93 protein-coding genes and 4 pseudogenes (1 of these 97 running past the window's edge) are annotated in these 115343 nt (G+C 61.0%); 40 read left to right on the forward strand and 57 right to left on the reverse strand.

Annotated elements, in window-relative coordinates:
• Positions 1-3 precede the first annotated feature (3 nt).
• The 4 genes from C481_RS00740 to folP form a co-directional block, all read right to left on the reverse strand.
• The gene (locus tag C481_RS00740; protein WP_241434609.1) at positions 4-2025 is read right to left on the reverse strand and encodes an AAA family ATPase; all 2022 of its coding nucleotides are present in this window, start codon (positions 2023-2025) and stop codon (positions 4-6) included.
• Positions 2026-2335: 310 nt separating this feature from the next.
• Entirely contained in the window at positions 2336-3106 is a 771-nt protein-coding gene (locus tag C481_RS00745) for an ABC transporter permease (RefSeq protein WP_006106827.1), read from the reverse strand.
• Positions 3103-4146, reverse strand: coding sequence for a daunorubicin resistance protein DrrA family ABC transporter ATP-binding protein (locus C481_RS00750; RefSeq protein WP_006106828.1), 1044 nt, complete (start codon positions 4144-4146; stop codon positions 3103-3105). Before C481_RS00750 ends, C481_RS00745 begins: the two co-directional genes overlap by 4 nt.
• A gap of 315 nt (positions 4147-4461) precedes the next feature.
• Positions 4462-5304: a dihydropteroate synthase gene (gene folP, locus C481_RS00755; protein WP_006106829.1), complete on the reverse strand. Its 843-nt coding sequence runs from the start codon at positions 5302-5304 to the stop codon at positions 4462-4464.
• Between the two features lie 480 nt (positions 5305-5784).
• Here folP and C481_RS00760 point away from each other — a divergent pair, with 480 nt between their 5' ends.
• On the forward strand, positions 5785-7533 hold the full coding sequence (locus tag C481_RS00760) for a right-handed parallel beta-helix repeat-containing protein (RefSeq protein WP_006106830.1): 1749 nt from the start codon (positions 5785-5787) through the stop codon (positions 7531-7533).
• 159 nt (positions 7534-7692) lie between these two features.
• Here the strand turns inward: C481_RS00760 and C481_RS00765 are convergent, their stop codons facing one another.
• The 4 genes from C481_RS00765 to C481_RS00780 all read right to left on the reverse strand — a co-directional run bounded on the left by C481_RS00765 (position 7693) and on the right by C481_RS00780 (position 11624).
• Positions 7693-8445 carry a sugar phosphate isomerase/epimerase family protein gene (locus tag C481_RS00765; RefSeq protein ID WP_006106831.1) on the reverse strand — a complete coding sequence of 251 codons (753 nt, stop codon included), beginning with the start codon at positions 8443-8445 and terminating at the stop codon, positions 7693-7695.
• Positions 8446-8620: 175 nt separating this feature from the next.
• Positions 8621-9922 (reverse strand): TRAP transporter large permease, encoded by a 1302-nt coding sequence (locus tag C481_RS00770; protein WP_006106832.1) that lies wholly within the window; start codon positions 9920-9922, stop codon positions 8621-8623.
• Entirely contained in the window at positions 9919-10467 is a 549-nt protein-coding gene (locus C481_RS00775) for a TRAP transporter small permease subunit (protein WP_006106833.1), read from the reverse strand. Before C481_RS00775 ends, C481_RS00770 begins: the two co-directional genes overlap by 4 nt.
• Positions 10468-10607: 140 nt before the next feature.
• Positions 10608-11624 (reverse strand): TRAP transporter substrate-binding protein, encoded by a 1017-nt coding sequence (locus C481_RS00780; RefSeq protein ID WP_083860863.1) that lies wholly within the window; start codon positions 11622-11624, stop codon positions 10608-10610.
• A 33-nt stretch (positions 11625-11657) separates the two neighbouring features.
• Between C481_RS00780 and C481_RS00785 the strand changes: the two genes are divergently transcribed.
• Entirely contained in the window at positions 11658-11912 is a 255-nt protein-coding gene (locus C481_RS00785) for a universal stress protein (RefSeq protein ID WP_006106835.1), read from the forward strand.
• Positions 11913-11932: 20 nt separating this feature from the next.
• Positions 11933-12898 (forward strand): D-2-hydroxyacid dehydrogenase, encoded by a 966-nt coding sequence (locus tag C481_RS00790; protein WP_006106836.1) that lies wholly within the window; start codon positions 11933-11935, stop codon positions 12896-12898.
• A 40-nt stretch (positions 12899-12938) separates the two neighbouring features.
• Here the strand turns inward: C481_RS00790 and C481_RS00795 are convergent, their stop codons facing one another.
• From C481_RS00795 to C481_RS00810, 4 genes are all read right to left on the reverse strand, one after another.
• Entirely contained in the window at positions 12939-13970 is a 1032-nt protein-coding gene (locus C481_RS00795; RefSeq protein ID WP_049904311.1) for a mannonate dehydratase, read from the reverse strand.
• Positions 13971-14142: 172 nt separating this feature from the next.
• A complete protein-coding gene (locus tag C481_RS00800; RefSeq protein ID WP_006106838.1) occupies positions 14143-15225 on the reverse strand; it encodes an Ldh family oxidoreductase in 1083 nt (360 codons plus the stop codon).
• Between the two features lies 1 nt (position 15226).
• Positions 15227-16153, reverse strand: coding sequence for a dihydrodipicolinate synthase family protein (locus tag C481_RS00805; RefSeq protein WP_049904312.1), 927 nt, complete (start codon positions 16151-16153; stop codon positions 15227-15229).
• A 137-nt stretch (positions 16154-16290) separates the two neighbouring features.
• On the reverse strand, positions 16291-17061 hold the full coding sequence (locus tag C481_RS00810; RefSeq protein WP_006106840.1) for an IclR family transcriptional regulator: 771 nt from the start codon (positions 17059-17061) through the stop codon (positions 16291-16293).
• Positions 17062-17543: 482 nt separating this feature from the next.
• Between C481_RS00810 and C481_RS00815 the strand changes: the two genes are divergently transcribed.
• From C481_RS00815 to C481_RS00885, 15 genes are all read left to right on the forward strand, one after another.
• Complete coding sequence (locus C481_RS00815) at positions 17544-18308, forward strand: IclR family transcriptional regulator (protein WP_006106841.1); 765 nt, start codon at positions 17544-17546, stop codon at positions 18306-18308.
• 142 nt (positions 18309-18450) lie between these two features.
• Positions 18451-20220: a Na+/H+ antiporter NhaC family protein gene (locus C481_RS00820; RefSeq protein WP_193787827.1), complete on the forward strand. Its 1770-nt coding sequence runs from the start codon at positions 18451-18453 to the stop codon at positions 20218-20220.
• Between the two features lie 138 nt (positions 20221-20358).
• Complete coding sequence (locus C481_RS00825; RefSeq protein ID WP_006106843.1) at positions 20359-21375, forward strand: asparaginase; 1017 nt, start codon at positions 20359-20361, stop codon at positions 21373-21375.
• A 259-nt stretch (positions 21376-21634) separates the two neighbouring features.
• Positions 21635-22423: a class I fructose-bisphosphate aldolase gene (locus C481_RS00830; protein ID WP_006106844.1), complete on the forward strand. Its 789-nt coding sequence runs from the start codon at positions 21635-21637 to the stop codon at positions 22421-22423.
• 162 nt (positions 22424-22585) lie between these two features.
• Positions 22586-23353 carry an HTH-type transcriptional regulator GlpR gene (gene glpR, locus C481_RS00835; protein WP_006106845.1) on the forward strand — a complete coding sequence of 256 codons (768 nt, stop codon included), beginning with the start codon at positions 22586-22588 and terminating at the stop codon, positions 23351-23353.
• Entirely contained in the window at positions 23350-24273 is a 924-nt protein-coding gene (gene pfkB / locus C481_RS00840) for a 1-phosphofructokinase (RefSeq protein ID WP_006106846.1), read from the forward strand. The genes glpR and pfkB overlap by 4 nt, the downstream gene beginning before the upstream one ends.
• A gap of 237 nt (positions 24274-24510) precedes the next feature.
• The gene (locus C481_RS00845) at positions 24511-25674 is read left to right on the forward strand and encodes a PTS fructose transporter subunit IIC (RefSeq protein WP_006106847.1); all 1164 of its coding nucleotides are present in this window, start codon (positions 24511-24513) and stop codon (positions 25672-25674) included.
• Positions 25675-25717: 43 nt separating this feature from the next.
• The gene (locus C481_RS00850) at positions 25718-26194 is read left to right on the forward strand and encodes a PTS sugar transporter subunit IIA (protein WP_006106848.1); all 477 of its coding nucleotides are present in this window, start codon (positions 25718-25720) and stop codon (positions 26192-26194) included.
• Positions 26191-26532, forward strand: a complete 342-nt coding sequence (locus C481_RS00855; RefSeq protein ID WP_006106849.1) for an HPr family phosphocarrier protein — start codon at positions 26191-26193, stop codon at positions 26530-26532. Before C481_RS00850 ends, C481_RS00855 begins: the two co-directional genes overlap by 4 nt.
• 4 nt (positions 26533-26536) lie before the next feature.
• On the forward strand, positions 26537-28222 hold the full coding sequence (gene ptsP / locus C481_RS00860) for a phosphoenolpyruvate--protein phosphotransferase (protein WP_006106850.1): 1686 nt from the start codon (positions 26537-26539) through the stop codon (positions 28220-28222).
• 34 nt (positions 28223-28256) lie between these two features.
• Positions 28257-28718, forward strand: a complete 462-nt coding sequence (locus C481_RS00865; protein WP_006106851.1) for a PTS fructose transporter subunit IIB — start codon at positions 28257-28259, stop codon at positions 28716-28718.
• Between the two features lie 86 nt (positions 28719-28804).
• Positions 28805-29674 carry a class 1 fructose-bisphosphatase gene (locus C481_RS00870; protein WP_006106852.1) on the forward strand — a complete coding sequence of 290 codons (870 nt, stop codon included), beginning with the start codon at positions 28805-28807 and terminating at the stop codon, positions 29672-29674.
• A 212-nt stretch (positions 29675-29886) separates the two neighbouring features.
• The gene (locus C481_RS00875; RefSeq protein ID WP_006106853.1) at positions 29887-30336 is read left to right on the forward strand and encodes a MaoC family dehydratase; all 450 of its coding nucleotides are present in this window, start codon (positions 29887-29889) and stop codon (positions 30334-30336) included.
• A gap of 184 nt (positions 30337-30520) precedes the next feature.
• Positions 30521-31336 carry an alpha/beta fold hydrolase gene (locus C481_RS00880; protein ID WP_006106854.1) on the forward strand — a complete coding sequence of 272 codons (816 nt, stop codon included), beginning with the start codon at positions 30521-30523 and terminating at the stop codon, positions 31334-31336.
• Positions 31337-31532: 196 nt separating this feature from the next.
• The gene (locus C481_RS00885; RefSeq protein WP_006106855.1) at positions 31533-32402 is read left to right on the forward strand and encodes an SMP-30/gluconolactonase/LRE family protein; all 870 of its coding nucleotides are present in this window, start codon (positions 31533-31535) and stop codon (positions 32400-32402) included.
• Between the two features lie 78 nt (positions 32403-32480).
• On the opposite strand, the gene C481_RS00890 is transcribed toward C481_RS00885, so the two are convergent.
• The 9 genes from C481_RS00890 to C481_RS00930 form a co-directional block, all read right to left on the reverse strand.
• Complete coding sequence (locus C481_RS00890; protein WP_193787828.1) at positions 32481-33260, reverse strand: SDR family NAD(P)-dependent oxidoreductase; 780 nt, start codon at positions 33258-33260, stop codon at positions 32481-32483.
• A gap of 107 nt (positions 33261-33367) precedes the next feature.
• The gene (locus C481_RS00895; protein ID WP_006106857.1) at positions 33368-34129 is read right to left on the reverse strand and encodes an IclR family transcriptional regulator; all 762 of its coding nucleotides are present in this window, start codon (positions 34127-34129) and stop codon (positions 33368-33370) included.
• Positions 34130-34964: 835 nt separating this feature from the next.
• Complete coding sequence (gene gfo6, locus C481_RS00900; protein WP_006106858.1) at positions 34965-36047, reverse strand: D-xylose 1-dehydrogenase Gfo6; 1083 nt, start codon at positions 36045-36047, stop codon at positions 34965-34967.
• A gap of 63 nt (positions 36048-36110) precedes the next feature.
• Positions 36111-36611 (reverse strand): adenine nucleotide alpha hydrolase family protein, encoded by a 501-nt coding sequence (locus C481_RS00905; RefSeq protein ID WP_006106859.1) that lies wholly within the window; start codon positions 36609-36611, stop codon positions 36111-36113.
• Positions 36612-36686: 75 nt separating this feature from the next.
• On the reverse strand, positions 36687-38105 hold the full coding sequence (locus C481_RS00910; protein ID WP_006106860.1) for a GntP family permease: 1419 nt from the start codon (positions 38103-38105) through the stop codon (positions 36687-36689).
• A gap of 229 nt (positions 38106-38334) precedes the next feature.
• Complete coding sequence (locus C481_RS00915) at positions 38335-40560, reverse strand: ABC transporter ATP-binding protein (RefSeq protein WP_006106861.1); 2226 nt, start codon at positions 40558-40560, stop codon at positions 38335-38337.
• Position 40561: 1 nt separating this feature from the next.
• Positions 40562-41578 carry an ABC transporter permease gene (locus tag C481_RS00920; RefSeq protein WP_193787829.1) on the reverse strand — a complete coding sequence of 339 codons (1017 nt, stop codon included), beginning with the start codon at positions 41576-41578 and terminating at the stop codon, positions 40562-40564.
• On the reverse strand, positions 41568-42566 hold the full coding sequence (locus tag C481_RS00925; protein WP_006106863.1) for an ABC transporter permease: 999 nt from the start codon (positions 42564-42566) through the stop codon (positions 41568-41570). The genes C481_RS00920 and C481_RS00925 overlap by 11 nt, the downstream gene beginning before the upstream one ends.
• A 43-nt stretch (positions 42567-42609) precedes the next feature.
• Entirely contained in the window at positions 42610-44265 is a 1656-nt protein-coding gene (locus C481_RS00930; protein ID WP_006106864.1) for an ABC transporter substrate-binding protein, read from the reverse strand.
• A 244-nt stretch (positions 44266-44509) separates the two neighbouring features.
• Here C481_RS00930 and C481_RS00935 point away from each other — a divergent pair, with 244 nt between their 5' ends.
• The gene (locus C481_RS00935; protein ID WP_006106865.1) at positions 44510-46579 is read left to right on the forward strand and encodes an alpha-glucuronidase family glycosyl hydrolase; all 2070 of its coding nucleotides are present in this window, start codon (positions 44510-44512) and stop codon (positions 46577-46579) included.
• Positions 46580-46699: 120 nt separating this feature from the next.
• Positions 46700-46933 (forward strand): hypothetical protein, encoded by a 234-nt coding sequence (locus tag C481_RS00940; protein ID WP_006106866.1) that lies wholly within the window; start codon positions 46700-46702, stop codon positions 46931-46933.
• 24 nt (positions 46934-46957) lie between these two features.
• Here C481_RS00940 and C481_RS00945 read toward each other — a convergent pair whose 3' ends face one another.
• The 3 genes from C481_RS00945 to xacF all read right to left on the reverse strand — a co-directional run bounded on the left by C481_RS00945 (position 46958) and on the right by xacF (position 51910).
• Positions 46958-47872, reverse strand: a complete 915-nt coding sequence (locus C481_RS00945) for a HEAT repeat domain-containing protein (RefSeq protein WP_006106867.1) — start codon at positions 47870-47872, stop codon at positions 46958-46960.
• A gap of 146 nt (positions 47873-48018) precedes the next feature.
• Positions 48019-50352: a glycoside hydrolase family 3 N-terminal domain-containing protein gene (locus C481_RS00950; protein ID WP_006106868.1), complete on the reverse strand. Its 2334-nt coding sequence runs from the start codon at positions 50350-50352 to the stop codon at positions 48019-48021.
• Positions 50353-50470: 118 nt separating this feature from the next.
• Positions 50471-51910 (reverse strand): 2,5-dioxovalerate dehydrogenase, encoded by a 1440-nt coding sequence (gene xacF, locus C481_RS00955; protein ID WP_006106869.1) that lies wholly within the window; start codon positions 51908-51910, stop codon positions 50471-50473.
• Between the two features lie 112 nt (positions 51911-52022).
• Here xacF and C481_RS00960 point away from each other — a divergent pair, with 112 nt between their 5' ends.
• Positions 52023-52889, forward strand: coding sequence for a fumarylacetoacetate hydrolase family protein (locus C481_RS00960; protein WP_006106870.1), 867 nt, complete (start codon positions 52023-52025; stop codon positions 52887-52889).
• 494 nt (positions 52890-53383) lie between these two features.
• Here C481_RS00960 and C481_RS00965 read toward each other — a convergent pair whose 3' ends face one another.
• From C481_RS00965 to C481_RS00995, 7 genes are all read right to left on the reverse strand, one after another.
• Positions 53384-54550, reverse strand: a complete 1167-nt coding sequence (locus C481_RS00965; protein WP_006106871.1) for an ABC transporter ATP-binding protein — start codon at positions 54548-54550, stop codon at positions 53384-53386.
• 7 nt (positions 54551-54557) lie between these two features.
• A complete protein-coding gene (locus C481_RS00970) occupies positions 54558-55718 on the reverse strand; it encodes an ABC transporter ATP-binding protein (RefSeq protein ID WP_006106872.1) in 1161 nt (386 codons plus the stop codon).
• Between the two features lie 3 nt (positions 55719-55721).
• Positions 55722-56654 carry a carbohydrate ABC transporter permease gene (locus C481_RS00975; RefSeq protein ID WP_006106873.1) on the reverse strand — a complete coding sequence of 311 codons (933 nt, stop codon included), beginning with the start codon at positions 56652-56654 and terminating at the stop codon, positions 55722-55724.
• A 1-nt stretch (position 56655) separates the two neighbouring features.
• A complete protein-coding gene (locus C481_RS00980) occupies positions 56656-57618 on the reverse strand; it encodes a carbohydrate ABC transporter permease (protein WP_006106874.1) in 963 nt (320 codons plus the stop codon).
• A gap of 102 nt (positions 57619-57720) precedes the next feature.
• On the reverse strand, positions 57721-59004 hold the full coding sequence (locus C481_RS00985; RefSeq protein WP_006106875.1) for an ABC transporter substrate-binding protein: 1284 nt from the start codon (positions 59002-59004) through the stop codon (positions 57721-57723).
• 363 nt (positions 59005-59367) lie between these two features.
• Positions 59368-60597 (reverse strand): mandelate racemase/muconate lactonizing enzyme family protein, encoded by a 1230-nt coding sequence (locus C481_RS00990; protein WP_006106876.1) that lies wholly within the window; start codon positions 60595-60597, stop codon positions 59368-59370.
• Between the two features lie 141 nt (positions 60598-60738).
• Positions 60739-61782 carry a zinc-dependent alcohol dehydrogenase gene (locus tag C481_RS00995; protein ID WP_006106877.1) on the reverse strand — a complete coding sequence of 348 codons (1044 nt, stop codon included), beginning with the start codon at positions 61780-61782 and terminating at the stop codon, positions 60739-60741.
• A 699-nt stretch (positions 61783-62481) separates the two neighbouring features.
• Between C481_RS00995 and C481_RS01000 the strand changes: the two genes are divergently transcribed.
• Both C481_RS01000 and C481_RS01005 read left to right on the forward strand, forming a co-directional pair.
• On the forward strand, positions 62482-64032 hold the full coding sequence (locus C481_RS01000; protein ID WP_049904283.1) for a family 43 glycosylhydrolase: 1551 nt from the start codon (positions 62482-62484) through the stop codon (positions 64030-64032).
• A gap of 57 nt (positions 64033-64089) precedes the next feature.
• Positions 64090-65661 carry a family 43 glycosylhydrolase gene (locus C481_RS01005; RefSeq protein ID WP_006106879.1) on the forward strand — a complete coding sequence of 524 codons (1572 nt, stop codon included), beginning with the start codon at positions 64090-64092 and terminating at the stop codon, positions 65659-65661.
• Positions 65662-66289: 628 nt separating this feature from the next.
• Here C481_RS01005 and C481_RS01010 read toward each other — a convergent pair.
• On the reverse strand, positions 66290-66742 hold the full coding sequence (locus C481_RS01010) for a VOC family protein (protein WP_006106880.1): 453 nt from the start codon (positions 66740-66742) through the stop codon (positions 66290-66292).
• A 1174-nt stretch (positions 66743-67916) separates the two neighbouring features.
• Entirely contained in the window at positions 67917-68738 is an 822-nt protein-coding gene (locus C481_RS01015; protein ID WP_006106881.1) for an undecaprenyl-diphosphate phosphatase, read from the reverse strand.
• Positions 68739-68937: 199 nt separating this feature from the next.
• Here C481_RS01015 and C481_RS01020 point away from each other — a divergent pair, with 199 nt between their 5' ends.
• Positions 68938-69405: a universal stress protein gene (locus tag C481_RS01020; protein WP_049904285.1), complete on the forward strand. Its 468-nt coding sequence runs from the start codon at positions 68938-68940 to the stop codon at positions 69403-69405.
• 129 nt (positions 69406-69534) lie between these two features.
• The gene (locus C481_RS01025) at positions 69535-70200 is read left to right on the forward strand and encodes an HD domain-containing protein (protein ID WP_049904286.1); all 666 of its coding nucleotides are present in this window, start codon (positions 69535-69537) and stop codon (positions 70198-70200) included.
• Positions 70201-70227: 27 nt separating this feature from the next.
• Here C481_RS01025 and C481_RS01030 read toward each other — a convergent pair whose 3' ends face one another.
• From C481_RS01030 to C481_RS01050, 5 genes are all read right to left on the reverse strand, one after another.
• The gene (locus C481_RS01030) at positions 70228-71244 is read right to left on the reverse strand and encodes an ABC transporter ATP-binding protein (RefSeq protein ID WP_006106884.1); all 1017 of its coding nucleotides are present in this window, start codon (positions 71242-71244) and stop codon (positions 70228-70230) included.
• Positions 71245-71329: 85 nt separating this feature from the next.
• Complete coding sequence (locus tag C481_RS01035) at positions 71330-72259, reverse strand: ABC transporter permease (protein WP_006106885.1); 930 nt, start codon at positions 72257-72259, stop codon at positions 71330-71332.
• Between the two features lies 1 nt (position 72260).
• A complete protein-coding gene (locus C481_RS01040; protein ID WP_006106886.1) occupies positions 72261-73184 on the reverse strand; it encodes an ABC transporter permease in 924 nt (307 codons plus the stop codon).
• Positions 73185-73193: 9 nt separating this feature from the next.
• Positions 73194-74336 carry an extracellular solute-binding protein gene (locus tag C481_RS01045; protein WP_006106887.1) on the reverse strand — a complete coding sequence of 381 codons (1143 nt, stop codon included), beginning with the start codon at positions 74334-74336 and terminating at the stop codon, positions 73194-73196.
• A gap of 133 nt (positions 74337-74469) precedes the next feature.
• Positions 74470-74724: a glutathione S-transferase N-terminal domain-containing protein gene (locus C481_RS01050; protein WP_006106888.1), complete on the reverse strand. Its 255-nt coding sequence runs from the start codon at positions 74722-74724 to the stop codon at positions 74470-74472.
• A gap of 558 nt (positions 74725-75282) precedes the next feature.
• On the opposite strand from C481_RS01050, the gene C481_RS01060 reads away from it, so the two are divergent.
• Positions 75283-75528, forward strand: coding sequence for a hypothetical protein (locus C481_RS01060; protein ID WP_006106890.1), 246 nt, complete (start codon positions 75283-75285; stop codon positions 75526-75528).
• A gap of 389 nt (positions 75529-75917) precedes the next feature.
• Here the strand turns inward: C481_RS01060 and C481_RS01065 are convergent, their stop codons facing one another.
• Together C481_RS01065 and C481_RS01070 are read right to left on the reverse strand one after the other, a co-directional pair.
• Positions 75918-77522 (reverse strand): acetolactate synthase large subunit, encoded by a 1605-nt coding sequence (locus tag C481_RS01065; RefSeq protein WP_049904319.1) that lies wholly within the window; start codon positions 77520-77522, stop codon positions 75918-75920.
• Positions 77523-77880: 358 nt separating this feature from the next.
• Positions 77881-78330 (reverse strand): universal stress protein, encoded by a 450-nt coding sequence (locus C481_RS01070; RefSeq protein WP_006106892.1) that lies wholly within the window; start codon positions 78328-78330, stop codon positions 77881-77883.
• 424 nt (positions 78331-78754) lie between these two features.
• Here C481_RS01070 and C481_RS01075 point away from each other — a divergent pair, with 424 nt between their 5' ends.
• Positions 78755-81223 carry a cbb3-type cytochrome c oxidase subunit I gene (locus tag C481_RS01075; protein WP_006106893.1) on the forward strand — a complete coding sequence of 823 codons (2469 nt, stop codon included), beginning with the start codon at positions 78755-78757 and terminating at the stop codon, positions 81221-81223.
• Between the two features lie 162 nt (positions 81224-81385).
• Here the strand turns inward: C481_RS01075 and C481_RS01080 are convergent, their stop codons facing one another.
• Together C481_RS01080 and C481_RS23040 are read right to left on the reverse strand one after the other, a co-directional pair.
• Positions 81386-82738, reverse strand: coding sequence for an autotransporter outer membrane beta-barrel domain-containing protein (locus tag C481_RS01080; protein WP_006106894.1), 1353 nt, complete (start codon positions 82736-82738; stop codon positions 81386-81388).
• Positions 82735-85191 carry a thermonuclease family protein gene (locus C481_RS23040; RefSeq protein ID WP_394295593.1) on the reverse strand — a complete coding sequence of 819 codons (2457 nt, stop codon included), beginning with the start codon at positions 85189-85191 and terminating at the stop codon, positions 82735-82737. Before C481_RS23040 ends, C481_RS01080 begins: the two co-directional genes overlap by 4 nt.
• A 2475-nt stretch (positions 85192-87666) precedes the next feature.
• Here C481_RS23040 and C481_RS01090 point away from each other — a divergent pair.
• From C481_RS01090 to C481_RS01120, 7 genes are all read left to right on the forward strand, one after another.
• Entirely contained in the window at positions 87667-88509 is an 843-nt protein-coding gene (locus C481_RS01090; RefSeq protein WP_006106896.1) for a ParA family protein, read from the forward strand.
• Positions 88506-89150, forward strand: a complete 645-nt coding sequence (locus tag C481_RS01095) for a hypothetical protein (protein ID WP_006106897.1) — start codon at positions 88506-88508, stop codon at positions 89148-89150. Before C481_RS01090 ends, C481_RS01095 begins: the two co-directional genes overlap by 4 nt.
• Before the next feature lie 227 nt (positions 89151-89377).
• Positions 89378-90343 (forward strand): transcription initiation factor IIB, encoded by a 966-nt coding sequence (locus C481_RS01100; protein ID WP_049904287.1) that lies wholly within the window; start codon positions 89378-89380, stop codon positions 90341-90343.
• A gap of 247 nt (positions 90344-90590) precedes the next feature.
• Positions 90591-91361, forward strand: coding sequence for an MOSC domain-containing protein (locus tag C481_RS01105; RefSeq protein ID WP_006106899.1), 771 nt, complete (start codon positions 90591-90593; stop codon positions 91359-91361).
• A 284-nt stretch (positions 91362-91645) separates the two neighbouring features.
• The gene (locus C481_RS01110; RefSeq protein WP_006106900.1) at positions 91646-92788 is read left to right on the forward strand and encodes a CaiB/BaiF CoA transferase family protein; all 1143 of its coding nucleotides are present in this window, start codon (positions 91646-91648) and stop codon (positions 92786-92788) included.
• Positions 92789-92906: 118 nt separating this feature from the next.
• Positions 92907-93758, forward strand: coding sequence for a VOC family protein (locus tag C481_RS01115; RefSeq protein ID WP_049904320.1), 852 nt, complete (start codon positions 92907-92909; stop codon positions 93756-93758).
• A 156-nt stretch (positions 93759-93914) separates the two neighbouring features.
• On the forward strand, positions 93915-94928 hold the full coding sequence (locus tag C481_RS01120; protein WP_275040045.1) for a C45 family autoproteolytic acyltransferase/hydolase: 1014 nt from the start codon (positions 93915-93917) through the stop codon (positions 94926-94928).
• A gap of 66 nt (positions 94929-94994) precedes the next feature.
• Here C481_RS01120 and C481_RS01125 read toward each other — a convergent pair whose 3' ends face one another.
• The 8 genes from C481_RS01125 to cbiG all read right to left on the reverse strand — a co-directional run bounded on the left by C481_RS01125 (position 94995) and on the right by cbiG (position 101951).
• Positions 94995-96170, reverse strand: coding sequence for an outer membrane protein assembly factor BamB family protein (locus C481_RS01125; RefSeq protein ID WP_006106904.1), 1176 nt, complete (start codon positions 96168-96170; stop codon positions 94995-94997).
• 71 nt (positions 96171-96241) lie between these two features.
• Entirely contained in the window at positions 96242-96610 is a 369-nt protein-coding gene (locus C481_RS01130) for a DUF3209 family protein (protein WP_006106906.1), read from the reverse strand.
• A 34-nt stretch (positions 96611-96644) separates the two neighbouring features.
• Positions 96645-97877, reverse strand: coding sequence for a CbiX/SirB N-terminal domain-containing protein (locus tag C481_RS01135; RefSeq protein WP_006106907.1), 1233 nt, complete (start codon positions 97875-97877; stop codon positions 96645-96647).
• 65 nt (positions 97878-97942) lie between these two features.
• Complete coding sequence (locus C481_RS01140; RefSeq protein ID WP_006106909.1) at positions 97943-98662, reverse strand: hypothetical protein; 720 nt, start codon at positions 98660-98662, stop codon at positions 97943-97945.
• Positions 98659-98970 (reverse strand): ferredoxin, encoded by a 312-nt coding sequence (locus C481_RS01145; RefSeq protein WP_006106911.1) that lies wholly within the window; start codon positions 98968-98970, stop codon positions 98659-98661. Before C481_RS01145 ends, C481_RS01140 begins: the two co-directional genes overlap by 4 nt.
• A gap of 24 nt (positions 98971-98994) precedes the next feature.
• Positions 98995-100041, reverse strand: coding sequence for a precorrin-3B C(17)-methyltransferase (gene cobJ / locus C481_RS01150; RefSeq protein WP_006106912.1), 1047 nt, complete (start codon positions 100039-100041; stop codon positions 98995-98997).
• Between the two features lie 9 nt (positions 100042-100050).
• Positions 100051-100935: a precorrin-3B C(17)-methyltransferase gene (locus C481_RS01155; RefSeq protein WP_006106914.1), complete on the reverse strand. Its 885-nt coding sequence runs from the start codon at positions 100933-100935 to the stop codon at positions 100051-100053.
• Positions 100932-101951 (reverse strand): cobalt-precorrin 5A hydrolase, encoded by a 1020-nt coding sequence (gene cbiG, locus C481_RS01160; RefSeq protein WP_006106915.1) that lies wholly within the window; start codon positions 101949-101951, stop codon positions 100932-100934. The genes C481_RS01155 and cbiG overlap by 4 nt, the downstream gene beginning before the upstream one ends.
• Positions 101952-102259: 308 nt before the next feature.
• Here cbiG and C481_RS01165 point away from each other — a divergent pair, with 308 nt between their 5' ends.
• A complete protein-coding gene (locus C481_RS01165) occupies positions 102260-103348 on the forward strand; it encodes an endonuclease/exonuclease/phosphatase family protein (protein ID WP_006106917.1) in 1089 nt (362 codons plus the stop codon).
• 319 nt (positions 103349-103667) lie between these two features.
• Positions 103668-104018 (forward strand): annotated as a pseudogene (locus C481_RS20940) (ISH3 family transposase); the annotation flags it as partial.
• 587 nt (positions 104019-104605) lie between these two features.
• Here the strand turns inward: C481_RS20940 and C481_RS01170 are convergent.
• The 5 genes and pseudogenes from C481_RS01170 to C481_RS01185 form a co-directional block, all read right to left on the reverse strand.
• Positions 104606-105224 (reverse strand): annotated as a pseudogene (locus tag C481_RS01170) (IS630 family transposase); the annotation flags it as partial.
• Positions 105225-105305: 81 nt separating this feature from the next.
• Positions 105306-106145 (reverse strand): ABC transporter permease subunit, encoded by an 840-nt coding sequence (locus C481_RS01175; protein ID WP_006106921.1) that lies wholly within the window; start codon positions 106143-106145, stop codon positions 105306-105308.
• Positions 106142-107083: an ABC transporter ATP-binding protein gene (locus C481_RS01180; RefSeq protein ID WP_006106922.1), complete on the reverse strand. Its 942-nt coding sequence runs from the start codon at positions 107081-107083 to the stop codon at positions 106142-106144. Before C481_RS01180 ends, C481_RS01175 begins: the two co-directional genes overlap by 4 nt.
• A gap of 243 nt (positions 107084-107326) precedes the next feature.
• Positions 107327-107458, reverse strand: a pseudogene (locus C481_RS21515) (IS1595 family transposase); the annotation flags it as partial.
• Between the two features lie 167 nt (positions 107459-107625).
• Entirely contained in the window at positions 107626-108165 is a 540-nt protein-coding gene (locus C481_RS01185) for a hypothetical protein (protein ID WP_006106923.1), read from the reverse strand.
• Between the two features lie 295 nt (positions 108166-108460).
• Between C481_RS01185 and C481_RS01190 the strand changes: the two genes are divergently transcribed.
• The 3 genes and pseudogenes from C481_RS01190 to C481_RS22505 form a co-directional block, all read left to right on the forward strand.
• The gene (locus C481_RS01190) at positions 108461-110281 is read left to right on the forward strand and encodes a transposase (RefSeq protein WP_049904290.1); all 1821 of its coding nucleotides are present in this window, start codon (positions 108461-108463) and stop codon (positions 110279-110281) included.
• A gap of 690 nt (positions 110282-110971) precedes the next feature.
• Entirely contained in the window at positions 110972-111730 is a 759-nt protein-coding gene (locus C481_RS01195; protein WP_049904292.1) for a creatininase family protein, read from the forward strand.
• 62 nt (positions 111731-111792) lie between these two features.
• A pseudogene (locus C481_RS22505) lies at positions 111793-112049 on the forward strand (ISNCY family transposase); the annotation flags it as partial.
• Positions 112050-112543: 494 nt separating this feature from the next.
• On the opposite strand, the gene C481_RS22510 reads toward C481_RS22505, so the two are convergent.
• Both C481_RS22510 and C481_RS01205 read right to left on the reverse strand, forming a co-directional pair.
• Complete coding sequence (locus tag C481_RS22510; RefSeq protein WP_394295596.1) at positions 112544-113275, reverse strand: helix-turn-helix domain-containing protein; 732 nt, start codon at positions 113273-113275, stop codon at positions 112544-112546.
• Positions 113276-113540: 265 nt separating this feature from the next.
• Positions 113541-114380, reverse strand: a complete 840-nt coding sequence (locus tag C481_RS01205) for a proline dehydrogenase family protein (RefSeq protein ID WP_049904293.1) — start codon at positions 114378-114380, stop codon at positions 113541-113543.
• Between the two features lie 234 nt (positions 114381-114614).
• Between C481_RS01205 and C481_RS01210 the strand changes: the two genes are divergently transcribed.
• A protein-coding gene (locus tag C481_RS01210) for a sodium-dependent transporter (protein WP_083860865.1) crosses the window boundary here: on the forward strand, positions 114615-115343 show its beginning. The gene runs 738 nt beyond the window's last position; 729 of the gene's 1467 nt are visible here — the first part of the coding sequence; the start codon lies at positions 114615-114617; its stop codon lies off the right edge, out of view.

Raw genomic sequence — 115343 nt, forward strand, 5'->3', positions numbered from 1 at the left:
CGACTACGCGTCCCCGCCCGTCCGTGTGGATTCGGTAGACGGCGACGATCCCATCTCGCACAATCGTGTCGCCGACTCGAGGACGACCTCCGCCTCCTCGCGAGACACGTCCGCCACGCCGAACGTCGTCTGTTCGTAGCGTTCGATCACGGTGCGAAGGAGCGCCGAATCGTCCTCGCCATCGACGGACGCCGCGTCTCGCCCGCGTTGCCAGTTCCGGTAAAACTCCCAGTGGGTCAGCGCTGAACTCGCGGTCTCGCGGCCGGAAAGGGCGTGCCGAACGGCTGCATAACCCATCTCAACGGCCTGTTCGGGCCGTCCGTCCGCGAGACACTCGCGACCGTGTTCGAGCAGCGAACGGGCAATCTCCACCCGCGAGCGATCGGCGACCGAGGGTGCGGCTCCGTCGTCCGACGTCGAGCGCTCTCGTGCCGCGGTATCCGCCGGGCCCGCAGGACGGAATCGCCGCCACCAGACGACGGCACAGAGCGTAGCGAGCACCCCGATACCGATGCCGATCCGCGCCCACATCGGCAGTCGTCCCCACAGTCTCGCGACGGCCGTCGAGCCCGTCGTCGTTCTCGCGGTCGCGGACGCGACGTTCGATTCCGAGCCGTCGTATGTCGCAACGACCTCGACGTCCTCGCTTCCCGTCGGGAGCGTCGCCGTGAGCCCGAACGCTCCGTTCTCGTCCGTCGATACGGTCTCGACCGTCGTCCCGTCCACGTCGACTCGCACCGCCTCACCGGCAACGCCCTCGCCACCTCCCGTCTCCAGCGTTCCGTTGACGTCGACCATCCGTCCGTCGGCAGCCGTTCGCGTCGCCGTCACCGAAAGCTCACTGTCGGTTTCGCGAACGGTTACTTGATTCGTTACCGGTGTGGCGGCGAGGGCGCGATCCTCGTGTTCGAGGCGAACGCCGAACTCGCGCTCGCCGGCGGGAACTCCCGCCGGAACGGTAACATCGACATCGAACGATCCGTTCGTCGTTTCGGTGGTTTCGATCCGCTCGCCACCGAACGTTACCGCGAGCGACGCGTTGTCTACGGGAACGTCGTCGACGACGAGCGTTCCGGAGACGGCCGCGGTGTCGTTATAGGTGACCGCAGCCGGCGTTTCGAGATCCGTAACGCTCGGGTCCGTCTGACTGATCGAAACCGGAACGCTCGTCGTGCTGCCGAGGTAGATCGATTCGTTGGCGGGCGCGTATTCGATTTCGAGTTCCTCGGTCGTCAGCGGTTCCTCGACCGGTCGGTATTCGAACTCGAACGCGCCATCGGCGTCCGTTTCGGTCCGCACGGAGCCGTTTCCGATCTCGAGTTCGATCGGTCGGTTTCCGACGGGCTCTCCCTCGGCCGTTCGCAACCGCCCCGTACCGGTGAGCGGTTCGAGGAACGAGATTTCCTCGCGGTCGGCGTCGACCGAGAGTCCGGTTGCGACGAACTGCTCTCCCCGAATCGTCTCCTGGGACGATCGAATGTCCTCGGTAACCGTCTCTATCGAGCGCTCTGACTCCGAGAGGTTCGCGTCGGTCGACTCCTCGAGTTCGTCGTACTGATCACGCAACTGCGTCCCCGTCTCGGTCGCAGTAGTCGCGACGCTGTCGAGTTCACGTGCGAGTTCGCGAGCGCGAGCCTCGTCACCGGCGTCTCGTGCTCGCTCGTACTCGTCTCTGAGTTCCTGATACCGTTGTGCCGCATCGGTTATCTGACTCTGGTCTTCGCGTATGGCCTCGAACAGTTCGGCGTGATCCTCGCCTTCCGTTTGGCCGGCAACGTCGAGGTACTGATCGAGGTACGCATCGTATTCGTCCCCGACGTACCGACCGGCACGGTCGTAGTTTCCGTCCTCGAGTTGGACGGCGCTCTCGTCGATGTTTTCGACCATTCGGTCCATCAGCCACGTTTCGAGTTGCGCCGGATTTCCGGACTCCCTGTACTCGTTGGGATTTTCATGGCGGACCGTGTCGTTATCCGCACTGTCGGCTTCGTTCTGTGCAAACTGTGCCTGCGGGGTGGATCCCATCAAGCCCGTCTGTGTGTCTGCGTGAGCGGCGATCGTTGCTCCAGCAAGGCCGGTAGAACCGATTGTGAACGCGATCACGAGAAAGCCACAGAGGAGAGTGCGTGTATCGAGACGACTCACGCCCGTGCCCACTACGCTGATACCTAAAAGCTATTGTTTTCGTTTTCGATAGTGATTATCAGTGGGACGACGAAACAATCTCGTACAACGACAGGTGTGGATACTATGGTCTGAATACCGGCGGAGGATCGAGTCGGAAGTAAGCCATGCGCGTTATTTTCATGTTGTGGAACAGTAGATAAAATATGACTCAGACTGCTTCAACGCGTTCGAAGAGATACGTTCCGATGGCGACCATCAGCACCGACGAAACGACGAGTGCACCGAAATCGAGGAAAAGCGGATACGCTGCGGAGCCGACTAACACCGCTCGCAATCCGTCAACACCGTACGTCAGCGGATTCATGAACGCGAGTATCTGAACCGGGTCCGGAAGGCTCTCGACCGGGTAGAGCGCGCCCGAAAGGAAGAAGAGTGGAAAGATGACGAACTGGATGATCAGTCCGAATCCCTCACTATCGCTAAACTGCGAGGCGAGTGCTACCCCAAATCCGACGAACGTAACCGCGATGAGCACGAGAAAAACCGCCGCGAGCGGTAACAAGAGTAGACTGTCGAATCGAAATCCGAGCGGAACTGACAGGACGAGAATAAGCAACGCCTGCACGAGAGCCGTCGTGGATCCACCGGCGATCCGTCCGAGAACGATGGACGTGCGACTCACAGGGGCGACCAGAATCTCCTTCAGGAAGCCGACGTCCTGATCGGAGAGGATCGAAAGCCCGGCAAACGACGAGCCAAACAGCATCGTAAACCCCACCATTCCGGGGACGAGATACTGGAGATAGTCGACATCCGCCGGCAACCCGGGAATAGCGGCATCGCTAAAGCCAAATCCCAAGAATACGAGGAACAAAAGCGGCATCGAGATGGACCCGATGATTCGAGAGGGCGTCCGTACGAACCGCGTGACATCGCGCCGCCAGAGCGCATAAATGCTTCGCGGGTCGATGAAGTTCATTCGTCATCCTCCACGGATGTCGTCGATGCGCGTTGATCGGCCGTCTTCGACGATCGAGTACCCTCAAGAGCGCTATCGTTCGCATCGCTGGGCGTGTTCGACTCGCGTTCCGCAATCGTTGCGCCGGTCAGCGAAAGAAAGACGGTTTCGAGATTCGGTTTGTGAATATCGACGGACGCGATTGCAACGCCAGTCTCATCGGCTAGTCGAACGAGATCGGCGATACGAGTCTCTCCGTGCTCTACCGTGATCCGTACCTGGGCTGGACTGGTGGCGTACTCCATGACCCACGGACAGGCATCCAATCGACTGCAGAACGATGACAGTGGCCCGTCGACCTCCAAGATCACGACATCACCACCGAGCGAGTCCTTGAGGGCGGAGGGCGTATCGATGGCCGCGATTTCACCGTCATCGACGACGGCGACGCGGTCACAGAGCTGTTCCGCTTCCTCGATATAGTGGGTCGTCAGAACGATGGAAACCCCGGCCTCGTCGTTCATTCGCTGGATGTACTCCCACGTGTCTCTCCGCGTCCGTGCGTCAAGCCCGACCGTCGGCTCGTCGAGGAAGAGTACCGACGGTTCGTGCAACAGTCCACGGCCGATTTCGAGGCGGCGTTTCATCCCACCGGAGTAAGACCCGACGGGATCGTCGCGTTCCGCCTCCAGGCCGACGAGTTCGAACACCTCGTCGATGCGCTCTTCGCGGTCGGCTTTATGCTGTCCGTACAGTTGCGCGTGGAACGTCAGGTTCTCCTCACCGGTCAACTCCTCGTCCAGCGCCGGTTCCTGAAAGACGATCCCGAGGCTGTTGCGAACGGCCGCGGTTTCTTCGATGATATCGTGGCCGTTGACGGTTGCGGTCCCCGATGACGGACGAAGGAGGGTGACGAGCATGTTGATGAGCGTCGACTTCCCTGCGCCGTTTGGACCGAGCAACCCGAACAGTTCACCGTCATCGACGCGAAAGGAGAGGTCGTCGACTGCAGTCGTCTCCCCGAACGTCTTGGACAAGCGCTCAACCTGTATCGCAACCATGATAGTATGTTGGTACTCCTAATTAGCTGTTCAATACATAAGTAGTCATTGGAGAGTTTATAGGAAAGTTGGCGACGTGGTGTGCAAAGAGAGATGAGAGACGCTACAGGGGTGCAAGCCAAGTGCCTCGAGGGTAAACTCCGTGGCATTCGCCTTATTTTCCCGTGAATAATGGTGGAAAGGGCATCCTCCCAGTACACGGCGACAGGGGCGGATAGCGCGAAACCGAGTTCCGACGCGTTCGTCCGGAGTGAAAAGTGAAAGACTCGTTAGTGATTCGATCGTTTACCACGATTCAAACACATCACAGCGGGATCAGCGAGCGCCGGGTCGACGGTCCCACAGCGCTTCCGCCGTACGGAGGGCGGACACCGTTTCCGCGACATCGTGAACGCGAACGATATCCGCGCCGCGTTCCGCGGCGACGAGGTGAGCAGCGAGACTCGGCGCAATCCGTTCCTGTGGCGGCTGCTCGACGATTTCGTTCGTGAACGACTTGCGTGACGCGCCAACGAGAACCGGATAGCCGAGCGCGCTGAACTCGTCGGTTCGAGCGATGAGTTCGAGATCGTCGCCCGGGCCCGTCGCGAATCCGACCCCGGGATCGAGAACCAGCTGATCGTCGGCAACACCCGCGCTTCGAGCTCGTTCGACGCGTTCCTCCAGACGCTCGCAAACCGCAGCAACGATATCGTCGGCGGCTGGGGTGAACTCGGGCTCGACGGGGATATTGACCGCATCCATGAGAACGACCGTACAATCTCGGGACGCGACGAGCGATCGCATCTCGGGATCGTCGAGTCCGTTCTGGTCGTTGATGATGTCGGCACCGGCGTCGAGGGCCGCCTCGGCGACCGCCGGTTTGTACGTATCGACGGAGATCGTCGCCTCGATATCGGGATCGTCGACAATCCGCTCGACGACGGGAGCGACGCGCGAGAGTTCCTCGTCAATCGAAACGGGATCGGCACCAGGACGAGTGCTTTCGCCACCGATGTCGATGATAGCCGCTCCCGCTTCGTCGATTTCTCGGGCGCGTGCGATCGCGTCCGAAACCGCAGTGTAGCTGCCTCCATCGGAGAACGAATCCGGCGTTACGTTCAGAATACCCATCACCTGCGTTTTGGGCGTCCGACCCACTGCCTGCGTCGAAGTCATGTCGATACTGTCCCTCGATGATTGACGAGGATAAGTGCGATGGATTCGCTCGCATCCGTCAAGGTAACGACCATATTGTCAGCTCTGTATTCATATCATTGGTAGTATTATTATTGGGAAACGCGTTCAACCGACGGATCACTCGTGGCATTCCCCTCCTTCTCCAGTACGAGTTCAGTTGTCGGGGACCGCTTGCGCCGTGTGTCGGTCGTCGCTTCGCTGCGACGATCCGTCCCGTCACAGGCGATCGCTTCGAGAGCAGCGGCGTGAACTCGTCTCTATCTCGGCGTAGATACCGGTTGTCGAAAACGGTCTCGGTTCGGGATGACGAGTGACTTCGGTGTTCACAGTATACGAGAGGCGAAACGAATGGCCATATTCTCACCGGTGTGTCTTCTATACAAAATATATAAATAACGTAAATATATCACTTTCAATGGAACGGAAACTATGAAGTTCGAGATTGTATTGCGATAATCCATGGCATCGGAAGACCGCCATCCCGAGAAGTCAGCCCGAAGTACCGTCTCGCGGCGTGGATACCTCCGCCTGGGTGCCGTTGCGACCGTTGGTGTCGGGACGCTCACAGCGGTAGACGAGTATACCCGGTCCGCTGGCGCGGTTTCGACGGCCGATCCATCACCAGCCGACTCGGAAATCGGCGGTGGGGCGGAGTACTCCACCGATGTTACCGAAAACGATGCGACGACGACGGTCAACACCGACTCCGGACTGAAAACCGCGTTGCAGAACGCGAGTTCAGGCGATGTGGTCTGGGTCGACAGCGGTGCGACCATCGATATGACCGGAGAATCGAACATCGAGATTCCCTCGGGCGTGACCCTGGCGAGCGGGCGCGGAATCGACGGCTCACAGGGTGCGCTCTTGCACGTCGATAGCGGCATGAACGGCGAATCGCTGTTCCGGAGTTCCTACGAGACCGGCGTTCGCGTCACGGGGATACAACTTCGCGGCCCGTTCCCCGGGGGGTACTTCGATCCGCCGGAAGATTCGGACGAACCGGGGTACACCGAGAAAGAGTCGGCCGGAATCTTCGTGTACAACACCGAATCGAGCAGGACCGTCGAGATCGACAACTGCCACCTCTGGGGGTGGACGAGCGGTGCGGTTCGTCTCGGGGCAAACGCAAACGGCGGCACGAGTTGCCCGACCGGGACGCACGTCCACCACTGTTCGATTCACACGAACGCGATGGAACACCTCGGGTACGGTGTGGATCTGCTGAACGGCGACGAACACCTGATCGAGTACTGTTACTTCGACCTCAATCGCCACTGTATCGACGGCTTTGGGAACCCGGAAAACGGCTACGAGGCGCGATACAACATCGTCGATGATCGGACGGTGAGTCACGCCTTCGACATGCACAACTGGGCGAAGAATCGCGGCGACCGCGATGTGGCGGGGAGCACGATTCACATTCACCACAACACGTTCCGGTACGCGAACGAAGTGGAGGGCGAGCCGGACGAGTATCGCGATGGCGGCCCGCAGGAGTACATCAAGATACGAGAAGCGCCCGACGATCGGTGCGATATCGACAACAACTGGTTCCAACGCAAGGAGAAACCGCCGGCCGGAACCACCGGCGGCGATCAGTACGCGTACACCCAGACGGGCGTCTCCTCGTGGACGAACACGTACGAATCGAACAACGCGTTCGGTCCCGAGGAACCGGCCGCGGACATCGGCGCGCCGCGTACCGGGGACGGCGGTGGAGGTGGGACTCCGAACTTCGAGTACAACGGCGACGTGACCGCGATCAACGCGTCAGTTGACTCGCACAACAAACAGTCCGGGCTGCAACTCAGCGTCACGAACAACTTCGACTCGAAACTGAACATCACCGACGTGACGATCGAGCCGGCGAACGCAGCCATCGATGAACTCTCGGATCACTCGATGGAAGAGGGAACGTGGCAAAGCGAACTGTACGTCGACGCCGACATCCAGGACAGCGCCGCCGATATCAACAACGGCCTCTCGCTGCCTGGATCGATCGACCTGCGAAACGACGGTCACGACGACAGCGACCGCCGGTGGGCCGTGTTCTCGCCGGGATCGACGGGCGAACTGTTTCTCTACCAGTTCGAAGACGACGGTTCCGCCGTAGACATGGTCGGTGAAACCGTCGCGTTGACGATCGACTACTACCTGGACGACGGGAACTCCACAACCGGTTCGAAGACGCTTTCGCTCTCCCTCTGAGCCGGGCCACAACGGCTCCTGCGTTTCCACCCGATTCACGGGAGGAGGTCCCGGTAGTTTCCTCGGCCCGGCGATGACTCATACGGCAACTGGCAGTCAGTTCCGGCACACCCGCACCCCGCCCTGGATTGTGCCGGGAAATCGGCACGGCAGACCGTATCAGGGACGCAGCGATTCGAGCACCTCCGCACCGCGTTCGAGCGAGGCGGTGGGATCCGCGGGAGCGTCGTGTTCGTAGATTATCCATTCGGCCCCAGCGTCGCGGGCGGCCGTCACGCACGCTTCGAGGTCGACCTCCCCCTCGCCGAGTTCGACCGGCCGTCCGTCGGCAACGTCCTTGATATGAACGAGCGGAACGCGCCCCTCGAGTTGCTCGAGCAACACGACCGGGTCGTGCCCCGCGGCGACCGCCCACCCCACGTCGAGTTCGATCGAGAGCGACTCGTCGGTGTCCTCGATCAAGCGTTCGAAGGCGCTTCGACCGTCGTCCGCGCGACCCTGCCCCTCGACCGTGACGAACTCGTGATCGTGATTGTGGTAGCCGAGTTCGAAGTCGCATTGTTCGAGCCGGTCGGCGAGCGTTTCGAGTCGGATCCCGGTCTCTCGAACCGCGTCCGCCGTCGAGAAGTTTTCCGCGTCCAGATACGGCACGGTGAGTCGCTCGCTCCCGAGCGCCGCGTAGTCCGAGACGACGGCGTCGAGGTCGCTCTCGAGCGACTCGATGCTGGCGTGAGCCCCGGCGGCGGTCAGTCCGACTTCCTCGAGGACCGCCGCCGTCGTTTCCGGTGAGGTTTCGTCCAAGCCGGCGAACTCGACGCCGTCGAAGCTCGTTTCACCGACGCGGCGCAACATCGACGGAAGCGGTTCGTCGAGTTCACGGAGCGTGTACAGCTGAATTGCAGTTTTGACCATGGATCGTCTAATACGACAACGGTGATGAAAGTCGTTTCGTTCGGAACGACCGGTTTCCGATCGGCAGCTCGGTCCGGGAGCGAGATCGGCGTCTCGCACGGGTGACGTCAACGGTTCGGTGCCGGAAAGTACACCCGAGAAGGGTGGGAAGACGCGCGAAAAATACCGGAGACCGCTACCCCATCACGGTATAGGGGACGTACGTGACGAGTTCAGGAACGAAGATCAGGATGACGAGCGCCAGCAGGATCGGGATGTAGAACGGGATCACGGAGCGGATGACCTGTTCGAGGGAAGCGTCGGTCACTTTCTCGAGGACGAACAGGAGTGCACCGAACGGCGGGGTGAGCGTGCCGACCATCAGCGCGAGGATCATGACGATGCCGAAGTGGACGGGATCGATTCCGACGAGGTCGACGATGGGGATCAGAATCGGTGTCAGGATCGTAATCGACGCGGTGACGCTCATGAACGTGCCGATGATGAGAAACATGAGGACGAACAGGACGAGGATCAGCGTCGGATTCTCGGTCAGTGCGGTGATCTCTTCGGCCATCAGCGTCGGGAGGCCGAGTTGCAAGGCGACGAGTCCGTAGACGGTTGCGGAGGCGATGATGAACGTCAGCGAGAAGGTTTCGACGGTTGCGTCCGAGATTTCGTCGACGAGGTTGCCGACGTTCAGCTGTCCGGAGAGGAAGCCGTAGGCGATAACGTACACGACGGCGACCGCGCCGGCCTCCGTCGCGGTAAACCAGCCGCCGAGGAGGCCGCCGATAATGATAACGGGGATGAAGAGCGCGATGACGGAAGATTTGAGCGTTCGAACGAGATAGCGGAGGCTGAACGGCTCACCGCTGTCGTAGCCGCGTTTGCGGACGATGAGGAAGACGAACGCGAGCAGCATGAGTCCGAGGAGGATGCCGGGGAGGATGCCGCCGAGGAATAACTGGCCGATCGATTCCTCCGCGAGGACGGCATAGAGGATGACCGGAACGCTCGGCGGGATGATCGGTCCGATAAGCGCCGAGGAGCCCGTGACGCCGAGCGAGATGTCCCGTTCGTAGCCGTAGTCGCGCATCGCGCTGTACTCGACGCGGCCGAGACCGGCTGCGTCCGCCAGTGCGAGCCCGGACATCCCCGAAAAGAGGATGCTCGCGACGACGTTTACGTACGCGATTCCGCCGCGGAACTGTCGAACCGCAGCGTTTGCGACGTCGAAGATATCTCTGGTCATGCCGGTTGCGTTCATCAGCCGCCCGAGCAACACGTAAAACGGGATCGCAAGCAGGACGAAACTGTTGACGCCGTTGAAGAGGCGGCTGTTGATCAATCCCGGGTCGAATCCGGTTCCGACGCCGGGGACGAGCATGACGACGATGCTCGTCGAGAGCATCGCGATGGCAACCGGAACGCCGAGGCCGTACAGGAGAAACAGCGGTCCCAGAAACAAGATTGCGAGGAGCAGAAGTTCGTTCATTCCGATCGGACCTCCCGAAGGCGCTTCCAGAGGGTCGTCCCGCGGACCTCGTCGCTGACGAGGTGCCACAGTTTGATCGACTCGTTGACGAGCATCAGTCCGAGGCCGCCGGCGATCAGCAGGAACATCATACCGAGCGTTGCCCACGAGAGGCCGACGATTTGGGTATCCAGGTTGCTGATCCCGCCGAGGACGAGGTGGTAGACGACGACCGCGAGCGTCGACACGACGACGAGGAGGACGAACACGTCGACGGCGTACTTGACCCGCGGATACCGCTTCCCGACGCGATCGAGCAGGAACTCCAGTTTGATGTTTTCGTTGTTGCGAGAGGCGATCGCCGCGCCGAAGTACGTCCCGACGATCAACGCGAACCGGCCGACCGGTTCCGTCCAGTACCAATCCAGTGGCAGGTCAAGGAGGCGAATCGCGACCTGCAACGTCGCCATGAGGATGGTCGTCGCGAAGATGAGTCCACCCGCGTAGAGAACGAGTGTATCGTACAGCGTATCCTGTTTCAACCCGAGTCGCTGATCGATCTCCATACACTACGTGTTACCATACCATAGATTATGAAAGTACGGGGTCACGTCACGCACTGTATTGCCGGTCGAACCAGTGGCCGAGGCGCGGTTGCGGCGGTGGGAGGAGAGCCGCCACCGGATCTCTCACGGGAACCGAACCGTCAGATCTGCCGCCAATCATCCCACTCGCCGGCCCAATCGCCGAACATCTCCTCGACGACGGGCTCGGCGGCGTTCCGGAACGCATCCTGATCGACGTCCTCGACGATTTCCATGCCGGCGTCCTCGAGTTCCTGAAACAGGGTCTCCTCGTTTTCCCGCGCGTCGGCGGAAATCTGCTGTGTCGCCTCCACCGACGCCTCGTCGACGAGTTCTCGATGCGCGTCGTCGAGCCCCTGGTAGAACTCGTCGTTCATGTACAGGGCACCGACCTGGACGTGGTGGCCGGTGAGGCTGAGGTAGTCCTGGACCTCCTGGAGGTTGAACGAGTGGATCTGCGGAACGTCGCCCTCGGAGGCCTCGACGACGCCGGTCTGGAGGCCGCTGTACAGTTCGTCCAGCGAGACCGGCGTCGGGTTGGCACCGATTTCGCTCCAGATGTCGACCCACTCGTCGATTTCGGGGAGTCGCAACTCGATGCCGTCGACATCGCTCGGCTCGCGAACCGGCTCGTTCGACGTGAAGTGTCTGAGACCGCGGTAGATCCACTCGCCCATCATAAACTGGTTGCCGTCCGAGCGCATCTCCTCGTGAGCGGGTTGGAAGTCTTCGTGTTCGGTCACCCGCGTCAGATGCTCGTAATCCTCGAAGACGACGGGGATGTTAACGAACGAGTAGTCCTCGGCGTACATCATGTACGGCCACCGCGAGTCGGCGTGGGCCTCGACCGTCCCCTCCCGACAGAGGTCGGAAATTTCCTCCTCGCCGCCGTAGGCTCCGCCCTCGGAGACGGTAACTTCGAGTTCGTCGTCGCTTTCCTCCTCGACGATCGACTTGAACTCCTCGGCCGCGTCGACGACGACGTGACCGGGTTCGTAGGTGCTCGCGATCGTGATCTCGTTGCCCCCGCTGCCGCCGCCCAGACAGCCCGCGACCGCCGTCAGACCGACGCCGCTCGCGCTCACAGCAGCCTGTTTGAGGACGGTCCGCCTACTATGGTAATCACTCCCATGAGCCATACGTAGGTGGTCACGATCGGTCGTGTTAATACTTTGGTTGCTTCTCACGAGCGGCGACCAAGGGCGTCGAAAACCGTTTGTACCGGTCTCGTCGTACCAGTTCCTACGGATCACGCACTGGTCGTCGTCGCGGCCGAGTACGACTGCAAGCACGTCTTCATCGCGGGTGACAAGCGATCGCCGACCGGCAAGGCACTCTTCGGTGACGAGGCACAGTCCGTCCTCCTGCACTTCGACGGCCCGGTGACGGCGCTCATCGGCTACTCCCCGCCGGCAGGTTTTTGCTGACCGGGATCACAGCACACCGTATGGCTGAGACAGCGACCGCCCTCGTGATGCACGAAGCCCCACACCAGGGATCCGTCGACGAACTCGCGGCCGCGGTCCGCGATCGAAATTCGGAGATTCCGCTCACGAAGGCCTACAGTTACGAGGACTCGAAACGAGCGCTGCAGGACGAAGGCACGGAAATCGTCATCACGCGGGCGCTTCCCGACGAACTCCTCGCGGAGGCACCCGCAGTGCGCTGGATCCAGGCGCTTAGCGCCGGCGTCGATCACTACGACATCGAACGGCTCCGCGACCGGGGCATTCGCCTGACGAACGCCTCCGGCGTCCACGCAAACCCCGCCGCGGAGCAAGTTCTCGGGTACATGCTGCAGTTCGAGCGAAATCTCCGGCGGGGCTTCCGTCAACAGACACGACGGGAGTGGCGCCACTTCGGCGGCGGCGAACTCGCCGATGGAACGCTCGGCGTCATCGGCGTCGGCGAAATCGGCGGGCGCATCGCTGAACTCGGGTCGGCGTTCGAGATGACGACGCTCGGCCTCCGGCAGTCACCGGATCGCGGTCACGACGCTATCGACGAGATGTTCGGGCCGGACGAGTTGCACGCGCTCCTCGCACGCTCCGATTACGTGGCGCTGGCCTGCCCGCTCACCGACGGGACCCACGGCTTACTGAGCGCTCGCGAGTTCGAGTCGATGCCCCAGCACGGCGTGGTGCTAAACGTGGCCCGAGGCGAGATCATCGACGAACCGGCGCTCATCGCCGCGCTCCAGAAGGGGACGATCGGCGGTGCGGCACTCGACGTGCAGCGCCGGGAGCCGTTACCGGCAGACTCGCCGCTGTGGGATCTCTCGAACGTCATCATCACGCCGCACATGGCGGGGTCGACGCCGAACTATCTCGACCGCTGTGCGGATATCTTTGTGTCGAACTACGACCGGTACGTGCGTGGCGAGACCGACGAGTTCGAAAACCAAATCGTCTGAGGACCGGCGCTCATCGGTCGGTCGTCGATCCGCAAGTCGCTTAGTCGGATCGAAGACACCGGTTGAGGCCGTTGAGGTACCCGACCGCTTGGGCGCGGCCTCGGTGGCCCCAGTCGGTGTCGCCGACCACATCGGGAACGTGGTCCGGAACGACGACGCCGCTGAAGCCGACGTCGTGGAGCGTCTGCATGACCGCTCGTTCGTCGAAATTGCTGTTCTCGTCGTCCAGGAACGTCTCTTTGAACGACGGCCAGGTTCCGACGACATCGCGGAAGTGGACAAAGACGATGTCGTCACGCTCGCCGAAGGTTCGGACGACCTCGTCGACAGCGACATCGGGCATCTCCGAAAAACACCCCAAACACAGCTTCAGGCCGTGGTTGTCGCTCGGAACGGCGTCCATCGCGCGCTCGAACGCCGACACGTCGCGAAAGAGCCGCGGAATCCCGCCCAGCTGTTCGACCGTCGGCGGGTCGGCCGGGTGTAACGCCATCGTGACGCCGGCCTCCTCGGCTACCGGGAGGACTTCCGCGAGGAACCGTTCGTAATGCTCCCAGAGTTCGGCTTCGGTGAACTCCCGCTCGAGGTTCTCGACGGGTTCGTACGGATCGTCGAGCGACTCGATATCGAACTCGCTCGAGGCCGCACCGCCGCGAACGGGCGTCGACTCGGACGTGCGCATCGGAACGACGCCGCGAGGGTTCCACTGGTAGCCGAGGATCGGCACGTCGGCCTCGCCGAGATTCCGAACGAGTTCCGTAATCGTCTCGAGTTGGTCGTCCCTCCCCGCTTTGCCGAGCATAATCTTCCCGTAGACGTTGTAGTTCAGCGATTGGATGCCCATGAACCGAAGGCCGTGTTCGGCGGCTCGCTCGCGCGCCTCGACGAGTTCCGAGACAGACGGGACGACGCCCTCGTCGATCGTGATCGTCGTCTCGTCGTCCGAGCCCTCGTCGGTGAAGATGTCGCCGCGGGGCAGCCGGTGGTCGACGAAGACGTCGTCGACGCCGATCTGTTTGCAGTACGCGAGCCGGTCGTCCGCGAGCGTCCGCGTCCGCACGCCGACGCGCATCGGCAGGTCGGCCGTCGTCGCAGGAGTGGGTCGTGTCATCTACGGTGAACTCGTCCTCGTATCGGACCAAATAGCTTCCGACGAGTCGCAATCGACCTCGACAGCGGTACTCGCGTCGATGGCACGGCTCCAGGTGCCCGGCGCTGACGATTACGTCCGGTCGCCGCCCGCACTAGCCACCGTCCTCGACGGGTTGCCACGGCGGCTCGTCGACGCCGTGCGTTTCGGCGAGTTCGGAGAGCGTCGCTCGGACGCCGGTGCCGATCGGAACGCCGTCCCGTTCACGCCGTTCTTTCGTCCGTGCCTCCGGTTCGCCGGGAAGCAACACCTCGTCGAACTCGGTGCGGGGCGGCGTCGATTTGAGTTCCGTCGCCATGACGGACAAGCGCTCTTTGAACGCCTCGGGGTCGGTAAACGCGGAGACGTCGATCACCCCGATCATGTGTCCCAGGCCGGCCGGCGTCGTCATATCGTCGTACATCGTCGGCACGTCGTCGCCGAACGCCGTATCCAGGAGGAGGCCGCAGAACGCGTCGACCACCAGGCCGAGGCCGTAGCCCTTCGGCCCGGCCATCGGTCGGAGTGCGTGGAACTCCTCGGGGTCGGTAACGGGGTCGCCCGATCCGTCGACCGCCCACTCCGGCGGGATCTCCTCGTCTTCTTCCGCCGCGAGGATGACGTTTCCCTTCGCGGTCACGCTCGTGGCCATATCGAGCGTGACCGGGTAGCCGAGGTTCGAAGGCAGTCCGACGGAGATCGGATTCGTCCCGAAGTACGGATCAGCGCCGCCGAACGGTGCGACGTTCGGGCCTGCGTGGGTCATCCCGATCCCGATGTAATCGTGGTCGGCGGCGACGTTCGTGTAGTACGAGGCGGTGCCGAAGTGGTTGCTATTGCGGACGCCGACGAAAGCACAGCCCGTTCCTGTCGCACGTTCCATCGCCGCTTCCATCGCTCGAGCGGTACCGACCTGTCCGGGACCCCCATCGGCGTTCAGAATTGCCGTTCCCGCCGCCGTCTCCTCGATCGTCATGTCGGGCTCCGTCTCGATCCCCCCTGATTCGATGCGTTCGACGTAGGGGTCCAGCCGAACGACGCCGTGCGTGTCGATGCCGCGAAGATTCGCGTCGACGAGCGTCTCGGCGACCGTGGCAGCGTGAGACGCGGAGAGACCGGCCGCTGCCAGCGTCCGCGCGGCGAACGTTTCGAGGGCGTCCGGATCGGCCCGGACGGCGACGGACGAGTTCACCGTCATCTTACGCGTACCCGCTGTCGACGATTCGCGCGTAGTACGTTTCGGCCCGCTCCTTGTCCGAGTCGGAGAGATCGACGAGCGGTTCCCGAACCGGTCCGCCGACGAGGCCGGCGAGATCCATGCCGTACTTGACCGCGGGCACGTTGTTGGCGGCCGCGAACGGATTATTCGGGCCGGATTCCGCCCGCAGGTTCTCGTAGGGCCGGATGCGGTTTCGGATGCGTCGCGCCCGCTCGAAGTCCTCAGCCTCGATCGCCTCGTGCAGCGCCATCGAAGCGGCCGGCGCGAAGTTTCCGATGCCGGTCGTGAATCCCTCGGCCCCCTCGAGTGCGAACGACGGAGCGAATCGCTCCGCGATGCCGTTGATGCAGACGAACTCGTCGTCGACGCGATCGACGAGGTGGGAAAACGCCTGGATGTCGTTAACGGCGTACTTGACGCCGACGATGTTCTCGACCGTCGAGAGGGATGCGATTGCGTCGTCGCTGAGTTCGGGGCCGCGTTTGTACATGACCACCCCGAGGTCGGTTCGCGCCGCGATATCGCGGTAGTACCGCCTGACCCCTTCCTCGTGGAGGTACGTGTGATCCGGGTGCATGATCATGATCCCGTCGACGCCGATCTCGTCGTAGGTGCGTGCCAGATCGACGACGTTTTTCGTGCTGCCGGCTGCACCGGCGACCACGGTGCTATCGCCGGCGACGGCGTCGACCGTCGATTCGACGACGCCGATGCGTTCGTCGCGGGTTAGCGAGTAGTACTCGCCGGTGTTGCCACACGGGATAAACAGCGAGCCGTTCGCGGCTTCGATCGCCTCGAGATTGGTTTCGTACGCCTCGTACTGCACGTCTCGTCTATCGTCGCTGAACGGAACGGCTGTGGTAAATGCGACGCTCCGAAGCCCCGCTTTCAGGTCTTTGTAACTCATCCACATACGACGTGTCACAACCAGCGTAATATGGCTTGTGGCTCAGGCAACCACGGGTCCGTCGCAGAGGATCTGTCGCATCGATTCACCGGAGTTGCCATCGAACAGGAAATCGATACTGTCGAACGCGATCGTAGCTACGAGTACTGCGTGTTGAGTTCGATGACCCTCGCGACGTTCGTGACGAGCGTCGGGAGTTCCTTTTCGAAGTACTCGCCGCTGGCGCGCTTCGTCGGGACCGTCACGCTCAGACCGGCAATCGTCTCGGGGCCGCATTCGATCGGGGCGGCGACACAGCAGATGCCTTCGATCCGTTCCTCCCTGTCGTAGGCGTACCCGCGCTCGCGAATCGTCTCGATGCGCTCCCGGAGTTCACCTCGGTCGACGACGGTGTGTTCCGTTCGCGGTCGTAGCTCGCTGTTCGACAGGATCTCCTCGACGCGGTCGTCAGGGAGGACCGAGAGGATGGTTTTTCCGACCGCCGTAGAGTGAAGCGACACGCTCGTCCCGAGTTGTGAGTCCGTCTGGACGTATCGGTGACCGCGCGATTGGTAGAAGTAGATGCCTTCGCCCTGGTACTCGACGACGACCTGGGCGCGTTCACCGGTTTGATCGACGATATCGTCGATTTCCGCCTTCGCCGCCCGGTACAGATTCTGGTACCGATCGGTGCTTCGGGCTGCGCCACCGAGAGTCAGGAACGGCAGGCCGACGTGATACTCATCACCGATCCGAAATAGGTATCCCATTTCGGTGAGCGTCTGGAGGTGAGCGTGCACCGTACTCTTGGAGTGACCAAGCGTCTTCGCGAGTTCGGAGACGGTCGCACCGTCGGTCGACGAAATCCGTTCGATGATCGTGAACGCGGTGCGCGTCGACTTGATCTGTTTCCGTTCTGTCGATCCCATGAGGGTGTCAATCACACCCGCGGTAATATAATTATCGCAGCAGTTCGACACTGTCGAACGGGGTCGAGCGCGGAGACGGGAGCGCATCGCGAGTACCACGATGGATTACGAATGTACGGTTGTAAATATAGTGTCGGTTTCCCTTCGATCGTGATCGGCGTTCGCTCCATATATCATGGATCCATCCGTTGGCAGCCGAACGAGATGAGTTACGGCCACTACTGAATCCGTTCCGATTTGGAAATAGTTCCGCGAGTGCTCCTGTGAGCGCGGTATTACTGGCACTACGAACGATCGGTCCGCGATATACGGCCGTCCCGACTGCGAACGCCTCCGTCACTGGCGTTTCCTATTGGATCGCCCATAGATAGACTGGTTCCGGTGAAATCTCCCTCGGCGACCACGCCCCCTCGATTAGACGTCGACCTTGGGAATATTCTATGATACGTGGATTTATCTGGTGGAGGGGAGAACAACGATCAATGGCCGACAGTCAACTGCTGACGACGACCGAAACATCGCTGGCGGTAATCGAAACGATTCAAGAGCGAGACGGGGCGACGCCGGCGGAGTTGGCGGCAGCACTCGATCTCTCCGAGAGTACAGTGTACAAACACCTCTATACCCTCGGTAAACACGGCTACGTCGTCGCGACCGGCGATACGTACCGACTCGGCGGCCGGTTCTATCATTTCGGGATGTACGTTCGAAACCGCAGCAAGATCTACGAACTCGCGGGAAAGTACGTGATCGAACTCGCAGAGCAATCGAACGAGGAATCCGACTTCGGCATCGAAGAAAACGGCCGCATCGTCACGCTGTTCGACTCGGTCGGCAGCTCAGCGACTCCGAGTTCGCGACTCAACAACTACGAATACATGCACACGACGGCGATCGGAAAGGCGATCCTCGCTCGCCTTCCGCCGTCCCGCATCGACCAGATCATCGGCCGCTGGGGACTCCCCCGGCTCACCGACCAGACGATCACGTCCCGAGAAGCGCTGGACGACGAACTCGCACGGATTCGAGAGCGAGGCTACGCGATCAACGACCAGGAGTCGATCCCCGGAAAGCGCGTCGCCGGCGTCGTTGCCGAAGACCCGTCCGGAAACATCATCGGCGGCTTTACCGTCTCCGGACCGGCCTATCGGATCGAAGACGCCGATCTCTACCGAGAATTTCCCGACATCCTCCGGCGAGTCGTCCCCGAGTTCGAAACCGAACTCGATTCGCAGGGACTCGTCTGAGCGGTGGAACCGGGCGCGTCATCGATTTCGGCTCGATCGACGAAGATATTCGAAGCGATACCCCACTGACCAATACGGATGACCGCTTTCTAGCCGGTTTTCAAAAGGTTAAAGTAGTATTGCCGATCTCGGTTGTGACTGTATGTCATATGAGGCGTTGCCGTACGGAGCACTGTCACTAGTGCCGCCGCTGCTCGCGATTGCACTCGCGATGTACACGCGGCAGGTACTGGTTTCGCTGTTCGCCGGGGTCTGGGCCGGTGCGTTGCTGATCGCCGACTGGAACCCGATCGCCGCAACAGCGTTATCGATGGACTGGATCGTCGAAGTGGTCAGATCGCCGTTCGATACGAAATTTCTCATCCTGATCATGTTCATGGGGGCGGGTGCCGCGTTCATCCACAAATCGGGCGGGATCATCGCGCTCCAGAACTGGATCGGCCACCGGGTAAACACCGCCCGCGATTCGCAAATCCTGACGTGGCTCATCGGCATCTTCATCTTCTTCGATTCGTACACGAGCACGATCGTCACCGGAAACGCGACGCGAGAACTCTCCGAGGATAACCACACGTCCCGCGAGATGCACGCATACGTACTCGACTCGACGACCTCGCCGGTGACGACCTTCGGCCCCGTTTCGAACTGGATCGGCTACCAGGTGTCGATGATCATCGTCGGCTTCGAGGCCGCCGAGTTCACGGCCGAAGAAGTCGGTCTCACCGCCTTCGGGCTCTTCCTGCAGAGCATTCCGTGGAACATCTACTGCTTTCTCGCGTTCTTCATGGTCGGCTTTATCTCGATCACCCAGCGGTTCTACGGCCCGATGTTGGACGCCGAATGGCGGTCGCGCAAGGAGAAAAAGACCAAGCGAGACGACGCGACCCCGCTCTCGGATATCGAAACCGACGTCGGCGAGCCGAGCGAGAAGAACCCGACGCTGGTTAACTTCTTCGCGCCGATTCTGACGCTGCTGGTCGTCGGACTCGTCTCGATGTGGTGGCTCGGCGGCGGCCACCAACCCGGCGTCGACATCGCGACCGCATTCCAGGAGACCGACGTCGCACTCGGCCTGCTCTACGGGTCGTTCGCGTTCATGGCCGTCGGCATGCTCGGTGCCGTCGGCTTCCGGACGATGGACCTCGACGAGGCGGGCGACACCATCATCAGCGGCTTCAAGACGATGATGATCGCCGCCGCGATCATCGTGCTCGCCTGGAGCATCGGCCACGCCGCCGAACAGGTCGGTACCGCCGAGTTCATCGTCGACGTCATGGTCGACAGCGGCGTGCCCGGTTCGTTCCTGCCGCTGCTCATCTTCGTCGCCGCGATGTTCATCGCGTTTACGACGGGGACCTCCTGGGGGACGATGGCGATCCTGACGCCGCTCGCGATCCCGCTCGGCTACGAACTCGTCGGCGTGTCGATCCTGCCGGTGCTGATGGGCGTGCTGTTCGGCGGTGCGATCTGGGGCGACCACGTCTCGCCGATCAGCGATACCACCGTCATGTCGTCGATCTTCGCCGGCTCGGACCACATCGATCACGTGTCCACGCAGATTCCGTTCGCGATGACCGCGGCCGGCGTCACGGTGGTTGCGCTGTTGCTGTACGCCGCCGGACTCACGTCGGCGCTCGTCTTGCTTCCGCTATCGGTCGTCCTCACCGCCGTCGTCGTCGTCGCGCTGAACAAACTGGACGCTCGCCGGAAGAACCTCCCCGAAATCATGCCGACCGCGAAGGCTATCGAGAACGGCACGATCGATACCGACGCGATCGAGAACGGAAATCGATCCGGTGCAACCCAGTTTAACGGAACCTACGACTACATCGCATCGATTCCGCTGACCGCGGTCGGTGTCGTCGCCGTCTATCTCGGCCTCGTCTTCGCGTTCGTCATGATCGGCCTCTGAACGCGACTCTCTCCCGGCCGTATCCAATCTGCTACGAGTTCAGTAGCCGACGGTAGACGATCCATCGGTATCGAACGCGAGGACTGGGACGAGCGACCGATCACAACTACTATACGGTCCGTTCGTCCAGTACGACGCATGGCAACGGTCCACGTCATAGCGACCGGTGGGACGATTGCGGGCACGACGAGCGACACTGGTACGGTACCGACCGAATCCGGACGCGACCTGCTAGAGGCGTATCCCGAGAGCGTCGAGCACGTCGACATCGAACTCGAGCAACTCACGCAGACGCCGAGTTCGGAACTGGCACTCGACGACCTCGTCGACCTGGCCGCACGCGTTCGCGCCGTCGCCGCCGACGTCGACGGCGTGGTGGTCCTCCACGGAACCGATACGATCGAAGAGACCGCCTATTATCTGGATCTCGTCCTCGATGTGAACTCGCCGGTCGTCTGTACCGGTGCACAGCGGCCACACGACGCGATCAGTCCCGACGGGCCGGCGAACGTTCGCGGCGCGCTCGACGCGGCGAGCCACGAGCACGTCCGATCGGGAAGTTACGTGTTCTTTAACGATCGACTGCACGCGGCGCGGGCGGTGACCAAGCGCCACAGCAGCAATCTCGCGGCGTACGGCTCGGGTAACTACGGCCCGGTGGCCGAACGGACGCCGGAGGGACTCTGGTTCTATCGTCATCCCGACAGCCTGTCGACGATGATTCCCGTCCGAGACGTGACGGCGACCGTCGAAATCGTCGCGACGTCGACGGACACGACCGGATCGCAGATCATTGATGCCGTCGATCGCGGCGTCGACGGACTCGTCGTCGACGGACTCGGACTCGGAAACGTTCCCGGCGCTGTCGCCGACGCAATTCGTACTGCGGTCGGCGACGGGATTGACGTGGTTATCACGACACGCTGTCGAGATGGGGTCGTCTCGCCGGTGTACGGAGCCGACGGCGGCGCTGCGGTGCTCGAGGAGGCCGGTGCGATGTTCGCGTCGAACCTCTCCGCGCAAAAGGCCCGAATCAAACTCCTCGCTGCGCTGTCGACCCGATCGGACCGACCGATCCGACCGCTGTTCGACGCCGCTCTATTCGACGGCCACGGATACGTCCGTTCGACCACTGGCTGGGAAGACGCCCACTGATCCTGGTCGACCGACCGCCACGCTGAGACCGATTGCTGGAAGTCAATGCCGGCGCGAACGCTCGGTCGAGGCAAGTATTGGCGAGTTCGCAGCAGATAGGGCGGGAAGTCGGTATACCTCGGATAAGAGCTTCTGGTTCATAGTGATCGCAATACCGGTCCCGAGAACGTGTCGTATAGGGAATAATATCGGACTATCATGGCCCAAAACAAACACGTTCAGTACTACTTAGTTCCAATACGCGAGCACTTCTGATGGAATGCGATCACTATCCGAGACACCCCTCGTTCGAGACGGTAAATCGATCATTCTTGCGCACGATCACGGGTTGGAACACGGGCCGACCGCCTTCTCCGAGGTTCCGGAACGACTCGATCCGGAGACCGTCTTCGAGATGGCAACCCACGACGCCGTCACCGGGTTCGCGGTGCAGAAAGGGCTCGCAGAAACGTACTATCCCTCCTACGAAGACGACGTGAACCTGCTGGCGAAACTCAACGGCACCAGCAGCCTCTGGATGGGCGAACCGTACTCACCACAGACCTGCTCGGTCGAGTACGCGCTCGAACTCGGCGCCGACGCCGTCGGCTACACGGTGTATCCCGGCACCAACCGCGAACCCGAGATGTTCGAGGAGTTCAGAAGCGTCCAGGAATCGGCCCGCGAGCACGACGTTCCGGTCGCAATGTGGTCGTATCCGCGCGGGCAGGCGTTGAAAGAACACCGCAAGCCCGACGTGATCTCGTACGCGACCCGTATCGCGCTCGAACTCGGTGCGGACGTTGCGAAGGTGAAGTATCCCCGCAGCGGCGACGCAATGGCCACGGCGGTGGACGCGGCGGGTGACGTAAACGTCGTGCTCAGCGGCGGCGCGAAAACCTCGGACGACGAGTTCCTCTCGCTGGTCGAGACGGCGATGAACGCCGGCGCGAGTGGGCTGGCCGTCGGTCGAAACGTCTGGCAACGCGACAATCCCGACCGGATCCTCGACGCGCTCGAAGCGGTCGTTTTCGACGGCGCAACCGCAGACGAAGCGCTCCCCGAGTAACGATCCTCGGGATCCGAATCTCGACGCGGTTGGCACGCGATAGCGACGTAGTGCGGTCGACCTGCCGGTTCCGCTGATTGGTACGCAGATAGCGGGCGGAAACAATCAAAACCAGATACAAATATGAACGTCACCGTGCAAGTATCCGACGAACGCACAGCTATGTTACCGGCAATGCGAAAGCGCGAGATCGTCGAGGTGGTCTCCGAGCGCGGCGAGTGTTCCGTCGCCGAACTCGCCGAGGAGATGGACTGCTCGAAGGCGACGATCCGTCGCGATCTCAGCGATCTCGAGGAACGGCAGTTGATCGAGCGATCACACGGCGGTGCCGTCCCAGCGACGACCGTCGGAAGCGAACAGACCTACGGCCAAAAGGAGGTGCAAAATCTCGACAGCAAGCTGGTCATCGCCGAGCGAGCAGTCGAGGAAATCGCCGAGAATCAAGTCGTCTTCTTCGACTCGGGATCGACGACGATGCAAGTCGCCAAGAACGTCCCGACCGACCGATCGTTCCTGTCGGTGACGAACTCGCCGGTCTTAGCGATAGAACTCGGAGAGAAAGATAACGATGTGAAACTGACCGGCGGCACGCTTCGCCACGAGACGCGGGCGCTGACCGGGCCGAGCGCAGAGCGGTTCATGGAGCGAACGAACTTCGACTTGTTGTTTCTCGGGACGAACGCAGTTGATCCGTCCGAAGGACTCATGACACCGAACGAAGACGAAGCCCGCCTGAAATCACTCATGATCGAAAACGCAGCGCGCGTCGTCCTCGTTTCCGATGGTACCAAGCTAGACAAGCGGAGCTTCGTCAAATTCGCATCCGTTGAAGACGTGGACATGTTCATCACCGACGTAACGCTCTCTGAGTGTCAGCGCGAGCCGTTCGACGCCGCCGGCGTCGAACTTATCGAGGGGGTCGGCCAGTGATCGTCACCGTCACGCTCAACCCGGCAGTCGACCACACGCTTGCGATTCCCGACCTTCCCGAGGACGGCGAAATCGCACGCACCGACGACGCACGCGTCGACCCCGGCGGAAAGGGAATCAACGTCTCGAAGTATCTCGTCGAACTCGACACCGAAACGACCGCAACCGGAATCACCGGTGACTTCCTCGGCCGGTTCGTTCGAGACAGTTTGACCGAACAGGGAATCGACAGCGATTTCGTCGACATCGAGGGCCGAACGCGGCTCAACACCACGATCCTGACCGACGATGCGGAATACAAGCTCAATCACGATGGCCCCACCGTCGACGGACGCGCGATCGAGACACTCCTCGAGACTATCGAGCACCACGACCCCGGCACTGTCGTGATCGGGGGCAGCCTTCCGCCCGGCCTCGGCCCTGGTTCCATCGACCGAATCGCTCGGGCGGGCAACTGGCGAACAGCGGTCGACGTCGGCGGAACCGTTCTCCGCGATCTCAACGCTTCCTACACGCTCTGCAAACCCAACCGAGAAGAACTCGCAGTAGCGACAGACCGCTCGATCGACTCGCTCAAAGACTGTTACGACGCAGTCGAACAGTTGCAAGCGATGGGCTACGACCGCGTTGTTGCATCGCTTGGAGCCGACGGCGCAATCCTGGCAACACCGGACGATCTGCTGCACGCAGCGGCGCTGGAGACGACTGTCGTCGACACGGTCGGAGCTGGCGACTCGTTACTCGCAGGGGTACTGGCCGCGCTGGAACGCGGTGCAACGGACGAAGAGGCGCTTCGGGCGGGCGTCGCCGTTGCCGCACAGGTTGTCTCGGTACCGGGGACGACCGTCCCACCGCTCGACGACGTGCCAACGCGACTCGAATCGGTACCGGTCTCATCGCCGGAGCCCTTCTCCCGGTAAGAATGACTACGTCTGAACGCTTTGGACCCATTCATCGCCGTGTGTTCATTCCTGAACGATCACTGTCCGATACAGCAAACGGGGATCAATTGTGTCTCAAATCAGCAACAACTAGCGAATTTGAGTCGATTTTCGAGTTCATTCTGCGTGATCGGGCTTTTATTCCGTCGGTTAGAGACAGTAACGATCATACTCGAAAATTCTTTTGAATAATAGGTAGGAACTTCAGAGCGAAGCATGGCATTGACAGACAGTGCGGAGAACGCGCTCCGGTCGCACGTTACGTCCGTAAAGGAGGACGTGATGACCGGCGTGTCGTTCATGATTCCGTTCGTCACGATCGGGGGAATCTTCCTTGCAGTGGCGTACATGATCCCCGGTAACACCGAGAACGTGTTCGAAGCGACCGGGACGCCCGCTTGGTACCTGGCCGAGATCGGTAATCTGGGGCTGACGATTATGATTCCCGTTCTGGGGGCGTACATCAGCTACGGTATCGCGGACAAACCCGGATTGGCTCCGGGATTCATCCTCTCGTGGACGATCCAGCAAGAGCGGATCATCGAAGCTGCGGGGACGATCGTCGGGTTCCAGGCCGACGGTGCCGTCGCCGGGTTCCTCGGTGCGCTCGTGACCGGTCTGCTCGCCGGCTACGTCGCTCGGTGGATGAAGGGGTGGGCGGTTCCGTCCTTCATCAAACCGATGATGCCGGTATTGATTATTCCCGTCTTCACGACGGCGCTGCTGACCCCGCTCGTGATCGTCGGGCTCGGCGTTCCGATCGCCATCGTCGACGACGCGCTGACGACGTTCCTCCAGAACATGGAGGGCGCAAACGCCCTGCTCCTGGGCGCGATCCTCGGCGCGATGATGGCCCTCGACGTGGGCGGTCCCGTCAACAAGGTTGCGTACGTCTTCGCGGTCGCGCTCGTCGGCGACCAGATCCACGGACCGATGGCCGCTGTAATGATCGCGGGCATGACGCCGCCGCTTGGATTGGCGCTCTCGAACTTCATCGCTCCCCAGAAGTACTCCGCCGAAATGTACGAGAACGCCAAGGCCGCGATTCCGCTCGGACTGGCGTTCGTCACCGAGGGAGCAATTCCCTACGCGGCGGCCGATCCGCTTCGGGTTATTCCGAGCGCCGTGGTCGGGAGTTCGACGGCCGCGGCGACGGCGATGTGGCTCGGCGTGACGATGCGGGCCCCGCACGGCGGCGTCTTCGTGATCCTCCTCTCGAATAGTGGGCTCGCGTTCCTCGGCTGTATCGCGCTCGGAACCGCGGTGACCGCGGCCGTTGCGACGGCGATCAAACCCGACTTCGAACGGACGGTTGCCGACGTCGAAACGGATACCGAAACTGGAACGAGTTCACAGCCAGCGGCACAAATTAACGACTAAGACAAGTTTGTTACCATCGCTCTATACTCACGGATTACAACCAATGACCGACACACTCACCCGGAACCGAATCGAGACGCTCGCGCCGACCGACCACATCTCGCTCGAACCGCCGACCGCCGACAAGCGGGGCTACATCGAGTTCCTCCTGGATCTCCTTGTCGGCGCAGGGCGTGTCGAAGACCGTGAAACCGCGCTGCAGGCCTTGCTCGCACGAGAGGAAGAGACGACGACCGGTGTCGGTATGGGTATCGGGATTCCCCACGCCCAGACCGACGCGGTAACCGAACCGTCGGTGGCGGTCACCCGCTCGGACGACGGCGTCGACTTCGGGGCGATGGACGACGAACCTGCGCGGCTCCTCTTTATGATTCTCGTCCCCGAATCGGGAGCCGACGACCACCTCGCGATCCTGAGTACGCTGTCGCGTGCGCTCATGCACGACGAGGTCCGCCAGAACCTGTACGATGCGGAAACGCCCGACGACGTTCAGGCGGTTCTCAAGGAGGCGGTAGCATGAGTTCCGAACTCGAACGGGTCGTTACAGTCGTTCCCGAAGCGGGCCTGCACGCTCGTCCTGCCGCCACGTTCGTCGAAACGGTCACCGACGCAGACTCCGACGTTCAGATCGCGCACGCGACCGACGATGATGACGACCTCACGCCCGCAGCCAGCATGATCGCCGTCACGAGCCTCGGCGTCGAACACGGCGAAGAGATCCGGATCGTTGCCGACGGCCCGGATGCAGCGGCGACGCTCGATGCGCTCGAACGCGTGCTTACGACACCGGAAGACGAACTCGGCGGAGAGAACGCAACGGCCACAGACGCAGACGCGACCACAGACACGAATGCCTGAGCAGATGTCCCGCCGAACACTCACCGGCACCGGTGCGACGCCACGCGCTGCCGTCGGCACGGTCGTCTGGTACAGTCGAGACAGCGACCTCGGAGACCCCGACGAGACGAGCGTCGATCCGCCAACCGAACTCGAACGGTTCGAGGACGCGCGCGAAGCCGCCCGCGCGGAACTCGAAGCCGAGCGCGAGCGCACCGCCGAGCGGGTCGGCGAGCAAGAGGCCGACGTGTTCGACGCCCATCTACAGTTCCTCAACGACCCGCAGATCGAATCCGGCGTCTCGAGCGGCGTCGAGAACGACTTGCCAGCCGAACACGCCGTCAAACGAGCCTTTGCCGACCCGATCGAGCAGTTCCAGGATATGGACGGACGGATGGCCGAGCGGGCCGACGACCTCCGCGACGTTCGCGACCGCCTGATTCGGCTGCTCACCGGCAGCGAACGGGTCGATCTCGGCGACCTCCCGGACGGGGCAGTCGTCCTCGCCGAGCGACTGACTCCAAGCGATACGGCACAACTCGATCCGGGCCGAGTTGCCGGGTTCGCGACCGTTACCGGCGGCCGAACCTCCCACGCGGCGATCTTCGCTCGATCGCTGGCACTCCCGGCCGTCGTCGGCATCGGCGACGAACTACACGAGGTCGAGGAAGGGGCGACCGTCGTCGTCGACGGGGAAACCGGCGAACTCTGTCTCGATCCGAGCGACGAGCACCGCGAGGAGGCGATGGCCACCGGCGAGGTCGACGTTCGAACCGACCCCGTAAGCACGGCCGACGGTCGTGCCATCGAAGTCGCCGCAAACGTCGGCCAACCCGCCGAACTCGACGGCGTCCGAGCACAGGGCGCGGACGGAATCGGCCTCTACCGCACGGAGTTTCTGTTCCTCGACCGCCAGTCACCACCCGACGAGGACGAACAGTACGACGCGTACACGACCGCCCTCGAGACGTTCCCGGACGGGCGCGTGATCGTCCGCACGCTCGACATCGGCGGCGACAAGCCGATTCCCTACCTCGACCTTCCCGACGAGGAGAATCCGTTCCTCGGCGAACGCGGGATCCGTCGCTCGCTCGACTCCGACACCGAACTCTTCGAAACCCAACTGCGCGCGCTGCTCCGCGCAGCCGCCGACGGCGACGGAGAACTCGCCGTCATGTTCCCGCTCGTCACGACGGTCGATGAACTCGACGCCGCACTCGAAACCGTGGGCGCAGTTGCAAAGCAACTGGACGCGGAAAACGTCGCCCACGCCGTCCCCGAACTCGGCGTGATGATCGAAACCCCGAGCGCCGTGTTCGCCGCACCGGAACTCGCCGAGCGAGTCGACTTCCTCAGCGTCGGTACGAACGATCTCACCCAGTACACGATGGCCGCCGCACGCGGCAACGAAAACGTCGAAGCGCTCAGAGACCCGACGCAGCCGGCCGTTCTTCGCGCCATCGAACGAACCGTCGACGCGGCCCACGAAAACGATGCGTGGGTCGGCATGTGCGGCGAAATGGCCGGCGACCCCGACCTAACCGAACTCCTCGTCGGACTGGGATTCGACGAACTGAGCATGAGCGCCGTCACCGTTCCGGACGTAAAAGCAGCCGTCCGATCGATTCACACCGACGATGCGGCCGCGCACGCAACGCGCGCACTCGACGCAGCCACCGGAGAGCAAGTACGTACGCAGCTCAACGAGTAACTCGCCTACTGCAACCTCACGACACCACACAGCCATGAAACTCATCGCAGTCACGTCATGTCCAACCGGTATCGCACACAGCCAGATGGCAGCGGAAAACCTCGAGACGACCGCCGAAGACCGCGGCCACGACATCAAAGTCGAGGTCCAGGGCGCAATGGGTGCCGAAAACGAACTGACCGAGACCGACGTTCAGACCGCTGACGCAGCGATCATCGCCGCAGATACGGCGGTCAGTCAGGATCGCTTTACGGACATCGTGCTGATCAAAAGCGCCGTCAAAGAAGCCGTCAACGACGCCGGCGGACTCATCGATCAAGCGGTGCACCAAGCCGAAGCCGGCGAAACAGGCGTTAGCGCTGTCGGGTCCGAGAGCGGAGCGACCGCCGAATCCGAAACCGAACAGGCGGGTTCGGCAACCGCCGAATCCACGGAACAGCTCGGCGGCGACCCCTCCAAAGGCCTCTTCGCCCGCCTCAAGCGGTTATTCTCCTAATGGAACGGCTCGACTCGATCCGACGAGGGGCACGGAGACCGCAACCACACTGCAACCACACCTCCCGAAAACACCCGACGAAATCGATGACACTGACCGACGTACGCACACTCCTCGATGAACTCGCGGCGATCGCACCCGCCGTCAGGACGGAGTTACGATCGGCCGCCAACCGGGGGAAAACAGCGACGGAGAACTCGAGCGGTGACGACCAATCAGTCGCGGATCTGGCGATCAATCGCCGGTTTCGAGAGCGATTGAGCCCGCTCGACGCCGTCGGTGCGTTCGCCAGCGAAGAGTGCGAGAGCGTCGAAGAAACCGGCGAGGGATACAGCGTCGCCATCGATCCGCTCGACGGATCGTCGAATCTACAGTCGAACAATACCGTCGGGACGGTCATTGGCGTATACGACGCACCGCTTCCGGCCAGCGGACGGAATCTGATTGCCAGCGCCGTTCTCCTGTACGGACCGATAACGACGATGACGACCGCCGTCGACGGAACTGTAACGCAGTATACGATCGACTGCGGCGAGATGGTCGATTCCCGTCCGGTGACCGTTCCCGATAGGGAACGGATCTGCGGATTCGCCGGAACGACGAGCGAGTGGTCCGAGCCGGTCCGGTCGTTCTGGCGGGAGCTAACCGACGAATGCAAACTTCGGTACACCGGTGCGATGGTCGGCGATATCGCGCACCTCCTCGTCGACGGCGGACTGCTCGGGTATCCCGAGCGAACAGCCAGTCCGAACGGGGATCTTCGACTCCAGTACGAGGTGAATCCGATCGCCCACCTCGTCGAAACCGCCGGCGGACGGTCGTCAACCGGTCGCGGGTCGCCGCTCGATATCCAACCCGACGGATTGCATCAGCACGTTCCGGCGTACTTCGGGACACCAGCCACGATCGACACGTTGGAGGCTCATCTCGAGAGTGCCAGCCAAACGGACGAGTGAGAGACCGCCGCGAGCGGAAGACGAACTCCCATTCTAATGTAGAGATCCCAATGTGTCACAGTCGACCGCGAGTCCATCCGCAGAGCGCAAATTAGCGGGTGTAAGCGGGTAGAAAACGGTACGATACCGTTCTCATAGAATCGAATACGCACAATTACGAGAGGGTCAAAACCCGCCCTTAGGTTTATACCATATGGAGATAACCATTAGATATGGTAGGAAAATTCTACGAAGATTTTTCCGTCGGAGATACACAGGAGTTCGGCAACTATACCGTCGAAAAAGAGGAGATCATTGCATACGGGAAGAAATACGATCCCCAACCGTTTCATACAAACGAGGATGCCGCCGAAGAGTCAGCCTTTGGCGGACTCATCGCGAGCGGACTCCTCACCGCGGGGATCGGGCAGCGAATGCTCGTCGAGAATTTCATTCACGGATCTCGTGCGAGAGGGTCGCTCGGTATCGATAACTTGCGTTGGCGACATCCCGTTAGACCCGGAGATACGCTTTCGATGAAGACGGAGATAGTTGAAAAAGAGATCTGGAACGACGACTACGGAATTGTCAGCGTTAGTATCGAGATACGCAACCAAGAGGGTGAGATAGCCGCATCGCTGATCGGACTGATTAGATACGAAAGAAGGGAAGAACGAGAGTAAGAGAGCGCTTTCCTATCGAAAACCAATAGGAACGTAGAATACGGTGCAATACACTCAGGACCGGGGTGTAAAATCAGCTATTGGGGAAAAGTTCAGTGATGTGTCTCCTTTATATTCATATTTCTATTTAACAATTTTGAGTGAACTGATATATAGTAGAATGTTGACTCTGGATACGATACGTATGAAAAAAGAGAGCCCAACAGTAGCGAGATACCGAGAGCGGGCATCTACCGTGATAACGGACGCTGGCGATGGCCCGCCGATCGTATTTGCCCACGGCATGCTAACGGATCGGACGTTATTCAACCACCAGCTCGCAGCGTTATCGGATAGCTATCGAACGATCTCTTACGACTTGCGAGCGCGAACCGACCGCTATAACGAATCCTACGACCTCAAGGATCTCGCCGCCGATCTCAACGCATTACTCGACGCGCTACACATCGAGTCGGTTGTATTAGCCGGGATTTCCATGGGCGGATTTATGGCGCTACGCTTTGCGGAACACTATCCGCAACGAGTAAACGGCCTCGTTCTCATCAACAGTATGGCCGAACCGCATACGGAGGCCGAACGAGAAGAATACAGCGCCCTTGCAAAACGAGTTCTCGACGAAGGCGTGCAATCCGAACGCGTCCGCCACATCGCTCGGACCAAAATGTTCGGAGAAACGACACTGGAAGATAACCCTACTATTGTTGATCATTGGGAAAAGCGGTGGATGACCTATCCTCACGAGTCAGTTTACCACGCTATGCACTCGTGGATTGATCGGTCCGATTACACACATAAGCTTCCAAATATCGAAATTCCAGTGTTATCTATCCACGGAAAAGAAAATACCGTTCTTGCTCCGAAACGTACGGAATCAATGCTGAATACCCTTCCTGACGCGCGTCAAACGGTGGTATCTGCAGCAGGACACAGCGCCCCGGTGGAACAGCCAGACGAGGTAACTGACGCCATTCGCGAGTTCCTATCAGAGGGAATATTATAGTGTATATTTTTGTGAGAGAGTGTTATCGTAGTTTCATCTCTCCTGCTGGGCGGAATACGTATAGATAGCTAGTATAATATTTTATTTTGGAAATATAGAATGGAGTACCTCTGAATAGAAGCGACCCGTAGGACGACCACACACGAGTGGATCGTATTCACCATAGATTTAATGTACTATTGTTCGAACATAGCATATGGCACGACCAGAACGTATTGTCGATATCCGCGCCCACACCGGCGAGGGTCCGATATGGCACCCGGACGAGCGCCGGCTGTACTGGGTCGACATCCCGGCGGGACGGCTGTACGAATACGACCCAGCGGCCGACGACTGCGAACTCGTCTACGAAACGACCGAGCGGCCGCTCGGCGGGACCACGGTCGAAGCCGATGGCGCATTGCTCCTGTTCACCCACGGAACCGTTCTCCGATTCGACCCGACGACGGCCGCCGTAACCACGGTCGCCGAACTCGAAACGGAGACGCGATTCAACGATGTCATCGCCGACCCCGAAGGGCGCGTCTTCTGCGGGACGATGCCCGGCGAGAACGAACTCGGAGAGCTCTACCGGCTCGACCCGGACGGCACAGCGACCGTCGTCGTCGAAACCGTCGACATCGCCAACGGGATGGGGTTTTCTCCCGACGGCGAGACCTTCTACTTCACCGAATCCGAAGCACAGCGAATCTACGCGTTCGACTACGACAGGGCCACCGGCGAACTCTGGAACCGCCGCGTCCTCCTCGAGACACCGCCAGACGATGGGGTTCCGGACGGTATGACCGTCGACGGAGACGGATACATCTGGTCCGCCCGGTGGAACGGCGGCCGCGTCATCAAATACGCGCCGGACGGAACCGCGGTCGATGAACTCGATCTTCCCGCGCGAAAGGTTTCCTCAGTCACCATCGGTGGCCCGTCGTACGACGAACTGTATCTCACGACTGCGCTCACCGACGGTGACCGCGCTACCGAGGGAGATGGGGCCGGAGCGCTCTTTCGCGTTCCTGATATCGATACCGGTGGCGTTCCCGAGTTCCGCTCGCGGATCGCAAGCGAGTGATCAGAAATCGGCAATTCGAGGCCGGAACCGGGAATAGACGGGATACCGGTATGACTAGAGCGTGATCTCGACGCAGGTTCAGAGGGCGCTCGTCGCAAAGCCGCCGTCCACCGTCAGCACTTCGCCGGTCACGAACGAGGCGGCGTCGCTGGAGAGATAGATCGCCGCGCCGATCAACTCCTCACGCTCGCCGACGCGACCGAGCGGGGTTCGCTTGTCGATCCGCGCTCGTTTCTCGGTTCCTTCGGCGTAGGTGTCCGCGTTCTGCGGTGTGATGAAGAATCCGGGGGCAATCGCATTGACCCGAACGTCGGGAGCGAGTTCTTTTGCGGAGGCGCGGGTGAACGCCTCGACGCCACCTTTCGCGGCCGAGTAGGCCGGCAGATTCGCCATCGAGAGTCGCGCCGAAAGCGAGGAGATGTTGATGATGCTTCCGCCGCCGTCCTCGGCCATCGCAGGTGCGAAGGTCTGCGTCACGCGCCGGACGCCGTCGAGTGCGACGTCGGTGACGAACTCCCAGTCATCGTCGTCGACGCCGAGGACGGTCTCGCGGGAGATCGCGCCTTGCGATGCGACGACGATGTCGACACCGCCGAACAGTTCTTCGGCGCGTTCACGGACGAGTTCGAGTGAGTCTCGGTCAGTGACGTCGCAGGTGATGCGGGCGGTTTCGGCGCCACGGTCTTCGAGTAGGGTCGCGGTCTCGTCGACTTTGTCCTCGCTTCGGCTGGTTGCAATGACATCGGCACCGTCGGCGGCAAGTCCGAGGGCGAGTGCTTGTCCAATGCCGCTGGTACCACCGACGACGATGGCACGCTTTCCCGAAACGGTAACCGGAGTGTGCGAATAATCCTCCATACGAAGGGGACTCTCGTCGGGAATCATGAACGTTTTCATCGGCACGATCGCAGAGCCGAGGGGTGTCAGGGAGAGTGGGGTGGAGAGAGCGATGGAGAAAGGCGATGTCAGGAGTAATTGTACTCGAGTTCGATCACGTTTGCAGCGCCGAGTACTGCCTCGGGGAGGGCCTCGTAAAAGCGGTCGTCATCGACCCGGTGGACCGGACAGGCCACGCTGATAGCGGCGATACTGCGGTCCGAATCGTCGGTGATCGGCGCGGCGATACAGCGGAGTCCGTTGAGGCGCTCTTCTCGGTCGACCGCGTATCGCTGGTCGCGGATTTCCTCGAGTTCAGCGTCGAACGCGTCGCGGTCGGTGATCGTTTGTGGGGTGAGTTCGGGAAGTCCTTGGTCGGCGATGATTTCGTCGACCGTTTCGTCGGGACGAAACGCGAGAATCGCTTTGCCGAGGCCGGTACAGTGGAGGCGAACGCGTTTTCCCTCGTGGGTGTCGAGTTCGACTGCGTTTTCGCCTTTCGACTGATAAAGGTAGATACCCTTGCCGTTCTTTTCGACGAGAAGGTTGACGAGTTCCCCCGTTTCGTCGGCGAGTTCGTCGACTTGCGACTGGGCAGTGTCGTAGATCGGCGTCCGATTGCGGGCGTACGCGCCGAGGCCGAGAAACGAGAGACCGATGTGGTATTCGTCGCCGTCCTTGTCGACGTACTCGTAGTTCTCGAGCGTCGTCAGGTGGTTGTGAACGGCGCTCTTGCCGATGTCGACGCGGGCTGCGATCTCGGAGACGCCAGCTCCGTCGAGTTCTTGAATGATCTCGAGGATTTCGAACGTTCGCCCGACGGTTCGTACGGGATATTTCGGATCCGCCATATGCGTCACATGCTCGTCGATCACATATAAATTATTCTGACACACAAAACGAGGTTTCGAGGCACAGAATGAAAAAAGAGCGATACAGAACGATTAGCCGAGTGCGATCGACGGTTCGCGACCTGTTCGAGTCGATCATATGCCATTGTGTGGAGAGAGCGCTGTCAGATCACCAGTCTCCGTTCTCGAGTTCGGCCGCGAGCAACATACCGTTCATTCTCGATGGGGATGAGTCTTCATAGGCGAATAGCATTCAGTTATAGAGAACAAAGACCGATACACAGAGAACTCGCGTGTGACAAGGTACCAACCGAAAGGAGACAAGGGAAACCGGCTATTGGGGCGTTTCACCGCCTCTATCGAGAGTCCCTCGCCAAAGATAAAGTATCCTTGAGAGGGCAGGGAGTACCGAAAGCCCTCGACAGATTCTTACGGATGTACTACTGTAAATGTAGAACAGGCGTCTGGTCAGTTGTATCGAGCGATTCGTCCACAAACGCGGCACTAGTCGGCCGGTTCAGTCAGGGAAACCACCGCTCAATGAGACGATCGATAATGGATGAGTGTTACAGAATAGGATTCTGTATGAATGAATAGCATTCTGAAAGACAGTCGATCAATGACATGCTATCGGAGCAACTGCAACGATTCACACTGATCGCACCGTAGTCGTGCGATTAGGTGTGTAATGACTGCTAGAGACAGCCGATAGGCAGGAAGGCACAGGAAAGAATCGCAGGAGTGACCGTATTCGAATACAGTCCAGTTTCCGGGCGAAACAGGCCAAAGTGATAGCGGATCGTTCGCCGCTGGATGGGAGCAGACTACTTCGGTGTCATAGATCGAGAGTGACCACATCCCCGCGGTCGGCGGATTCGTGAAGCGCTTCGATGATCCGCATATCTCCCAGTCCGTGATGCCCATCCGGGTAGATCTCGCGCTCACCCAGAAGGCGGTCGGCAAAGTAGTCGAACTCCTCTCTCATCTCCGCTTCGGCATCGAACGTCTCGTGTTCGACCGAAATGGAGACGTCACCCCGCGAGAGGTCCATCGAACACTCCCCGTGGAACGCCGGTTGGAGGGTAATTTGGCCCTCCGTTCCCGTAATCTTGAGCTCCGTGTCCTCGTGAGCGTGCTGACTGGCCGTCGAGATCATCTGGATATCGTCTTCGAAGACGAACAGCGACGAGGCGCGTTCGTCCGGGACGGCGTCGAACGCCTCGTGCGCCGAGATCATATTCGAGCGGACTGACACGGGCTCGCGCTGAAGGAGGTACCGCGTCGTATTGATCGAGTAGATTCCCAGATCCATCACCGACGTTCCGTACCCGCTCAGATCGGGATCGAGTCGCCACTGATCCGGATCGGGGATCATCTCGAGCAGCGGCTGACTGTTGTGGCCGTAGACCGACACCGGCTCGCCGATGAAGCCGTCTTCGATCAACTCCCGCGCTCGCTGGACGGCCGGCTCGGTGTGCATCCGGTACGCGATCATCAACGGTACGTCGGCTCGCTCGCAGGTCTCGACGAGTTCAGTGGCGCGTTCGACGGTGGCCTCCATCGGCTTTTCGCAGAGCACCGCCTTGTCCAGGCTGGCTGCGGTTGCAGCGTACTCCAGGTGGTAGGCGTTCGGCGTGCCGATGTAGACGGCATCGTACCGGTCGGCCGCGTCGCCGTCGTGGAACTCGTCGTAGCTGAGTCCGCGTTCGACGTCGTTCTCGGCGGCCAGACGGTCCGCCTTCTCGCTCGAACTGCTGACCAGGACGGTAACCTCGCCGAGTTCCGAGGATTCGATCGCCGGGAGCGCAACGTCGATGGTCCACCATCCAAGACCGATCAGGGCGTATCGAACGGTCCCCGATTCTTCGTCGGTCGTTTGCCAGGTTCGCTCGTCGTAGGTATCGATCCACTCGCGCATACAGCGTGCTATCTCGTCAGTTGATAAAAAATGATCGATGACAGTGTGTCCCAATGGCAGGGATTACGAGTTCTGTGCTGCCGTCTCGGTGTCCTCGTCGAGGGAGACGGTGACGAGCCCGTCGAAATTCAAAAGGACGCGCTGAATCCAGTCGCCGAAGATCGCCTTGCCGGTCGGCGAGCGCTTGCGGCCGGCGATAAAGATCGAATCGCAGTCGAACTCGTCGGCGGCGTTGAGCGTTCCCATGCCGTAGCCCTGCGAGAGAACGCGGACGGTGGGAGTATAGTCGATTTCGGGATCATCGAGCGTTCGCCGGACGAATTGTTCGAGCTCAGTTTCGGCGGCATCGATGATCGCTGCTTCGTCGGTGGTGCTGTCGGAGACGCCCCCGATCTCGCCGATCGAGTCGAGCCTGCGGACGCCCGGACCGATCTCTTCGGGGGTTGCAAAGGCCAGGACGATCAGGGTCGTCTCCTCGTCGCCACCGCGGGCGGACTGGGCGGCTTCGCTGAGCAGCGCGGCGTGGTTGGGAGTGTCTTCGACGACGACAAGTCCGGTTTCCATACAGCGCCCTACTGGACGGTGGATTAAATAAGCTGTCCCGAGAACGGGTGCTGGGTCGGAAAGCGGAACCGACGGTTACGCGAACCCGAACGGGTCCGGGAGCAGCGTCGAGTAGACGAGAATCATGACGAGACTCGAAAACGAGAGCACCGTCGTGAGCGTCGTCCACGTTTTCAGCGTCTCCGCCTTCGTCAGTCCGCCGATTTCTTTGACGATCCAGAATCCGGAATCGTTGAACCACGAGAAGATGACGGCCCCGGAGCCGATCGCCATCACGAGATACGCCGGATGAACGCTCATCGAGGAGACCTGCGGTGCCATAATCCCCCCGGTCGTCAACATCGCAACCGTGACCGATCCCTGTGCGACGCGGATGATCGCGGCGATGAGCCAGGCGGTTACGAGTATGCCGATACCGAAGTTCTGCAGCGTCGATGCGACCACGTCGCCGATACCGGCTTCCGCGAGCATGGCACCGAACGCACCGCCTGCGGCGGTAATCGCGGCGATGTTGCCACCGTTTCGCAGGGCGTCGGTGAGTTCGTCCTCCCAGACCGACCGCGGGAAGTCGTCCATGCGCAGGTAGGTGAGCGCGGCAATGACCGCGGCGAGGGTCAGCGAGAGGTTGACGTTGCCCATGTAGTCGGTGACCGGTTGCACGGTTTCTAACGCGGGGATCGAGTACGCCGCCGTGAGCGTGTTGACCGCAGTGCTGGCGGCGATGAATGCGACTGCGACGACGACCGGCAGAACCGACTCCGCGAACGACGGCAGGTTCGAATCCGATTTTGCCACCTGTTCTTCGAGGTCCTCGACGGTCGTTCCCATCGCGTCGCGAAGCGGGATATCGATGTACTGATTGATGAACCGGCCGAAAAGAATCCCGCTGATGAGCGCGGCCGGAATCGCGACCGCCAGCCCGATGAGGATCGTCGGCCCGAGAATCGAACTCGCCTGGTCGGGAACGATCTCTTGTGCGACCGCAAGCGGACCCGGGGTCGGCGGGACGAACGCGTGCATCGCGACGCCACCGCCACCGACGACGACGATGTACAGCGTGTAGTTATCCCCGATGCGGGCGCGCATCGCACGGGCCAGCGGGGCCATAAGATAGAACACGTTGTCGAAAAACACCGGAATGGAAAGCAGCGAACTGCTCACCCAGAGTGAAATGTCGGCGTTTCGGTCGCTGACGAACGATTGGAAGGTTCGGACGATACGGTTTGCCGCGCCGGAGTCGGTCATCGACTTCCCGATCACCGCTGCCATCAGGATCGGAATCCCAACACTGGCCATGTTGTCACCGAACGCCGTCGCGACAGAGTCAGGGATTTCACCGGCGGTGATTCCCGGAAAGAGCATCGCATTAACCGTTCCAACGAGCAGTGCCGAGAGCGTCAATCCGATGAACGTCGGTACGTCCCAGACGACCAGAAACAGGACGACGGCGACGATCCCAATACCGAAGGCTACCAGTGGTGCCGTTGCTACCATGTGCATTCGTCACAAGCAAAGACGGACATAAAAAACCATGTGTTTACGATTATTCGGTTTGCAAACATGATTGTCTCCTATAACGACTGAAGAGCGGACGAATGTCCACCATGTGCCAACAAACAAGAACAGCGTTCATCAAAATCGAACACTGGTTCGGTTACAGTGAACACGTCGAATCCTGCATTCACTCGTTCTGAAACCGGGCGAGGGCTTCTCAGATCGCGTCTCAGTTTCCTGTGAACTCTTCGGGCTGCTCGACAGCCCCATCCACGGGTTCACTGTCCCAATACTCGTGGTTCGGATCTTCGCGGAAGCACGCGACCCGTCCGTCTCCGTCATCGATCCGCCGAAGGTCCGGATGCTGTTCGCGGCACGCCTCGCGAGCGACGGGACATCTCGTGTGGAACCGACAGCCGGACGGCGGATCGATCGGATCGGGAACGTCGACCTCCCTGAGCGGCGGGTCACCAGCACCCATCGAATCGAGTTCTAGATCCGGCGTCGCCCACCGGAGCACTTCGGTGTACGGATGCCGGGGATCGTGGATGAGACGCTCGGCGGAGCCGATCTCAACGATCTCGCCGAGATACATGACGGCGATACGGCCGTCGCCGTGTTCGGCGAAGTAGCGTGCGTTCGAGAGATCGTGGGAGACGAAGAGGAACGAGGTTTCGAACTCCGACTGGAGTTCCAACATCAGATCCATGATCTCGATACGCAACGAGACATCGACCGCACTGATGGCCTCGTCGGCGAGGATTGCATCCGGATTCATCAGTAGGGCGCGAGCGAGCGCGACGCGCTGTTTCTCCCCGCCCGACAGTTGGTGGGGATACCGATCGAGGAACTCTTCCGCCGGCGCCATACCGATTCGTTCGAGCAGCGAATGCATCCGCCGCCGCCGCTCGTTCCGACCGATGTTTGGATGAGTGTGTCTGAGCGACTCCGAGAGAATATCGGCGATACGTCGGTTGGGATTGAGCGCGCTTCCCGGGTCCTGATGGATGATCTGCAGCGCCGACCGGATTTCGTCGTACGGTATCTCACCGTCGCCGTCCTTCGCCTCCCAGATGTCCTGCCCGCGATACTCGATCGAGCCGTCGGTCGGTCGCTGAAGTCCGATCAACGTCTTCCCCAGCGTCGTCTTGCCGCAGCCGCTCTCACCGAGAAGACAGACGAGGTCCTGCTCGTGAATATCGAGCGAGACGCCGTCGACCGCACGGACGACCGTCGGGTCTTTCGTGAACCGTTCGGTCAGCCCCTGTTCCTCGGTGAAATGGACCGCAACGTCGTCGAGCGAGAGTAACGGCGTCTCGCTCGTCTGTTCGGCCCGCGTTTCGACTGCCGGTTCCGACGGCTCGACGGGGGAAGCCGACTCGAGTTCGTCGTTCGCCTCGTCGAAATTGAGCTGGATCTCCTCGCGGGCGGTCGCCGGATGGTGGCACGCGGATCGATGGGTGGTCCGGTCCCGATCGACCGCGGCTAACGGCGGATCGGTCGTCCGACACTCTTCGGTCGCGAGCGGACACCGCGGTTCGAACCGGCACCCGGACGGAACGCTCACCGGGGCCGGGCCTTCGCCCTCGATGGGTTGCATCTCGTCCAGCGGCGCATCGACGTTCGGCGTCGCGTTCAACAACGCACGGGTGTACGGGTGGGCGGCGTTACCGATGATCTCGTCGCGCGGCCCGATCTCGGCGAACTGGAACGCGTAGATGATGGCCATCCGATCGGCGAGCGAGGCGACCAGCGGCAGGTCGTGGGTGATGAAGACGATCGTCAAATCGTACTTGCGCTGCAAGCGGTCGAGCAGCGTCAGGATCGATCGCTGCATCAGCAAATCGAGCGCGGCCGTCGGTTCGTCCATCACCAGCACCTCCGGATCGAGGACCATACTCAGCGCGATCAAGGCCCGCTGTTGCATTCCGCCCGAGAGTTCGTGCGGATACGAATCGAGCACCCGCTCGGGTTCGAGATACAGGTTCTCGAGGAGTTCGCGGGCGAACTCGAGTCCCTCCGAGACGCGTTTGTCGTGGGCCTTGAGCGTCTCCTCGAAGTGGGCACCGATCTTCATCGTCGGGTTGAACGAACTCATCGCGCCCTGGAACACCATCGACACTTCCTCCCAGCGGAACTGTCTGAGTTCCTCGTCGGTCAACCCGAGGAGATCAACCGGCGGTCCGTCCGGCGGATGGTATCGGATATCGCCGGTGAGGACGCCGGGATCGGGGATAGCGTCGAGCAATGCGGAAGCGAACATCGACTTCCCGCTGCCGCTTTCGCCGACGATGCCGAGGATCTCGTGCCGATCGATGCTGACGTTGACGTCCTCGAGGACGCGCGTTTCACCGTCGTACGTGACGCTCGTGTCGGTGATCTCGAAGATCGGATCTTCGACGGTTCCTCGCGAGACGACGTGATCGCTGACTGAGCTTGAACTATCGGTAGCCATATTATATCATCTCCGTTGTCGACGCGTCGGTATCCTCCGTTACGGACTCGGATTCGCCGGTGAGCCGCGTTCGAACTCGCGGGTTGAAGATGCGGTCCATGCCCTGGCTCAGCAGGATGAGCCCGAAGGCGAGGCCGACGATGGCGATAATCGGAACGAGGAGCCAGTGGAGCGCCTGCATCGAGAACAGGCCGCCCTGATAGTACGCGTTGCTCAGCGTCACGCCCCAATTCTGTCCCGAGTACGGCAGGACGCCGATGAAGTACAGCCCGACGGCCGCGAAGATCGTGTAGCGCGCGGCGAGCACGAAGTTGACCATCACGTACGGCATGATGTTCGGCAGCACGTCTTTGATGATTATGCGGGGCGTACTCGTTCCCATCGTTCGGGACGCCTCGACGTAGCTCGCTTCCCGTATCGAGAGGACCTGCGACCGTATCGAGCGGCCCAGGCCCGCCCAGTAGTTGATCGTCAGGACGACGCCGAGAAGGATCGGGTTCTCGGGACTGAGCGCGATCGCCAGCACGATGACGAGCGGCAGCCCCGGAATCGCCATGAAGAAGTCCGAGATCGTCGTGATGACGGTGTCGACCGTACCACCCTTGTATCCCGAGAGAGTGCCGACGGCGACTGCGAGTGTGGTCGCCCACACGCCGCCCGCGAGCACCATCAGCAGGATGAACGGCGTCGAGTCGATGATCAGCGCGAGCAGATCGACTCCCGAATTGGTCGTCCCGAGCGGATACTGCATGTTCTCGAACGGCCTGAGGAAGCGGTCTGCCTGGTTTGGACTGGGATCGCGCCAGAGGCCGAGCACGTCTACCAACGCCATGAAGAGGTACACGCTCAGGATGAGGATACCCAGACGAGTTCGATCGTCCGACCACGCGACGACGGCGGGCACGCGGATCTTCTGCTCGTACAGTTCGCTCAGTTGGTCGCGGCGACTCATCTCGACGTTCGAGGACTCCGAACGCCAGTCGATCCCTTCGGCGGCGGAGTCCGGTTCAGTACTCATCGGAATCACCTGCTGAGATGCGCGGGTCGATGAGCCCGTAGGTCAGGTCGGCGATGTAGACGCCGACGACGAGCGTGACCGTGATGACGAGGAAACAGCCCATCATGAGCGGATAATCGTTCGCGTTCACCGCCTGGATCATGTAGTATCCGAGGCCGGGATACGAGAAGATCTCTTCGAGCACGACGGTGCCCCCGAGGCGGAACCCGATGAGCAGGAGCAGTCCCGTGTACATCGGCAGGATGGCGTTCCTGGCGACGTATCGGGTGGCGATGCGATTGTTGGAGAGTCCCCGCAGTCTGGCGACCTCGACGTACTCCTCGCCGAGCACCTGGATCCCGTTGCCGCGCATGTTGAGCGCCGTCGATCCGATTCCGCTGATAGTAAACGCGAGAATGGGTAAGGTGGCGTGGTGGAGGACGCTCGAGAAATACGCGAGGCTGAGCGAGGCGTCGACGCCTCGGGCGACCGCGTTCCCGGTCGGAAACAGCTGGAGCTGGAACGCCAGGAAAAACAGGAAAATCACCGCGAAGATGTAGTACGGAACCGACAGCAGAAAGATCGACCCGCCGGACGTGATCCGGTCGAATCGCGAGCCCTCCCAGTACGCCTGCAGCGCGCCGATTACCACGCCGATGACGAACATCAGTATCGTCGACGTCACGACGAGGAAGACGGTCCAGGGGAGCGATCGAGCCAGTACGTCAATGACGGGTTCGTTGAGGGAGATCGACTGCCCGAGGTCCAACTGGGCGACGCCGACCATGTAATCCAGGTACTGCTGCCAGAGCGGGGCATCCGGTCTGATGTTTTGCAACGCCTCGATACGCGCGTCGACCTGTTCGGCGGGAACCCCCTGCTGGAGCAGCTCGAGTCGGAGCTGTGTGAACGGACCGCCGGGAAGCAGTCGGATCAGACCGAACGTAAGCGTCGCCACTGCGAGGATCGTCAGCGGGATTTGTGCCGTCCGTTTGAGGTAGTAGTTCATGGTTGGATTTCCGTGTAGCTGAGTGGTGGACGGTGAGTCACCGTTAGGTTCGAGACTGCAACTCACCCTCGTGGACCCACCAGAACTGCGGCCACTTGACCTGGCGGTTGGGGCTGTCCTCGGCGGCGATCGTCCACTCGTCGTCGGTCACCCAGGACTGCTCGTACTTGGACACCAATCCGAGGAACGGCAGTTCGATGTGGTTATGCCACGCCGCCTGCTGGACGTACGGCCGCGCCTCCTCGTCACTGGATTGTCGCGCGATCTCCTCGGTCACCTCGAGCGGAGTGAGCGTCATCTCCCCGCCGTCCCTGTCAGGGATCGTTTGTTCGGAGTCCGCCTTCTCCCGGTAGTTGTGTCCGCCGCCGATCTCCTCCTCCCACAGTTGGTAGTACAGCGGGAAGTACGGGAACGACGACCGCGAGCCGCCGGGCAGCCAGTAGAGACTCCCCATCGCAAAGTTGCTGTTGGAGTACTGGTTGAACCAGTCGTTCGTCGGCTTCGTGCTGACCGAGAAATCGAACCCGAACTCGTTCAGTTGACTGACGACCGTCTGGGACATCGTCGTCCAGTCCGTCCAGCCCGCGGGCGAGTAGTACTCCCCGCCGATCGTGTCCCCGTCGGAATCTTCCCACGTCTCACCCTCCCGGGAGTATCCGGCGTCCTCGAGCAACTGAGCCGCTTGCTCCGTTTGACTGGAACCGGCACCGTAGGTTTCGAAGTCGTCGTACCAGTCGTCCAGCCAGTACTCCTGATCGCGGGGCGCGATACCGCACGGAGTCGGCGTCACGAACTTCGAGCGCGGTCCCGCGTTCTCGACGATCAACTCGCGATCGATAACGTGTGCGACCGCCTGCCGGACTTCCCGCTGCCCGAAGTGGGGATCGTCGTGATTAAACACGATTCCGTACCCCCACTTGGCCGGAATTTGAATCTCGACGACGTGATCCGGGAACCGATCGACGATCTCCGGCGGCGCGAACAGACTCAGCGCCGCATCGGCTTCCGTCCCCGACATCAACGCCTGGTGCTGTGCGGTATTTCCGCCGTAGCTATCGATCAGGAACGTGTCGATATCGACGTTGTCTGCGTTGTAGAACTCGGGGTTGGGTTCGAACTCGAACGCCTGGCGATCCTTGCTCACGAACGAGAACATCCCGCTGGCGACGGGATCCTCCCACTCCCACCGGAGGAACTCCGATTCGTCCGCATCCAACCACTGTTCGTGGGTTTCCGCTTTCGTATCGACGAGGAAGTTCGTGAGTTCGAACCGGATGATCTGCGGGTTCGTCGGCCCGGAGAGCAGGAGGCGGGCAGTCTTGTCGTCGACGATCTCGTAGTCGTCGAGGTAACCCCAGAGCGAACTCCCGCTTTTCTCCGCCAGTTGCAGTTGCACGTCGAGATCCTCGGTCGTCCACTCGTCGCCGTCGTCCCACGCCAGGTCGTCGCGGAAGGTAAGCGTCACTTCCTCGCCGTCGATTTCCAGGTCGTCGAGCGCTCCGCGCAGGAACTCGTTCTCGGTGAACGAATACTTCATAAACGGGGCGAACACCGCCCGCCCCGCGGGCCACCTGTAATTCTGGATCGCCGACGTGTTGAAATGGAGGTCCGCCGGATTGCCGGTGTACGCATTGACGAACGTGCCGCTATCCGACCCACTGCCACCAACGCAACCGGCGAGCGCGGCCGCACCCGACACCCCAGCTATCGTTAACATGTCCCGACGACTAATTACATCGCTGTAATCGTCCGGGATGCTATCAGATCCCATGTATTGGTATGACACCACATAGACGGTAATAAATATTATGATTATTATTCCCCATATGTAGCGATAGAGCGGGGAGCGGACGAGCCGTGGCGCACGATCGGCGCTCGGACCGACTGTGTCGGCGACCAGTACCATTTTTACCGATCACCAATGACTGCACTAGCGTATCTCGATGACCCCGTACGACGATTGCTGGCTCCGGTACGACCACATCACGGCGGACGACGTACGCGCCTCGTACCGCCGGCGGTGTAGACACGCCTACGTCTCGGAAAAATCACCCGAGTGCAGCGCGATTCGAGACGAACTCCGGCGGGCGCTTCCCGAGCTGTTAGGCGCGAAGCCCCACTTCTGGCACCATCCGCCGACGACTGTCGACGGGTTCCTGGCCATCGGCACGCCGGACGATATGGCGATGATCGCCGAGTCGGTCCCGGTCGATGCTGTCGCTGAACTCGAAGACGGCGGCTTCCTCATCCGGGCGGTCACCTGGAACGGAGCGGACTGTCTCGTCGTGACCGCATCCACCGATCGGGGACTGGTGTACGGCACCTTCCACCTCCTTCGCCTCCTCCAACTCCGCGAACCGATCGACGAACTCGAGATCCGCGAGGAGCCGACGTACGCGAATCGATTGCTCAACCAGTGGGATACGCCCTTCCGCCGGTCGGTCGAGCGCGGCTACGGCGGCGAGTCGATCTTCGACTGGGAGCGGCTGCCCGATCTCCGGCCGCGGTACGAGGATTACGCGCGGCTATTGGCGTCCGTCGGGATCAACGGGATCGTTCTCAACAACGTCAACACCACGAAACCGCCGCGAGAGAGCGCAAACGACGCCGTCGGCGCGTTCGAGGGTTGGCAATTGCTCGAATCGCGACGGCTCGAGGATCTCACCGGGCTCGCGTCGCTGTTTCGCCGATACGGGATCCGACCGTACCTGTCGGTCAACTTCGCGGCACCGATGCTCGTCGGCGACCTCGATACCGCCGATCCGCTCGATGAGAACGTCCGGGACTGGTGGCGAGAGAAAGCCGACGACGTATACGAACTCGTGCCGGATCTCGGCGGCTTCCTGATCAAGGCGGACTCGGAGGGCCAACCCGGACCCTACGACTACGACCGCGACCACGTAGACGGGGCGAACGCGATCGCACGGGCGCTCGAACCCCACGACGGGCGCGTCTGGTGGCGAGCCTTCGTCTACGGCTCGCACGAGGATAGGGCGGTACAGGCCTACGACACGTTCGAACCCTTAGACGGCGAGTTCAGCGATACCGTCACCGTGCAGATCAAGAACGGTCCGATCGACTTCCAGCCCCGCGAGCCGGTGTCGACGCTCTTCGGTGCGATGCCGGAGACGGACCTCGGATTGGAGATACAGCTCACTCAGGAGTACACCGGCCAGGGCGTCCACGCAACCTATCACCTTCCGCTGTGGAAGGAAGTCTTCGAGTTCGAGACGCAGGCCGACGGCGAGGGGACGCCGGTGAAGTCGCTCCTGCGAGGAGCGGGACAAGGAGTCGCCGGTGTTGCCAACGTCGGCGAGGACGACACCTGGACGGGCCACTACCTGTCGCAGGCGAATCTCTACGCCTTCGGGCGTGTGGCCTGGAATCCCGACCTGTCCGTCGAAACGATCACCGAGGAATGGGTCCGACAAACCTTCGGGGCCGACGAGGTCGTCGTCGAAACGGTCACCGAAATCCTCCGCGACTCGTGGGAAGCGTGTATCGACTACGAAACCGGCGGTCTCGGGCTCGTGCATATGATGCACAACGGCGAGGAGTTCCTCGAGAACCATTATTACCCGTCGCCGGCGGAATGGCCCGGCTATCACGGCGCGAGCGAGGACGGAATCGGCGTCGATCGAACCGAACGCGGTAGCGGTTATACCACCCAGTATCGAGACCCGATCGCCGAGCGGTACGAGTCCGTCGAAACGTGCCCCGAAGAGTTCCTCCTCTTCTTCCATCACCTCCCCTGGGACTACGAACTCGACGACGGGACGACCGTCGTCCAGCGACTCTACGACAACTGCTTCGACGGCGTCGACGAAGTCAAGCGCCTTCGAGACCGGTGGCGCACGCTCGAAGGAAGGATAGACGAGCGACGATTCCGACACGTCGCCGAGCGGTTCGACGAACAGGTTGCACAGGCCGAGCGGTGGCGGGACGTTCTCGCGTCGTATTTCCGCGAGTACTCCGGCATCCCGGATGAACGAGGTCGCATTCGCCGTGACTAGTCCCAGTCCGCGACGTACTCCGTTACCGCCGAATCGCGCTGCAGATTCCGTCGAAAGAGTAGTGGCGCGGTGATCGGAATCACCGGTAAATTTTTACCGCGTGTTGTGAATTCACACACCATGTCGAAAACGTCGACGCTGCTCGATCTCGTCGCTGCGCAGCGGGCGCAGATACGAGTCATTATCGCCCTGTTGATCGCGTCGGGACTCCTCCTTGCGCTCTCGATTCCGTTCGTCGAGCCCGGTGACAGGGCGTTTCCGATCCTCGTCATCGATATCGTTCTCGTGGTCGGGGCGCTCGGCTTCTTCAGCACAACGTACTGGTACTGCACGAAACGCGCGATGGACGACTGATCCTGAGCGTCGGCGGCTCACAAATTACGGCGCGTCCGCGATGTACTTCGCGGTCTCGGCCGCGAGTTCACGAACGTCCGCGTCGGGGTCGTCCGCGGCCGCCGTTCGAAGGTGCGAGACGGTGGCGGCGTCCCCGAGATGTCCGAGCGCCCGAACGGTACGCGCACGAACGACGGCGCTATCGCGGTCGAGACAATCGACTAGGCGGTCGGTCGCGGGGGCGACGGCGGTCGGATTCGCCGCCGCCAGTTCGGCGAGCGCGTCGACGGCACCGCCGGCGACGGTCGGATCTTCGTCGTCCAGTAGCGTGGCGAGATCGGGGACGGTGTCGACCATCGATTCGGGCTCCGCCTCGGCGATCGCGACCGCGACGTTAACGAGCGTGTGACGGCCGGCAATTCGCCGTTTGCGTTCCGCTTCCTCGTGGTTGCGGAGCGTCCGCCGGGTCACTTCGTCGGCGATCACGTCGCCGAAATCCTGCGGTTCCGTATCGAGTTCGGTAGCTCGAATGGCGTCGATCACCGCCGGGGAATGCGGTGCGACGAGAGCGGGACGGGAAACGGCGAGTTTCCCGAGGACGGTCGCGCCGGTCAGTTGCACGTCCGCGATCTCGCTGTCGACGGCACCGACGAGATCCGCCGTGTGTCCCTCGAGCGCCGCCGGATCGCTCTCCGCGACGGCGTCGAGGACGGAAATCGCGCGCAACGCGATCGGGGCGTTGTCGTCGGTCACGGCCGACGCGATCGCATCGAGGAGCGGACGGACGGCGTCGACACTCGCTTCGAGGAGAGTCTCACAGGCCGCTATACCCCGCTGCCGATCCAGCGGCTCCGACGACGAGAGGGCGGTGTGAATCTCCGCGCAGTCGAACTCGCCAAGCGATACCGATTTCGAGTCGAGGGAAAACCCGTCGAGAGGCTCCGATGAATCCGTCGGCATGACTGAGTGATACGTATCGAGGAGTAAATATGTGAGGGATTGTTTACCGCGTTTGGTTTCCACACTCACGAACCGTTAGCGACCGGCTTCGACGACAGCCGCCCGATGCCCCCGAGTGATGTCGAGCGAAACTGTGACCGGAGCGTTCACTCGGTTCCGTCCGTCACGTCCGTCTCGGTGAAATACGTTCGACCGGTCCGTGGGACTTCCGTCGTCCCGGTCACCTGGAAGGGCGCGGTCTCGACCACGTCAGCGGCCGAGTGGCCGATGCGGAACTCGTAAGGACCCTCCTCGACGACCAAGTTGAAATCCCGGTCGTAATAGGCGAGTTGCGAGGCGTCGACCGCGAAACTAACGCGCTTCGTCTCGCCCGGATCGAGTGAGACGCGTTCGAATCCGACCAGTTCCTGAACCGGGCGGGCCAGATCGGGATTCTCTGCGCTCGCATACAGCTGGAGGACGTCATCTCCCGCGGTATCGCCGGCGTTTTCGACGGTCACAGTCGCGACGATCGTGCCGGCCGGGGAGAGGGAGTCCGTCGACAGCGAGAGGTCCCCGTACGCAAACTCGGTGTAGGAAAGCCCGTGGCCGAAGGGATAGAGCGGATCGCTCTCCGTGTAGACGTACTCCTCGGTCGCGGTGTTCGGTTTTCGGTTGTAGTGGACGGGAAGTTGCCCGACGGTACGCGGAACGGAGACGGGAAGGTGGCCGGCGGGGTTGTGCTCGCCGAACAGGACGGCAGCGATCCCCTCGCCGCCGCGTTCGCCGGGAAGCCACGCCTGCACGACCGCCGGGACGGTCGCCGCGATCCGCTCCATCGCGTGGGGGCGGCCGCTGACGACGACGACGGCGACCGGCGTCCCGGTCTCGTGAACTCGTTCGACGAGTTCGCGCTGCACGCCGGGCAGTCCCAGGTCGACCACGTCACACCCCTCGCCGCTCGTGGCGACGCTCGGCTTGTTGATCCGGTCTCTGTCCGAGTCCGAGAAATCGACGGCGGAGCGTGCGCCGACGAACGCGAGGGTGACGTCGGCGTCCGCGGCGGCGTTTGCGGCCGCGTCGAACCCCTCCGTGTCGGGCCCGGTCGTCGTACAGCCCCGCTCGTGGCGCACCTCGAATCCGTGCTCCTCGCCCCGCGCACGGACGGCATCGAGCGGCGTCGTCGCGTCAAACTCGATCTCTTCTTCGGGGTAGTGGGCGGGATAGGCGTAATCGCCGAGCAGTTCCTGAGCGTCGTCGGCTTTCGGACCGACGACCGCGACGGAGTTCGTTTCCTCGCCGGTGAGCGGGAGCAGGTCGCCGTCGTTTTGCAGGAGCGTCATCGATTCGCGGGCGGCGCGCTCGGTGAGCGCCCTCGCCTCGTCGGTACCGAACGGGGCCGTCGCCGCGTCGGCGTCCACCGTCGGATCGTCGAGTAATCCCTTCCGAGCCTTCGCGCGGAGGACCCGACGGGCGGCTTCGTCGACCGTCTCTTCGGCGAGTTCACCGGCCTCGACGGCGTTCACGAGGTGGTCGCCGTAGCAGTCCGTGGCGGGGAGTTCGACGTCGATGCCGGCTTCGACGGCCGCGACGCCCGCCTCCCGTTCGTCAGCGGCGACGCCGTGTTCGCTGCGGAGGTACTCGACGCTGTAGTAGTCCGAGACCACCGTCCCGTCGAAGCTCCACTCGCCGCGGAGGATGTCGGTCAGCAGCCGCTCGTCGCTGGCACACGGGATCCCGTCGATGTCGTGATAGGCGTTCATGACCGACTCGGCGTTCGCCGTGCGGACGGCCGCTTCGAAGGGAAACATGTGCGTTTCGCGGAGTTCGCGCCGCCCGATGGAAACCGAACTCCGATTCTTCCCGCCCGCCCCGGCCGCGTGGCCGACGAAGTGCTTGAGCGTCGCGCTGATGCCGTCGCCGTCACCCTGGAGCCCGTCGACGTACCCACACGCCATCGCGGCGACCAGATACGGATCTTCGCCGAAGGTCTCCTCGACGCGTCCCCACCGGAGATCGCGGGCGACGTCGAGGACGGGAGATAGCGCGTGTGCGGTCCCGATGGCTTCCAACTGATCGCGGATCGTCTCGGTGACCGTTTCGAGGAGGGCGGGCGACCACGTGCTCGCCATCCCGATCATTTGCGGGAAGGTCGTTCCTTCGGGACCCATGTATCCGCTCAGACACTCCTCGTGGGGAATCGCCGGAATACCGAGACGCGTCTCCTCACGGAGGTACGTCTGCAGTTCGTTCGTCCGTTCGGCCGCCTCGGACGGGGATAAGCTCCCTTCCCCGCCGATGCGGGTCACGTGACCGATGCCGTTCGAGAGGTGGTCGCTGACGGCTTCCTCGTCGAGTTCGCCGGACTCGTCCAGGAGCGCGTCGGCGTTGACGGACCCGAGTTGTGCCACCTTCTCGGCGAGCGTTAGTTCCTGGATGAGAGAATCGATGCGCTGCTCGGCCGGCGCTTCGCTGACGCCGCTGTCTGAACTCGGCTGCATTATCCATCCGCTCACCGCCCAGACGCTTAATAATTCGGACCGGTACGCGATCGACGCTCGTCGAATCGCGGCCAAAAAAGAGCGTCAGTTCCGGCCGCCTCGAGCGACGGGAAGGCGGTCAGTAGTTGTCGTAGACCGTCTTGCTGATCGTGTAGAAGTCGAGGCCGGCGTCTCCCTGTTCGCGGTAGGTTTCGCTCGAAGAGTCCTTCATCCCGCCGAAGGGAACGTGGAGTTCGAGGCCGGTCGTCTTTTCGTTGATCTTCACGACGCCGGCTTCGATCTCCTCGACGAAACGGTTCGCCTCGGTGTGATCATCCGTGACGACGCTGGCCGAGAGCCCGTAGTCGACATCGTTTGCGACGTAGATCGCCTCGTCGAAGTCACTCACGGGGATCACAGCGAGCACCGGTCCGAAGACCTCTTCCTGGGCGAGGCGCATCTCGGTGTCGACATCGGAGAAGACCGCCGGTTCGACGTAGTACCCCTCGCGATCGAGTTCCGAGCCGCCGTACTCGAGAGTTGCGCCCTCGTCCTGGGCGATCTCGACGTACTCGAGCGTGCTCTCGAGTTCGGATTCGCTGACGTGCGGGCCCATCCCCGGATCGTCGAGGCCGTGGCCGTGGTCGATCGCCGCGGCGCGGTCGACAACGGCGTCGACGAACTCGTCGTAGACGTCCTCGTGGACGATCGCGCGGGAGGCGGCGGTACACGCCTGGCCGGTGACGCCGAACGCACCGTTAGCGACGATGTCAGCTGCCTGTTCGACATCTGCGCTGTCGCTGACGATCGTCGGGTTCTTGCCGCCCATCTCGAGCTGGACGCGCTTGCCGTCCTCGGTTGCGGTGTCGTAGACGGTGTTACCGACCGCGGTACTCCCGGTAAAGGAGACGGCGTCGACGGCCTCGTGGCCCGCGATCGTACTGCCGACCTCGCTGCCGGGGCCGGTGACGACGTTGAGGACGCCGTCCGGGAGGCCGGCCTCGTCGAGCGCCTCGGCCATCTCGTGGACGACGCCCGGCGCGAGCGTCGCGGGTTTGATGACGACGGTGTTACCCGCAGCGAGTGCGGGCGCGATCTTCCAAGCCGGAATCGCGATGGGGTAGTTCCACGGCGTGATCAGTCCGGCGACGCCGAGCGGCTCGACCGTCGTGTAAAGATTCGTATCGCGGGCGCTCGAACTCTTGACCGTACCGCCGAGGTCGCTGGCCTTCGAGCCGAAGTAGTGAAAGATGTCGATGGCCCGCTGTACCTCGCCGCCGGCCTCGCTCCAGGTCTTGCCTTCCTCTCGGACGAGCAGTTCGGTCAATTCGTCCGTTCGCTGATCGAGGAGTGACCCGGCTGCGGTGAGGATCCGTCCGCGTTCCGGGCCCGGCGTCTCGGCCCACTCGTCGCTGGCCTCGTTTGCCGCCTCGATCGCCCGTTCGGTATCCTCGGCATCGGACTGCGGGTACGTCGCGATGACCTCGTCCGGATTCGCCGGATCGGTCGTCTCGAAGGTCTCATCGGTGTTCGATGCAGTCCACTCGCCGCTCACGTAGTTCAACCGCTGGTCAGGCATACACTCTCTCGGACGTTCCGTTCGCCCATAATTCTTGCCGTTTGGCAGCTTTCGCTTGCTCGATCGGTTCGCGGACGGGACATTTATAGTGGGGTAGAGTGTTGCACTCACCATGCGGTATCAGCGCCTATCCAGTGGCGACCAGTACAGACTCATCGCCGTCGATTCGGGCACGGCATACGATCTTACAGCCGTCAAACCCCGTCTGAACGGCTTTGGCGACCTCGCAGCAACGGCAGACATCGCCGGCGTTTCCGTCGACGAAATCGCGAGCGATATCGCAGCCGATGCCCCGACGATCGCGCGCGACTCCCTCGTCAATGCCACGCTCCCCCTCGTCCCGGACGAGGTGTGGGCCGCGGGGGTCACCTACGAGATTAGCGAGGAAGCCCGCGAAAGCGAGAGCGGCATGCCGGAGATGTACCTGCACGCCTACGAGGCCGACCGCCCCGAAATCTTCTTCAAAGCGACGCCCAGCCGCACGGTCGGTCCGAACGAAGCGATCGGTATCCGCGCAGACTCGACGTGGGACGTTCCCGAACCCGAACTCGGGATCGTCCTCTACGAGGGCTCGATCGTCGGCTACACGATCGGCAACGACGTGAGTAGCCGCGAAATCGAAGGCGAAAACCCGCTCTATCTGCCCCAGGCCAAGACCTACGACCGCTGCTGTTCGATCGGCCCCGCAATCGTCTCCGCTGACAGCGTCACAGACCCCCACGAGCTGACGATGTCCATGGAGATCAGCCGCGACGGCGAACTCCAGTACGAGGGCGAAACCTCGACCGGGAACATGGCTCGCACCTGCGACGAACTGGCCGAGTTCTGGCGAAACCACGATACCGTTCCCGAACTCGGCGTGTTGCTCACCGGCACCTCGCTGGTCCCCGACGACGGCTTCACGCTCCAGCCCGACGACGAAGTCCGTATTACGATCGACGAGATCGGCGAACTCTCGAATCCGGTCATCGAAGTCTAACCCGTCGAATCCGATCGTCGACGCGAACTCCAGCAGCGTTGACCGAAAGGCGGGATGAATCGCGTCGGTATGATAGACTCACCGTTGTCCCTGTGAGATAGACAGGATGGCATTGTGGGGTCGCTGGTTATCGTTCTGTTGTTACCCGAGTACTGGCCCGTGCCTTAGCACGTCCGAGTTCTATTCGTCCAGCCGATCCGCAATCACGTCACGTACCTCGCTCCCTCTCTTCACGCGCTACTCGCGGCTCACCGCTCAGTCGCGGTCTCACGACTCACCGCTCACCGTTCGACACCCGTCGCTCATCAGTCGCTACTCACTACTTGCCGCTCGCCATCCTCCACTCATCGCTCACCACTCGATACTACCACTTGTCGCCCGATACTCGACACTTACCGCTCGCCATTGGAGAAACCACGACCGCGTCACCCACCAGAATCAAGAGCGGTACCTGTACGCTGGGCAACGACCGGTCGAAAAACAGCCCCGCTCACCTACTGCAGCATCTCTACTGGCGTCCCGGTAAACGACAGTTGCCGGTTCTTCACCGCGTTACCGGTATCGGCATCGAAGAGGTGGATCGNGTGGATCGCCGCTTCGGGAAATACAACGCCGACCCGGTCGCCGCTACTCACACTCGGAATCCCCTCGGTCGTCGCGATGAACTCGTCGTCAGTCGGCGTATCGTCGAACTGTAGATGGACGATATTCTCGTTTCCCATCGGTTCGACGACCACAACTTCGGCCTCGAACCGACGCTCGTCCGCCGAGTGTTCACCGAGTTCAATATCCTCCGGACGGATACCGAGGACGAGTTCGCCGTCGGCTTCGAGGTCGAGATCGGTGACCGACTCGGCGGAGAACGAGTACGTGAACGAATCGGCCACGAGTTCGGTGTCCCGGAGCTGGCCGCCGAAGACGTTCATCGACGGTTCGCCGATGAAGCCGGCGACAAACAGGTTATTCGGCTGGTGGTAACACTCGAGCGGCGTGCCGACCTGCTGGAGTTCCCCCTGATCGAGCACGGCGATTCGGTCGCCCATGGTCATCGCCTCCGTCTGATCGTGCGTGACGTAGACAGTTGTCACGCCCAGTTGCTCCTGGAGATGCTGGAGCTCCGTACGCATTTCCGCACGAAGTTTCGCATCCAGATTCGACAGCGGTTCGTCCATGAGAAACACATCGGGATCGCGGACGATTGCGCGGCCGAGGGCGACCCGCTGTTGCTGGCCACCCGAGAGTTCGCCCGGCTTGCGGTCGAGCAGGTCGTCGATGCCCATCAGTGCAGTAACCTCTTCGACGGCCGCAGCGATTTCGCCGGCGGAGCGGTCCGTCGATTCCTCGAGTCCGAAGGCGATGTTGTCTTGAACGGTCTTGTGCGGGTACAGCGCGTACGATTGGAACACCATCGCGATATCGCGCTCCTGTGCCGAAACGTCGTTGATCGTACGGTCGCCGAGTGTAATTTCGCCCGCGGTCACAGTTTCGAGACCGGCGATCATCCGCAGCGTCGTCGACTTGCCACAGCCCGAGGGGCCGACCAGGACGAGAAAGTCCCCGTCCGGAACCTCAACCGAGACGTCGTCGGCCGCAACGACACCTGCCTCATCGTCATCGTCCCGATACACCTTGGTTACGTCGTCGAGTTCTAAGCGCGCCATAGTACGACTAGTTTGATGATACCGCCGTGAATTCGGGTTTCGTTTCGAGCAGCCGGTTGCACAGCGTCTCACCGGTCTCTCCGTCGAAGACGTGGATCGTATCCGGGTCGATGGTGACGACGACCGAATCGCCCTGGGTGACGACGTGCATCCCATCGGTCACGGCTCGCAGGGTATCGTGGTCGGTTTCCTCGTCGTCGACCGTCATCGACACTACGTTCTGGTCACCGTGCGTTTCGCTGACCGCCACCTGCATCCTGAACTCGTGGGACCCGGGTTCGCGCTCACCTGTGGCGTCGTCGGCCCGGCGCACGTCGATAGCCTCCGGGCGAACGCCGAGGACGAGTTCATCGGTGTCGCCGACGGCATCGGCGAGGCGGTCGTCGAACGGGTACTCGAGTCCGGAGCCGATGAACGTCTCGTCGTCGGCGTATCCGTGAAGGAAGTTCATCATCGGTTCGCCGATAAAGCCCGCGACGAACTGGTTTGCGGGCTCGTGATAGAGGGTCAGGGGTTCGCCGACCTGTTGGAGACGGCCGTCGTTTAGCACTGCAAGCCGGTCGCCCATGGTCATTGCCTCGGTCTGGTTGTGCGTGACGTAGACGGTCGTCACGTCGAGATCCGCCTGGAGTTGCTGGAGTTCGGTTCGCATCTGGGACCGAAGCTTGGCATCTAAGTTGGCGAGCGGTTCGTCCATCAGGAAGACTTCGGGATCGCGGACGATCGCGCGCCCGAGCGCGACTCGTTGTTGCTGGCCGCCCGAGAGTTCACCTGGCTTGCGGTCGAGCAGATCGACGATGCCGAGGTCAGCGGCGGTTGCGTCGACCTGATCGTCCATCTCCGCGGCGGTGTAGCCGGCCTCCTCTTCCAGACCGAACCGAATGTTCTCCCGAACGGTCATGTGCGGGTACAGCGCGTAGTCCTGGAAGACCATCGCGATATCCCGGTTTTGGGGCACGCGATAGTTCATGTGATCCCCGTCGATGTAGAGGTCCCCGTCGGTCGGCCGTTCCAGACCGGCGATCATTCGCAGCGTCGTCGATTTGCCACAGCCCGAGGGGCCGACGAGTATGAGGAACTCGCCGTCCTCGGTGTCGATGGTCACGTCCTCGACGGCGACCGTCTCTCCGAATCGTTTCGTCAGGTGATCGAGTTGAATTCGTCCCATCGGTTATCCACTCTCCGTGCGCAGTCCCTTTGCAAACTGTTCGGCGAACGCGACGTACAGGATGATCGTCGGTAGTGCTGCAAGGAACGCCGCCGACATCCGGACGCCGAAGTCGATGCCCTCGGTCGAGGACCCGATCGCCGGCAGGATCAACGTCACCGGCGCTGCCGGATGGTTCGCCCCCGTAATGAGGGTGAACGAGAACAAGAACTCGTTGTAAATCTGCGTGAACTGGTAGATGAACACGACGCCGAACATCGGTAGCGAGAGCGGGAGGACGATGCGGCGGTAGATCTTCGTGATGCTCGCGCCGTCGATCTTCGCGGCCTCCACCAGGGAGTTGGGGAGGCTCTTGTAGTACGATCGAAAGAGGACCGTACAGATCGGAATCCCGTAGGCGACGTGAGTGATGGTCAGCGGCACGAGCCGCGAGTGGCCCCCCTGTAAGAACGGGATCGCCGCGAACAGCGGTTCGAGCATCTGCGCCAGCGGGAACATGTTGTTCCAGAACTGCGCCAGCGGGACCAGTACGGCCTGATAGGGAACGAACACACCGACCAGGAACAGCGCGAAGACGACGAGTTGTCCCCGCCAGGAAACCATCGTCAAGCCGTATGCAGCCATGCTGGCCAGCAGGACGTTGAGGAGCGTCGCCGGCACCGCCATCAGCAACGAGTTCACGAACGAGTTCGTCAGCTGGCTGAAGGCGTACTCGAGGTTCGTCAGCGTGAACCCCTCGCCGGCCGGCGGTGCGAACGGCAGCGAACGGGCGATAGCGGAGTTCGTCTTGAGGGCGGTCATGATCCCCGTCTCGAGCGGGACGAGGAAAAAGCCCAGGAAGAGCACGACTAGCGCGTACTTCCCGACCCGCCTGTAGTTGAAGTTCTCGACGAGCGATTCGACGTCGATGGGTGATCTGGAGGTTGACTGTGACATATTAGAGGCTCCCCTGTCGGTACTGGTATGCGAGGTACGGTGCGATGACGCTGAGCGCGAGCAACAGGAGCATCGTTGCGATGGCAGCCCCGTAGGCCCACTTTCCGAATTTGAACGCCTGGCGGACCATCAGCGTCGCCAGGATGTCGGTTCCGTTCGGCGGTCGGTACTGACCGACGAGCGAGTAGAGGAACGTGAAGGCCTTGAGCGCGAACACCATCAGGACGACGGCGGCGCTGACCGACGACTCCTTGAGTTGTGGGACGATGATTCGGAGGTACGTCCGAATCGTGCTCGCGCCGTCGACTTTCGCGGCCTCGAACTGGTCGTCGGGAATCGACTGGAGACCGGCGAGGTAGACGACCATCGCGTAGCCGCTGAACTGCCAGACCAGCGCGAAGATAACTGCCGGCAGCGCAAGTTGCGGATTGCCGAGCCAGTCGACCGGATCGAAGCCGAACGTCGTCACGATGATCGTCAGAACCCCGCTATCGGGGTTGAACATCCACAGCCAAAGCTGTGCCGTCACGACGAACGACAGCGCCATCGGCAGGAGGTAAATCGTCTGTACCTTGTTTTTGTACCGGATACCGTGATCGAGCAAAATCGCGAGGAAGAGCCCGAGTATCAACGATATCGCCGTGAACGAGATGAGCAGCACGAAGTTGTTGATCGCGGCTTCGCGAAACGCCTCGCTCGCGAGGGCGGTCCGATACATCTCGAGATCGAGACTGGAGAACGTCGGAGGTTCGAGACCGTTGTAATCCGTAAACGAAATTACGAGATTATAGCCGATACCGCCGTAGACGGCGATTCCCATGATGACGAAGGGAATCCCCCAGTACGGCGACGACCGAACGAAGTCGCTATTGAGGAAGTACCTGAGTTTCGTCTTCCAATCGACAACCTCGTCGGTCGATACTGCCGGTTGGTTTGTCGGTTCGGTTGTGTCACGCGTTGCCATCTAACTCACCATTCTGGACTATCGTAATAAAAAATTTTTTACTTCCGATATGACTGCGCCGGTCACGCCGGCACCCCGTATGAATACGCTTCATTAGACTATCTATTCGTTCCCGGAAGCAGCCTCGAGAAGCCCGTCTGCCGCCGCCTCAGCGTCGTATGGACCAGAGAAGTTGTTCCCGATTGCACTCTTACAGTCGTTCATCGCCTCCGGTTCAAGAGCGAGTCCATGCGCGATCGTCGGCGGGTACGCTTCGGAGTCGGTCAGATCCTCGTAGTTCATCGCCAGGAAGTCCGACAACTCCGAGGGGTCGATATCCGTCCGCAGCGGGACCGACCCCTTGAGATTATTAAACGCGATCTGTGCCTCCTTCGTCCCGACGAACTTCTGCCAGGCAATCGTCTGTTCCCGACTCGGATTCTCGGCCGGCGTGACGAACGCGTCGACGTGATAGAAGTAAATTCCCTCCGTCCCCGGGAACGGAACCCAGTCCCACTCCTCGCCGTAGTTGAACTCGTCGTCGGACCGGAACATACCGTACAGCCAGTTGCCGCCGTGGATACACGCTGCCTCGCTTGGTTCTTCCTCGTTGCCGATGATCTTCTGTCCCGCCGTCGTGTAGCCGATCGAGGACGCATCGGCATTGATGTAGTTCTCCTGGATCTCCTGTAGCGTTTCTAACGCCTCGATCATCGCGTCTCTGTCGCCGTCACCGTCGATGAAGTCCGTGTACGCATCGACGCCGCTCTGACTCGTCAGAATTTGCGCCCACGTCTGCAGTCCGAGGAACGGCGCGCGCATCCCGTGTGCGAAGGGAATGTAGTCGGTTTCCGAATCGATCGTTTCGAGTGCATCGAGAAAGTCCGGAACGCTGCCGAGACTCTCGGCATCGATACCGGCCTCATCGAACGCAGCCGTATTGTAGAAGAGGTTGTTCATCCGGTGGGATCCGATCGGAACCGCTGGCATCTTGTCGTTAAACGTGCAGATTTCAACGACCCGATCCTGCATGGTCTCTTTGTACCCTTCGGCCTCCCAAACGTCTTCTTCGAGGTCCAGCAGGCTCCCGCTGTATCGTTCGAGGTTGTTCCCCGGCCAGTTGGCGAACGAACTCATCGGATTCGAGTTCACCAATCGTTGAAGAATCTTCGTGTTCAACTCGACGTTCCCGTCGCCGCCGACCGGCTGGAAGTTCGTCTCGACGTCCGAATGTGCCTCCTCGAACGCGCCGGTAAGCGCGTCGACGGCGTCCGCGCCGTCTCCCCCAGTCCAGCCGTGAAGCACCTCGAGTTCCCCGGACTCGCTCCCGGTCCCACCGCCGACGCAGCCGGCGATACCGAGCGTCGCGCTCGCAGCGACCCCGGCGAGATAGGATCGTCGCTTCATACCGACATCTCGCTTGGCATTGGTAACCATACTACCTGATGAATAATAGTACACAATTATAAAACTGACGGTAGTGGTTTGAGATCAAATACGAACAGCCGTCATCCGAAGTGGAATCGAAGATCGGGTGGTCGGCTGCGTGCGGGCGCGTCGAAGAAAGTACGGAGAAGGAGAGTTCCGAAGAACGAGGGACAGGGACTCTCGGAACCGGTCTGTGGTTTGTTCGAGAGATTACCGACGGAACCGTCCGTGATATGTATCGATCAGCCTAGTAGGGCCTATCGGGCGCCGGAGACGGGCCTGCGGCGAGGACGGGGCCGGATCGGGGAACGTGTGGGATACTGCTCTCGGGTCACAAAGCCGTCAGGCCTCGTCGAACAGCGTTTCGCCCTCCGCCAGGTGGTCGGAGACGGCATCGAGGTCGAGCGTGACGCCGAGTCCCGGTTTTTCGGGTACCTCGGCGTAGCCTTCGTGGATGATGTCCTCCTCGACGAGGTCGCTCCACCAGCCGAGTTCGTAGGAGTGGTATTCGACGGCAAGTGCGTTCGGAATGGCGGCACCGACGTGGATGCTTGCCATCGTGCCGATCGGTGAGGAGACGTTGTGCATCGCGACCGGGATGTAGTAGAGGTCCGCCAGATCCGCGATTTTCCGCGACTGGCGCATCCCGCCGACGCGGGGAACGTCGGGTGCGATGATGTCGACGGCTTGCTCCTGGAGGAGCCGGCGCTGGCCGTGATCGCGGTAGACGTTCTCGCCGGCAGTAATCGGCGTCGTTGTCCGCTGGGTGACCTCGCGCTGTACATCGTGGTTCTCCGGCGGAACCGGGTCTTCGAGCCACCAGACATCGTATTCCTCGAGACGTTCGGCCAGGCGGTGCGCGCTACCGGTGCTGAACGACCAGTGACAATCGAACGCGGCGTCGGCGCGGTCGCCCACTCGCTCGGTGACTTTCTCGACGATTTCCGCCTTGTGCTCGATCTCCGGGCCGCGGAGATGGCGGTTCGCACGATCCCTCTCGTGACCGCTTGGCACGTCGAGGTCGAACTTCAGTGCGTCGTATCCCAGCTCCTCGACGACGCGCTCGGCTTCGTCGGCGCAAGCATCGGGGTCTGCCTCCTCTTCGGTGTGGCAGTCGCAGTAGATCCGCATTTCGTCGCGGTACTTACCGCCGAGCAACTGGTAGGCCGGCACCTCGAGTATCTTTCCGGCAACGTCGTGCAAGGCGAGTTCGATTCCGGAGATCGCCGAGATCGCTTTCCCGGAGATCGATCCCTCTCCGGAAAGCTTCTGGACCAGGTGCTCGTAGAGCCGGTCGATATCGAGCGGGTTCTCGCCCTCGATGAACGGGGCGACGCGCTCGATGATTTCCTGTTCGCCGGCTCCCCAGTAGGATTCGCCGTTCCCGACGAGTCCGGCGTCGGTGTAGACGCGGACCAGCGTCCAAGGGTAGTTCCCCTCGACGACCGTCGTCTGGACGTCGGTGATCTCGACGTCGCGCGGCCCGCGGGAGGCGGAAAGCCCCATCGTCTCCGCGGAGAGGTCGCGCATCGTATACTCTGCGTTCGGGTCTGACAGCTGTCTGTAGTCCATCGACGTTCGTGAATTACGACAGCCGCTACTAAAACTTCCGCCTGTCCACCGAGCCGATCGGCGAGGCGCTGTGGCTGGCGAGCAAGCGAGAGCTGCGCCGACAACGGCAACGGCGAGAAGAGGGATATCGAGAGCCCGCAATCAATCCCGCAGTACCGACGCGTCGAAGACGGGTTTGCAGGTCCCGCCGGCGAGGAACGTTTCGAACGCCTCGTCGGCTTCGAGCAGGCTAAACCGATCGTCGAGGAAGGTCGCGTGGTCGACGTCGCCGGACGCGATCAGCCGGAGCGACCGTTCGAAGTCCTCGTACATCGACGCGTACGAGCACTGCAGGTCGATCTCCGCACGGACGAGCGGCGAGTACGGCATCGTCGTCTCGCCGGTCTGGCCGACGAGGACGATCTGCCCGCCCTTCCGGACCTCCTCAACCGCCATCGGTAATCCGGACGGATGGCCGGTCGTATCGAAGACCACGTCGTAGCCGACGCCGTCGGTGAGTTCGTCTCGGCGCGCGTCGAGATCGTCGTCCTCGATGTTGATCGTCTCGAAGCCGAGTTCCTCGGCCAGCGGGAGACGATACTCGGCGTCCTGACCGACGCCGGCGAGGACGACCTCGCCGCCCTGAGCCCGCGCGATCTGGGCCGTAAGCTGCCCGATCGGACCCGGTCCGGCGACCATAACGCGGTCGCCGGGGCTCACGCGGGAGTTCTCGATGACCGCACGCGCACCGATACTCGTCGGTTCGACGAGCGCGGCGTGTTTCGGCTCGACGTCGTCGGGAACGGGATGGAGCGCCGTCTCGGGAACGGAAACGTGGCCCGCGTACGCCCCGTCGTGGTCGACGCCCGTGATAACCGCGTTCTGGCAGACGTTCTCCTCGCCGATCTGGCACTGATAACACTCGCCGCAGCCCCGAATCGGGCGCTCGACGACTCGATCGCCGACCGCAAAGTTCGTCACGTCGTCGCCGGCCTCGATAACCCGACCGGTGTACTCGTGCCCGATAACGGTCGGGAGCTCCATCCGTTCGAACGCCGACTCGAACTCGTAGATTCCTGCGTCGCTTCCGCACAGACCCGCATAGTCGACTTCGATCAGTGCTTCGTCCGGTTCGGGTGTCGGACGTTCGAGATCGACGAGTTCCATCGCTCCCTGACTTCGGCTGGTCTTGGCAAGTCCGCGCATGGTTCCCAATACGTTCATCGGACGTTATAGTTCTGTGGGATTGCGTGATTCGGGCGGAACTCGCCGCCGGGCGTTCCGTCGCCCACTCGCGACGACGGCTCGGAACTGGCTTGGATAGACAGGTCCGAATCGGAAAATCGAAGCGGTGCACGGTGACATCTGTGTTCATTCTTCGGAAACAAGATTCTATATAACAGAATGAAGCTAGCTGGATGGAGAACGGTGGTCCGTCCTTATGCGGGACTGGAAATCGGGATCTGAGGCGAGTTCATCCAAGAAAGTGAGTGTATATTACAAAGGTACATCTGTAATCCACATCGGCCGGACTAGCTGGCAACATCGTCCCCAGAGCACGGACGCTGCAACTGAAACGCGACACTACCGCGTCTCGACGCAATACCCCGGGCGAACCGCCCCGCGGAACGAGCGAGTGACTATTCGCGGTCGAGTTCGATACGACGCCTCACCCTGTATTCTTCTTTGGAGAACTCTATTCTATTATAGCGAAACTCGTTCGGTATACGTCGGCGTACAGCGTGTGATTGTGCACCGACCGTGGCCACCGAACGCAACTGAACTCGGCCGAGCGCGAGCCGGCACCGCTGATGGCGATAATGGCGTCGTTTGTCGGATCGGTTACGGACGCGAAAACTGACGGGCACACATATTTATATAAATAGTCGGAATAATGATGGTCGCATGGTGCATAATAGCAATAGCCACAAACGACGCAACGTTCTCGCGGCGATCGGTGCAGGAGCAGTCGGTGCACTCGGATATCCGGGTGGAGGAACGCGTACAGCGAGGGCAGACAACGACGGGGATCACTATCACAACCCAGTCTATGCCGATCGCGTGTTTCCTGACCCGACCGTGGTCCGCGTCGATGATATGTACTACGCGTACGCATCGAACATGGAGAAAGACGGCGAGGATCAGGAGGAGATGGTTCCGATCGTGAAATCGGCGGATCTCCACGACTGGACGTACGTCGGGGAAGCCTTCGAAAGGTATCCGGACTGGCGCGACGACGATGCGTCGCTGTGGGCCCCGGACATCAACTACTACAACGGCCAGTACTACCTGTACTACTCCTACTCGACGTGGGGGAGTAGCGACAATCCGGGAATCGGTTTGGCGACGGCGACAACGCCCGAGGGGCCGTTCACCGATCAGGGACCGGTGTTCCGGGAGGACGAGTTGTCGATGACGAACGCCATCGACTCGGACTTTTTCGTCGTCGACGGAACCCCGTACATGGTCTGGGGGAGTTTCTACGGAATCTACGGCGTCGAGCTGACGCCGGACGGAACGGATTACGTGAACGGGACGACGGCCCACCTCGCGGGCGATAATCGCGAGGCGGCGAAGATCGTCGAAGCGAACGGCTACTACTACCTGTTTTACTCGACCGGCTACTGCTGTGAAGGCTACGACAGCACCTACGAGATAGAGGTCGGCCGATCGACGAACGTCCTCGGGCCGTACACCAACCAGAACGGGACGGACTTGCGAACCCTGAACGATCACAACAGCGGAGTAGCCATCGTGAGCGGCAACAGTCGGTTCCCCGGCCCCGGCCACAATACGGCGGTCCGCGACGATACCGACGGCCTGTGGCTCCTGTACCACGCCTACGATCGACGGGAGCCGGAGTACGTCGACGGGACGTGGAACCGGATCATGCTAGCCGATCGGATCAGGTGGGACAACGACGGCTGGCCGGTACTCGGGTGTGACGGAACGCCGACCGCCCAACACCCGCGATCTCGATCCGGCGACGAGTGTGCGACGACGGGTCCGCTTGCGGCGGGGACATACCGCGTCGCGAACGTCGAGACCGGATCTCTCCTGGAGGTGGCAGACGCCAGCACGAGCGACGGCGCGAACGTTCGGCACCACCCGGACACCGGACACCCGTGCCAGCAGTGGCGCGTTCACGACTGGGGAAACGAAGAGTACGCGTTAGAGAACGTCAACAGCGACCAACTGCTCGAGGTCGCCGGCGCCGATACGACCACCGGTGGAAACATCCAGCAGTGGCCGTCGAACGGCCACCCGACGCAACGATGGTTCTTCGTCGAAAACGGCGACGATACGTATCGGCTAGAGAACGTCAACAGCGGACTGGTTGCCGATACGGCGAGCGGATCGAACGACGACGGCGCGAACGTGCTCCAGCGGCCGTGGACCGGTGCCGATAGCCAGCGGTGGACGGTTTCTGGCGTGAACTCGGACGCACGTCGATAGCCGATCCGGACGCATCAACGAAAGATTATTAACTATATTTCTGGATTACAGATTCGGATGGCTGATAATAACAACCGAAGAGATCCGAATAGACGAACAGTACTGCAGACGCTCGGTGCCGGTGCACTCGGTACGCTCGGCGTAAGCGGAGCGAGCGACGCCGTCGAGGCATCACCAGATAGCTCGACGCACTATCACAATGAACTGTACGGGCAGCACTTCCCCGATCCGACGATCCATCGAGACGAAAGCGGAACGTGGTGGGCCTACGGCACGAACATGGATCGCGACGACGGGGCGGATGACTCGGAAGAGCTATTGGTACCGATACTGCGCTCGGACGACCTTCACGACTGGACGTACGTCGGGGAAGCCTTCGACTCGCGACCCGGCTGGACGTACGGTTCGGTGTGGGCCCCGGACATCCACTACGACGACGGCGAGTGGGTGATGTTTTACTCGCTGGAACCCCGACCCTGGGAGAGCGGCGAGTTCGGGATCGGGCTCGCGAAGTCCGACACACCAGATGGGCCGTTTACTGACTACGGCCAGGTTCTCGGTGACGAGGAGACGGGTGGTGGCACCATCGACGGCTACTTCGTCGAGTACGGTGGAACCCCGTACCTGTTCTGGGGAAGCTTCCAGGGGATCTTCGTGGCGGAGCTCACGGCCGACCTTCGGGACTGGAAGCCGGCAACACGACAGCAAGTCGCTGGAGAGGCCTACGAGGGCTCCACCGTGTTCTATCGCGACGGCTACTGGTACCTGTTCGTCGCAACGGGGACGTGCTGTGGCGGGTACGACAGCACCTACGAGGTCGAAGTCGGTCGATCACCGGATTTCTTCGGTCCGTACATCGACCCGTCCGGAACGGATCTGCGAACCTACGACGAGCACAACGCCGGCATCGCACAACTCACCGGAAACGATCGGTTTCCCGCCCCGGGACACGGCGACGTGACGGTCGATGACGCCGGCGACTACTGGTTCGTCTACCACGCCTACGACCGAGACGACGCCGAGTTCATCGACGGCGTCCCCGCTCGCCAGTTCTTCCTCGACCGCCTCGAGTGGACCGACGATGGGTGGCCGATCATCGGTGGCGATAAGACGCCGAGTCTGCAGTCACCGTTGCCGAACGCTGGCGATTCAGGTGCGGGCGCAGTCCCGAATGGAATCTACCGGATCGAGAACGTCAACAGTGGGAAACCGATGGCAGTCACCGCTGCCGGCACCGACGATGGCGACACTATCGAGCAGTCGGCATACGACGGTGGGGCACACCAGCACTGGTGGGTCGAGCACGTCGGCGGGGGAGAGTACCGCCTGATGAACCAAAACAGTTGGAAGGCCCTCGATGTGCCGGACGGATCGCTCGACGATGGCGAGCGACTCACCCAGTGGGCGTGGTGGACCGGCACGATGCAAAAATGGCGGTTTATCGAAAACGACGACGGGACCGTCCGAATCGAGAACCACAACAGCGGTGCCGTCATCGACGTCGCCGATGCGTCGATGGCCGATGGGGCCGATATCGTCCAGTGGTCGTGGAACGGTGGGGATCAGCAGCGCTGGACACTGTCGCTGATCGAGACGATCGATCCGACGACCGACGGCCGCCCCTGGTAAGTCGTTACAGGAGTATCGTCGCTGACGATCGCCCTCCGACGAAGGAAGCCATCGAACCTTCCAGGGACCACGGAAGCACGTGCACACGACCCGTCATGGCGACTCCCGTTCGTTGATCGGGACAAGTCATGACCCCGGAGTTCACTCTAGTCCCGACTGGGATTGTTCTCAAACTGATATCATAGCCGTCGTGTAATCAGGTGTACACTGACTTACAGTGGCGGCCATAGCATACTGCTTGCTAGCCGAGGAGAGGACACACTTCAGGACGAGTTCACGAACGCCGAACTCGGCTTCGATTCGGAGGGAAAGGGCTCTACTGAATCCCAAGACGGGGACGGGATTCAACGCTGAATCGCCCAGTTGCTGTTGTAGACGAAGACGACGGGGGGGCGAGGTCGCGGAACTGACGAAAACAGCCGCTAGCGTCGATTGTTTCGCGGATTGAGAGCTTGATCGCTGAGTTGACCGACTCGACGAGGGCTCGCTGATTGTAGTGATCGATCGACGGCGTACGGCCGAATGTAGCCGAGACGGGCGCCGCCGATGGCGTTGAACGAGGGATCCTCGTCCGTGATATCGCCGCTCGTCGCGGCCAGATATGGAAGTCGGAGAGCCGTACGGCCGCCTAGCTCGCTCCCTCGGAGTCGATCTGCTCGGCGAGTTCGACGATCAATCCTTCAGGACCGCGGACGTAGCAGAGCCGATAGGTGTCCTCGAAATCACGGATCTCGCCGACCGTGTCGAAGCCTTTGTCTCGCAGTTCGTCGACGATCGCGTTGAGGTCACCGACCGCGATAGCAATGTGGCGGATGCCCCGCCGGTTCGCCGGTAAGGGATGCGAACCCTCGTTGTCAGCCGGCGCATGGAACTTGATGAGTTCTAGCGCGTCGCTGCCGTCCGGCGTCCACACCATCACGATCTCCGCTCGGACGCCGTCGAGTCCGACGACCTTATCCACCCACTCGCCCTCGACCAACTCGCCGCCCTCGCGCTCGAATCCCAGATCGAGGAAGAAGGCGACCGTCGCGTTAAGGTCATCGACAACAACACCCACGTGATCGAGGCGCGGCAACTCCATATCATTCGCTCTCAGGCGTTCGGTTCTATTGAATCTTTAGCAATAATCCAAATAATCCGATAAGAAGGGGATAGCGAGGGAGTGGAACGATGTTATCAGTAAGATATATTCAAAACGAATAATTGTTAGTGCGATGAATCAACGAATCGTGTGAGGCAAGGGGTCAACCACGATGGTCCAAATTCAGATAAACGGGAACGGATTTGATTTCCCACTCCGTATCTCAACTCAAGAACGGTGTTCTGATCCGTGTCCTGAATTCAGAGAGAGAATTGAGGGGAGCGATGAGTTCGAATTTATCGGCATGTGGGGACCGTTTGTTAAAACGGCAAATAAAGAAACGATTGCCGTCGGTCACAAAATCGTACGAGTAGTTCTAAATACCGTCCTCGGGGGTGAGAGCGAACTAACCGGGACGAAAACGTGTGAAAAGTGGAACTGTACGAACGGAGCAACACACATAGTCGAGATTGATTCGGGGCACACTAGACAATGACCGTCAACTCAACGCCGTTGGGATTCAGTAGAGCCGAGGGAAAGATGAACCCGCAGTGAGGGGCCCATCGACTGGTTCACCGCCAGTGGAAAAGTACAGTATGTACAAGTCACCAAAGATCGAAGAGTTGTGGATATAGAGAATTAATAGCGGCCACTATGTAGTGAGGGAATTATTTGAGGGTAGAGAGTTGCGTTTTGTATCGATAAATGCCCGGTAGATGTGAGAAAATAAAATCTGGAATTGTTCACTAAATCATCCGCGAAGAATCTATCTTCCGGATCTCTCCCATCGATCCACTAGCCATACTAATTCTATACATCTACCATCAGTATTGAAAGCGCTTCACAACAGTATTCCCTCTCGGGAGGACCGATTCGGAGGGTAGGCGAATCCATCGTCGCCGATCACGGAGAGCAGAACTCTCCAAGCGACTGCGAAAATCACCGTTGCGTTTCGAACGTCTGCGGAGACTGCGCTCCCTACAGGAACCACGTCGGTTCCTGCAAAGCGCGTTCGCCGGATGTCGTCCGGCGGACTATCAGATGCAATCAGACAACGCCGTGGAACCAGGAATCTCGTCCGCTCACGGCAGTTTTACCGCCGTTCGCATGGGCCGTGAGACGAAGGACTCACGCTACTCTCGAGTAGCGATCGCGAACGAGGAGGGTGAGTAGGTCACACGAGTATCGAAACGGCACCGCCACCGACGATAGCGAGTCCACCCAATCCGAAGCAAACAGTCGAAAAGGAAATGCGGTCGACGACGCGAACGAGTGCATCGATCATAACGTATCCGACGCCTGCGCTGACGAGGAGCGCTGTCGCCGCTGCGGCGGGACTGATTCCAGGGAGACCACCGGCGCCGGCAACGGTGAGTGCTGCCCCGCCGAGACTGGCCGGAATCGAAAGGAGAAAGGAAAGCCGAAACGCGTCCGAGGGGTTGTAGCGTCGGAACAGAAGGGCACTGGTCGTCACCCCAGAGCGGGAAATTCCGGGAAGGATAGCAACGCCCTGAACGGCACCGACCAGTAGCGAGTCGCGTAGCGTCGGGGTCTCGCGAACTCCCATCGAGACGGACTCCGAAGTGTACTGGATACCCCCCGTAAGGAGGAGAAGGACACCGATGATCGTAATGAAGGCACCGCCGGTAAGTTGGCCCGCGAGATCAACGGCAAAGAGATAAAGCGGGATTCCGACGATGCCAGTCATCAGACATGCGATACCGAGATAGGACGTAATCGCATTGTCCCCGCGGTAGGCGGCGTCGGGACGCCACCCCGAGAGAGAGTGGAACGCAGTTTCGAGATCGTCACGATAATAACTGGCTGCGGAAACCGTCGTCCCGAGCTGGAAGAAGAGTGCGAGTTGGAGCGCCGTATCGGGATCGACATCCATCAGCGTCAGGACCAGCGCCAGATTTCCCTGGCTCGAAACGGGGAGCCACTCGACGATTCCCTGCACGATTCCGGCAACGATGGCGACAATGAATTCCCTCATGCTGATCGAGTTCTGAAAGCGTCCAACTGTCCGGCTTGTTCTCGTGCGGATCTATGAGAACAGTGCTATTAGTGGTGCCGATCCGAACTGTCGGTATTGGGAGAAGGGTATCGATACGCCACTCCGGCTGACGATAGATACTCGAAATAGAGTAAATATATGAAAAGGCATTTGCATCCGCCGTCCCGTGGCTAGGCAAATGGGTGTAGCGTCGATGAATCCGACCCTCGATACCATCGTTCTCGGAGTTGGTGAAGCCGATAGTTCCAGAAGCGAGACGCTCGTTGACGCCGTCGAAGAACTGGCGCGTCCGACCGACGCTCGCGTCGTCTTCGTCCATATTTTCGATCTGAAGTCCTACAAGGAAACGGTCGAACACGTACTCGATCATGAGACAGGTCGCGTCGATCCGAATGAGTTGGCCGACCAAATGTCCGTGGTTCGTGATATGAGAGACCAACTGTCGGACGAGATTCAGTATGAGACCCGGGCTGCAACGCGGAAGAAGGGCGACGGAATCGTTGCGATTGCCGAAGACGTTGACGCCGACCGCGTCGTTGTCGGCGGACACCGACGGTCGCCGTCCAGCAAGGCCATCCTCGGGAGTACGGTCCAGACGGTGCTGCTGAACGCGCCGTGTCCCGTCACTTTCGTCCGTGACACCTGATTCTCGAACGGTGGACTGCTGCTCGTGACATTCTCCGGAAAATCTGTGCCGAGCGAGGTCCGTTTCAGACCGCTGCTTGAGCGTTTCATAATCACTATAGTATCTAGGCGGTGACTGCTTATGCAAGCCATGGCGCAGGAATTGGTTCCGCTCGCTCGAGAGTTGTCGTTGCCCTACTACGAATCGGCGCTACCGGCGCACGACCGGTACCACGCCAATCGAGTTCGAACTCTTTCGCTGCGGTTAGCAGACGAATGCGAGGAACCCGTCGACAGGGCGGTCCTTGCCGCGGCGGCGTGGTTACACGATATCGGTCGCCCGCTCGAACGGACGGGTGAGATCGACGATCACGACGAGTGGGCCGCAACGGAGGCGGCAGCGCGTCTCGGAACCGAAGCGGTCTCGGCCGAGCGCATCGAGGCGATCACGCACTGTATCCGCACCCACAGCATTCGAGTGAGTTCACCGACGCCGGAGACGCTCGAAGCGAAACTGCTCTTCGATGCGGACAAGTTGGAAGCGGCTGGCGCGCGCGGTCTCGTGCGGTTGGCCTGTATCGTCGGCGAGAGATCGGGGAGAGCGGGCGAACGATACGCGGTGATCGAGAACGCGTCGGTTTCGGAACTGGAGAGGCCGGACTGTCCGGACGTAACGCTCCTTCGGGAGTGGGCAAGAGAACGGCTAGATCGATTGCACACGTCGCCCGGCCGGTCACTCGGACGGTCACGCTGGCAGTTTATGACCGAGTTCTTCGCGCAGTTCGAGCGCGAGATGGGGATCGAGGGTGAAGCGTAAGGGAAACCGCGGAAACCGACTCAGAGATCACTCGAGAACGTGAACGCTGGTATCGTCGATCGAGAGCGAGACCGTCTCTCCGGTCCGGTATGTTTCGGCGGCATCAGCGTGCAACGCCACCGTCGTTTCGTCCGGGAGCGTCGCAGTCAGTTGCGTTCGATCGCCGAGGTACGTCGCGCTCGTCACCTCCGCGTTGATCGGCCCCTCGCGCTCGAACTCGAACGCCTCGGGCCGTACTGCGACCGTAACTGTACCGTCCGTCGCGGCCGCGACCTCGAGTTCGGCGAACCCGAGATCGACGCGACCGTCTGCGGCAACCCCAGTGAGCAGGGTCGAGTTTCCGATGAAGTTCGCAACGAAGGCGTTTGCGGGGCGGCGGTAGATCGCCGACGGCGTCCCAACCTGTTCGACGGTTCCCGCGTTCAACACGGCGATCCGATCGCACATCGCCATCGCTTCCTCCTGGTCGTGGGTCACGTAGATCGCGGTGACGCCGAGGTCGGAAAGGAGGTCGCGGATCGCCGTTCGGAGCCGTGTCTTGAGCGCCGCGTCGAGCCCGGTCATCGGCTCGTCGAGCAAGAGGACGTGGGGTTCGATCGCGAGTGCTCGAGCAAGCCCGACGCGTTGCTGTTGCCCGCCTGATAGCGTCGTCGGCCGGCGATCAGCCAGCGCGGAAATATCGAGCATCTCGAGCAACGCACCCGCTCTCTCGCGGCGCTCGCGCCGGGGAACGTCGCGCATTTTCAGTCCGAACGCGACGTTTTCGCGAACGGTCATGGTATCGAAGAGCGCGTACGACTGGAACACGAGGCCGACGTGTCGCTCTTCCGGCGGGACGTGTGTGACATCGACGCCGTCGAAGCGAACTCGGCCGTGTGTCGGCGTCTCGAAGCCCGCGATGGTCCGTAACGTCGTCGTCTTCCCGCAGCCCGACGGGCCGACGATCCCGAGGATCTCGCCGTCGCGAATCGTCAGGTCGATGCCGTCGACGGCCAACTCGTCGCCGTACCGTTTGGTCAGCGACTCGAGCGTGACTTCGCTCATACGGTCTCACCGGCGACGCGGTCGGGGTCCGAAAACGGTCGGTGAACGGTTCGGTTGAAACGTCGGCTACTGGTATTCGTGCGTCTCATTGGTCTCGAATAGTTGTGAATCCTCGGTTGCCGATTAGCTGGAGAACGGCGATCGCGGAGACGACGAGCAGGAAGTACACCGAAACCGCCGCCGCCTGCTGCATATACGTCGCATTCGAGGTATTGCGGTAGAGGAAGACCGCAAACGGATCCGGACTACCGCTTACCACCATGAACGTGAAATTGAACTCCGCGGCCGCGAGCGTCCAGGTGATGATACAGCCCGCGAGGATGCCCCGCTTCGCGTGCGGAACGATGACCGTGAGAAACGTCCGCGGCCACGAGGCACCGAGCGATCGAGCGCTCTCCTCTAAGCGAACGAGGTCCATCGACTGAAATGAACTCTGCACCGTCAGCACCATGTACGGTGATTTGAGCAAGCAGTAGCCGGCGATCAGGCCCAGGGCGGAGCGGCCGTGGTTCGGATACGTCTGCACGAAGGCGAGTCCGAGAACCACGCCCGGAACAAGGGGTACAATCGCGAGCGTATTGAGCCAGTCTCGAGCGTAGAACTCGTATCGCGTGAGCGCGTACGCGATCGGAACGCCGATGACGACGTTCAGCATCATCCCGCCGGTCGCGATCGCGAGGCTGAACGCGAGCCCCGGAATCACGGCCATTTGATCGCCTCCCAACCCGAGCACGTCGCGCCAATGCTCGAAGGTTACAAATCCTCGCGGAAGGATTCCCGTTGCCGTCTCCGCGAACGAGGACACGAACGTCACGACGACCGGGACGCTGAGAACGAGCACGACGAGTGTGACGATCCCGAGAACGAGTGGCCGACCGACTCGGGTCGAGAGCGCTGGTCGTGACGGTGCCCACGCTTCGATCGTCGTCTCGACGCTGCCGCCATCGGCCTGCGAGTTCGGATCGACGCCGGCGTCGGATCGCGACCTGCGCTGTGGCTCCGCGTCGTCGCTCATATTAGATAGCCACCGTGTCGGTCCTGACGAACCGGAGCCCGACGAACGTGAACGCGACGATGAAGACGACGTAGACGAGGCCGATTGCGGCTGCCACGTCGGGTCTGTACGTCCCGACGCTGATCTCGCGCTGGATCTGCAGCGTGACGACGTGGTGACTCTGGAGGAGCAATACCGTGCCGAAGATCGCCAGTCCGGAGCGAAACGTAAGGATCGTTGCAGCGGCGATCCCGGGACGGATTTCGGGCAGCGTCACGTGATAGAACGTCTCCCAACGGCTCGCGCCGAGCGACCGAGCGGCTTCCTCGGCTTGCGTGTTGACCTCGGCATAGGTCCCCCGCAACACCATCGTCGCTCGCGGTACGAGCGAGTAGACGTAGCCGAGGAACAGCCCGGTAATGGCCGTTGCACTCGCGAGGTCGATCGCGCTCGTTCCGGTGACGGCCGCAATCGCGTTCGTCACCAATCCCTGTCGGCCGAGCATCGCGATGACCAAGATCGCGACGATAATTCCGGGCAGTGCGATCGGAAACGACACCGCCGCGACAACTGCACGCTCGAACGGGAGATCGTATCTCTCGAGGGCGTGTGCGACCGCGACGCCGAGGACGACGCTGACGATCGTTGCCAGTCCGACGAACCAGACCGTGTTCCACGCAACCCGCCGATACGTCGGCTCCGTCAGCAGCGTCCGCCACGCGTCGAGCGACCAGCCCTCGATCCAGACCGCGTCCGCTGCGACGCTCATTCGAACGAGCATCGCCAGCGGAACGAACCCCGCGACCGTCGCGAGCGCGAAAAACGGCAGGCACATGATCGCGATTCGCCGCCGCTCTCGCTCGCGCTCGGTCGTCGGTCTGGCGGTCGTCGACACGAACGTTCGAACTCGGCGCACCGACGCCGCCGTCGATTCCGGGACGGACATACTGCGATCTCACTGGGCCCCCTGCAGCGGCGTTCGGTCGACCAGTTCCGACTGAATCGCGTCTTGCTTCGAGACGAGTTCTTCCTGATCGACCGTAAACTGCGCCGCCTCGTAGGCCGACTGCGGAGGGAACTCGTCGGGCTGGTCGAGTTCGGCCGCTCGAATCGGCCGAACGTAGGCGTCGAAGAACAGTTCCTGGCAGTCGAGCGTCAACACGTAGTCCATGAACAGTTTCGCCGCCGCGGGATTGGGGGCGTTGCGAAGCAGCGCGTACCCGTACGGAACGTTCATCGCGCCCGGCTCGCCGTCCGGTCCCGTGAGGATCGCGACGTCGAGTTGATCCTCGTCGAACTCGTCGTTGTTGTACTTCAGGTTCAGGCCGGTATAGTCGTACTCGACGACCGTCGAGATTTCGCCGCTGGTCATCGGCCCCTCGACGTTTCGGCGGAAATCGGCCCCGTGGTCGGCGATCGCCTCGTGGTACTCGATCACCGGGTCGAGATCGTCCAAGTCGCCACCGTACGCGCTGTTGACCGACAGCGCCGACGCCTGCCCGTTCGCCGTGTGTGGCGGCGTGAACGCGAGGTCCTTGGCGATATCGGGATGCTTGAGGTCCTCCCACGTCTCCGGCGGTTCCAGCCCCCGCTCCTCGTACACGTCCGTCCGGTAGGTTACCGCGGTCGTCATCTGTCGCGTCGCGGTCACGTGACCGTTGTCGGTCTTGAGATCGTCGGGGACTTGGTCCCAGTTCGCCGGTCTGTAATCCGTCGTCAAGTCGTCGTTCATGGCTTCGAGACCGAACGAATACCCGCCGTTGTACGCCGAGTGCGTCGGGTTCTGGGCGTTCGCTCGCATATCGTCGAGCGCTTCGCCGGACGACCCCTGTGCATCGTAGAGGGAAACGCCGTATTCCTCCTCGAAGGCCTCCATGACGGCGTCCCAGTTCGACCACCCAGTCTGAACGCAATACAGTTGGAGTTCGCCGGGAAACGCGGCCGAATCGACGGTCGTCTCGTACTCGCCGTAGCCGACCGTATATTGCTCCCCGCCGCTATTGCCGAGGCTGCTCAGACACCCCGCCATCGCGAGCGAACTCATCGCGACTCCGGTCTGGAGAATCGATCGCCGTGCCGGTCCGTTTGCGTCGGACATTATCTGGTCACTCGCGAGAAAATAGTAACAATTTGCTATGTTCAGAACGGTGACCACAATAGCACGATATACCGATATCGAACGGATAGTATGGATATTGAGTTCGGCGGGAGATGCGCCTGCGTTTGGCTCGCTAGTCGTAGTGTTCGTCGAGGTATTCGATAATGTCGTCGCTCTCGTATATTTCGGTACCCCGTCGGTGATCGACCAGAAACGGGATTTGGTCCTCTCCGCCGATGTTCTCCATCTCGTCCAGCGTCTGTTGATTGCGAAGTTGCCCATCCGCCGTACGCGGGTTGTGAGTAACGTACGAAGCCCCGAGTTCCGTCAGTTTCTCGCGCACGTTCCCGCTGTACGGACAGTCCTCGGCTTGGTAGAGTTCGAGCATCGCACGTAGTGAGTCACCCGAATCGGTGAAAAAGATACGCCGGGAAGAATCAGGTGGGCCGGGGAAGGGATGCTATCGCGGGGTTCGCGGCCGCTGCTGAGCGCGGCCGACGCCGGGTTCGACGGCGTGAAATCCACTCGGAAGCACGATGTTCGGGGCCGGAACGGTGACACAGTCTTCTCGCGGATTCGTCCTCCGAGGAGAGCGGGGTGCGAGACACGGAGTCGATCGAACGATCTCCGCATCGCTCGCTGCCGGCGATCCGGCTATCTTCGGCGTAATGTGACCACGAATACTTCGACCGGGATCTGTCGCCTTAGCCGCGATCGCGGCGATCGGTCTCGGTCTGCCGGTTCGGATGCCGGGCGCAGAGTCGCGCTCAGCCGGCAATTCGACGTTCACCCACTGTTCGTTAGGGACGAGCGGCCGGACGACAATCTCGAGAGCAAGATTGGAACGACGATCACGATCACGGAACGGGACTGAAACGCTTGCGGCTGTTCTCATACGGCCTGCAACACGACAACGCATATTAGTATCACGTTCTTTTAAACAATCATGGCTACCAACCAGCCGGACGTGCAATCTCACGCGGAGGAAAAGCGGCCGGAGATCCCCTTCGCAGCCCTCGTCATCCAGGTGACCCTTGCATCGATGACCGCCTTCATGCTGCTCGGGTGGAGTCACTTCACTCTTAACGCGATACTCGATTCGAACCAGACGGTTACAGCGTACGTCTCGTGGCTCCCTATCGTGATTGCAACGGGCGCAACCGCCTACCTGATCAGCCGTCTGTACGAGTAAGGACTCCCAATTCCCCGCTGAAACAGTACGCGGGTCTCGGCCACCCGCTGAACTCTTCCGGAGCAACGCCACCGCCATCTCCGCTCATCAGTTCCCGTTCGAACGTGCCGTTCCCGAGAGTTCCATCGTAGCGAGGTGAACTCGAGTTCATCACTCAAAGCTGACCGAAACCGTAGCTGAAAAGCGGTCTCGCACCCTCAAATTGCGACTCGTCCGCTTCCAGAACTCGTGTGCGGACAGTCGGGAGAGCGTTCGACGGAAAAATACCGACCGAGGAGAGCCAGAACTAGACAGTTCCGGACGTTCATAGTAATGATATTTCTTCCCCATTTCTGTATCGAAAATGTATACCGAAGTCGTCTACTTCGGTTTGTGAGCCGAAGCGGAGATCAGCCGCTCAACTCCGAACGGGAGACATCCAAACGCAACTCGATCAGCGTCAACTCGTCCGACGGAACCGCGTCGGCGAACGCGCGCTCGACCTCGTCCCACGTCTCGGGACGGCGCGCTTCGATACCGAAGCTCTCGGCGAACGCCACGAAGTCGGGGTTGGTGAGCGACGTTCCCGTGTACTCGCCGCGGTGATCGATCTGCTGGGTGGAGATGAGTCCGTAGTCGTCGTCGGTGAAGACGACGATCGTGAACTCGCAGCCGAGTCGGGTCGCGGTCTCGATCTCCGCGGCGTTCATCAGGAAGCCGCCGTCGCCGGTCCCCGCGACCACGTTCGTATCGACGGCGAGGTCGGCGGCGAGCGCCCCGGGGACGGCGATGCCCATGCTGGCCAGTCCGTTCGAGATCACGCACGTATTGGGTTCGTAGGTCGGGTAATTCTGTGCGATCTCGAGTTTGTGGTGGCCCACATCGGAGATGAGCACGTCCTCGTCGGCCAGAGCCTCACGGAGCAGTGGGAGCGCGTTCGTGACGGTAACGGGATCGGTCGAGTCGGGGGGAGCGGTAACGTCCTCGAGGATTCGGTCGTGGCGATCCGCACACCACAGCGAACAGGCCGTCGCCGAGAGGTGGTCGCCGATCGCTTCGAGCGATGCACCGACGTCCGCGACGATCTCCACGTCGGGATTGTAGTGGCGGTACACCTCGGCGGGTTCGTGATCGACGTGGACGATCTCCGTCTCGAGATTGGGGTTCCACGCCGCCGGATCGTGTTCGGCGATATCGTAGCCCACGGTGACGACGCAGTCTGCCAACTCGATCGCGCTGGCTGCTTCATCGTCCGGCCCGGAGTCGAGGGTTAGTAGCGAGGCCGGCTCGCGGTCTGAAATCGCCCCCTTTGCCATGTACGTGGCGACGACCGGAATACTCAGCCGATCGACGAACGCACGCAGCCGATCCGACGCGCGAGTTCGTACCGCGCCGTTGCCCGCGAGGAGTATCGGGCGCTCGGCGTCTTCGATCACGTTCGCCGCTCGGACCGCCGATTCGGTATCCGGGTCCGGGCGGCGCACCTGTTTACGTGCGAGGATCGGGCTCGCGTCGATGGGTTCGCCGGCGACGTCCTCGGGGAACTCGAGGTGGGTTGCGCCCGGCTTCTCGTACTCGGCGAGTTTGAACGCCTTGCGGATCGACTCGGGGACGACCTCTGGCGCGGCGATCTGGGCGTTCCACTCGACGATCGGCTCGAAGATGTCGACCACGTCGAGCGCCTGGTGACTCTCCTTGTGGAGGCGCTCGCGGCCGCCCTGACCGGTGATCGCGACGACCGGGCTCTTGTCGAGTTGGGCGTCAGCGACGCCGGTAACGAGGTTCGTCGCACCGGGTCCAAGCGTCGAGAGACAGACGCCCGCCTCGCCGGTGAGCCGCCCGTGTACGTCCGCCATGAACGCCGCGCCCTGTTCGTGGCGAGTCGGCACGAACGTGATCGAGGACTCCCGCAGCGAAAACAGGAGGTCCTCGATCTCCTCGCCCGGCAACCCGTAGACGTACTCGACACCCTCGGCCTCGAGGCACGCGACGAGGAGGTCGGCTGCGGTCGGCACGATGCTCACTCCGAGGGGACGATGATGTCCGCGGTGTGCTCGCCCCTCGTTCCTCTCTCAATTGCCTCGACGCCACTTTCGTCGGTTCTCAACGTGCTAGTTGCCATTGCCGTAGTTCCCACTCCGAGTGCCAAAGATCCACACCCGGCGAATGAACCGTCACATCCCTCTCGGTGAGCAGCGTCCCTGATACTGCCCCGGTCTACGGTATACAACGCGGCGCGCCTCACCCAGCGTGTATAATAGCTCGATCAAGCACCACAAGACAGGCGGAAATGACGTGATTACCCGGCGTTTCGAACTCGATTGGTCGTGGCGGCACAGAGAACGAGTTCGTCCAGCCGGGACCACTGTGCTCCTACTCGGCAGTCGGCGTTCGTTCTCGAATGACCGTCACTGAGCCAGGCGACCGGCGGACAACCCGTTGAGCGACGCTTCCGAGCAGGAATCGCCGGAACCCGCGTCGGCCGTGGCTGCCGAGGACGACGTGATCGATATCGTGATCCTCGGCATAGGTGATGATCGTCTCGGCGACCGTTCCGACCTCTATCGCCGTCGTGATTTCCACATCGTATTCGGCGGCGATTTCCGTCGCGGCTGCGATAATCTCATTGGCGGCCTCTTGTGACCGTTCGAAGGCCTTTTCCGCGGAGAAGATGCCGTCGATACCGTCCGAACCGGCCCACTGACGCGGATCGTTCACGTACAGAACGCGGATCGATGCGTCGTCGTACGTCGAGAGCGCGTGGCGCAATGCGGCGGTCGCCTGTGGCGAGTCGTCGAACGCGGCGAGGATCGTGGATGGCATGTGTCGTTCATGGCGAACCAGCGGTAAAGCGTTCTATTCACGACGGGCGAACAGACACAATCCGTGAGAGATGCCACAGCGTGTCTGCCAGCAGCAATTCAACTCGACTTCGACCTGCTCACGTCTCAAACTGGCCCGACTACACGCTGATAAGTAACTGGTGCTAGCTAGTTATTCGTATATCTGCTCTGGCCCGTGAAAGGAGGGGGCATACACTCCCAACGCTCGTATTCTGAATGAGAGACGAAGGCGTCAGAATCCGCTTCTGGGCAGTTTCGAAGCACCGACATGACACCCCTGAGAGCCCAACGGGGTGTTATATGGCTCTCTATCGCGGGTATGTTGGTGATGACCCGTGCTCGTGCTTGGGCGAAAGCGAATCGCTGGGGGGAACACGGTATGAGAGACGAGCGAGGGGGTGCCGGTGAGTGAACTCCCGCCGCGGACGACCATCAAGCGATGGCTGGTCACGACCAACCACAAAGATATCGGGATTCTCTACCTTATAACGTCCTTATTCTTGATCGTCGTCGGCGGCGTACTCGCGATACTATTCCGCATCCAGATGTGGGAATCGGGCGGGATCGGTCTGCTTGATCCAACCCAGTTCAATCAGGCGGTGTCCGTCCACGGGCTCGCGATGATCTTCTGGGTCATCTCCCCCCTTGGCGTCGCGTTCGCAAACTACATCGTCCCCTTGCAGATCGGCACTCAGGACCTCGCGTTTCCACGGTTGAACGCGCTGAGTTACTGGTTTTATGCGTTTTCGGCACTACTGCTCATTCTCTCGTTCTTTCAGGATGCAACGTGGTCCAGCGGCTGGTATATGTACGCACCGCTCAATGTACCGATTTACAATCCGGCCCAGGAGATGACTGCGGGTGGGACCGCAGCGGTCCTCGCGCTGACGCTGTTCGTTATGTCGGTCACGCTAGGATCAGTGAACTTTCTGACGACCATTCATCGGTGCCGCGCCGAAGGAATGGGGTTGTGGAATATGCCCTTGTTCACATGGGCGACGCTACTGACCGTGTGGATGATGCTGTTCGCCTTTGCATCACTGCTTGCTGCACTCTTGCTCTTGATTAGCGACCGTATTTTCCTCACCCAATACTTCGCGACGAACCAGGGATCGAGCCTATTATGGGCACATCTATTCTGGTTTTTCGGCCATCCGGAGGTGTATATCGTCTTCTTCCCTGCATTGGGCATCATGCTCGAAACGTTTCAGACGTTCACCGGGCGTCGGCTCGTCGGACGGAAATGGATCATCATCGCGATGGTCCTGGTGGCCGTCCAGTCCTTCCTGGTCTGGATGCACCACATGTTTCTGACGACAATCAACCTCGAAATCAAGACGCTGTATATGGCGACGAGTATTGGGATCTCACTCCCGTTCGACTTGATCGTCTTCTCACTCATTTATACGATGATCAAGGGACGAGTTCGGTTTACGACGCCGTTCCTGTTTAATCTCGGTGCGCTGGTCTTGTTCATCCTCGGAGGGATCACGGGGGTCTTCCTCGGTGCGGTCGTACTCGACTACGAGTTCAGGGGGACCTACTGGGTTGTTGCTCACTTTCACTACGTGATGGTTGCCGGAATTACCGCGCTGATCGGCGGAATCTTCTACTGGTGGCCGAAGATCACCGGAAAGATGTACGACGAAACGCTAGGAAAGCTTAGCTTCGTAGTCTACTTTATCGGCTTTAACGTACTCTACTTCCCGATGTTTCTCGCGTGGGAGACGCCGCGGCGCGTCTTCGAATTTAATACAGCGTTTACGGTCTATCACCGAGTGGCGACCGTGGGGGCATTGATCCTCGGTGCGTCCTATCTTATCATCTTCTACACGCTCGGTAAAAGTCTCCTCACCGGTCCGGATGCACCCGGCAATCCGTGGACGTTCTCGCGGACTGCAGAATGGGCAACGACCTCACCGCCACCACTCGAAAATTGGCCGAACCGACCCAGTTACAGCAGTGGGTCCCTCGAGTTCGTCGACGATACACCGACGACAGCTGACGGCGGCCGGACAGCAAACGGCGGCGAAATCGAACAGGCCGGCTCGCTCGAGTCGGAGCATACCGATCACGGAAGCATTTGGCCGTTCGGAATCGGAGCGGGGATGTTCGTTACATTCCTCGGGTTATCGGGGATAACACCCTGGGTCGCCGATTTCGCCACCGCACGCGGGGTGGAGATTTCTGAAACCGGGTCACCGGACTTCATCCATCCAGTGCTCGTACTCGTCGGTATCGGGATAGTGGGATACACGCTCTTCGAATACGGACGCGAGCGGTTCAACGCGCCCGAGATGGCCATTGCCGAACGATGGCCGTTCGAAGGAATCGGAACGACGAAGCTCGGCGTCTGGTTTTTCATCGCATCGGACGTTCTCGTCTTCGGCGCTGTCATCGGGGCGTATATCTTTATGCGGCTGCACGCCGGCTGGAACGAGTTCGAAACGGTCCCGCCCTCTGCGACTATCGGGTTGATCAACACCTACGTCCTGCTCACCTCGAGTTTTACTGTCGTCCTCGCACTGGAGATGGCCGGGCGAAAAAACGAACGCGGACTATTGGTATCCTTAGGAGCGACGGTATTGCTCGGGCTTACGTTCCTCAGTATCAAGGGGTACGAGTGGGGACAAGAGTTCGCCCACGGGATCTATTGGTTCTCCGAACTCCAGTACTCGATTTACTTCGTGACGACCGGCCTCCACGCGTTCCACGTGATCCTCGGTCTCCTCATCGCGGGGTTCATGATCTACCGTATCGTGACGCTCGGTGCCTATCTCGAGGACTACCGCCCGGTAGAGTACTTCGGCATCTACTGGCACTTCGTCGATATCGTCTGGGTGATCCTCTTTCCGTTGTTCTATCTCATGTAGGGTTTCGGATCGGATTGGCGGACTGAATCGCGGGTGCACCACACCAAAACGAAACGGAAACGGAAACGAGTCGGCCGCGAGGCGCGCTCAAACCGGAGTCAGTAGCGACTGCGAGCCGGCACCGGCGCTCGAATCGGCTCCGGTTTCGGCCTCAGCTCCGACTCACGCGCCGGAAGGCAGGTCGCCGATCGAAATGTCGCCCTCGACCAGGCGGTCCGGGACGGCGAACGTTTGGGTAACGGCGTCACCGACGAGATCGCCGCCGACGGTCGCGCCGCCGGCGAGTCGAACCGTCGCTGCGGTCGCGAATGACACCGGTCCGTCAACGGTCGCCCCGCCGCGGGCCTCGAACGTTTCGAGTTCAGCGCCGACCGTCACGGTGCCGACGGTCGAGCCGCCGGTCAGTTCGATCCGAGACGCGGTGTTCTCGACGGCGAGTTCACCGATCGAGCCGGAGCCGGCAACCGTTACGTCGCCGATGTCGGCCGCCTCGACGCTGCCGTCAACGGCCGCGTTACCTCGAACCGTGAGCGTCTCGGCGGAGTCGACGGCCACGGCATCAGTGACGGTCCCGCTGCCCCGGAGCGCGATGTCACCGCGAACGTCGCCGCCGACGAGAATCCGCTCGACAGTGGCTGCGCCGCGAACGACCACGTCTCCGCCGACATCGCCCGCGATGAGCACGTCGCCGCCGATCTGCGTATTACCGGCGAGCACGACATCGCCCTCGACGTCGCCGTAGACGACAACGTCATCGTCGACGGCCTCGCTCTGGAAGCGCAACTCGGTGACATCCTCGCCGCGGTCCGCAGGAATATCGGAACCGGACGAGTTCGTCGTGAACTCGGTAGCGACCGTTTCGTTGGCCGTCACGGTTACCGTCGTCGTCTCGGTTTCGGTGCCGTTACCGGTGAGCGCGCGGAGATCGTAGGTTCCCGGTTCCACGCCGTCGATCGAGACCGAGCCGTCGGCACTGACCAGTCCAGTTCGGTCAGGTCCGAACGCGTCGTCGCCGGTTACGGTCACCCACGTTCCGTCCGGAAGTAGTTCGCCGGCGTCGTCCGTGACGAGCGCATCGATTGCGCCCGTCGCCGCCGACTCGACTTCGAACGTTGCTTCGGCCCCGCTCCCGCGTTCCGCAACATCCACGCGTTCGGTCGCCGTCGCGCCGTTTTTCGCCGTCACGGTGACGGTATACGTCCCCGGTTCGGGAACGGGTATCGAAGCGGCGCCCGCGGCGTCGGTCGTCACGAGTTCAACCGCGTCGGTCGGGCCGTCGAGTTCGGCGACGACGGTCGTCTCCGCGAGTGCGCTACCGCCATCGTCGGCGAGGACCGTTGCGGCGAGAACAGGTCCCGCATCGGCAGTCGACCCGACGGGTGTCGGTTCCGCGGCGTCGGGCGTCGGTGAACTCGCGCCGGTAGCGAGAACTGCCGGAACGACGGGTGCGACGGCGACCGTGCCGGCGATTAGGACGAGGAGGGTTGCGAACGTCCAGCGACGTTGCGCGCTCATGGTGCGATCACCCGACGTTCCTGCTCCCACGCCTGTACGGCGGCGTCGAGCGTTTCGCGGTCGATACGACCGGCGGACCAGTCCTCGATAGCTCCGTCGACTGCGGGGCGAATGATGATTCCCTCGTCATTGGCGAGGTGTTCGAGATACGTTCGCTGTTGGGGATCGAGATGGCCGAGCGCGTCGTCACCGACCGGCGAGAACAGCGGATACGAGCGATCGAACGTGCTCGTCACCGGCAGTGTCGCCTCGCCGGCGAGATTGTCCGCGGCGTCGACGATGCGGTCGTCGTTGAGTCGGAGGTCGGAGCCGAGGCCGGCGGCGACGGCGTCGAGGTTTTCACGGTGGTCGGCGCTCGCCGCCGTCGAACCGACGAGGATCACCGCACCGCCGTCGTCGCGGTACTCGCGGAGTGCGTCGAGTTCAGTCCCGGTGTAGGCCCGCCCCGGTGCGGTGAGGAACGCGGCGGTCGGCTCGTCCGCCTCGGGAAGTGTGGTCGCGACGTCGTTGAACTGCCGGAGCCGGCCGCCGATGCCTTCGACGAAGCGGAGGAAGTACTGCATCCGCTCCAGCGAGAGCGAGCCCGACACGTCGAACTGGGCGTGTCCGCCCTCGACGAGGAAGTCGCCGTCGTTGTGCGAGAGGTATCGCGCGAGGTTCGTTACGAGCGGGAAGTTGCCGTAGCCGCCGGTGTCGACCGGGAACCCCTCCAGTTCCTCGTAGGCCTCGTTGAACAGCAGCCCGCCGACCATCGCGACGCGATTGTCGTGATCGACCCCGATCAGGGGCGCGTCGTCGTACGCGTCGAAGCTGCCGCCGGAGAGCGGTTCCTGATCGGCATCCGGACCGGCTGCGACGGGAACGCGGTCGGCCGCGAGCGGCCCGGAGTCGGTCGTGATGCTGGACGCTCGCGGGACGTACACCTCCTCGACGGGATCGTTGCGGTGCTCGGGGACCGCGTCGAAGTCAGCCGCCGACCAGACGCCGCGCCCGTCGGCGAGCGCGGTCTCCTCGACGGCCGCGAACTCGTCGTGGCGGCCGAATCCGGACGAGTAGACGCGGGCGTATCCCTCCGCGACCATCTGCCGATTGTACTCGACCGAGTACTCCCCGGTCCCGGGATCGGCGTCGAAATCGTCCGGATCGTAGTGCATGTACCCGAGCAGCCGTCCGTAGTTGCCCCGGATCGGCTCGACGTCGTCGAAGGTGAGCTTGATCCGCCGTCCCTCGACGTCGGTGTCGCCCGTGTCAGTGCCGTCGGGCGTCATAACGTCGAGGGCGAACGCGGTCGCGTTCTCACCCCACTCGTTGAGGTGCGCTATGTCTTCGACGCCGAACCACTCGTGGATTTCGTTGGAAACGTCTCCCGTCTCGGCCGTATCGAACCCGAGGTGGCGGACCACGTCCCGATACTCGTACTCGCTGTCGAACTCCACCTCGACGGTGTCGCCGTCGAACACGCGCACGACGCGGCCGTAGTACTCCTCGTCCGGATCGAACTCGATGCCGATCGACTCGTCGCGGTCCGCGAAGTAGTCGAACGCGGTGTTTACGTTCGTCGTCGTGATGTCGAACTCGCCGTCGCCGTCGTTCACCTGGTCCGAGTTGAACCGGAAGTCGAGTTCGAGCGCGTCCGCGATGGCGTTCAGGTTTGCCGTTTCGTCGAAGCCGGTCTCGGAATTGCCCTGGCCGCCGAAGTCGGACTCGTCGAACAAGAAGAGCGCGCCGCCGTCGGCGACGAACGCCCCGAGTTCGTCGAGTTCGGACTGGGAAAACGCGGTCGACGGCGAGGAGACGACCAGTCCGTCCGCCTCGTCGAGACCGGGTGCGCCCACGCCGTCGAACACGTCGAACCCGTCGTTGAAGTTCGCGGTCGTGGGAACGAACGCGGCACCGTCGTTGTGCGTCTCGTCTTCGACCTGGTCAGCGTTGAACCGGAAGGCGACGTCGAGTTCCGCGGCGATGGCGTTGAGCGTCGCCGTCTCCTCGTTGGTGAACTCCGATTCGTCCAGAAGGAACACCGCGCCGCCGCCGGCGACGTGAGCCGAGAGCGCGTCGAGTTCAGGTTCGGAGTATTCCTCGCCGGGCGAGGGAACGACGACCGCATCGGCGGCATCGATGGTCGCGCCGTCCGACGATCCGTCGAAGAACTCGAACGCACCGTTGACGTTCGTCGTCCGGAGTACGAACGGGGCCCAGTCGCTGTGTTCCTCGTCGACGACCTGGTCCGAATTGAACCGAAAGTCGAGGTCGAGCGCCGCCGCGAGGTCGTTCAAGGGTTCGGTCGCGTGACCGTCGTAATCGGCCTCGTCGTGGATGAATACGGCACCGCCGTCGGCGACGAACGCCTCGAGCGCGTCGCGTTCGGCCGCCGAAAACGCCTCCCCGGGCGTCGTGATCATCACGAGATCCGCATCGTCGAGGTCGGCCGCGAGGTCGTCGGTCGCTCCCACGTCGAAGCCGCGGTTCGACGCANATCATCACGAGATCCGCATCGTCGAGGTCGGCCGCGAGGTCGTCGGTCGCTCCCACGTCGAAGCCGCGGTTCGACGCGAGCGCCTCGAGTTCGGCGTAGTCGTCGAGCGCCAGCGCCTGCCCGTGACTCTCGTCGTAGTAGACGGTCCCCGGCCCGTCGAGTCGATCCTCCCAGGCGGTCACGAGGAACTCGCGGGTGGCGTCGACGTCGCTCTCGTCGGTCGCAAACGGCGCGCCGATTCCGACGACGGCTCCGTCGACCGCAACCAGCGGAATGTCCGCATCGACGCCGACGTAGCTGACGTATCCGTCGTCGTTCTCGTCGACGTTCTCAGCCGTCGACTCGGCCCAGACGGCGACGAGCGAGTCGTCAGTGAGCGGGTCACCGTCCGCATCGAGCAGGCTCGCCGTCGAGAAGAACTCGAGTTCGTCGATTCCGACCCCGCCGTCGCTTCCGAGCAAGTCCTCGGTCGCCTCGAAGTCGTAGCCGTCGTCCTCGACGGCGGCCGCGAACTCGCCGAACGTCGAGGAATCGTAGTAGCTGTCGTGGGCGTCGTCCCACAGGATCGTGCCGCTCTCGCCGATCGTCTCGGACAGCAAGTTGCGCACGAACTGCTCGTTGGACTCTGTGAGATCACCGTCCTGGAGCAGCTCCGGCGTCCCGAATCCGACGACGGACTCATCTCGGGAGACGAGCGGAATCGCTTCGTCCTCCCCGTAGAGGTACGATGCCGAATCGCCCGCGTCGTCGACGTTCTCCGCAGTCGACTCCGCCCAGACGAGCACGTGAGCGGGATCGGTGAGCGGACCGCCGCCCGCGGCGACCTGACTCGCCGTCGAGGGAAACAGCAGTTGCGCGCCGCCCAGGATATCGGTCGTCGACCGCAACTCGTAGCCCGCGTTTGCGGCGTACTGCTCGAAGGAGTGGTAGTACTCGAGGGCCAGTTCGTGAAACTGATCGTGGCCCTCGTCCCACAGGACCGTCCCCTCCCCGCCGATTTTGGCGTCGAAGAGATTGAGCATGAACTCCTCGTTTCCAACGTCGAAACCGCCCTGATCGTCGCTGACGAACTCAACTGTGCCGAGCCCGACGACGGAGTCGTCTTCCGAGACGAGCGGAATATCGTTGGCCTCGTAGACGACCGTCTCCGGGCCGTCATCCGTCGTCTCGAAGTTGTACGCGGTCGGTTCCGCCCAGACGACGACGGTCTCGTCGTCCCCGAGTTCGCTCTCGCCATCCGGTGCGATCTGACTCGCTGCGGAGTAAAACGACAGCGCCTCGATACCCGGTTCGGCGGCCGATGCCCCGACAGCAGGCCGGGTGCCGATCCCGGCGAGGGCCGTGCCGACCGCCGTTCCAGTTACCGCCATGAAGTTGCGACGTCCGATCGTGGATCGTCGCTCCGTGGGATTTTCTCCCATGACAAGTGACGACTATTTCCAGTAGTTAAGTGTATATATTTCTACTATGTACCGCTCGCCAGAGAACAGGTCACAGATGGACTGCGGTTGCACAGCGTGCGGCTTCGCTCCGGTAGTAAGCGGCTAGCCGAACTCGTTCCAGGGATCCAGGTCGTCGGTCATAGTCGCCAGCACATCACGAGTACAAATAGCTTAACTAGACGAGATTCTTGGTTAGGCCAACCGGATAGGCTAACTAACCAGTTCCTCTAGAAGGCCCGATACACGAAGTCGTCAACAGACGCGGCGAGACGATGCAAAAGAACGAACTCGACTGACACGATCCAAGCGGCCGTCGAACGATTCTATTCGAAACCGCAACCGGCAAGAACGCTACCGATTAGCGTTCTCCGGAGTGGCTATTCGGTTTTACAACCGTCTGTGCACAGCGAACCGATAAGGGCTACTGAATAGACTACTCAAGAAGCCTAACCGACAAGGAACACCGATCGCACCAACCGGGAAGATCGGCCAGTCAGCCACACCGCTATCCTCCTCCGGTCGGCCACGAGGAACGTCCGTTGTCCGGAAAGATAACCAACGAATCGAACTGGCAAGGGGCACCCGCTATTTCAGCCGAGATGGTTTTTCGAGAGAGCTACCGAAGTAGCCTAATCGATAAGACTAACCAATAGGGCTAACTCGATGGGGCAGTTCAGAGGGATAGTTCACTAGCCAATCCGGTAGCCCTAGCCAGACAGTTCTCAAGTAGCGGGCGCGTTCACAAAGACACCCGGTACGCCATACTGGCAGAGATGGCAAGATAGATTGTTCAGGTGGGACCACCGAGTAAGCCAACTGGATAGCCTAACCCATCAGCCTAACGAAGTCAACACCACCGTACGTCGCCCGAGACGAGCCGTCTCGTCCGCTAGCCGCGCTGCAGCACAGTTCCTAGCCCATATCCAGTTAGGCCAACTGATTATGCTAACTGAATGGCCTAACTAAACCATATACCGGAGAATTATATTCGGGGAGACTAACTGGTTCGTATGCTCACCTATACGACCTACTCGGAGGCCGGCGGCGTCGGCAAGACGACAGTGGGTGCGGCCCTACTCGAAGCCCACGCAGCCCACGGGCTCGACGTGCTCGCGATCGACATGGACCAGCAAAACGGCTCGCTCACCTACCTCCTCGACATCGATGCACCCCGGGACGACAGCCAGGCCGATAACATCGTTCGACACCTGATCGACCGACCGAAGGGATCGGTAGAGGACCTCGTGTTCGAAACGGAACACGGGTTCGATCTCCTGCCGAGTCACAACATGCTCGAAAACCTCGAGGACTTGCTCAATCGCGCACAGCGGATGGCCGACGATCTCGGCGAAGGCGACGAGTTCGATCCGTACGACCGGCTTCGCCAGGTGCTCATGGACGCCGGGATTCCACAGGAATACGACGTGATCGTCATCGACCCGCCGGCGACCGCCGGCCCGCACCTCTACAACGCCGTCTCCGCGACCCGAAGTCTGGTTATCCCAGTCGAGCCGACCGGGAAGGGAATGCAAAGCGTCATCGGGCTCGAAGAACTCGTCGACGGGCTTGAGGAACGACTCGAAGCCGAGATCGGCGTCCTCTCCGCAGTTCCGAACGGCGTGGGGCGAACGACCGACCAGGAACGGTATCTGGAGGAAGTTCGAGAGCGCGGCTATCCCGCACCCGTTGCACTCCGGGAACGATCGTCGCTCTTCGAAGGCTGTTGGGACCAGCAATGCACGCCGGCTCACTACGTCGAGACGCACCGATCTCGCACGCGGGATCACGAGATGGAAACGCTCGAGAAGATCGACCAGTTGGCAGGACGAATCGAGGAGGTGGGCGGACTATGAAAAAGGGGTCCGGTAGCGATCCGTTTGCCGAGCCCGAACCAGAGTCCGAACCGGAACCCGATACAAACGAGAACGAAGGCGGGAACGAGGGCGAAACGGACAGCGAAACCGAAGAGACCCACCGCGACGAACCCGAAGAACGCGACGCTGAAACGAGTTCGAACGCACGGTCGGACGAAGACGAAGATACAGAGACAGAAAGCGCCGAACTCGAGACGACGTTCGACGAAACGGCGTCCACGGACGAGTCGACGGCAACGGCGGCGGGCCAACAGTCGTCCGAGAGAGAAACCGCCGTTGAATCGGAGCGGAACTCGTCGGAGACGGAAACCGATGCGCAAACGGAATCTCGATCCCGAAACACGATCGTCGACGAGCCGCCGCAGGCGGGGGCCGCCGATGGGGGCGTACCCTGGGTGTACGTTCGTGATAACGTCAAGCAGGACCGGGAGATGGTCCAATTCTACCTCCGGGACTACGTGGTCGACGCGGAAGACGAGTTCGTCGACGCGGTGAGCGACGAACTCGGGACGGACGTCTCGAAGACCGACGTTCGAGAGGCAGCGTACGAGGCTGCGATGTACAACGTCGAGGACGTGGTCGAGCGACTGGAAGCCTGGGGATTCGAGTCGAGAGACTGACCGAGGTGTATTCGTTATCGCGGCGCGACCGCCTTCGTACTCGAGAGCGAACGGCGGTGGATCGAAACCCGCGTAGTGCCGGCGTTCCGGAGACGTTCGCGCCGAGACCTCATGCTGAGACGGTGATCCCCTGATCGCCGCTGATTTCGAGGTGGATCGGCGGCGATGACATTCCGTCCGCAGATCGCACCAAGTGTTTAACTCTCGTGAGGGATTTTGTACGCGTAGTGAAACGCCTAACTCGGCAGAAAGATCAGGACACGCAATCGAAACAAGAGACTACTGAGCGAGAGGGAACTCAGACCTGTCCCGAATGCGAGTCGAGTTCACTCACGCGGAGTCCGGACGAGAGCGAAATCAGTTGCGAGGCCTGCGGATTGGTTATCGAGGAGGAGGTGATCGACCGCGGGCCGGAATGGCGAGCGTTCAACGCGGCGGAACGAGACAGTAAATCCCGCGTTGGTGCCCCGACGACCCAGACGATGCACGATAAGGGGTTGACGACCACGATCGACTGGAAAAACAAAGACGCCTACGGTCGCTCGCTGTCCTCGGACAAGCGATCGCAGATGAACCGGCTGCGGAAATGGCAAGAGCGGATCCGGACGAAGGACGCCGGCGAACGAAACCTGCAGTTCGCCCTCTCCGAGACCGACCGGATGGCCTCCGCACTGGGCGTCCCGCGTTCCGTTCGAGAGGTCGCGAGCGTTCTCTACCGGCGCGCACTCGACGAGGATCTGATCCGCGGCCGCTCGATCGAGGGCGTTGCCACGAGCACGTTGTACGCAGCCTGTCGGATGGAAGGGATACCGCGATCGCTGGACGAAGTCGCTGCAGTGTCGCGCGTTAATCGCATGGAAATCGGCCGCACATATCGGTACATCTCGCAAGAACTCGGTCTCGAGATGGAGCCCGTGAACCCGAAAAAATACGTGCCGCGGTTCTGTTCCGAACTCGACCTTCCAGAAGAGGTGCAGGCAAAAGCCAACGAAATCATCGATACGACGGCCGAGCAAGGGATGCTATCCGGAAAATCCCCGACGGGATACGCCGCGGCCGCGATCTACGCGAGCGCGCTGCTTTGTAACGAGAAGAAGACGCAGAAAGAGGTCGCCGACGTTGCCCAGGTAACCGAGGTTACCATTCGGAACCGATACCAAGAACAGATCAGCGCGATGGGGCTCCCCAACTAGCGCGCCGCGTCGATTTCTCACGCGAAAAATCAGTGAGGCGTCAGCAGCACCAGTCGGCGGACTCGGAGCCGCCGATCCGTCGGCGATACCGCAGCTTGAACTCGCGGGCGACGAGGACGATGCAGCCGAGGTCGCCGACCGAACCGGGGGATTGATTTCAGCGGAAACGACGTGCTCTTGCATCGACGCTCGCCGCAACACGCCCGCCACAGAAACGAATATTGGGTTCGACGGGAGATAGCAATCAATGGCAACGCTCGAGCGGCTCACCGTGTTTCCGGTGAAAGGACTCGACGGGATCGATCTCGACTCGGCATCCGTTCTCGACGGCGGAACGCTCCAGTACGACCGCGAGTTCGCCTTGGTCGACACCGACGGGGACGTGATCAACGGCAAACGGACCGACCGCGTCCACGAACTCGCGACCGAGTTCGAACCGGCGTCGAGGGACGTAATCGTCGAAACGTCCGACGGCGACGAACGACGGTTCGATCTCGAAACCGAGCGCGAGCGGGTCGAGGAGTGGTTCGGCGACTACTTCGGTGCGGAACTCACCTTGGAGCGAGATGAGTCGCTGGGGTTCGTCGACCGCCGCGAGATGGGACCATCGCTGATCAGCACGGCCACGCTTCGGACGGTCGCCTCCTGGTTCGACGAGATGACGGTCGAGGGAGCGCGACGCCGTGTTCGGGCGAACGTGGAGGTTTCGGGCGTTCCGGCGTTCTGGGAGGACCGGTTCGTCGGCGACGACGCCCCGGCACTGGAAATCGGCGACATCCGCTTCGAGGGCGTCACGCCGTGTGGCCGGTGCGTCGTTCCCCAGCGCGATCCCGATACCGGCGAACCGATCCCGGAATTTCGGACGCAGTTCGTCCGAAACCGCCGAGAACGGTTTCCGGAGTGGGCCGACGAGGACGCGTTCGACCACTACTACACGCTGATGATCATCGCTCGGGTTCCCGAGTCCGATCGAGGGAAGACGCTTCGGGTTGGCGAACCGGTCGAAGCGATCGAGTGATCCGTTCGGCCGGTTTCTCGGTGCGGATCGACCGGAAGTCCCAGGAACGAACACGAGTTCTCTCGGAGAACAACTGGGTAGACTAACTAGTTAGCCTAACCAGTCACACATATATCATTGTGAGGGGTGAAGCCGAGAAGCGTATTTCTGTGGCGTTCGAGCTGGTTGTCGACGCTATTGTACCTCTGATACTATCGGTAAGCGATCGCGGGTACGATTACACGAACCCGTATTTGAACGGTCCGTGGATACCAGTTATACGCGTTCGTGGTATTGATCTCGACATGCACCTCGACGGACTCCGCGTGCTCGATTTGAGTCGATTGCTCCCCGGACCGTACGGAACGCAACTGCTTGCAGACATGGGTGCAGAGGTCATTCGGATCGAACGGCCCGGGGACGACGACGAAGCGGGACCGGAACTCGAAACGATCAACCGCGGCAAACGACGCGTCGCGCTGGATCTGAAACGCGACGGCGGTCGCGACGCCTTCCTCGAACTCGCAACGACCGCCGACGTCGTCGTCGAACAGTTTCGACCGGGCGTCGTCGACCGACTGGGGATCGGCTACGAGACGGTCCGCGAGTTCAACCCCGAAATCGTCTACTGCTCGCTGTCGGGGTACGGACAGAACGGCCCGTACAGCGATCGCGTCGGACACGACCTGAATTACGTCGGTCTCGCCGGGTTGCTGGATATGACTCGCGAATCCGATACCGAAGCCCCGCGGATACCCGGCTATCAGATCGCGGATATCGGCGGCGGGCTGTTCGGCGCACTCGCCATCGTCAGCGCCGTCCTCTCCCGCGAACTCGGGGCCACCGACGGTGAATACATCGACATCTCCCTGACCGACGCTGCTGTCTCCTTCTCTCAGGCAGTCGCGCCACGGGCGCTCGGCGGCGCAAACCCGCGACCGGGCGAAACGCCGCTTACCGGTCGATACCCCTGGTACGACATCTACGCAGCCAAGGAAGGCTACGTGACGCTCGCCGCGTTAGAACCGCACTTCTGGACGGACTTCTGTGACGCCGTCGACCGCGAGGAGTGGATCGAACTCCACGCGACGAGCGACCCGGCCGAGCTCCAGGCGCTCCGCGAAGAACTCGAAGCCCTGTTCGCCGAGCGAACGCGGGACGAGTGGCTCGAGTTCTTCGACGGAATCGACGCGGCCGTCGGCGGTGTCTACACGCCGGCCGAAACGGTCGACCATCCCCAGATTGAGGCTCGCGGCTACGTTCATCGGTCGTCGGACGGGCCGCCGTTTGTCGGCTTTCCGGCGCGCGGAAGCGATATCGACCACGACGAACCGGCAACGGCCGTCGCCGACCATGGCGCTGACACTGCGTCCCTCCTTCGCGAGGCTGGGCTCGGTGCGACCGAAATCGAACGGCTCCGGGAGTCGGGAGCGATCCCAGGGGCGTAGACGAATACCGACGCGCTTGATCGAATCGTCGGCAAGGAACGCTCATCGCAGCGAGACGATCACCGACGAATCGGCTTCGCAGGCAACCGTGAAGATCATGGAAGCCCCAGCAGACACAATGACGGACGACCCACCCGTTCCGGAGACCGCGCGAATCGGCCGCGCCGCACTGAACGTAGCCGACCTCGAGGCGATGGTCGAGTTCTATCGTGACGTGGTCGGGCTCGCGGTCCACACGCGGTCGGAGACGACGGCGACCCTCGGAGCCGACGACACGCCGTTGCTCGTGGTAGAGCAAACTGAGAGCGCACCGCCTCGACAGCGGGACGAGGCTGGGCTCTTTCACACTGCGTTCAGGGTTCCGACGCGCGAGGCGCTCGGCGCGGCGCTCGATCGGCTTCGAGATCGATGGACGCTGACCGGCGCGTCGGATCACTACGTGAGCGAGGCGCTCTATTGTCGCGACCCCGAGGGCAACGGGGTCGAAATCTACTGGGACAAACCGCGGACCGAGTGGCCGCGCAACGACGACGGGACGATAGTCATCGGGACAGTACCGCTCGAACTCGACGCGGTTGCCGCCGCGTCGAACGGTGCGTCGAGCGTGCCGCCGGAAACGTCGATCGGACACGTCCACCTGGAGGTTTCGTCGCTGGCAGCCGCCCGGACGTTTTACGGCGAGACGCTCGGCCTCCGCGTCCAAACCGAACTGGAATCCGCACTGTTTCTCGCTGCGGGCGACTATCACCACCACCTCGGAGTCAACACGTGGAACGAGCGAACGCAGCCGGCAACCACCCGTCACCGCGGGTTAGCATGGTTCGAGTTCAGCCTTCCGGACCAAGCTGCAGTCGACTCGGTCAGGCGTCGACTCGTCGAGACCGACCACTCGGTTACTGAACTCGACGACGAGGTCGGTATCGCGGTCGCCGATCCGGATGGCATCACCGTTCGGTTTCGAACGCGCTAGCGAGGGTGCAGTCGTCGAGACGTGCCGTTCTCGAGGTGGGCAACGACAGACGAGCGCAACTAGCCGTGGGACGTCGACGCCGGCGTGCAGTTTATAAAAGGCCGCAAACGTGAGAGACGGTGCTACCTGCCAGTGTCGAGAAGGAACAAATCCGACATGCATCACCACCGCTTATCCGGACCGTACGAAGCGATGGGTCGACAGTACGCGGCCCAGCTCACGGACGATGGCCGGTCGCTCGCGGACGCAGCAACGGAACCGCTCGATCCGCCCGAAGAACGGCGTGCGCTCGCACGCGACTGTGCGAGCCACGTCGAAGAACATGCCCCGTCCCTCCTCGACGAACTTCGCGGAATCGCCGACGCAACCGGTATCGACGCTGAACTCGTCGCGACCGTTCCGCTGGCGTTAGACGCCGAGGCCGGGTGTTCGCTCGTCGCCGTTTCGGGCGAGCGTACCGCCACCGGGACGCCGCTTTTCGGCCGGAATCACGATTTCTTTCCGTCCTTCCAAGACTTCGCGACGCTATACCGGACAGCGCCCGCAGACGGGCTCGCTAGTATCGGGTGTTCCTGTGTGTACGTCGGCCGCTGTGACGGCGTGAACGAGGCCGGACTGGCGATCGGCTTCGCGGAAGTACCGCCGCACGAGTTCGAACCGGGGATACCGTGGCAACTCGCCATTCGTGCGGTGCTCGACTCGTGCCGAAGCACTGAGGAAGCTATCAGTTTCCTCGAGTCAATACCGCATGCGACGACCGTCAATTTCCTCGCCGCCGACGCGGCCGGGGATATCGCACTCGTAGAGGCCAGTCCGGACCGAGTGGCGGCGACCCGTCCGAGCGGCGATCACGTCTCCGTAACGCGGGAGTTCCACACCGAGTCGATGCGCGAAGCGTACCAATCGACGGATCGGACGCCCGACGACTGCGCGCGCAGGCAGACAGTTGAGGCGTGGTTCGCCGACCAAGAGAGACCCGTTTCACCCGCCGACCTCCAAACGGCGATGGGCGACCCGGACACCGGTATGTGTTGGCCCGTCAGCGATGACGGTGATCCGCGTTCGACCATCTGGTCGTGGGTGATCGACCCCGCCGATGCCAGCGGCTATCTAGCGGCTGATTCGCCTATCGATACGCCGTACGAACCGATCGAAATCGGTTCGGAGTGACGCCGAGTTCCGGTCGGCGGGCTTCCCGATCGCGCGTTCCGTTCGCGGTGAAAGCAGTGAGAGTGATTACCGATCGATCGGGAAGGTATGGAGCGCGTACTCGCCGCGAACCTGGGTTTCGTCGTGATACGCGACGGGTTCCTCGATGGCGACAATCGTGCGCTCGTCTGCCGCGACCGCCGTCGCGATGCCGTCGGTGGGAACGTCCTCGAGCGGGCCGTTCTCCGCGTCGAACCGGCGAACGCCGTGGGCCGCCGAATCGCGCGTTCGGAAGTGCTGTGCGCAGGGGACGACGAGGGTGTCACCCGCAGTAGTGAGTTCGTGTGCGAAGCCGTCGAGGGAGGCGGTCCAGAGCGGATCGCCCGCGGCGTCGACGACGGTAAGCTGGTGTTCGTTCGGGTGGAGCGAGTCGGTGTCGCGGCTCTGTTTGGCGTACGTATTCCCGGTGGCGAACGCGACGCGGCCGTCGAGCGCGGAGGCGTGGTTCGGATAGGCGTACAGCGTCTCGTCGCCGAGTTCAGTTTCGACCGCGAGATCGAGTCGCCAGCGCTCCTCGCCGCCCGGGCCGAGCAGGTAGCCGCGCTTGTCGCCGTGGCTCGCCACCGCGAGATGCGGTCCGTCGAAGGACACGTCACCGACGCGGCGGTCGCCGTCGGTTCCGGGGTCCCAGTCCCATCGCGTCTCGCCGGAATCGGTATCGAGGACGACGAGACCGACATCGTGGGAGCCCATACACCGATTGTAGCCGACCGCGAGGCGGTCGCCCGCCTCGTTTACGTCGATCGCGATCGGTGAGGCGTCGGTTTCGTAACGCCAGCGAACGCGACCGTCGGCGTCGAAGGCGAAGACGGTACTGTGCCACCGTCGGTCCGCCCCGTCGCGTTCGTAGCGGCGGGCCGCCGCGTAGACCGCGCCTCGATCGGGGTCCGTTTCGAGAGCCACGACGTAGGGCAGTGCGAAGATGCCGTCCTTTGCCGGGGGACCGATGTCAGTTGCAGTCTCGTAGGCCCATCGGCGTTCGCCGGTGGCGAGATCGTAGGCTGCGATCGTCCCGTCCTCGCCGCGGCTGCCGACGACGAGTTCATCCTCGAGCGAGCCTAGCGTGACCGGGTGGCCCGGGTGCGTAACGCCCCACCGGGGATCGAGGGAATCGCGATCGCGGTCGAAGGCGGTGAGCCGGCCGTCCCACTGACCCGCGATGACGAGGTCGGCGGTCAGGTGGACGCTCGACCGGGTCCACATGTGTCGGCTCCGGGAGCTGTCGATCTCACCCAGGGGGACGCGCCGGGAGCCGTGGGTACGCTCTGCCACCGTTAGTCCTCCGGGAACGTCTCGTGAAGGAGGTCGTGAGCGTCGCCGATCCCGTCGACGATACTCTGTCCCTGCGCGGTCAGCCGGTGGACGGCGCGTTCGGCGTCTCGGACCGCGAGCAGTCGGCCGCGGGTGTAGTCGTATTCGGGGTCATCAGGGTCCATCGCGGCGATTTCTTCCTCGAGATCGACCAGGGCCGCGTCAAGGTGGCGCTCGATCGCCGAGAGGGATTCCGCCTCCGCGAGCGCCTTGATCGGGCCCTCAAGATGGCCTTCGAGATCCGCCTGCGCGTGTTCGCGGGCGCTTCGATCCTCGCTGCCGAGGACGTTCATCAATCCGAGTTTCAGTGCTTCGATTTCGTAACAGCTCATAGATAAGTATGGTATTGGGATGGTATCATCGCGTTCAGAGCGTCTGATCCACGAGATCGCTCACGATGCGGTCCCGTTCGAGGTGGGACGAAACGATGCGGTCGGCGTCGGCCGCGTCGACGTCGCCGTACCAGATGCCGTCCGGATAGACCGCGACCATCGGGCCGTCGCCGCACCGACCCAGACAGGACGTGCGGGTGATGCGCGCGTCGCAGTGGTCTGAGTCGCGAGCCGTCTGGCGAAGCCGTTCGAGGACCGTCGGTGACCCCATCTCGGCGCAGGTCCGGTTCGTACAGACCGCGACGTGCTTCCCCGGCGCGTCGTGGGTGTGGGGCTCGTCCGCGACCGACTCCCGGTCGGCGTGTGCCTCCTGGTGGGCCAGCGCGCGGAGCATGGCCCGCGCCCCGCCGACGTCCTCCTCGTAGCCCTCGAGATCGACCTTGTACTTGCAGGTATCACAGGACATCTCGACGCTCCCCGTCCGGGCTTCCTGCCATCGGTCGGCGAACACGTCGAGCAACCGCGAGTCCGTTCCGAGGGGATCGCCGGCCAGCGCGTCGACGTAGGGATAGTCTGCGTCGAAGTCGGCCGTCCGGTCCCGAACGCGCTGGGTAAGGACACCGTCGCCGAGCATGTACGGCAACGCGACGACCGCGTCGGGCCGGTGCTTTGCCACGCCGTGTAGGGTCTCCTCAAGCGTCGGCTCCGTCACGCCGACGAACGTCGCCTCGACGCGGGTGAACTCGCGGCCCTCGTACAGCAATCGTGCGAGTTTGTGCACGTCGCCGTTGGCGTCCGGATCGCTCGAGCCGCGACCGCAGAGAACGACAGCGACATCGTCTTCCGTCCGGTCAACGCCGAGTTCAGCTTCGACGGCCGCAGCCCGGTCGTCGAGAAGGTCGATGATCGCCGGGTGAATGCCGAGGTGTGCGCCGTTGTCGATCCGGATGTCGAGTTCGGCGCGAGATTGCTCGAGCGCGAGTGGCACGTCGTTTTTGACGTGGCTCGCAGCGAACAGCGAGCAGTGGACGACCGTCACTCGCGCGGTGACCGTGGCGAGTTCGGCCAGCGCCTCGTCGATAGCCGGTGTGGCGAGTTCGAGGAACGCGGCATCAACGGGGATATCGAGGCGCGATTCGAGGGCGGCGGCCAGGTCTCGCACCTGGTCGTTCGATTTCTCGCGGCGGGAGCCGTGGCCGATCAGGAGGATGGCCTCGTCGTCGACGGATGGGGGCGTGCCGATGTGGGATTCGTCGGGTGTGCTCATCGTAGCTGGTGTCGTTGCGTCGGGTGGTTCGATACCGGACAGTGGCGGTAGCAGTAGTGGCGGTCCTAGTCGTCGATCGCGGTGGCCTGTTCGAGGCTCCGTTCGAGCTTTCGACGCCGATTCGGCGCGAACAGGCCGGTTTCCTCGCAGTCCTCGTAGAGCCAGGTGCCGAAGGCGGACGCAGCGGCGTCGTCGACCCCGAACCAGTAGCCGCCCGAGGACGTGTCGCCGAGTTCGCCGACGGGGGCCTCGACCGGACAGTCGGCGATCAGTTCCCGGACGAGCGCGAGCAGATCGCGGTCCGCGTGGACGAACGAGATGCCGACGGTCCCGCTCGAGGACTTGAAACAGATCGTGCCACAGCCCTCGAGCAACCCGCGGAGGAGTTCTCGGTCGGCGTCCGTGAACGCGCCGAGGCGATAGTTGCCCCGGCCATCGACGGGAAGACTACGAACGCTGTCCCGTCCGAGGACGGTTCCCTCGTCGGCGGGTATCGAGAGCGTGAACTCGTCCTCGGTCCGGGTGATCGACGCGTCGTGGGCGTACTCACGTGTCGTGGTCTCGCGATCGAGATCGCCGCCCGCGACGGCCGCGAGCACCTGTGCGGACGTCTCGTCGGAGGTGGCGACCTCGATTCCGTCGGCAGCGACCTCGCCGCTGCCGGCGACGTGCCCCCAGAAGTACGCCGTGGCGGGGTGTCCCGCGAGCGGGTCCGCCGGCGGCGATATCTCGAGTTCGAACTCGGAATCGAACGCGGCGTCCGATTCGGCCGCTGCATCGCTCATTCGGCCACCTCCTCGGGCGATTCGGGCGGCCCGGACGGCTCAGCTGCATCGACAGCCTCGACGACGATGGCATCAGTCGGACAGGCCGCTGCGGCCTGTTTGGCTTCGTCGATTCGGTCGTCGTCGAACGTCGCGACGACGCGGTCGGCCGTGTCGGTAACGTCGCCCGCACAGTCGTAGACCGGGTCCGCGTCGGGATCGACCGTCGCGAGGCCGTCCTCGCCCTCGATGAACCGCGGGTCGCGGGTCAGACAGGCGAAGATACCGTCGCAGGCGTCCTTTTCGATCGTGACTTCGTATCGTGGCATAGGAGTTGAATCGAACCGCACCGCTCAGTAGTCGTACTTCGTCTCGTACCCGCGCGGGGTGACCATCCGGTCGTCCCAGACGTAGGTGTCTTCGGTCCCGACGACGATCGTCGTCGTCATATCGACGATCTCGCTTTCGCCCAGATCCTCGAGTTCGGCGAGGTCGGTGATCATCACCTGCTCGTCCTCGCGGCCGGCACCGTGGACGATGCCGACCGGCGTCTCGGGATCGCGGTGGGTCAGCAGAATTTCACAGCACTTTTGGAAGTTCTCGCGGCGCTTGCGGCTCCAGGGGTTGTAGATCGTGATCGTGAAATTCTCGCTCGCGACCGCGTGGAGGCGCGACTCGATCTCGGGCATCGGCACGAGGTGATCCGACAGCGACACCGACACCGTGTCGTTCACCAGCGGCGCACCCAGTCGGGCCGCGCAGGACTGGGCCGCGGGAACGCCCGGAACCACGTCGAACTCGACCATCGAGGCGGTCGAGCCCTTCGACTCCAGAATCTCGAGCGCCAGCCCGGCCAGCGCGTAGACGTTCGGATCGCCGCTGCCGACGATCGCCACGTCGTTGCCCGCCAGCGCGCGGTCGATCGCCTCTTCCGTCCGCGAAACTTCGCCGCACATCGGCGTGTCGTAGAGTTCGTCGGCCGCGGCGGTGATCTCGTCCGGGATGAGGTCGATGTAGGTCGTGTACCCGACGATGTGCTCGGCCTCGAGCAGCGCCGTCTTCGCGCGTTCGGTCATTCCCTCCGGCTGACCGGGACCGAGGCCGACGGCCGTCAGTTGGCCGGGCTCGGCGTCGAAGTCCTCGATCGTCGCCCCCACTTCCTGTTCGGTAGAGCCGTCGTCGCTCGACGCACCGCACGACGATTCCGACGACGAACTCGAAGTCGAAGTCGAACCCGATGCACCACACGCCGAATCGCTCGATGACGTCTCGTCGCTCGACGCACCGCACGACGATCCCGACGACGAACTCGTCGAACTCGAGGCGGGTTCCGTCTCGGTCGCGCCGCCGCACTTCGATGTCGATTCCTCCGCAGCGTCCGCGTTCGTCTCTGAACTCATTGGTATCGATCAGAAATCCTCCACGTCACGCCCGCCGCGCGGGGTGACGAGATACGTTCGGTCGTCGTTACGCCAGGTCTCGGTCTCGTGGTTGCCGATAATCAGCGAAGTTCCCATTCCCGAGACCTTCTCGTCGTGGTCGGCGGCTTCGCCGAGCGTCGTGATGAACTCGCTCTCGCCGTTTCGGCCGGCGTCGGCGCGGCCCGCGTCGTTGACGATCGCGACGAACGCGTCGTCGGTGCGCTCCTCGCGAACGATCTCGACAGCCTGCTCGTAGTTTCGCCAGCAGTTGTAGAGGACGATCACGAAGTCGCTGATCGCGGCCGCCCGCAACTTCTCCTCGATCTCGTCCCAGCCGCGCCACTTGTCCGAGAGCGAGACCGTACAGAAGTCGTTACACAGGGGTGCGCCGACGTTCGCCGCCCCGCCTAACGCCGCGGTGAGGCCGGGAACGATTTCGATGGGAACGTCCGTCGCGTCGTCCTCGTCGGCCATCTTGAAAAGCAGGTCCGACTTGCCGTAGACTGACGGATCGCCGCCCGAAACGTGGGCGACGTCTTTGCCCTCGCGGACGTACTCGAACGCCGCGCGGGCGAGTTCGATCTGTCGACCCATCGTCGAGCGAACGATCTCCTGTTCGGTGCCGTCCTCGCGCACGGCGATCCCGTCCTCGTCCGCCGCATCCGCCGGCGGAAGCGTCCCGTCGTCCCGAAGGAACTCCTGGTAGAGACTCGATGCGATGACCACGTCGGCGGACTCGATAACCCGCTTTGCCTTCGCCGTCATGTGCGCCGGCAGGCCCGGGCCGATACCGACGACGTGGAGCGTGCCGTGATCGGCGGGCGTCCCCGCCTCGCCGTCGGTCTCGGAGCTGTGAGCGTTCTCGGCACTCATCGGCCGATCGCCACCGTGACCTCGTTCTCGTAGCTCACCTTCTCGAGAACGAGTTCCTGGGCCGCCCCGCCAGCGATCGCGCTCGCTTCAGAAACACCCGGCCAGCCGATCAGTTCCTTCGATTTCGAGGGGGTCGGCCCCTCGTGGTCGAGCAGCGTTTCCTTCTCGAAGGTGACGACGCCGAGGTCGAGTTCCTGGGCCGCCTCCAGCAGCCCTTCTTCGTCCGCCTTCCGCGTGGCGGTGCCGATGAACTCGACATCGGCGAGGTCGTAGTCGGTCCGATCGAGGGCGTCCTCCCAGGCTTCGAGGAACGCCGCCGTATCCGCGCCCGAGACGCTGCCGGTACCGAGGACGACGCCGTCGTCTTTGTTCCGCTTGAGAACGGTCACGTCGTCGCCGACCAGCACGGCGCTCGGTCCCTCGAGTCGCGCGACGGGACCGAGATTGTCATCGAGTACCGCGAGGTTCGTCTGGACGGTCGAATCGCCGTTGACGACGTGGGTATCCATCGCCTTCGCGCGGGACTCGACGCCCTGCTTGCCGGCGGCCTCGGACGCGGTGGTCATCGCCGGCACGGCACCCATGGACGCCAGATCCTGTGCGACCTGATTCGCACCGTGGTGGCCGCCCGTGATCGGGATCGCCCAGGTCAACTCCTCGTCGACGACGCAGATCGCGGGATCGTCCCACTTGTCGTCGAGCAAGTGCGCCGTCTTCCGCATCGCGATTCCCGAGGCCATCAGCCCGATAAAACAATCGAACTCGCCCCAGTGCTCCTCGAAGACGTCGCCGTGGTACTCGATGATCTCGATCGTCTCGTACCGATCCGCGAGTTCAGCCTGAATCGATTCGGCCGTCTCGAGTTTGCGCTCGAAGGAGATGATCGCGATCTCTTCGGCGACTTCGCCGTCGCTGTCCGGCGTCGAACAGTGTCCGCCGCCAGCGTCGGCGTCAGTGTCGGCGTTGGCATCGGTGGCGGTGTCGGTACCGGCGTCGTCGTCCGTCCCGGAACTCATCGCCTCCCTCCGTTCGGTTGTCGTCTCGTTCGAACGTTCACGAGACCACCATAGTGTTCCACACTAATACAACCTACGTTTCCCCTATACAATATAGGTTGATTTTTGTCGACCCGCAGTCGGGCCGAAAGCGAGAGGCGAAAAGGATTGGAACCGCCGGTGCCATCGAAGAAATAACGCGATAGCGTCTCATTCCGCTTCTCCGCCGAAGCTCGTAGCCGATAAATATCCTATGTACCAGTAGTTACTACAATATATTACCAATAGCATCTAATATACGTTCTCGTTCTGTATACGAACCCGCGACCATGACCGATCAGTCACAGTCGACGATCCGACGGCGAACAGCACTGCAAGCCGGTGTGGCCGGGTTCGGAAGTCTCGTCCTCGGCGTCCCGGGAGCGACGAAATCCGTTCGAGCAGCGTCCGAATCGTACCGATTCCTCTGGGTGAACTCGTGGCTCACCGATGGAATTGAGGGCGTTCTGGGGGCTCCGTCCAATATTGCGGCGAAACCCCAGTATCAGGAACGCGCAGTCGAACTCGGCCACCGGCTCGGTGCGGAGGGGTACGACATCGTCGGGCTCTGCGAGGTGTTCAACGACGAACAGGAGACGGTCGAAACCGAGTACGCCGCTGCCGCCGGAACCGGGACGGCGATTCCGGGACCCGAACCGGACGGTGGCGAGAAGGGCGCGGGACTGCTCGACCTGGTATCCGGCGTTTCCGTGACCGATCAGGCGAGGCTCGAATACGATGCGGAACCGGACGGGAACCTCACGTACGTCGACGCGCACGTCGGCAAGGGAGCCCACTACGTCGAATTGGACGTTGGCGTCGGGAACATAGACCTCTTTACGACGCACCTCGTGACCGGATCGCTGCTCCCGTGGGCCAGCGGCGGCGACGAGGACATCCCCGAACTTCGACGCCAACAACTGGACGAACTGAGCGCGTTCGTCGCCGCACAGACCAGTCCGGAAAACGTGACCGTCGTGGCGGGCGATTTCAATATCGCACCCGATGGCGAAGCGGCCGGGGCGCTCGATGACTTCGCGACGACCGCGGGCGTCGCCGACGCGTGGCTCGAGCACGGAACCGGATCGGGCGGCACGAACGACGACGCGATCAGCAACGGGTGCGCCTTCGATCCGACTACCGCACCGCCGGCGTACTGTCCACAAGACGATGCAGGCGAGCGGATCGATTACGTCTTCATCGAAGAGCCAACCGCCGAGCACGAGTTCGAAGCACGCGTCGACGGCATCGACCGCCGCGTGTTCTGGCGTGAACTCGCACCGCCAGAACAGTTCTACGCCGACGACGAGGGTAACGTCCCGAACTACCTGACCGATCACGTCGGCCTCGAACTCTCCCTGTCCGTGACTTCTATCTAAACCGAAAGAAGGTATCGATCCGTCAACGTGATTCTCGGTTTCGAAATCGGCGTCCAGAGCGTCACGAAACCCGAGATCAGCTGTGAGACTGACACTGCTTCGAATAATGAGCTGTTAGCGGACCGGTATGTATAAACACAATATCGCTATACAGATTCTGGAAAGGGATGTTGCCAGAAATTCTGCGTTTGGGTTTCTACAAACCACCAATTTTCCAATACTTGTTGTAGCTTAGAGATCGAAACTCGGTGTATAGGCAACTCTCCGTATTGCTCCTTGTGAGAAAGCAGAACAGCAGCTATCGGATTCTGTCGATTAGTATGAGTACTACGCAGAGTTCATCGACGAGCCGCGACAGGCTCGATCCCACTACGGCAAACGCTTCGGGATCGAAGCCAGCTACCGCCTCCCGGAGTCAACACTGATCTCGACGACAACCCAAGATCCTGCGAGACGGCTCTTGTTTGTTGTGCTCAGTCTCCTGATCCAAAACGTCTGGCGGTACTTGCATTGGGAATATGTGGCGACGCCCCGCCCCGACGGGCGTCGCCTCTGGTGATGGCCCTTCGAGGAGTTCGTTGTCATGGCGACTCGGGCAGCATGGACGGCCCTCGAGGTGCGTCGGGCCGTCCCCACAAATCAGCCACCAGATTACCGTTCCCACCGGTAGCCGGTGACCGAGTACGCCTTCCCGACCAGTGACAACGCCGTCGCGTCGGCGGCTGATCGCCAGCGACTGCGACGGCTTCTCGTCTCTCAGCGTAGGAATGGATCTTCAGAGCACAAATCCATCTTTGGTTCGTCGGTAACTTACGATGCAGCGTCAGTTAGCTTCGGATGCGTTGTGAGGTACTGAGTGTGTATATAAATGTATCACAGGAACTTGATTACGAATTACCTGGACCCTCAGCTACATTCGATGGGAAAACAGAAGACGTAATCGAAAGGAGTACGACATCCTTTACTGCCACTCTTTCAGCTAACTACGAAGCTGAGGTCTTTGGTGTTACAAGAGGAGGAGAAGCTTCAATCGAATCGCGAGGAGACGAGGACGGCAATTTCGATCTTCTATCAACTGATACTCCCACTAACTAAAAGAAAGAATAGCTTGTTCATTGGCATTGTTTATTGAGATCGTTTGAGACGCAAGCAGGTTTCTCTTGACTTGTTCAGAAAGACTGTCTAGCTTGACTTCGAACCGGTCTTGTTTAGACGCCTAAATTCATCCGGTAGAGTCGTCGAGTGCTATAATAGATGTTAGAAATGATTGCTCATTTTGGGGATAGAGAGTTGATCAAGAGCGGTATCGATCGCTGTTGTGACCTCAGAAAGTGAGTCGAAGAATCGGTTGCTAAGTGCTGATTGGAGCTGTCTCCAGCACTCTTCGACTGGATTGAGTTCTGGTGAATACGCTAGTAACGTGACGACCGACGCCTGGAAATACGGCACTCTATCCAACACGACGATCAAGTTATCTTCGAATTCGTTGCATAATTCGAGAATGAAATGTTTCGCATATTCGGCGGTCACGTCCTCTTCGAATCAAGAGAAAAAGCGATCACCGCCCTCGGTGACCGCACCCAACAGACACGTCCAGTCACGTTTCCCAGACAATTCGAAGGCCGACCGCGTGCCGCGCGGAAACCACGCGGCACGCGGCTCAACTCGCACGGATTTCCTGGTTTGATCAATACAGACTACTGTGGCGTCTATCTCCCGCCGCATTTTTGAGTTCGTCGCGGAACGTTTCTTGTTCGTTACCCTCAACTTCAGCGGCTGTGCGGCGTGGTTTTTGATAGCTTAATCCCGCTTCTTTGAGCAACCGCCGGCAACTCGGGATTAAGTACTCGACATCGTAGGTCTCGTCGAGATGATCCATTAGAGGCACCAACAATCAATGGGCGGAAAATTCTAACAGTTACTATAGTAGTTGTCAGCAGTTGTCATCCGGCATCGGTTAACTCACGTCGGCTCGGCTGAACCGATAGTACCCGACTACGACGGGGAACACAATCCAAAGACACAGAATCACGAGCACGAATTCCGGCTGGAGATAAAACGGTGTGCTCGAGGCCAATTCACCACCCGTCACGCTGTTACCGGTAAGTCTCTGTACCGCCTGTAGTACGCTTTGGCTCGGTACAAGTTGTGAGATGAAATTATAGATGTCCGGCGTTTCATCGAGTCCGACAATGCCGACGAGAATCCGACGGGCGATGGTACCTGGCGTGGTGACTAAGAGGACGACGTTCAAGACGAAATACACACCAAAGCCGACTGCCGCCGCACGAGCTTTACTGGCGACTGACGCGGAAATGCCGATGGCAATCGCGGTGTAGGCGATAGCATAGAGTGACATAATACCAAACAGCGCGAGGAAGGTCTGAGCGGGAAAGACAGGGTACAGAGCGAAAAGACAGGTCGCAGCAACGGCGTACGCGATGACGATACTGAGCGCTACGACGAGGCTCCGACTGACGAATTTCCCGAGAATAACATCTCGACGCGTATTCGGCAAGCCGAGTTCCAGTTTGGCACTTCCCGTTTCGCGTTCGCCAGCAATGGCAAGATACGCAGCGACGAACGCAACGATCGGGACGAGAAATGATCCAATCGAGGCGACCTGTGAGAGGGTAGCAACCGCCCCCTCTTGAGCTGACTCGTAATAGCGCAATCGGCTCCGTTGAGCGAATAAGAACAGTCCAGCAAGTACTGCATAGATGGAGAGACCGATCCAGATTCCTTTCGAGCGGCGGACGTTCAGGAAATCCTTCCAGATAACGTCTGAGACGCTCATTGTGAAACCTCCCCTACCTGCTGGTCGGTTTCAGAGTGGGACGCTTCCGTGTATCTGTTGAAGAGATCTTCCATCGAGGACTCTTCGGAGACGACATTGGTAACCGTCGCTCGTTCGTCGACGTGGTTGATCACATCGAGCTTGTCGGCATTATTCCGGCAACTGACGGTGACTGTATTCCCATCGACTGTCACCGTCTCGACGCCATTCAGTCGTTCGAGTTCGAGCGAATCAGGTACCGATTCGAGCGTCAGCGTAATTCGCATCGACCCGTCGATTTGCGCACGAAGTGCGTCGATTTCGTCGAGCGCGACCAGCTGTCCCTCGGACATGATCCCGACGCGATCACAGACCGCTTCGACCTCGGAAAGGACGTGGCTCGAAAAGAATACCGTGGTACCGTCGGCGGCCAGTTCGCGGATCGTCTCTCGCATCTCCTGAATGCCCGTCGGATCGAGCCCCGACGACGGTTCATCAAGAATCAGGAGGTCGGGATCACCAACGAGAGCCATCCCAAATGTGAGCCGTTGGCCCATTCCCTTCGAAAACCCACCGACGCGACGATCCGCCGCGTCGGCGATCCCAACTCGCTCGAGGATCGCGTCGGGATCGTCAGCTGCATCTTTTGTTCGAATCACCCATTGGATGTGCTCGCGGGCAGTCAGTCGGTCGTACAGGCTATACCCCTCTGGAAGGATGCCGATGCGTTTGCGAGTTTGTGTAAAATTCGTACTGACATCCTGCCCCAGAACGGTGGCGCGACCAGCGGTCGGAGAGGCGTATCCAAGGAGGATATTGATTGTCGTTGACTTGCCAGCACCGTTGGGGCCGAGAAAGCCAAAAATCTCTCCAGATTCAATGCTGAAACTGAGGTCGTCAACGGCGACCACCCCGCCGTCAAATTCTTTGTGAAGCCCATTCACATCGATCGCTGTCATATCTATGAGTCAATTCAATACCATAAATTCTTTTTGAATCACTCCGAATATATTGGTAGTTATCGATATACTATGTGTGACTACGGAGTTCAAGAGTTCATGGGTACGCTGCAGGGTAATGTTCAGATACGTGGATTCTATGCAAAACTGAACAATATAAACCAACTGTCGGCAACTCCTACGTTGACGTTGCTAAAATAGTTCGCTCTTGTGAAGCACGTTGTTGGTGAATCAGAGAGCTGCTCAAACGATTTGTTTGAGCGCTTCCTGACCCGATTTACGAAGGATTTGTTGTCGGAGCTGGAAGGGCCTGAGATACACTGTTAGTTTGTCCTTTGAGACACCTCGATGCGGCGAGAGCCACCGTCGCACTAGTGGCTCAGCTAACCTCTGGGTAAACTCAACATATCGGGTGACGTGAACGTGTCACCCTTGCCCACTGCGCTTCTACAGCGACAGCTCTACCCGACCAACAATCTGCTTCTGAAGAGCGTTGAATCGATATTCGGAGACCTCTAAAGAACCGGTATCACTAATTACTACTACTCTTCTGTTCCAGCGTCTGCTTCAACCTCTTCGATCGGTTGGAGGCTCTCTTCCAAGCGTCTATCTCGAGCCTCTCTCAGTTCCTCCTCTGATTGTTCTTTAGGCACGATGGAGGCTCCCTCTGGCATCTCGGGTGGAAGATCCTGCTGTGGGTCCGAGTCCTTCACCATCTTGAGGATCTCCATATCTCGAGTGACCCGTCCGATCATCTGCTCAAACGCCGTATCCCGTTTGTGGCGAGCGCGGCGGAGATCGCGGACCTTCCGCACGTATTCTGTATTCTCCGCCCAGTCGTACACTCGACGTCCAAGGATCGTGAGCCCGTACCGCTTTTCTGTCCCGTGTTCTGTTGGTGCATGAGCAACCTCGTACACGTCTTTCTCAACGCCTTCGGAGAGTCGTGCGGAAACCGTCGAGGAACTGATTGAAACTGCATCAACGAGCACTTTGAATGTCGCTGTTCCCCGTCCGATCTCCGTGATGAGTTCAGCCGCACCTTTCTTCCGGAGGAACTGCTCCAACTCGTCTCGTCCCATCGTACTCTCTCTATTCCAGCTATAGGTATAAATCAAACTATATTATATTTCATATCGATTCTGCCTTCGTACCGATTTTCGATCCCAACCAATTCATAGGGTACAGCGTCCATACCCCTTCATATCCTCGCAGAAATATGCTCTAAGTAGATGGCTGAACTCACCTTTGTACTAATACTGCGCTCTAAATCATACCGATAATACTGTCTTCTTCTGATGTACCCTTCACAGAATCACAATAACGTCTGGTGGAACTTGCGCCACCAGGCTGGCGACTCACCCCGGAGGTAGAGTTATCTCAACTACTCCTTCGGGTGTCGCTGAATCAATCGTGGTTCACGCGGAGACTCTCTGTGAGCGGGAGGACCATCTCTGGGATGTTATTCGGCAACTCTCGATTCCTGTCGACGAACTCGAGGATGCCCGTGATCAGAACTGCGTGACCTTTGGAACTGACGAGATGTTCCGCACGCTCCTGTTCAAAGGAATTCGGGGTATCTCACAGAACGAATTAGCGCAACGCCTTGGCCGGGAGCCGAGCTTAGTCAAGAGCTTCCACCTCGATATCACCGATCTCTCGAATACGCCGACCCAGCAACAGCTCTCGTACACGCACGCGCAGTTCAGCGAGGATACCCAGGAAGTCCTCAATCAGACGGTTGCTGGCGTCCGGCAAGTTGCTCTCGACAACGACGTCCTCACGGAAGGTCTTGTTCCGTCAGTCCCAGCCGAAACCGAGGAAGAATCACAAAGCGCGAATGAGTACAAGAAGGAGAAGGCCCAGAAGACGCTGACGCTTGCCCGCAAACACGTCATCCCTGAGTTCGACACGCACCGAGCAGCCCACAAAACATACTCCGACGAGGTGATGCTGGATATGTTTGCGAGTATCTGCGCGAACAACGGTAGTGCCCACTCAGAAGCCGAGTACGGCTGGCTCACCGACGACGAACTCATCTGTGACGACTCGACATTCCTGCGGGCGATCAAGAAAATCGCGACACCCGAAGACTCCGACGGGCAGCTCACGTTCGAAGATTTCGAGGACGATGATTTGATGCCCGAGATCGACCAGATTCGGGACGCTATTATGACGGCGTTCAACGCCGCGACGGAAAACATCATCAACTCAATTCGTGGCGAGGACCCCTTCGACTCCCGTAAGAAGATTGCAGCCATCGACATCACGCACGAGCAATTCCACGTCTGGCCGTGGGAGGACAAGGAAGCAGGCATCGCGAAGCCAGACTACCCGAAGATGGTGAGTGGGTACAAGAAAGACGGCGAGTACAAACACGGCTACAAGTACGCCACCATCACCCTAGTCGGTGACCACGCGCCGATCGCCCTCGGCATTGAGCCGGTCAAAGAGGACTCTGCGTGGGAGCGTGAGGACTCGCCGTCGTACTCAAAGGCTGACCTGGTGAGCCGATTGCTCGACCGGGCGGAGCAGTTCGTTGATCTGGACATGGTGATGTTCGACCGTGGATTCTACGTCAATCGCGTGTACGCAGATGTTCACGAGCGCGGGCTCACATACCTCTCTCCAGTGCCGACGTATGAGGATGATTTGGCGACAATTCAGGATATTCAGGAACATCCGACGGCAGACGCAGCTGTCAAGCACGACGTTCCATTTGGACTCGATGGCGAGGTACATCACGAGGCCGAATTCTTGTACGCGCCGAGTACGAGTGACGATGCCGAGGGGAAGTATGCGGTGTTCGTAACGAACCAGGACCGCGTTGAACCGGAANCCGAATTCTTGTACGCGCCGAGTACGAGTGACGATGCCGAGGGGAAGTATGCGGTGTTCGTAACGAACCAGGACCGCGTTGAACCGGAAGAGATCACGAGTGTCGTGAACGGGTACAGTCGTCGCTGGGATATCGAGAACCAGTACAAGTCGATCAAGGATTTCATGCCGAAGACATCGTCGACGGACTACCGGCTTCGACTGTGTAACTTCGCGCTGTCGACGCTGATCTATAACCTGTGGCGGCTCACAGACTATCTAATTAAGGTCGCACTTGACGAGCCGATCCGGTCGCCGCCAGTGATCACGGCGAAGACGTTCGTGCGAGCGTTGGGCGATTTCCTACGGGAATTTGCGTAACGCTTTTCTCCCTCTGGGTTCACTGATTCAGTAGCAGCTGCTCTATTCATTTTTGCGTATTTTCGTGCTAATTGTCGCATTGGTGAATGATTCGTAGTTGCTAATTCGATCTCGTCCGATTTTCGCACCGGATTTGGAGTCACCAGCTCGTGAATTTCCTAGTTTCATTTGTAGGTTTATAAGCATGCGAAGAATGTGNTCTCGTCCGATTTTCGCACCGGATTTGGAGTCACCAGCTCGTGAATTTCCTAGTTTCATTTGTAGGTTTATAAGCATGCGAAGAATGTGATGTTGCGAAGATGGGGAATAACGCATGGATCCGCCGCGACCACTCTCCGGACTGAGTGTCTCGCACACCCTTGTCCACGAGTGAATAGCCCGCTTTTCTCAGAACGGCGAGAAGGATCAGTTGCCGCGGATCTGCTCCGTACGCCGTAGCGTTGTCTCTGCCGTCTCGATTTTGTCCGCGATATCAGTCGTCGTGAATACGGCGACTCTATTCACGAAGCCGTAGCCACTGTCCGGTCAATTAGGGTAGACGCGTATCATGGTCGGTTGATTTCTCTGTCACTTGATGCAAACGGCGTGCAAGATATAGAGGATGTATTCAGCAAAGGGCCCGATAAATCAACGAACGATCACAGCCCCACCCTGAAAAGGTTTTAAGTCTAGTAGTAAAGGGTCGAATGCATGTCTTCTCGCAGGTCAGTACTCCTTGAGGAGATGGTTTGGCCAGAGGTCGAATCAGCCCTCGAAGCCGGCACACGCACAGCGATCGTGGCTGTCGGGTCGATTGAACAGCACGGTCCACACCTGCCGTTGAATATGGATACACTAGACGGCGACGAACTCTCTCGTCGGATCGCGTCGGAGCTAGGAGATGCGCTCGCTGCCCCGACGATTCGCCCCGGGTGTTCGGGTCATCACATGGAGTTTCCCGGTACGATTACTGTCCGACCCGAAATACTGATGGACGTAATTCGATCGTACTGCCGGTCCCTCGATAAACATGGTTTCGAGTACATAGTACTTGTACCGACTCATGGAGGGAATTTCGGCCCCGTGAAGACCGTCGCACCCGATGTCGCCCGAGAGATTGATGCCACCGTAATCCCCCTTGCCGACCTCGACGAACACATGCAGTTACTGAACGCGGGGCTCAGCGAGGCAGGTGTCGAGTACGACCAAGACGTGATTCACGCCGGAGCAGCCGAAACGGCGATGGTATTGGCAATCGACGAGGGTCTCGTCAGGATGGATCAGATCGAACGCGGTCCTGAAGGCGATATTTCGCCCGCCCGTCTCCTCAGCGAAGGATTTAGATCGATCACCGAAAACGGCGTGCTCGGGAATCCGAACGAGGCGACTGTCGAGGCTGGTGAAACGATTATTCAAAAAGTCGCGGAGACGTACGTCAAGTACATCGAAACCGAACGAAGTTCAGTCTAATCGACGAACCGCTACCTTGGTAGCGGATAAGCGCCCTGTCTCTTGCACGTCACTAAGGACACCGGTACGACCGCTCAGTCACTCCGGAAGACTTCGTCACCGAAGTCCCCCGCCTACTACCTTCGCTTCTACGACACCTACGACCACGAACAGGGAGATCCGATGTCCTAGAACGCTGTCTTCCGTGCCCACGTTCTGCGATACGTGAAGAGCTGGAAGAACGAGACGGCGCTTTGGAAGCCCCTCAAACGGAAGCCGTTCCTCTGCATGCGGCTCGACTTCGAGGCATCCCGTCCAGTCTACGCTCTGGCGGGCATGGGTTCCCGAATCGCGACCGCGGAGAGTGCCTTCGACCCGTCGTAGACCCCGAGGTTGTCACTGAAGTGGCGGCGGTCGATCAGGAAAGATCTTGGGAGATCTGAGGACCCTGTACGCCGATTTCCTCACTGATCGTCAACCACTCCCCGGCTGTGGCCTCTCTGCTGTCACATCCGAAGCCACGGCGTGCAACGACTGCGAACGAACAGCAACAGCACACACCGATAGGGGTCCCGGAACCACCGTAAACCTCCGAGACCCCTACTAGCGGCAGTTCTGGTTTCGATTGTGATATTTCAGCGTAGACGATACGGTTTTCAGCGAGTCTGAAATAGAGATCTCAAGTTCGAGACTACTGCAGTGGATCTACCCTCATGAGCAAGTAACGGGGTGAACTCGTGGGTGCACAATGCACTCCACTCGATCGACCGAATACGAGAGCCGTCAAGCGAGAAAGCAGATCGTATCGAGTTCAGATCAGTATCCGACCGCCTATCACTCTTGGTCCAGCAGCTTCGCCTCCGCTTTTCGGAGATGTTCCAACAGTGTCGTCTTCGAGATATCAGCTTTTTTCGCGAGTTCTTTCGTGGTGATCCCCCGAGGCCAAGAGTAGTAATCGTGGGTACGGGCGAGTTCAAATACCTCGCGCTGACGTTCTGAAAGCGTCTCTTGGTTCGGCTGAGAGTGACTGCGGTTCGACGACACCACTCTGCGGACGGAAATGTCTGCATCTTTCTCTTCGCGAAGCGAGTCGAGACGTGCATTGAGATCTTCTCGATCCCCCGTGGCGACGACGGGCCAGTATTCACGGCCGTCACGAACGCGGACCGGAGCGTCGTGGATGAACCCGTGTGAAAGCAACGCGTCGCTCATCGTGTTCCGGTGATCGTACTCAACGAAAAGTTCACACGACGCGTTCCCGTAGTTTGTCGCTCTCCCGGTAAAGTCGTGGCAGCGCTCGAACTCCATCACTGACTGCGTATGCTCGGATTGCTCGGCAGCCGCAACTAGTTTTTTGACTTCTTGTATGGTGTCCGCGTAGGCGGTGAAATGCCCGCGGACAAGCGACTCCGCTGATCGAGATTCATCGGCGGAGGGAGCCTTGTATACCGTGTGGGCGATTAAATCCGCATCTGCTTGTGCTGTTACCTCAAGCGTCCAACAGTCTGGGTGCCAGATGTCGAGCGTGAGACTGGTTGTCTCTTCCGTTCTGTATTTAGTTGCCATTACGAAGCCTGTAAATGGGTTAGAAAGAAGGTGTATAAAACCAACCCCGACTATGAACGGTGGTGGGAACGAAATCGCTGATTCCATCGGCGGGTGCTCCGTCTTCCGGGTGCCACGCGATCAAGCCGGATGTGTCTGCGGCCAAAGCGGGGTCGACCGCTCGGTGCGTCGTCGACAGATGCGCCCTCACTATCAGGTGTGTCTGCAACGGGTCGGCCAGCCAGACGAGACGGTTCGTCACGACTGACCGAAGAGTCGACCCATCTCAGGATGTAAGGACGGCTCGGGCTGCAAACAACAGGTTCTCTTTGCGCTCACGAACTCGTCTGTAAAAGTACGACGCCCACTTGTTCCCGTAGGGAATGTACTGATTGACCTCGTACCCCTCTCGAGCGAGTTCGCGTTGGGCGTCCGTTCGAACGCCCATCAGCATTTGTATCTCGAAGTCGGTTTTGTACCGCTCTCGAAGTTCTTTCGCGTAGTCGATCATTTCGGGATCGTGGCTCCCAACGGCGATCCCGCTATCGAACGTCTGGAACATATACTCGAGGTGGTTCTTGTACGCTTCGTTGACGTGCTTTTTCTGTTGGTACGCGACGTCCGTCGGCTCATCGTACGCACCCTTGACGAGCCGAACCTTACCGGGAACCGCTGCGAGGCGTTCGAGATCGTCGGCCGTCCGTTTGAGGTTGGCCTGCACGCAGAGTCCAACGCCACCCCCGTATCTGGAGGCGGACTGCGTGTACGCGTCGAGGGTTACGTCGGTCGTCGTGTAATCTTCCATATCGACCCAGACAAACACGTTCTTTTCATCGGCCATGCTCAGTATCCGTGCGAGATTGTCCTCGAACACCGCATCTCCAGCATCGAGTCCAATCTGAGAAGGTTTGACCGAGATGGATGCGGTGAGTTCCGTCTTGTCGAGTTGAGCGATGAGATTCAGATACTTGCTCACGTCCTCGTCCGCGGCGTCTCGGGTTTGGTAGTGCTCGCCGAGTACGTTCAGTATGCCGCCGATACCGTTTCGGTTGAGGTCGGCCACGTGATCGAGTGACTCGCTCGCAGATTCGCCGGCAACAAAACGTCTCGCTATAGGAGGTATCATTCTTCGCAATATCGATACCCACCGGTACTAAGTTCAGTACCTACCAAACGATTCTCGCCCATAATAATAGGAATATAAACATATTATGGACCAGGTAGACGATTCACTACTGATAATAGGGCCAGTGGATCGCAGCCCTCATACTGAGAGACGATAGAGTGTATATCAAAGAACCCAACCATAGTAGGGGAGTAATATAACTTCCATCTATACCACGGGTTGGGTAGGGTTATCATGACTAATTCAGAGGCGAGAACAGCGAGAGAAGAGTGGGGAAGCCGATTCGGCTTCCTCATGGCGATGGTCGGGGCGATGGTCGGAGCGGGAAACATCTGGCGGATGCCGTTTACGACGGGGCAGAACGGTGGCGGCGCGTTCCTCGTCGCGTACATTCTTCTATTGTACGTCATCGCCGTTCCCGGCCTGATGGCCGAGACGATGGTCGGTCGGTACACGAACACCGGCGTTATCGGATCGTTTAGACAAGTTCTACAGAGTAAGCGCGGTCAGGGGCTCGGTCTCGTCGTCCTCATCGTCAACGTGGCGCTGATGTCCTACTACGCGCCGATCATCGCATGGGCACTCTACTACACTGTCCACTCGTTGCTCTTGACATTTACCCAACCGGGCTTCCAGCCGCAGGCGTTCTGGGAGGGATTCATTTCCAACCCCGCGCTCGTCATCGGGATGCACACGCTGACCATGGCCGGACTCGCCGGTGTTCTCGTCTTCGGGATCCGACGCGGTATTGAGCGCGTGGTAAAATGGATGATCCCGCTCCTGGTCATAGCGCTTATCGCGGTCGGGATACGCGGCGTCACCCTCCCCGGTGGAACGGAAGGTCTGGCGTTCGTCTTCACCCCCGAATGGGAATCGCTCGCTCGCGGAAGCACGTGGGTTGCAGCACTCAGTCAAGCACTGTTCTCGACGGGATTAGGGTGGGGTATCGCACTCACCTACGGA

Source organism: Natrialba asiatica DSM 12278 (genome assembly GCF_000337555.1).
GTDB lineage: Archaea > Halobacteriota > Halobacteria > Halobacteriales > Natrialbaceae > Natrialba > Natrialba asiatica.

What these genes read in the sequence shown, in the direction of transcription:
- C481_RS00820 (WP_193787827.1), top strand. Translation starts at nt 18,451, where the DNA reads ATGTCATATGAGGCGTTGCCGTACGGAGCACTGTCACTAGTGCCGCCG.
- C481_RS01125 (WP_006106904.1), bottom strand. Translation starts at nt 96,170, where the DNA reads ATGTGGACCCGGTCGAGCGTCCACCTGACCGCCGACCTCGTCATCGCG.
- C481_RS01115 (WP_049904320.1), top strand. Translation starts at nt 92,907, where the DNA reads ATGACGGACGACCCACCCGTTCCGGAGACCGCGCGAATCGGCCGCGCC.
- C481_RS01050 (WP_006106888.1), bottom strand. Translation starts at nt 74,724, where the DNA reads ATGCTCGAACTCTACCAAGCCGAGGACTGTCCGTACAGCGGGAACGTG.
- C481_RS01145 (WP_006106911.1), bottom strand. Translation starts at nt 98,970, where the DNA reads ATGCCACGATACGAAGTCACGATCGAAAAGGACGCCTGCGACGGTATC.
- C481_RS01205 (WP_049904293.1), bottom strand. Translation starts at nt 114,380, where the DNA reads ATGATACCTCCTATAGCGAGACGTTTTGTTGCCGGCGAATCTGCGAGC.
- C481_RS00740 (WP_241434609.1), bottom strand. Translation starts at nt 2,025, where the DNA reads ATGGGATCCACCCCGCAGGCACAGTTTGCACAGAACGAAGCCGACAGT.
- C481_RS01025 (WP_049904286.1), top strand. Translation starts at nt 69,535, where the DNA reads ATGGCGCAGGAATTGGTTCCGCTCGCTCGAGAGTTGTCGTTGCCCTAC.
- C481_RS00995 (WP_006106877.1), bottom strand. Translation starts at nt 61,782, where the DNA reads ATGCGCGGACTTGCCAAGACCAGCCGAAGTCAGGGAGCGATGGAACTC.
- C481_RS00765 (WP_006106831.1), bottom strand. Translation starts at nt 8,445, where the DNA reads ATGGTCAAAACTGCAATTCAGCTGTACACGCTCCGTGAACTCGACGAA.
- C481_RS01195 (WP_049904292.1), top strand. Translation starts at nt 110,972, where the DNA reads ATGTCTTCTCGCAGGTCAGTACTCCTTGAGGAGATGGTTTGGCCAGAG.
- C481_RS00790 (WP_006106836.1), top strand. Translation starts at nt 11,933, where the DNA reads ATGGCTGAGACAGCGACCGCCCTCGTGATGCACGAAGCCCCACACCAG.
- C481_RS00975 (WP_006106873.1), bottom strand. Translation starts at nt 56,654, where the DNA reads ATGTCACAGTCAACCTCCAGATCACCCATCGACGTCGAATCGCTCGTC.
- C481_RS00915 (WP_006106861.1), bottom strand. Translation starts at nt 40,560, where the DNA reads ATGGCTACCGATAGTTCAAGCTCAGTCAGCGATCACGTCGTCTCGCGA.
- C481_RS01040 (WP_006106886.1), bottom strand. Translation starts at nt 73,184, where the DNA reads ATGTCCGTCCCGGAATCGACGGCGGCGTCGGTGCGCCGAGTTCGAACG.
- xacF (WP_006106869.1), bottom strand. Translation starts at nt 51,910, where the DNA reads ATGCCTGACCAGCGGTTGAACTACGTGAGCGGCGAGTGGACTGCATCG.
- C481_RS00865 (WP_006106851.1), top strand. Translation starts at nt 28,257, where the DNA reads ATGAAACTCATCGCAGTCACGTCATGTCCAACCGGTATCGCACACAGC.
- C481_RS01035 (WP_006106885.1), bottom strand. Translation starts at nt 72,259, where the DNA reads ATGAGCGACGACGCGGAGCCACAGCGCAGGTCGCGATCCGACGCCGGC.
- C481_RS00815 (WP_006106841.1), top strand. Translation starts at nt 17,544, where the DNA reads ATGGCCGACAGTCAACTGCTGACGACGACCGAAACATCGCTGGCGGTA.
- cobJ (WP_006106912.1), bottom strand. Translation starts at nt 100,041, where the DNA reads ATGAGTTCAGAGACGAACGCGGACGCTGCGGAGGAATCGACATCGAAG.
- C481_RS00885 (WP_006106855.1), top strand. Translation starts at nt 31,533, where the DNA reads ATGGCACGACCAGAACGTATTGTCGATATCCGCGCCCACACCGGCGAG.
- C481_RS00890 (WP_193787828.1), bottom strand. Translation starts at nt 33,260, where the DNA reads ATGGAGGATTATTCGCACACTCCGGTTACCGTTTCGGGAAAGCGTGCC.
- C481_RS01030 (WP_006106884.1), bottom strand. Translation starts at nt 71,244, where the DNA reads ATGAGCGAAGTCACGCTCGAGTCGCTGACCAAACGGTACGGCGACGAG.
- C481_RS01165 (WP_006106917.1), top strand. Translation starts at nt 102,260, where the DNA reads ATGACCGATCAGTCACAGTCGACGATCCGACGGCGAACAGCACTGCAA.
- C481_RS00800 (WP_006106838.1), bottom strand. Translation starts at nt 15,225, where the DNA reads ATGACGGTGAACTCGTCCGTCGCCGTCCGGGCCGATCCGGACGCCCTC.
- cbiG (WP_006106915.1), bottom strand. Translation starts at nt 101,951, where the DNA reads ATGAGTTCCGGGACGGACGACGACGCCGGTACCGACACCGCCACCGAT.
- C481_RS00905 (WP_006106859.1), bottom strand. Translation starts at nt 36,611, where the DNA reads ATGGAAACCGGACTTGTCGTCGTCGAAGACACTCCCAACCACGCCGCG.
- C481_RS01070 (WP_006106892.1), bottom strand. Translation starts at nt 78,330, where the DNA reads ATGCCATCCACGATCCTCGCCGCGTTCGACGACTCGCCACAGGCGACC.
- C481_RS00945 (WP_006106867.1), bottom strand. Translation starts at nt 47,872, where the DNA reads ATGCCGACGGATTCATCGGAGCCTCTCGACGGGTTTTCCCTCGACTCG.
- C481_RS01120 (WP_275040045.1), top strand. Translation starts at nt 93,915, where the DNA reads ATGCATCACCACCGCTTATCCGGACCGTACGAAGCGATGGGTCGACAG.
- C481_RS01080 (WP_006106894.1), bottom strand. Translation starts at nt 82,738, where the DNA reads ATGAGCGCGCAACGTCGCTGGACGTTCGCAACCCTCCTCGTCCTAATC.
- C481_RS01180 (WP_006106922.1), bottom strand. Translation starts at nt 107,083, where the DNA reads ATGACAGCGATCGATGTGAATGGGCTTCACAAAGAATTTGACGGCGGG.
- C481_RS00910 (WP_006106860.1), bottom strand. Translation starts at nt 38,105, where the DNA reads ATGGTAGCAACGGCACCACTGGTAGCCTTCGGTATTGGGATCGTCGCC.
- C481_RS01105 (WP_006106899.1), top strand. Translation starts at nt 90,591, where the DNA reads ATGGCAACGCTCGAGCGGCTCACCGTGTTTCCGGTGAAAGGACTCGAC.
- C481_RS01135 (WP_006106907.1), bottom strand. Translation starts at nt 97,877, where the DNA reads ATGAGCACACCCGACGAATCCCACATCGGCACGCCCCCATCCGTCGAC.
- C481_RS00920 (WP_193787829.1), bottom strand. Translation starts at nt 41,578, where the DNA reads ATGAGTACTGAACCGGACTCCGCCGCCGAAGGGATCGACTGGCGTTCG.
- C481_RS01000 (WP_049904283.1), top strand. Translation starts at nt 62,482, where the DNA reads ATGGTGCATAATAGCAATAGCCACAAACGACGCAACGTTCTCGCGGCG.
- C481_RS00925 (WP_006106863.1), bottom strand. Translation starts at nt 42,566, where the DNA reads ATGAACTACTACCTCAAACGGACGGCACAAATCCCGCTGACGATCCTC.
- C481_RS00805 (WP_049904312.1), bottom strand. Translation starts at nt 16,153, where the DNA reads ATGAGTTACAAAGACCTGAAAGCGGGGCTTCGGAGCGTCGCATTTACC.
- C481_RS00760 (WP_006106830.1), top strand. Translation starts at nt 5,785, where the DNA reads ATGGCATCGGAAGACCGCCATCCCGAGAAGTCAGCCCGAAGTACCGTC.
- C481_RS01130 (WP_006106906.1), bottom strand. Translation starts at nt 96,610, where the DNA reads ATGAGCTGTTACGAAATCGAAGCACTGAAACTCGGATTGATGAACGTC.
- C481_RS00980 (WP_006106874.1), bottom strand. Translation starts at nt 57,618, where the DNA reads ATGGCAACGCGTGACACAACCGAACCGACAAACCAACCGGCAGTATCG.
- C481_RS00855 (WP_006106849.1), top strand. Translation starts at nt 26,191, where the DNA reads ATGAGTTCCGAACTCGAACGGGTCGTTACAGTCGTTCCCGAAGCGGGC.
- C481_RS01110 (WP_006106900.1), top strand. Translation starts at nt 91,646, where the DNA reads ATGCACCTCGACGGACTCCGCGTGCTCGATTTGAGTCGATTGCTCCCC.
- C481_RS00990 (WP_006106876.1), bottom strand. Translation starts at nt 60,597, where the DNA reads ATGGACTACAGACAGCTGTCAGACCCGAACGCAGAGTATACGATGCGC.
- C481_RS01140 (WP_006106909.1), bottom strand. Translation starts at nt 98,662, where the DNA reads ATGAGCGATGCAGCGGCCGAATCGGACGCCGCGTTCGATTCCGAGTTC.
- C481_RS00875 (WP_006106853.1), top strand. Translation starts at nt 29,887, where the DNA reads ATGGTAGGAAAATTCTACGAAGATTTTTCCGTCGGAGATACACAGGAG.
- C481_RS00750 (WP_006106828.1), bottom strand. Translation starts at nt 4,146, where the DNA reads ATGGTTGCGATACAGGTTGAGCGCTTGTCCAAGACGTTCGGGGAGACG.
- C481_RS00950 (WP_006106868.1), bottom strand. Translation starts at nt 50,352, where the DNA reads ATGCAGCCGAGTTCAGACAGCGGCGTCAGCGAAGCGCCGGCCGAGCAG.
- gfo6 (WP_006106858.1), bottom strand. Translation starts at nt 36,047, where the DNA reads ATGCGCGAGTGGATCGATACCTACGACGAGCGAACCTGGCAAACGACC.
- C481_RS00985 (WP_006106875.1), bottom strand. Translation starts at nt 59,004, where the DNA reads ATGAAGCGACGATCCTATCTCGCCGGGGTCGCTGCGAGCGCGACGCTC.
- C481_RS00810 (WP_006106840.1), bottom strand. Translation starts at nt 17,061, where the DNA reads ATGGGATCGACAGAACGGAAACAGATCAAGTCGACGCGCACCGCGTTC.
- C481_RS00795 (WP_049904311.1), bottom strand. Translation starts at nt 13,970, where the DNA reads ATGCGCGTCGGCGTGCGGACGCGGACGCTCGCGGACGACCGGCTCGCG.
- C481_RS00895 (WP_006106857.1), bottom strand. Translation starts at nt 34,129, where the DNA reads ATGGCGGATCCGAAATATCCCGTACGAACCGTCGGGCGAACGTTCGAA.
- C481_RS01020 (WP_049904285.1), top strand. Translation starts at nt 68,938, where the DNA reads ATGGGTGTAGCGTCGATGAATCCGACCCTCGATACCATCGTTCTCGGA.
- C481_RS01090 (WP_006106896.1), top strand. Translation starts at nt 87,667, where the DNA reads ATGCTCACCTATACGACCTACTCGGAGGCCGGCGGCGTCGGCAAGACG.
- C481_RS22510 (WP_394295596.1), bottom strand. Translation starts at nt 113,275, where the DNA reads ATGGCAACTAAATACAGAACGGAAGAGACAACCAGTCTCACGCTCGAC.
- C481_RS01175 (WP_006106921.1), bottom strand. Translation starts at nt 106,145, where the DNA reads ATGAGCGTCTCAGACGTTATCTGGAAGGATTTCCTGAACGTCCGCCGC.
- C481_RS00880 (WP_006106854.1), top strand. Translation starts at nt 30,521, where the DNA reads ATGAAAAAAGAGAGCCCAACAGTAGCGAGATACCGAGAGCGGGCATCT.
- C481_RS01095 (WP_006106897.1), top strand. Translation starts at nt 88,506, where the DNA reads ATGAAAAAGGGGTCCGGTAGCGATCCGTTTGCCGAGCCCGAACCAGAG.
- C481_RS00830 (WP_006106844.1), top strand. Translation starts at nt 21,635, where the DNA reads ATGCGATCACTATCCGAGACACCCCTCGTTCGAGACGGTAAATCGATC.
- C481_RS01045 (WP_006106887.1), bottom strand. Translation starts at nt 74,336, where the DNA reads ATGTCCGACGCAAACGGACCGGCACGGCGATCGATTCTCCAGACCGGA.
- C481_RS00825 (WP_006106843.1), top strand. Translation starts at nt 20,359, where the DNA reads ATGGCAACGGTCCACGTCATAGCGACCGGTGGGACGATTGCGGGCACG.
- folP (WP_006106829.1), bottom strand. Translation starts at nt 5,304, where the DNA reads ATGACTTCGACGCAGGCAGTGGGTCGGACGCCCAAAACGCAGGTGATG.
- C481_RS00940 (WP_006106866.1), top strand. Translation starts at nt 46,700, where the DNA reads ATGTCGAAAACGTCGACGCTGCTCGATCTCGTCGCTGCGCAGCGGGCG.
- C481_RS00775 (WP_006106833.1), bottom strand. Translation starts at nt 10,467, where the DNA reads ATGGAGATCGATCAGCGACTCGGGTTGAAACAGGATACGCTGTACGAT.
- C481_RS01015 (WP_006106881.1), bottom strand. Translation starts at nt 68,738, where the DNA reads ATGAGGGAATTCATTGTCGCCATCGTTGCCGGAATCGTGCAGGGAATC.
- C481_RS00845 (WP_006106847.1), top strand. Translation starts at nt 24,511, where the DNA reads ATGGCATTGACAGACAGTGCGGAGAACGCGCTCCGGTCGCACGTTACG.
- C481_RS00770 (WP_006106832.1), bottom strand. Translation starts at nt 9,922, where the DNA reads ATGAACGAACTTCTGCTCCTCGCAATCTTGTTTCTGGGACCGCTGTTT.
- C481_RS00850 (WP_006106848.1), top strand. Translation starts at nt 25,718, where the DNA reads ATGACCGACACACTCACCCGGAACCGAATCGAGACGCTCGCGCCGACC.
- C481_RS00745 (WP_006106827.1), bottom strand. Translation starts at nt 3,106, where the DNA reads ATGAACTTCATCGACCCGCGAAGCATTTATGCGCTCTGGCGGCGCGAT.
- C481_RS00960 (WP_006106870.1), top strand. Translation starts at nt 52,023, where the DNA reads ATGCGGTATCAGCGCCTATCCAGTGGCGACCAGTACAGACTCATCGCC.
- C481_RS01155 (WP_006106914.1), bottom strand. Translation starts at nt 100,935, where the DNA reads ATGAGTGCCGAGAACGCTCACAGCTCCGAGACCGACGGCGAGGCGGGG.
- C481_RS01060 (WP_006106890.1), top strand. Translation starts at nt 75,283, where the DNA reads ATGGCTACCAACCAGCCGGACGTGCAATCTCACGCGGAGGAAAAGCGG.
- glpR (WP_006106845.1), top strand. Translation starts at nt 22,586, where the DNA reads ATGTTACCGGCAATGCGAAAGCGCGAGATCGTCGAGGTGGTCTCCGAG.
- C481_RS00870 (WP_006106852.1), top strand. Translation starts at nt 28,805, where the DNA reads ATGACACTGACCGACGTACGCACACTCCTCGATGAACTCGCGGCGATC.
- ptsP (WP_006106850.1), top strand. Translation starts at nt 26,537, where the DNA reads ATGTCCCGCCGAACACTCACCGGCACCGGTGCGACGCCACGCGCTGCC.
- C481_RS01185 (WP_006106923.1), bottom strand. Translation starts at nt 108,165, where the DNA reads ATGGGACGAGACGAGTTGGAGCAGTTCCTCCGGAAGAAAGGTGCGGCT.
- C481_RS00970 (WP_006106872.1), bottom strand. Translation starts at nt 55,718, where the DNA reads ATGGGACGAATTCAACTCGATCACCTGACGAAACGATTCGGAGAGACG.
- C481_RS01005 (WP_006106879.1), top strand. Translation starts at nt 64,090, where the DNA reads ATGGCTGATAATAACAACCGAAGAGATCCGAATAGACGAACAGTACTG.
- C481_RS00935 (WP_006106865.1), top strand. Translation starts at nt 44,510, where the DNA reads ATGACCCCGTACGACGATTGCTGGCTCCGGTACGACCACATCACGGCG.
- C481_RS01010 (WP_006106880.1), bottom strand. Translation starts at nt 66,742, where the DNA reads ATGGAGTTGCCGCGCCTCGATCACGTGGGTGTTGTTGTCGATGACCTT.
- C481_RS00780 (WP_083860863.1), bottom strand. Translation starts at nt 11,624, where the DNA reads ATGGCTCATGGGAGTGATTACCATAGTAGGCGGACCGTCCTCAAACAG.